The sequence below is a fragment of the Rhizobium sp. TRM95796 genome (assembly GCF_025779995.1).
Classification (GTDB): domain Bacteria; phylum Pseudomonadota; class Alphaproteobacteria; order Rhizobiales; family Rhizobiaceae; genus Rhizobium_E.
The window spans coordinates 626335-738641 of record NZ_JAOXHE010000001.1 but is presented as its reverse complement, the minus strand read 5'-3'; the positions used below and the strand labels follow the sequence as shown (position 1 = coordinate 738641).

Below are 112307 nucleotides of genomic sequence, written 5' to 3'. Positions count from 1 at the left end.
TAAAAGGCCCGGCGTTATATTCGCCGGGCCTGATTTAGAAAGGGATTCAACGCTCTTAATCGATGAACTCGACTGTAACTCCAGGTTTAACCATTTTCGCGAGTTCCGTGGCGTCCCAGTTCGTCAGGCGGATGCAGCCATGGCTCTGGCTGCGGCCGATGCGCGACGGATCGGGCGTTCCGTGAATGCCGTAGGTCGGCTTCGAAAGGGCGATCCAGACCGTGCCGACCGGACCGTTCGGACCGGGCGGAATGGTCAGCACCTTGGTGTTGTTGCCCTGCTGGAAATTGATCTTCGGGTTATAGGTGTAATTGGGATTGAGCGCCACACGTTCGACCGTATGCAGGCCCGAAGGCGAGGGCGTATCGCTGGAGCCGATGGAAGCGGGATAGGCGGCGAGCAACTGGCCCGCCTCGTCATAGGCGTAGACCTGCTTGCGGAACTTGTCGGCGACGATGCGGGCGACCTGGCCGCTCTTCGGCTGGCCGGGATTGACGACCTTCACGATGGAGCCGGGAATGGTGAAGTCCACGCCGGGATTGAGCGCCTTCAGATAGCCCTCGTCCATGTGAAAACGCTCGGCCAACGCCTCGGTGACCGAGGTGTAGCTCATGCCGGGCAGGGCCGCCTTATGGGCATAATCCTCGGGGATCGCCGCGACATAGGGGCCGGCGGCGTCGGCGGCCGTGATCTCGTACTCCATGATCGGCAGACCGCCGGTGTAGCCGAGCCTGGTCATGATGTCTTCGATATTGTTGGGGTCGAGAGTCTCGCCGGTGATGCGGTCATAGGCCGCGACCGCCTTGGACACGTTCATCCCCATCTTGCCGTCGATGACGCCCGGAGAGGCGCCGGAACGATCGAGAAACACCTGCAGCGCGGTGATTTCGTATTGCGACTTCTTGCCGTCCAGCGTGATGACGGGGTCAGGCTGGCGCTGTTCGATTGCAGGGAGATCGGGATCCAGCGACGCCATGTCGCTGTCACCCATATTGTCGCTGGCGATCCCGTCGCCCGGCAGCGGTTGCTCCTGAAAGCCTTCGTTGTTGTCGGGATAAGTCGGGAGCGAACCGGTCGAGCCCTGATAATCCGATTGAGGGGGCGAGGGGAAGAAGCCGGGATCCTCCTGGAGTTGATCCTGGCCGGCGCGGGCATAGTCGTCGACGCCTGGCAAGCCGCCGGGCGCCCGTCGGCCTGCGCCGAAATCGGAGCGACGCATTTCCGTGGCGACCAGATTGCCGTAATGGTCGATCAACACCCGCTGGCCACGCTTGTTGGTGCGCACGATGACATCGGCGGCGTCCGGCACGTAATCGAGGACATCCCCTTCGGGCGTCATGAGGATGACATCGCCGCCAGCGGGGCTCTGGGCCGATGCGGGCATGGCGATCAACAGCGTCAATACAGAAATGGCGAACGTTCTTGTTAACATGATCCTCAGGTTCCGGCGGCGCTTCCGCCGTGGCGGGGCTGCAAGAGCCAAACATGTCGAATTTGACTCTATTGTGGAATTTCGACAAACGCAGTGAACAAATGCTGAAATTCCCCCTTTGGTTCAAGCGCTTTCGTGTAAATTGCGCGTGAGGATACAAAAGAGGACGACGTGATGAGACTGGGTGACGCGCGGTTCGAACTGGAGCTCGACGAACAATCGGCGCTCGACGTGCTCTCGGCATTGGCCGGCGGCGTCGATCTGGCTCCGGGCGGCGCGGTGCCGGACGACGGCGATCCCCGTATTTTCCGCGCGGTGCACGGCTTTCTCTTCACCTGCGGGCCGGATCACATCCGTCACCCCGAGCCCGTCGCCGCCATGGACGGGACACTGTTTCCGCTCCATGGCTCCCTAAGCGGCAACGGGGCCGTCATCACCGGCAGGCGGGTCGACGAGGCCGGCCAATCGGTCGAAGCGCGAATCAAGGTGACGCTCGCGGATGGAGGCGTCGCCGAAATCCAGAGGCTTTGGCATTTCGACGCCGCATCCGCCGCCTTCACGCTCGAAGACACGGTGCAGAATATCGGCGCGTCGCCGTTTCCGCCGATGATGATGTATCACATGAATGTCGGCGCGCGGTTGTTCGACGACGCCACCGGCTTTTCGAGCGCGTCCTTTCCGGACGGCCGCATCGGCTGGCGCTTCGGGGATGGCGAGGGCGCAGTCGTCTGTTCGCCGGCCGAGGCCGATGACGACGGCAAGGCGCATGTGTCGCTCGGCCCGATCGGCGGCGCCGGCGGCGGCCGGCTCGACGTGTGGTTCGACGCGGACGCCATGCCGCATCTGCAGATGTGGCGCAACGAGGCCGGCCATTGCAGCGTCATCGGAATCGAACCCGCCAGCCACCCCTTGGAGAAACGCGACCAACTCGAGGCCGGCGGCCTGATGCCCGTGCTGCATCCCGGCGACGCGCGGCATTTTCGGCTGGGATTTCGTTTCGTGTGATCGAGGACGGCGCGGAAAGCGGTTTTCCCGCCGCCCGCGATGGAGTAGGGACATTCCACAAGCCCGAGGAAAGGATGAACCATGCAGATTCGCCAGTTGACCGAGGAATATTCCGTCTCGCCGCAGATCTCGCTCGAAGACGTGCAGACGCTCAAGGACATGGGCTACAAGTCCATCGTCTGCCATCGTCCGGACGATGAAGATCCGGGCCAGCCCGACTTCGGCGACATCGCCGCAAAGGCCGCCGAACTCGGTCTCGAAACCGCCCATATTCCTGTCGTGGGACAGATTCCCGCCGAGGCCGTGCGCGCCATGGTTGACGTCCTCGACGAATTGCCGAAGCCCATGCTCGGCTATTGCCGGTCCGGAAATCGCTCGACCGTCATCTATCAGCAGACATTGCATCTGCGCTGATTGCGTTGCGGGAGGCGGATCGAACCGCGTTCCCGCATCGGATGTCACGTTCATGAATTAACTTTTTAAGCGATCCGTTTACGCAAATCAGAGACATCGCCAGGTTGTTTTCGGGATTCACCCCTGATTTTCGGGGGTTTTTCGCTTAACCCTTATTTAAGGGCGTCGTGATCCAATTAACGGAATTTCGGCGGAGAAGGGCTCTGCTCGACGTTGGTGGGGTGCATTGTGAAGATATCTGGAAAAATTTATAGTCTTGTCGGCGTCATGTGCGCGACATCTCTGGTGATCGGCTGCGTATCGCTGTTCGCGATTTCCAGATATGACGAGAAGTTGCACGACTACAAGAATGTGTCTGAACGCGCCTATTACGGTGAGCGCCTGAACCGCTATGTCACGGCCGTCGTCATGGAAGCCCGCGGCATCTATCATGCGCCCTCCACCGAGAAAGCCAAGAAGTTCGCCGACGGGCTGATGGACAATCTCGCCGAGATGGACCGTGTTCTCGCGAAATGGGCTCCGCTCGTTCCGGAAGCGCAGAAAACCCAATTCGAAGCGCTTGCGGCGAAATCCGCCGAGTTCCGCCAGTTCCGCGCCGAAACCGCGCGTTTGGGGGCCGGGGTCGATCCGAAGGAGGCCGACGCACAGGGCAACAACGAGCTCAACCGCGAAAACCGCAAGGCGTTCCAAAAGCAGATCGACGCCATTGTCGAAACTGATCAGGCGGAATTGTCGGCGATCGACCAGTCGATCACCAGCTTCAAGACGTGGATCTTTACGATCGTGATGGCCACCGGCGCGCTCGGCATCCTGGCCGGCGCCGGTCTCGGTTTCTACATCGCCCGTTTCCATTTGAGTGCGCCGATCAAGCGCATCACCGACACGATCCGCGCCGTCGCGAACAATAATTTCGAGATCGCCGTTCCCTTCCTCGGCCACAAGGACGAGATCGGCGAAATGGCTCAGGCCGTCGGCGTGTTCAAGGAGAACGGCCGCGCCGTCGTCCAACTCAACAGCCTCGAAGCGGCGCGCCGCGCCCGCAACGACGAACTGCAGGCCCGGATGTCCGAGGTCGTGGCCGCCGCCGCCGCAGGCGATTTCAGCCGCCGCATCGACAAGGACTTCGGCGACGCCAATCTGAACGCCGTCGCCAACAATGTCGACCTGCTGCTCGCCGGCGTCGACGCGGGCATCACAGAAATGCGGGCCGTGATGGCCAATCTCGCCGAGGGCGTGCTCACCCGCTCGATGAACGGCCGCTACAACGGCGCCTTCGCCGAACTGCAGGGCAACGTCAACGGCACGATGGAGAGCCTCAAGCGCACCATTCGCGAAGTGCTGGCGACATCGGACTCAATCAACGGCAACATCAACGAATTGGGCTCTTCGACCAACGACCTGTCGCGCCGCACAGAGCAGCAGGCCGCAGCTCTGCAGGAGACCTCGACGGCGCTCAAGGAAATCACCGGCGTCGTCCGCACCGCCACAGACAAGGCCCAGGAAGCCGCCAGCATGGTGACCCAGGCCAAGGACAACGCCGCCCGCGCCGGCCAGGTCGTGGGGCAGGCGATCGACGCCATGGGCCGCATCGAGCAGGCCTCGCAGGAGATCAGCCAGATCATCAACGTGATCGACGAGATCGCCTTCCAGACCAACCTGCTCGCGCTGAACGCCGGCGTGGAAGCCGCCCGCGCCGGGGAAGCCGGCAAGGGCTTCGCCGTCGTTGCGCAGGAAGTGCGCGAACTCGCCCAACGTTCCGCCAACGCTGCAAAGGATATCAAGGCGCTCATCACCAAATCCGGCGACGAGGTGCAGACCGGCGTGCAACTGGTTCAGGCGACCGGATCGGCCCTGACCGAAATCGAACAGCGCGTCTATTCGATCAACAGCCACATCCATTCGATCGCCCATTCCGCCAGCGAGCAGGCCACCAGCCTGCATGAGATCAACCAGGCGGTGAACCAGATCGACAACGTGACCCAGCAGAACGCCGCGATGGTGGAAGAGACGTCCGCCGCCACGATGAAGCTGGCCAGCGAAGCCGATCGCCTGGTCGAACTGATCAGCCGTTTCCAGCTGGAGGACCGGTCGGGCGCGCAGCGTCGCTACGCCGCCTGAGCCTGGACCCCCAAACGTTTATCCGAAGGCCGGCGCGAGCCGGCCTTCGTCGTTTCACGATTTCGACCGGACGAAACTTGTCCTCTGTCAAAAACTTGGATAAGAGACGGTCATCCACAAGGACCCGGTGAAAATCCGGGTGGCTCTTCTGGCCGCCGATCCGCCAGACAACACAGCAACGCAACCTTTTCCTGGGCCCGATCCTGTCGGCCCGTTGCCTTCAACTGTGGTTTTTTCTCCTATGCAAACGGCTTTTTCTCGATACCGCCACGAGTGGTTCCACAATATTCGCGGCGACATCCTTTCCGGCGTCGTCGTCGCGCTCGCCCTCATTCCAGAAGCGATCGGCTTTTCGGTGATCGCCGGCGTCGATCCCAAGGTCGGCCTCTACGCGTCCTTCGCCATCGCCTGCGTCGCGGCCATTGTCGGCGGTCGGCCCGGCATGGTCTCGGCGGCGACGGCGGCCACCGCGGTGGTCATGGTGTCGTTGGTCAAGGAGCATGGCCTGCAATATCTGTTCGCCGCGACCATCCTGATGGGCGTCATCCAGATCCTCGCCGGCTTCCTCAAGCTCGGACGGGTCATGCGCTTCGTGTCGCGTTCGGTGATCACGGGCTTCGTCAATGCGCTGGCCATCCTGATCTTCATGGCGCAGTTGCCGGAACTGATCGGCGTGCCGCCGCTCACCTATGTGATGATCGCGGCCGGTCTCGCCATCATCTACCTCTTTCCCTATGTCACCAAAGCCGTGCCGTCGCCGCTGGTGGCGATCGCCGCGCTGACGCTGGCGGCTTGGTGGACGGGAATGGACTTGCGCACGGTCGGCGATCTCGGCGAACTGCCTTCGGCGCTGCCGTCATTCGTTCTCCCCGATGTGCCGCTGACCTTCGAGACGCTGAAGATCATCTTTCCCTATTCGGTGACGCTCGCCGCCGTCGGCCTGTTGGAATCACTGCTGACGGCGCAGATCGTCGACGACATGACCGACACGCCCAGCAACAAGAGCCAGGAATGCCTGGGCCAGGGGGCCGGCAACATCGCGTCGGCGCTGATCGGCGGCATGGGCGGCTGCGCGATGATCGGCCAGTCCGTCATCAACGTCTCCTCGGGAGGACGGGGGCGCCTGTCGACCTTCGTCGCCGGCGCTTTCCTGCTGGTGCTCATCGTGGCGCTCGACGATCTCGTGCGGATCATACCGATGGCGGCGCTGGTGGCGGTGATGATCATGGTGTCGATCGGCACCTTTTCCTGGCGGTCGATCCTCGACCTCCGCCGCAATCCGCTGCCGTCGTCGGTGGTGATGTTGGCGACCGTGGTCACCGTGGTCGGCACGCATGACCTCGCCAAGGGCGTGCTGGTCGGCGTTCTCCTGTCGGGCGTCTTTTTCGCCGGCAAGGTGGCGCGCCTGTTCCGCGTGACGCGTCTGGCGGGCGCGACGGAAGGCGAGGTGGTCTATCAGGTCGAAGGACAGATTTTCTTCGCTTCGGCGGAGAATTTCGTCGGCGCCTTCGATTTCACGGAAAACCCGCGGAAGGTGGTCATCGACGTCTCCCGCGCCCATCTCTGGGACATCACCGCCGTCGGCGCGCTCGACAAGGTGGTGATCAAATTCCGCAAGGCCGGCGTCGACGTCGAGATTCTCGGCTTCAACGCGGCGAGCGCCGACATGGTCGATCGCTTCGCGCTGCATGACAAGTCCGAAAGGGAGGCTGCGAGCGCGGCGCTTCACTGAGGCGCGGCGACAGCCCCTTTTCCTTCTCGCGCCGTGCGCCTAGTATGGGCGGGCGGCGCGCTTCGTTTGGGCGTCGCCTGCCGCAGCAATCGGAGGAGACTATGCGCGTGAGACAATTTGCCGTTTCGAGTCTGATTGCTCTGGCCGCAGCCTTTCTGACGACAGGCTATGCGCATGCCGCCGACGACTGCCACGACTATCCGCGCGCCGGCATCGACTGGCGCGATTGCAACAAACGCAATCTCATGCTGCCCGGCGGCGAGTTGCGCGGCGCCAATCTCACCAATGTCGATTTTTCCGGCACCGATCTCGGCGGCTCCGATCTCGTCTCGGCGATTTTCGAGAAGGCGACGCTGGTGCGGGCCAATCTCGCCGGCTCCACGGCTTCGGGCGCGCGTTTCGCCCGCGTCGAGGCCTACCGCACCGATTTCAGCGAGATCGATGCGCCCGGCGCGATCTTCCGCAGCGGCGAATTGCAGCGGTCGAACTTTCATGCCGCGGTGCTGACCGACGTGGATTTCACCAAAGCGGATATGGGCCGGTCGCAATTCGACAAGGCCGACGTGAGCGGCAGCCGCTTTGCGCTCGCAAATCTCGCCCGCGCCGATTTTCGCGGCGCGCAGTTTTCCAAGCCGGCGGATTTCGACCGCGCCTTTTTCTTCCTCACCCGCATCGAGGGCGTGGATCTGTCCGCCGCCACGGGCCTCAACCAGTGGCAGATCGACATGGCCTGCGGCGACAAGGACACCAAATTGCCGCAGGGCCTGAAGCCGTCGAAAGGCTGGCCCTGCAAGTTCGAGGACGATTGACGCGGCGCGCACAAACCCGAAAAGCCGGACGCGCGCTGCTTGTTTTGGTCCTCAGCCTTTGGCCGCCTCGCGGATCTGGCTCAGCGTGCGGGTGGGCGTGATGGCTTCCGGATCGAGAATGACCTCGATGATGGCCGGCTTGCCGCTGGCGCGCGCCCTCAGATAGGCGTCGGCGAAATCGGCCGTCTTCGTGACCTTCTCGCCATGGCCGCCGAAGGCGCGAGCATAGTCGGAGAAATCCGGATTTGTGAGCCCGGTGGCCGAGACGCGGCCCGGATATTCCCGCTCCTGATGCATGCGGATCGTGCCGTAGATGCCGTTGTTCACCAGCACCACAATGATGGGTAGGTTGTAGCGCACTGCGGTGGCGAATTCCTGGCCGTGCATCATGAAGCAGCCGTCGCCGGCGAAACACACGACTTCGCGCTCGGGGAAGGCGGCTTTGGCGGCCACGGCGGCGGGCAGGCCGTAGCCCATCGAGCCCGAGGCCGGCGCGGCCTGGGTGGCGTAAGCCTGGAACCGATGGAAGCGGTGCAGCCAGGTGGCGTAGTTGCCGGCGCCGTTGGTCATGATCGCCGTCTTCGGCAGATTGCCTTCGAGCCAGGTCATGATCGGGCCCATGGCGACCTCGCCGGGGCCCTGTTCGGGCGGCGTGGACCAGGCGAGATAGTCGGCGCGCATCGCCTTGGTCCGCTCCGACCAGGCGACGGGCGCGCTCGGGGTCATGCCCGCAAGCGCCTCGACAAAGCTCGAAGGATCGGCGTTGATCGCGACGTCGGGACGATAGACGCGGCCGAGTTCCGAGGAGTCGGGATGAATGTGCACGAGCGACTGGCGCGGATAGGGAATATCGACCAGCGTATAGCCCGACGACGGCATTTCCGAGAAACGACCGCCGAGCATGATCAGCAGATCGGCGTTCTTCACCGCGTCGCCGAGCTTCGGATTGACGCCGATGCCGACATCGCCGGCGTAATTCGGATGCGCGTGATCGAACAGCATCTGGCGGCGGAAGGACACGGTGACCGGCAGATCCCAGGCCTCGGCGAAGGACTGGAAGGCGGCGACCGAGGCTTCGCTCCAGCGCGTGCCGCCGAGAATGACCAGCGGGCGTTCGGCCTTTTCGAGCCGGGCCTTGAGATCAGTGATCTGGCTCGGCGCGGGATGGGTGGCGACGGGCTGATAGGGACGGGCGTCCGCCGCCTCGACCAGATCGGTCAGCATATCCTCGGGCAGCGACAGCACGACGGGGCCGGGGCGGCCGGAGGTCGCCACCGCGAAAGCGCGGGTGACGAATTCCGGGATACGGCGGGCGTCGTCTATCTCGCCGACCCATTTGGCGAATTCGGTGAAGGCGCGGCGATATTCGACTTCCTGGAAGGCTTCGCGCTCGCGGGCGTCGCGCTGCACCTGGCCGATGAACAGGATCATGGGCACGGAATCCTGCCGGGCCACATGCAGGCCGGCCGCAGCGTTGGTGGCGCCGGGGCCGCGGGTGACCATGCAGACGCCGGGCTCTCCGGTAAGCCGGCCCCAGCAATCGGCCATCATCGCCGCGCCGCCTTCCTGGCGGCACACCATCACGTCGATATCGGTGTCATGCAGCGCGTCCAGCACCGCCAGATAGCTCTCGCCCGGCACGCAGGCGAGGCGCTTGACGCCATTGGCGACGAGCGCCTCCACGATCAGTTGGCCGCCGGTCTTCTTGGTCATCGCGCACACTCTTCGTCAGCTTCAAGGGAAGCCGAGAAGGCGCGCGCGACGCCGTCAATGGTTGCTGCGCTCCTGCTCGGCCAGGATGCGCTTCTGATAGCGGCCCTGAATGATTTCGACAATGATCAAAGTCACCAGCACGAAGTAGAATGTCGACTTCGCCATCGGCTCGATCGCATAGCCGAAGAAGGAGAGGTGGGCGAGATGGCCGCCTTCGGACATCAGCATATAGCCGACCAGCAGCAGCACGAAGAGGCCGAGCACCTCATACATCCGATTCTTCTTGAGGAAGTTCGACACCGTATTGGCCATCACCACCATCAACACGCCCGAGACGATGATGGCGGCTGCCATGACGATGAAATTATGCGTCAGCGCCACGGCCGACAGCACCGTGTCGAAGGAGAAGACGATGTTCATGATCAGGATCATGGTCAGCGCCGAGGCGACGCTGCGGCGCGCGGCGCGCACCGCATTGTCTTCCGCATGCGGCGCGCCGATCATGTGAAAAATCTCCTTGATCGCCGTGTAGATGAGAAAGACGCCGCCGAACAGAACGATCAGCGAATGGCCGCTGACGGCGGCGGTGAAGAAACTCGTATGCGCCTCCCAGAGCGGCGCCTGGAACATGTCGATCAGCTTCAGGACCACGAAGAGAAGCACGATGCGCAGGCCGATGGCCAGGATGATGCCGGTGCGACGAACATAGGCCTCGCGGGCGGGATCGACCTTCTTCGCCTCGATCGAAATATAAAGAAGATTGTCGAAACCGAGCACGGTCTCGAGCGCGGTCAGGATCAGGAAGGTGATCAGGCTTTCGAAGGTGAAGAGGTTTTCGAACATCGGCAAGGGGTCCCCATCGGCCATTTTGTCGCGGCCATTGATACTGGTCCGGCTCGCGAAGGCAAGGCGCGGCGGGAAGGAAAAGACTATGGGGCGGTATCGGTTCCCGGCTGATTTGCGGAAATTACCGCGTCCAGCCAGGCGACGAAATTGCGCATGGCTTCGTCCCGTCCAATCTCGTTCAACGTCTCGTGCCGCATGTTTCGATAAACGACCGTGGTCAGGCGGTTTGCGCCGCTCTTTCTCAGGCGGTTTTCCAGCCAGATCATGTCGGCTCCCCGAGCCGTCGCCGGATCTTCGCCACCGCCGACCAGATAGACCGGCAGATCTGGCGGAAGACGCGCGAGGCGGCTCGGATCACCGCCCTGCCGCGACAGCGTCATCAGATCGAGCCAGAGCGACACCGACGCCGCAAAGCCGCATCGGGGATCGGCGACATAGGCGTCGACCTCGGCGGCGTCATGGCTCAGCCAGTCGAAATCGGTGCGGGCGTGGGGAATGCTCTTCGCCCAGGCGTCGAAGGTCGCCTTGGGGCCGATCATGCTCGGCACGTCGGAGCCCTTGAAGAAACGCTCGGCCTTGATCGCCAGCGTGCCCAGCGCTCCGGCGGCGCCGGGATTGAGCTTGCTGTTGAAGATGGCGAGGGCGGCGTAGTCGCGTGGGCGCTCCTGCACGGCATTCATGGCGATCATGCCGCCCATGGAATGTCCGAACAAGGCGACCGGCAGACCCGGATGCCGCTCGGCCACCAGCGCCCTGATCGCGGCGACATCGTCCAGCACCTTGGCTGCGCCGTCCTTTGCCGCGAACCGTCCGAGCGGCGCATCGGGCGCGGTGGTCGAACCGTGGCCGCGATGGTCATGGGCGTAGACGTGATAGCCGCGCGCCGCGAGGAAGGCGGCGAACCGACCATAGCGCCCGGCATGCTCGGCCAGGCCGTGGCAGATCATCACCACTGCCCGCGCGCGCCCGTCCGCCATGCGGCTGCGCAATGCGATTTCGGCGCCTGCGCGCGCGATCATTTCCGCCGTTTCGAATGCCATGATCTGTTCTCCGGACGGTTGCTGCGCCGATCGCGCCTCAGCTCTAACCTGCCGCGAAAAAAAATCCAATCCGAGTCAAATCGTTATCGGTTGCATTTTGTAGGTCTCGATTTTCTGGATTGTAAAATCTAAAGATGTATTCATTATGTTCTCTTAGTGTTCACATGGACTTTAGGAAACCGTTATGTGCGGGCGCAAAATAACTTCAACGATCGCTAATATATTGATGCTTTTTCTTTCGCTCATCGCAAGTTCGCTCCTGGCGGCGGAAACAGAGGCGCCGGACCGGACGGTGATGGCGCTGGGTCTATCCTGGCATCCCGCTTTCTGCGAAGGGCAGCGCAAGCGGCCGGAATGCGCCGATGGCGCGGCGGACGGGCTGTCGGCGAGGCAATTTTCTCTCCACGGTCTCTGGGTGCTGCGCAAGACCTATTGCGGCGCGACCGAGGCTCTGAAAACCGCTGACAAGGCCGGCGACTGGTTGAAGATGCCCGCGCTGGCGCTCGATCCGCTACTGGCACGGGATCTGGCTGCGGCCATGCCGGGCGTCGCCTCGGGCCTCGACCGCCATGAATGGGTCAAGCACGGGTTGTGCTCGGGCGGCCTCGCCGACGACTACTTCCGACGCGCGCTCGGCCTGACCGCCGAGGTCAACCGCTCGGCGGTGGGCGCGCTGTTCGTCGCCAATATCGGCAAGACGCTGGACGAGGCGCAGATCAAATCGGCTTTCGACAAGGCCTTCGGCGCGGGCAGCGGCGACAAGGTGAAGATGCGTTGCCGCAAGGATGGAGGCCGCCGGCTGATCTCCGGCCTGTCGATTGGGCTCGGCGCCGAAAAAGACGGCGAGAAAGGCCTGGGAATGGCGGCGCTGCTCGCCCGCGCCAAGCCGACCAAGTTCGGTTGCCCGTCCGGAATCGTCGACGCGGCCGGCCTGCAATAGGCTGTGCGCCGAGCCGGCCTCGGCTGGGAGCGATGGCAAAACGGCGTTGCCCCTGAACGGGAATTGCCCTACATAGCCCGCAATTCCCGAATTCCGTTCATCGAGGTTATGGCATGGCGCGTCAATTCATCTATCACATGTCGGGGCTGACAAAGGCCTACGGCGCCAAGAAGGTGCTGGAGAATGTTCATCTCTCCTTCTATCCGGACGCCAAGATCGGCATCCTCGGCCCCAACGGCGCCGGTAAATCGACGATCCTGCGGATCATGGCCGGTCTCGACAAGGAGTTCACCGGCGAAGCCTGGATCGCCGACGGCGCCACCATCGGCTATCTGCCGCAGGAGCCGCAGCTCGACCCCAACAAGACGGCGCTCGAAAACGTGATGGAAGGCGTGGCCAAGAAGACGGCCATCCTCGAACGCTACAACGAACTGATGATGAACTATTCCGACGAGACGGCCGACGAAGGCGCGGCGCTTCAGGACATCATCGACGCGCAGAATCTCTGGGATCTGGAACAGCAGGTCGAGATGGCGATGGACGCATTGCGTTGCCCGCCGGGCGACGCCGACGTCACCAATCTGTCGGGCGGCGAACGCCGACGCATCGCGCTCTGCAAGCTGCTGCTGTCGCAGCCCGATCTCTTGCTGCTCGATGAGCCGACCAACCATCTGGACGCCGAGACGATCGCCTGGCTCGAAAAGCACCTGCGCCAATATCCGGGCGCCGTGCTGATGATCACCCACGACCGCTACTTCCTCGACAATGTCACGGGTTGGATTCTCGAGCTCGATCGCGGCCGTTCGATCCCCTATGAAGGCAATTATTCCGCCTATCTGCAGGCCAAGGCCAAGCGCATGCTGCAGGAAAATCGCGAGGAAGCCTCTCGCCAGAAGGCGATCGCGCGCGAGCAGGAGTGGATTTCGTCGAGCCCCAAGGCGCGCCAGGCCAAGTCCAAGGCGCGTATCCGCTCCTATGACGAACTGGTCGACGCGGCGGAAAACCAGCGTCCCGGCGACGCCCAGATCATCATCCCGGTCGGCGAACGCCTGGGCCAGGTGGTCATCGAAATGGAAGGCGTCTCCAAAGGCTATGGCGATCGCCTGCTGATCGACGGCCTGTCGCTGAAGCTGCCGCCCGGCGGCATCGTCGGCGTGATCGGTCCGAACGGCGCCGGCAAGACGACGCTGTTCCGCATGATCACCGGCCAGGAGCAGCCGGATACCGGTTCGATCCGCATCGGCGAGACGGTGCATCTCGGCTATGTCGACCAGAGCCGCGACGCGCTGGACGGCAACAAGACCGTCTGGGAGGAGATCTCCGGCGGGGCGGAAGTCATCAAGCTCGGCAAGCACGAAATGAATTCGCGCGCTTATTGCTCGACCTTCAATTTCCGCGGCGGCGACCAGCAGCAGAAGGTCGGCAATCTCTCGGGCGGCCAGCGCAATCGCGTCCACCTCGCCAAGATGTTGAAGTCCGGCGGCAACGTGCTGCTGCTCGACGAACCGACCAACGACCTCGACACCGAAACGCTGGCGGCGCTGGAAATCGCGCTGGAAAACTTCGCCGGCTGCGCGGTGATCATCAGCCACGACCGCATGTTCCTCGACCGCCTGGCCACCCATATCCTGGCGTTCGAAGGCGATAGCCATGTCGAATGGTTCGAAGGCAATTTCGAAGACTACGAGCAGGACAAGGTGCGCCGCCTCGGCGCGGACGCGCTCAATCCGAGCCGCGTCACCTATAAGCGCCTGACGCGCTGAGACGCTTCCTCGAGACGCTTCGGAAACCCCCGGCCCGCGCCGGGGGTTTCTTTTTGTGCGGGCATCGGAATTTGACAGGCGTCAGGTCCTAGGGCCGCGATCGTTTCGAATGTGACGGAAAGTTTTCTCCGCGCGCCATTTGATTTTCCTCTTGCGCCATCAATGAAAACATATAAAGATATGTTTATGTCTTGATTGGGTGTTGCATGGCTAATGATCGCGGCTTCTCGCTGAACAGTCTGGTGGAAATTCTCAAAGCCTCGGCCGAGCCGACGCGGCTGCGTCTGCTGGTGCTGCTGTCTTCGGGCGATCTCACCGTCAGCGATCTTACCGAAATTCTCGGCCAGTCGCAGCCCCGCATCTCGCGTCATCTGAAGCTTCTCGCCGAGGCGGGACTGATCGAGCGTTACCAGGAAGGCGCCTGGGCCTGGTTTCGGCTGCTCCGCGACGGCGAGAGCGCCGCTCTCACCCGCAAGATCATCGAAAGCGCCTCCGTCGCCGACGCCGTCATCACCCGTGATCAGGCGCGTCTGGTGCAGGTGCGCGCCAGCCGCGCCGAGAAGGCCAGCGAATATTTCAGCCAGAACGCCGAGGGTTGGGATCAGCTCCGCAAGCTGCATGTCGCCGAGGCGAAAGTGGAGGCGGCGCTGCGCGCCATGGTGGGCGCGCGCCCTGTCGACGCCTTTCTCGACCTCGGCACCGGCACCGGCCGGCTGCTGCAGCTGTTCGAGGGCATCTATCGCAGTGCGACCGGCGTCGACGCCAGCCGCGAAATGCTCGCCGTGGCCCGGGCGAATCTCGAAAAGGCGGGGCTCGCGAAGGCGACGATCCGGCTCGGCGACATTTTCAATCTGCCGCTCGAAAGCGAGACCTACGATCTCGTCTCGATCCATCAGGTGCTGCACTTCCTCGAAAATCCCGAACTGGCGCTGGCGGAGGCCGCCCGAATGCTCAGGCCGGGGGGGCGGCTCGTCGTGGTCGACTTCGCCCCTCACGGCCTCGACAGTCTCCGCAGCGACCATCACCACGCCCGCCTCGGTTTCTCGCATCAGCAGATGTCCGATTGGCTCGAAGAGATTGGCCTCGATATCGTCGAGGTCAAGGACCTGACCCCGGAAACGGCGGGCGAGGCGTTGACCGTGACCATATGGCTTGCCCGCGACCGCCGCATTGAAATCGCCGCCGACAGCGCGCCTGCGTTTTCGGCCACGAGCAGGAGATCCTGACATGACCAAATATTGCCGCGACATTGCCTTGTCCTTCGAATTCTTTCCGCCCAAGAACGCCGACGCCGCCAGGCAGCTGTGGGATACGGTCGACGATCTCAAGAAGTGGCAGCCGGAATTCGTCTCCGTCACCTATGGAGCAGGGGGCACCACGCGTGACACGACGCTCGACACGGTCTCGACCATTCTCGGCGAGCATGGGCTGGACGCCGCCTCGCATCTGACCTGCGTCGGATCGAGCCGCGACGAGGTTCGCCAGGTGGTGGCGGATCTCAAGCGGGCCGGCGTCCGCCGCATCGTCGCCCTGCGCGGCGATCCGCAGGGCGGCTTCGGCCAGGCTTACGCGCCGCATCCGGAAGGATACGCCTATGCCTCGGATCTCGTCGCGGGTCTGATCGACATCGGCGGCCTGGACATCTCCGTCTCCGCCTATCCGGAACGGCACCCGGAAAGCGCCGATTGGGCCGCCGAGATCGACAATCTCAAGCGCAAGGCCGACGCGGGCGCCGATCGCGCGTTGACGCAGTTCTTTTTCGACAATGATCTCTATGAGCGTTATGTCGACAAGGCGCTGGCCGCCGGGGTGACGATCCCCATCGTGCCGGGTATTCTGCCGATCCAGAACCTCGCCCAGGTGCAGCGTTTCGCGGGTCTGTGCGGCGCAAGCGTGCCCGATTTCGTCGTGCAGACGCTCGGCCCGGTCGAGGATCACGCAGAGGAGCGTTTCCGTCGCGCCGCCGAACTTGCGGCGACCCAGGTGCTGGACCTCATTCGACGCGGCGTCGACCAGTTCCATATCTATACGATGAACCGATCCGCGCTGACCTCCGAGGCGTTGCGTTTGTCCGGCTTCGAGCCTGCCCGGTTTGAAATGCCGGCGCTCACCATCGCCGCCTGAGCCCGTCATTCGCCTGAATGAAAAAGGCGCCGGATCCTGGGATCCGGCGCCTCCAAATTCCGTCGAAGCCTTGTGGTTCGGCCTCTCCCGGCGCGTCTTGTCAGATGAACAGCATTACGCCGACGAACAAAAATGCCGCGCCAACCAACACCATATTGAGGGATTGAGTAATTCCCATGCTCGAACCTCCTGCTCGTGTTGACGAAGAGAGTTAAGCGCGTTTTGGCGTCGCTGGAAAGCGGAAATTATGACGCAGTGCGGCGAAATAAGGCGGACACGCAACAATCCACAGATCCAACTCCATGAAATTCATAGATTTTCACGATTTCACATTTTTTTCACAGAGCTGACTGAAAAATGAAGATGAACCTCTGATTCACCATACTTTTTAAGGGGTTCAATTGTGGAGCAGCCGGCGGCGCATCAGCAGCGCGAGTCTGCCGTCGAGCACCACCAGACCCGTTGCGATCACCGCCATGCCCGCCCATTCGATGATTTCCAGGCGCTCGCCCAGAAACACGATGCCCAGCAGAATGGCGCTCGGCGGCACGAGCAGCGTCACCAGCGACGCATTGGTTGCGCCCGCCAGACCGATGATCCTGAAAAACAGGATATAGGCGAAGGCGGTGGAGACGAGCGCCAGCGCGAGCATGGCGGCAAGCGCTCCCGGCGGCGGCAAAGCCAGGCTCCATGGCTGGTCGACGATCAAGGCCACGGGCGCCATGATCAAAGTCGAGGCGGTCAATTGTCCCGCGGCGATCGCGGTGGGATCGACGCCACGAAAACGCTTGCTGAAGATCGCGGCGAAGCCATAGGAGACCGCCGCCAGCAGCGGCAGGGCCAGCGCCCAGAGCGGCGCATCGGCGCCCGCGCCGAGATGCGGTGAAAACAGCAGCACCGCGCCGAGGAGACCGAGGACGACGCCGGCGAATTTCCGGGGCGTCAGCTTTTCGTCTTTGGTCAAACCATGCGCGATCAACACCGTCCAGACCGGCGTCGTGGCGTTGAGGATGGAGGCGAGCCCCGCTCCGATATGCGTCTGGCCGATGAAGATGAAACTGTGCGGAATGGCGTTGTTGAGCAGGCCGAGCAGCAGGAAAGCGCCGGCGCGGCGGCGAAGCGTGTCGTAGAAGCCGTCGCGTCCACGCAGGTAGACATGCAGCGCCACCGCCGCAATCACGAAGCGCGACAGCGCCAGCGTCAGCGGCGGCACATGCTGAACGGCCACACGCGCGAAAAAGAAGGAGCCGCCCCAAAGCAGCCCCAGCAGGATCAGCAGCGCCCAGGCGAGGGGCGATATGGTGGATTTTGCGTCGGTGGCGGCGTTCACGATGCGTCCTCTCCCGAATTGCCTGCGGGAGAGGTCTAGGCGAGGGCGGACTGATCCGCCACCCGAAAAATCATAGGGCGTTCAGAAGAGCGGGCGTCGCCCAGCCGTCGGCGGGCATGCCCAGGCGCTGCTGTTCCTTCTGGATGGCGACGCGGGTGCCGCCGCCGAGAATGCCGTCGATCTTGCCGACGTCGTGGCCAAGCGCCTGCAGCTTGGTCTGCAACGCCTTCATCGAGTCGGTGTCGAGACCGGGTTCGGGATTGCCCTTCTGGTAGGGCGGCGCGCCGGCCAGCCGCGTGGCGAAATAGGCGGCGGAGGTGGTGTAGATGAACGACTTGTTCCACTCGAGATAGATGGCGAAGTTTGGATAAGTCAGGAAGGCCGGTCCAAACCTCCCCTGCGGCAGCACCAGCGCCGCGTCGAGTTGGCCGAAACCCGTATTGCCGTCGCGGGGCGTGACGCCGAGCGCGAACCAGTCCTGCGCCTTCAGACTTCCGCCGAGACCGCTTTTCTCGAATGGCACATTGTCCGGCAGGGTGACTTCCTGGATCCAGGGCTCGCCCTTGCGGAAGCCCAGGCTCTGGATGAAGCGGGCGGCGGTGAGAATGACGTCGTCGTCGCTCTTCTTGAGGTTTACATGGCCGTCGCCGTCGCCATCCGTGCCATAGGCGATGATGTCCTTGGGCAGCATCTGCACCATGCCGATTTCGCCCGCCCAGGCGCCGGTGTTGGTCTGAGGATCGAGATCACCGTCGGCGACCATCTTGACGAGAGCGATCAATTGCGGCCGGAAGAGTTCGGGACGGCGGCAGTCATGCGCCAGCGACACCAGCGCGTTGCGGGTGTTGAAATCGCCCTGTACGGCGCCGAAATCGGTCTCCAACGCCCAGAAGGCGGTGATCACCGGGGCCGGCACGCCATAATCGGCCTCAGCCTTGGCGAAGGTTGCGGCATGGTCCTTCATCTTGCGCCGGCCGATATCGAGCCGCGCCTGGCTGACGACGCGTTTGGAGAATTCGAGGAAGGTTTGGCGGAAGACGCCCTGGCCGCGGTCCATCGAAAGAACTTTGTTGTCGATGCGCGCGCCGGCCAGCGCCTCATCGGCGGCGGTCGCCGAAATACCCTGCGCCATGGCTTCGGCCTTCACGCCGTCGAGGAAGGCTGCGAGATCGCCGCCGCAGGCCACGGCGGGCGCCGCCGGCTGAGCGGGTTCGGCCGTCTGGGCCGAAGCGGGAAGGGAGGTCAGCGCGGTCATCGCGCAGAAGAGGGAAGCGGTCAGCGATCGCTGCATGATGAACCTTCCGAAAGAGCAATTTTCGCGAAAGGTTTTTCAGAGAATTATGGCGGATGCAAGCCAAAATCCCAGAGGATAGGAAGGCGTGAAGCGGGACCGGCGGTCGCGGGCTTCACGCCCGAGGTCACATTTCTGCGACGGCCGTCAGCCAGTTGCGCCAGTTCTTTTTGGAGCCGGCGAAGACGTTGATGTCGGTGTCGCCCTTGATGCCGGGAATGCGCCCGGTGCTGGTGTATTGCCAGAAAGCCCAGCGGCGGTCCGTATAGATGTTGTTGGGGTGATCAGCCACCGCGCGCAGCCAGAAGTGATAATTCTTGAACTCGCCGACGAGAATGTCGCGATGGAAATCGACCGTGGTGTAGATGATCGGACGCTTGCCGTAATGGGCTTCGAGACGGTTGAGGAAGCGCTGCAATTCCTGCACGGCCGTCAGCTTGGACGGACGATAGCGGCAGTTCTTGGACTCGCCGTTCCATTCCACGTCGAGCACCGGCGGCAGCACCATGGCGGCCTTCGGCACATTGGCGATGAACCAATCGGCCTGCTGATCGGCGGTCGAGCAGAAGTAGTAGAAGTGATAGGGCGCATGCGGCACCCCGGCGGCCTTGGCGGCGCGCCAGTTGTCGTGGAAACGGTTGTCGATATTGTCCTTGCCCTCGGTCGCCTTGATGAAGGCGAACGCGACGCCGGAGCCGCGCACCTGCCGCCAGTCGATGTCGCCGTTCCATTTGGATACGTCGATGCCATGGACAGGATGGTGATGCGGGGTCTTCGGCCCGAAATCCTGCGGATCCATGTCTTGGAAGCGCGGAGGCACGGAGGCCGTTTCCACGAGGTCGTACTCGACAGACGAGCATGACGCCATCGCTAGCAGCAAGGGCATGACGAAAAGCGCGAAGCGACGCATTTTTCCCCCGATAAGACGCAATACAAAACCCCTGCCGCCTGCCGCTCATCACGTCAACTCAGGGCGTAAGCGCCGATCCTGCGGCATCATCGTAAAGAATCGGTTAGTTTCCAAGCGGAAATTGCATCTTTCGGCTTGCGCGTCGCTTTCGGCGAGGGCAACTGCCCGTGTCAGCCCCGGGAGCGCCGGATGATCGCCCGCCAGGCGTAACCGCGCCGCAGCGACGAAAATTCGAAATCGCACCCATTCGCCTGCGAATGTTTCTCCATGACCGTCCCGAGATCTGCTCGGGGAGAAACGTGAAAGCGCCCCAACCAGGCGAACAGCATCGTGCGGAACGGCGTCGGCAGATTCTCCTGCTGGCCGAAATCGACCACGTGCAGCGAGCCGCCGGGCTTCAGCGCCTGAACGCTTTGCTCGATCGTGCGCTCCCAGTCCGGGATCATGGAGAGCGCATAGGAAATCAGGATGCGGTCGAAACCCGCCACCCCGAATTCGGCCGGCGTGAAGCGCGCAGCGTCGGCCAGGCGGAGCACGGGCGCCGGCATGCCTTCGATGGTCAGCGTCTTCTCTGCGCTCGCCAGCATTTCCGCCGATATGTCGAGGCCGAATTGGCGAATGCCGGGGTGCAGTCTTGCGGCGAGCGCCAGATTGCGGCCCGTGCCGCAGCCGACTTCCAACAGGCTCTGCCGGGCGGTCATCGTCAGCCCGCGGATCGTCTCGTCGCGGCCGAGCAGGTAATATTTGCGGGTGAGATCATAGATATGGCGCTGATGGCGGTAGATGTCGTCCATCAGGCCGGAATGATTGCGGGCGGCGAGGGTCTGGTCGGTCATGGCGTCTTCTCGTAGATGTGGAAGCCGCCATAGATGGCGGAGCGATCCCTTCTGCCGAGCGCGACCGACTGTTCGCGGCGATAAAGCCAGGCGGCGTCGATCTCCGGCGCGAGGCGGCCCGCCACGATGCTCTTGTCCGCCGCGGTGCGGAAGATGACGCGCGCGCCGGGCCGGGCGGTGCGGGTGATTTCACGCCAGAGCGTGTCGATCTGCGCGTCGGTCATCCAGTCCTGCGCGTCCAGCAGCACGTAGCGGTCCATGCTTGCGGCCGCCTTGCCCTCGAGAATATGCACGACATTGTCATGGTGCAGCGTGACGCGGTCGAGATTGGCGCGGATCGCCTGATAATTGTCGAGCGCCAGATAGGGCGGCAGCTTTCCTTCGGTCGGCCGAGGGTAGCGACGCGCGAAAGCCTGCCAGGCGAAATAATTGTCCTGGAGCGGAAAATGACAGGCCAGTTTCTCCACCCGTTGGCGCAACACGCCGGCCAGCGTCTTTTCGTCGGTCAGGCTGGCGAGTTCGTCGAACTGGCGCGGCGGAATGCCCAGGCCGAACAGCGAGCTCTTGCGCGCCGTGATCCAACGCACCGCCTTGCGATCGAAGACGGGGGCGATGCGGCGATCGAAGAAATCGCGCTGTTCCTCGAGGCTGCGGGCCTGCATGAGCTCGTTGAGGTCGACGCCGTAGAAGCGCGCGGCGATGTGGCTGGCGCCGATGAAGCGGCCGAGCAGGCCCGTGCGGTAGAAATTGCCGTTGAACACTTCGATGCGGCGCTTGCCGTTCAGGCGGCGGCCTTCCCAGTAGCGACGGCTCTTCGCATCGAGATGCGGAGCGATGAAGCGCTCATAGGCGGCGCTGTTGGCCCGCTCGTTGGCGGCGCCGAAAAAGCGCATCACGTCGGCATGGGCGGGAAGATGGCGGAAGGCGGCGATCTTCAGCCGGTTGAGCGCGATGTGGCTGGCGTTGAGATCGGCGACGTCGATGCTCTCGGGACCCTTGGCGAGATAGGTCAACATGTTGCAGCCGCCGGAAGCGATCGTCAGCAGGCGGTGATGGGGCTCCAACTCCATCGCGGCGAGGTCGACTTCGGGGTCTTCCCAAATCTGCGGATAGACGAGACCTGAGAAGAGAAGTCCGAAGATGCGCTCCGATATTCCGTCGAGGCTGAGCGCCCGATGCTGAAGCAGAGCGCCCTTCAAGCGCTCGTCAAGGCCGATGCGTCGCTTGCGGATGATGGCGTCGATCATGTGCAATCCCCTCGATCCAACGGATGCGTAGCGAATATTGCAAATGCGCGACGGTTTGATGACGAAGATTGTGGGCGATTGGCCCGAATTGAACCGCCGGACGCGGAATCCGTTTACCGCAAGTTAAGACTTCGCGACTAGCTTCTGATTCATCACCAGGAGCGGCGAACATGATGTTGCGAACGTTTCTGCCGAGGATGTCTCAGCGATATGCTTTCGCTGGCTCGGCAATAGGGGCGTTATTGCCCATAATCGGATTGACGGCGGAAGCCGTGACGAGAGTGAAGGGAGCGCCCGTCGCATCGACGGGATTGACGCCGACCCAGGCTCTCATGCTGACGGCCCCCATCTTGTGCGGGCTGGCCTTTCATCGCATCGGCGCGCTGAAGGAGGCGCTCGAGCGTCGTCTCGAACAGCGTGACCGCGCCGCCCGGCAACTTTTCGAACTCTCGCTTCGCGACCGCTTGACCGGCGCGGCCAATCGGCGCGCCCTCGAACTCGAAATCGAGCGCTTCGTCGAAGCCAAGCGGCATGGCCGCTTCCGCCCGGCGATCCTGCTGATGGATCTCGACAAGTTCAAGCAGGTCAACGACATGCTGGGCCACGACGCCGGCGACGAGTTGCTGCGCGCCTTCGCCGCCCGCCTCGGCGCCGTTCTCGGTCCGCTGGCGCGGCTGTTTCGCCTCGGCGGCGATGAGTTCGTCGTCACCGTAGCAGGCGAGCCGCGCGACAGCGACGTCGAGCGTCTCTGCCGGGTGATCGAGACTGCGGCGGCCGAGCCTTATGATCTCGGCGGCGGCCGCGTGGCCTGCAGCGTGTCGATCGGGGTCTGCTACATCGAAGAGAACGACCAGAATATCGGCGACCTCATGCGCCGCGCCGACAGCGCGCTCTATGTCGCCAAGGACGTGACCGGCTCGACTCATATCTTTCATACGCCGGCGCTCGGCCGGGCGGTCGACGAACAGGCGCGTCTCGAAGAAGAGATCGCCGCGGGCGTGCGCAACGACGAATTCTTCCTCGAATACCAACCGATCATGCATGCCGAACAGCGGCGCGTGAACGCATTCGAGGCCCTGCTGCGCTGGCGGCATTCGCGTCGCGGCGTACTGCGGCCGGACGCTTTTCTCGATGTGGCGCGGCGTTCCGGGCATATCATGCGCATCGGTCGGATGGTGTTTTCCAAGGCGATCGCCAACGCAGCCGATTGGCCCGAGGAAATCGGCGTGTCGGTGAATGTCAGCGGCGACGAGTTTCGCGATCCCGGTCTTGTGCGGCATGTCCGGCAATGCCTGGACCAGCATCGCGTCGATCCGCGCCGGTTGACGATCGAGGTGAAGGAAGAAGCCTTCCTCGTCGACGAAGACGGTATTCGCCTGGCGCTTCTCGCCCTCAAAGACATGGGCGTGCGTATCGCCCTCGACGATTTCGGCGTGGGTTGCTCGTCGATCAACCACCTGAGACGGTTTCCGCTCGACCAGTTGAAGGTCGATCGCTCCTTCGCACGGGGCCTGGGCGACGGCGGCCAGGACCGCGAACTGGTCGACATCATGGTTCGGCTTGGAAAGGCGTTCAACATCGGCGCGACGATCGAAGGCGTCGAAACACAGACACAATTGGATCTGGCGGTAGGACTGGGCGCGACGTCGCTGCAGGGCTACATGATCTCCCGCCCGATCGCTGCAGATACGGTTCAGTCGCTGTTTGTGGCTGCGGGTCCATCGCCCCTAGGGCCCGCCCACTTCGCAAGCGCCTGAACCGCGCTCGGAAGTTGGGGAAGGCGCGCCCCTTCGCTCTTCCCCAACAACCGATTTCCTGCTCAAGACAGGAAACCTGAACTGCGTTGACTTCATTGGAAAGCAACAGCCCCCAAAGGCTTTCCTTCGAGGTCGACGCAGTTCATTCTATTGTGGAGACTCTCTATGAAACTCATCGCCCGGATCCTGGCCTGGCTGGTCGCTCTCGTCGTCGTCGCCGCCATCGGCGCCGTCGGCTGGCTATACATCAATCCGCCCGAAGAGTTTCGCGTCGCCAACGCCTATTCGGCCAAGATCGTCTGTTCCAGCGTCTTCGTCTCCGGCCGCAAGGCGGAGGAGGTGCTGGCCGACGACGTGCAGGCCCCCGGCCACTGGCTGCTCAAATATGTATCGGTGTCCAAGGGCCAGGACCTCGTGACGGCCAAGCTGTTCGGCTTCCTCGCCGCCGAAACGGCCGTTTATCGCCCTGGTCTCGGCTGTGCGTCGGCCCCGAACGGCGATCCCGACGCAGTCCGCGCCGTGGCCTTCAAGAACCCGCCCGTGATACCGCCTGTTTCCGATTTCGAATGGCCGCTGGGCGATACGGTCAGCCGCAGCGCCGACGCGCGCGCCGAAGCGCTGCTCGCCGATCCCAAGCTGATCGGACCCGGCGCTCGGGCGTTGGTGGTGGTGAAGGACGGCCGCCTCATCGCCGAGGCCTATGCGCCCGGTTTCAATGCGGAGACGCCGCTGCTCGGCTGGTCCATGACCAAGACGGTCGCCGGCGCGCTCGCCGCGCTGCGCATGCAGGACGGCGCGCTCTCCTGGGACAAGGCCAAGCTTTTCCCCGACTGGACCGATGGTCGCGCCGACATCACCGTCGCGCACCTGATGGCGATGACCAGCGGCCTGTCTCTCAATGAGAGCTATGGCGATGTCGACGACGTCACCCGCATGCTGTTTCTCGAGCCCGACCAGGCGAAATTCGTGCGCGACAAGCCGCTCGAAGCCCAGCCGGGCGAAACGTTCGAATACACCACCGGCACGGCGGTGCTGCTGGCGCGGGCGGTGCAGGACACGTTCGCCGATCGTGACGCTGCGCTCGCCTATCCGCGTCAGGCGCTGTTTGCGCCCATCGGCATGCGGTCGGCTATTTTCGAGACGGATGAGACGGGCACGTTCTCCGCCGGTTCGCTGCTTTATGCGACGCCGCGGGACTGGGCGCGCTTCGGTCTGCTGCTCGCCAATGGCGGCGACTGGAACGGCGAACAGATCCTGCCGGTCGACTATATCGAGCGCGTCGGGCGCGCGAGCGCCCTGTCGGGCGGGCGTTATACGGAGGCTCTGGCCTGGAAAAGCGGCGCCGGTCGCGCTACGGTCGAAGAGACTGGCCTTCCCGCCGACGCCTTCTGGGCGCTCGGCCATGACGGCCAGTCTATCGCGATGATCCCCTCGGCCAATCTCGTCGTCGTCCGGCTGGGCCTGACGCCCTCTGCGCTCGGCTATGATCCTGCGCCCTTGGTCAAGGCGTTGCTCGCCGCGACCTTGGAGCCTCTGCCGGAACCCGAGCCGGAACCGGCGCAGCCTTGACCATTCTCGTCGAGTGAGCCGAGACCGCACGTCGTCTTGCGCGGTGCGTGCGGTTCGGTCGCCGGACAATGATCGTCAAGCGGCGACGCTCTGTCGAGCGTCCCACGACGCCGCCGCGTCCGGCGCAAGCTGATTGTCTTGGTGAGGGCGTTGGCGGCGCGATATCGCCAGAGGCGGTTCGAAGCTGCGCCGGTCTGATCGGCGCCAAGCTCCGAATCAATCCGCGTGAATGACTTCCAGAAGCTGCTTCTTCTTGGCCTGGTAATAATAACCGGTGCGATAGAGCCAGTCGGCCTTGGCGACGTCCTTGTCGGCGGTCAGCCAGGCGCCGCGTAGATATTTCACCGCATATTTCAGATTGGTTTCCGCATCGAGCAAGCCGTTCGGCGAGCCTTTGTAGCCCATGCCCTGGGCGGTGCGATAGCGAATCTGCATCAGGCCGAAATTGCCGCGATGCACGGCGCCGGGATTGTAATTGCTTTCGCGCCGCGCGACCTTGTGGACCAGATGCTCGGGCACCTCGTAGAGCGCCGCATATTTGGAAATGAGCTGATTGAGATCGGGGTTCTTGCTCGACGTGATGGAGCTGAAGGCGCTGGCCGACGGCTGGGCTGCGAAAGCCGTGGCGGCCGAGGGATCGGCGCTGGCGACCTGAATGCTGGCCGCGGGCTTCGCGGCAGGCGCCCCGAGGCGCGTGGCGAAGATCGCGGCGACATCGGGCTGACCGAAACTGTCGGCCATGACCGCCGTCTTGCGCGCTTGCTTCGCGGCGGGCTCGGTCGTCGTGTCGAGGGTGGACTGCGCCGCCGCCGAAGCGGTCTCGGCGGTCGCGGTCGGCTGCGCTGGAGCGTCCGCGGCGGTCGCCGTTTGCTGGAGAATCGGGGTCGGCGCCGAAGTCGGCGTCAGTTCCGCCATTGCCGAAGGATCGACCGAAGCCACTTCCACCGCGTTGAAGGCCTGGGCCGCGTCGGTGATCGGCTTGGGGGAGGGGATGGCGTAGGCCATCGATACGGTCTTGTCGGTGGCGAGATCGACGGGCGAGATCGGAGTCGGCGTCGTGGTCAGCATCGCCGTGCTGGACGTATTGACCGTCTGAAGCTGCGTGGTCATCGCCACCTGCTGCGCCGCCGGCTTCGTCTCCAGTTTCGCCGAGTTGACCTTGGCGGACTGGCAGGACGCCGTCAGTCCCACCGCGCCTGAAATCAGCGCGATCCGTGTGGCATGCGTCACGTATTTTCTCATTAACCCCGTCCGCTTTGTTGAGGTCCGTCCTCCCTTCGGAGGCGGAGAGTCTTCACAAATCGTTACGTCCTGATACTCGATTAAGGAACGCCAGACAAGCCGCCGTTCCCGCCAGTTCAATCCACGCTTGATTACTGCATCTGGAATAAAATCATCGGTTACATTTTTGTCCGCGCTAATATGCTTAACGGATGATGAAGGATCATGGTTAACGACGGGTTAATTCACGCCGTCGGGCGGACGAGGCATGAATGTCGGCGGGACGAGCGCAAGAGCAGAAGTGCCTGACTCTTCACGGTCTTGTGATGGCCTGGGGACTTCCTGACGCTGGAGCCCAATGACGGCGCATGAGGGAAAAGCGGATCGGCGGCACAACTGCAGGCGGAGAACGACGCATCAATTCTGCTGAACGCCAGACGGTTAACCGTAAGAAAAACTAAATTAAGAAATTCGGCTATGCGGCGCGAAAACAGGCTTTCGCGCCGCATATTTCGGGTGTCAGACGGCCCGCCAGGGCTGTCCGATATAGTCCATCACCTCCGAGAACCACGGCTGGTCGGTGTCGAAATGCTTGCCGCCCTTGATGCGGGAGAACTCGATCGTGCGGAGCTTGCCGTTCTGGTCCTCGTCATGGCCGGTGACGCCGGAGACGCGGTTGAGCGCGCTTTCGACGGCCAGATCCACCATGCTCTGGATCAGCCGGAGGTCGTCGCGATTGGCCGGGGCGGAACGGGCGTAGTAGCCGGACTTCTGCACCATGGCGCGTTCGGCGCCGATCATGTGGCCGATATGTTTGGAGAACCAGTTGCCGACATTGATCGTGTCGATCTTCACATGGCCGAAGGCGTCGCGCTTCACATGCTCGCCGGAGGACTCGCGTTCGGCCACGATCGTATCGAGGCCTGCGCCTTCGGAGACGAAGATGGTCACGAAGCCGGTCTTTTCCATGATCTGCCGCAGGCGGGCGCCTTCCTGCTCGAGGTCGAAGGCGATTTCCGGCAGATACATCCCGTCGATGTTCTTGAGCTGGGTGTTCATCATCAGGCCCTCGACATAGTCGCGGCCCTTGGTGTCCTGGATATAGGCGCGCGCTGTGGCGGCGGTCAGCCAGCCGCAATGGCGTCCCATGACTTCATGCACGACCAGCGTTTTCGGCGCCGCGCTCTGTTCGTTCGACACATGGTCGAAGAAGTGCGCGCCGACTTCCGCCGCCGTCCAGGCGCCGAGCGACTGCCTGATCGGCACCACGTCGTTGTCGACGGTCTTGGGCAAGCCGACCACGGTGAGCTTGTAGCCGTTGGCTTCGAGATAGGCGGCGAGATCGGCCGCCGTGGTGTTGGTGTCGTCGCCGCCGATCGTGTGGAGAATGGTGACGCCGTCGCGGGTCAGCCGTTCGGCGGCCACGCGCAGCGGATTTTCGCCTTCCTTGACCAGGCCCCGCTTGACGCAGTCGGCGGCGTTGGTCAGCTTCACGCGGCTGTTCCCGATCGGCGAGCCGCCGTGATAATGCAGCAGATGCGCCTTTTCGCGCATCTCCTTGGTGATCTGGATGCTGTCGCCGAGAAGCACGCCCTGATAACCCGAACGATAAGCGATCAGCTCCACCTCGGGGGCGACGTCGCTATAACGCTCGATCAGTCCGCCCACGGCGGAAGACAGGCAGGGCGCGAGCCCGCCGGCTGTCAGCATTGCGGCTTTTTGTTTGGCCATGATTGGAATCTCCCATGCGGCGTTAGCCTTTGCAGCCGGCATCGATGGGCCAGCCTGCTTCCTCTGTAAAGTGAAGAGATGATGAAGAACAGGCCGCCCGAGCGCGCACGCGGCCGCCCCCCGGAACTTAAACGATTCAAAAGCAGCCGCGATGCGAGCGCCCTTGTGGATAAGCGTCCGGTCCTCGCCGTCCTTGCCGGTCACGGAACCTTTCGGCGCATGCCGGCGTTTTCAAGCCGATGACGGATCACAGAGCTTCAAGGAGAAAATCGATGAAGACCTCGCTCAAAATGCTTGTTGCAGCATCCACGTTCGGCCTCGCCGCAGCCTTCACCGGCCCCGCCGCCGCCGACAGCCTCACCATCCGCGTGGCGCCGAATCCGCCGGCCCAGCGCGTGATCGTCCGCCCGCCCGTGGTCAAGAAGGTGGTCGTCCGCCAGGCATGCTATACCAAGACCGTGAAGAAGGTCACCAACAACAAGACGGTGATCACCAAGCAGCGCGTTTGCCCGTAAGCATTCGCAGACCGACATTTCGGTCGCCAGAAGCGGTTCCGTTGCGCAAACGGGACCGCTTTTGATTCCATGCGCCAGCACGGGCGGGACGAGGCGCGCTGTTGACGGAAAATGCGCGGAAAGATCGTTTCCGATCAATTTGCATTACGGAAATTTCATTCTCGTCATGGCTTGCTTTTGAGCCGACAATTGGTCACCCTTTGCTTCAACTCCTCATCAGGCGGCCGGACGCAAACATGTCTTTTTGGGAAAAGCTCTTCAGCGCCGTCGCCGACACCGCGACAAACGCCTTGTCGAGCCTGATCGAGGCGATTCGCACCGTCTTCGAAGGCGACCCGGAAACGCGCCGCAAGGTCGCCTTTTCCGTCGCCGTCATTGCTCTGTCCGCCAAGATGGCCAAGGCAGACGGGATCGTGACGCCAAACGAGATCGAAGCGTTCCAGCAGATTTTCGACTATCCTGACGAAGAGGCGCGCAACGTGGCCCGTCTCTACAATCTCGCCAAACAGGATGTGGCAGGTTACGAAGCCTATGCCGAAAAGCTGTCAGGGCTCTGCAGTTCCGGACATCCCGATTGCGCGATGCTGGAAAACGTCATGGACGGCCTGTTCCACATCGCCAAAGCGGACGGGGCGGTGCATGAGCGTGAAATGGCCTATCTCGAACATGTGGCCGCGATCTTCGAGATTTCCGAGGAGCGCTTCGCCCAGATTCTCGCCCGGCACGTCTATGTCGAAGGCGCCGATCCCTACAGCGTGCTCGGCGTGTCGCGAAAGGACGATTTCCACACCATTCGGCAGCAATATCGGTTGCTGGTTCGCGAGCATCATCCCGACATGATGATCGCGCGGGGGCTGCCGACGTCGTTCCAAGCGGTGGCGCATGAGCGCATGGCCAAGTATAACGCCGCCTACGCCGCCATCGAGCGCGAGCTTCGCGCGGCCTGACGCCAGCATCCGAGTGCCTTGATGACAGAATTTCCTCCCGATTTCGCGCGCGCCGTCGTGGCTGCGTCCCCCAATTTCGGCGATCGCAAGGGTGTGTCCGCTCCCGACATGATCATCCTGCATTACACGGGCATGCCGAGCGCCGAAGCGGCCTTCGACTGGCTGCGGCGTCCTGAAAGCGAAGTGTCCTGTCACTATCTGGTTTGGGAGGACGGGCGGGTCAGCCAGCTGGTGGCCGAAGACAAACGCGCCTGGCATGCCGGCGCGAGCTTCTGGAAGGGTGAAACGGACATCAACTCCCGCTCGATCGGCATCGAGATCGCCAATGCCGGCCATCCGGGGGGCTTGCCGGATTTTCAACCCGAGCAGATCGAATCGGTCATCGCGCTCTGTCGCGACATCGTCGCCCGTCACGCAATTCGGGCCGAACATGTGCTCGGACATTCCGATGTCGCGCCCGTCCGCAAGGTCGATCCGGGCGAGAAATTTCCGTGGCAAGCCTTGGCGGAAGCGGGGATCGGCCATCATGTCGAGCCGGCGCCGATATCCGGCGGACGGTTCTTCCAGCGCGGCGACGCGGGCCCGCCGGTCGAAGCGCTGCAGGCAATGCTGGCGCTCTACGGATACAACGCCCCGGTCAGCGGCGATTTCTGCCACCGCACCGAAGGCGTGGTCGAGGCTTTCCAGCGGCATTTCCGCCCCGAGCGCGTCGATGGCGTGGCTGACGCCTCGACGATCGACACGCTGCATCGGCTGCTGCGGGCGTTGCCGGAGAGGTGAGCAACTTTCTGTTGTCCGGAGAGTTCACACTGACTAAGAAACACTCTGTATAAACAGTGCGCGGGATCAAAATGGCTATTGTCGGAATCGACCTCGGAACGACCAATTCCCTGATCGGCGTGTTCGAGGACGGCAAGGCCAGATTGATCGAAAACGCCAATGGCGGATTTCTTACGCCATCGGCCGTCTATGTCGACCAGAATGGCGAGATCGTCGTGGGCGCCGCCGCCAGGGAAATGGCGCTCACCAATCCCGACGCGGCCGTAATGTCGTTCAAGCGCTGGATGGGGACGGACCGGGTGGTGTCGCTCGGCAAGCGAAGCTTTCGCGCCGAGGAACTCTCGTCCTTCATCCTGCGCGCGCTGGTCGACGACTACAAATCCAAATATGACGAGGAGATCACCGAGGCGGTGATCTCCTGTCCCGCCTATTTCAACGACGGCCAGCGCAAGGCGACCATCAATGCGGCCAAGCTCGCCGGCCTGAATGTCGAGCGCCTGATCAACGAGCCGACGGCGGCGGTGCTGGCCTATGGCCTGGAGACGCGCGACGACGGCCAGTTCCTCGTCTTCGATCTCGGCGGCGGCACGTTCGACGTGTCGATCATGCACAAATATGACGGCGTCTTCGAAATCCGCGCCTCGGCCGGCGATAATTTCCTCGGCGGCGACGATTTCACCGAAGCGCTGGCGGGCCTTCTGCTGCGAAAGAGCAATGTCGATCGGGCCAGCCTCGGCAGGATCGACCAGGCGCGCATCCTGCGCGCCGCCGATACGCTGAAGATCGATCTGTCGGGCAAAGCGAGCCTCGACTATCGCATCGCGCTGGAACAGGCTGTCCTGGAAGGCGTGATCACACGCGACGAATTCGAAGCCGAGGCGTCCGACCTGATGCGGCGTCTCCGGCATCCGCTCGAACGGGCGCTGCGCGATTCGTCGATTTCCCCGGACGAACTCGACGCCATCGTGCTGGTGGGCGGCGCGACCCGCATGCCGGCGATCCGCCAGATGATCGCCCGCCTGTTCGGCAAGCTGCCTTTCGTGACCATCAACCCCGACGAGGTGGTGGCGATGGGCGCGGTGATCCAGTCGGCGCTGAAAAGCCGCGACGCCGCCGTCGAAGATGTGCTGCTGACCGATGTCTGCCCCTTTACCCTCGGCGTCGCCTCCATGCGCACCCGTCCCGACGGCAAGCGGGAGGAGGTGGTCGCGCCGCTGATCGAGCGCAACGCCACCGTGCCGATCAGCCGTGTCGAGCCCTTCACCACCGTCACCGACAACCAGACCGAAATCGCCTTGCGCATCTATCAGGGCGAAAACATCCGCCCCGAGCACAATGTCCATATCGGCACGCTGAATGTGAAGATCCCGCGCAAGCCCGCCGGCCAGGAAAGCGTCGATGTGCGCTTCACCTACGACATCAACGGCGCGCTCGAAGTCGAGGCGACGGTGCAATCGACAAAGGACGTGTTCAAGACGGTTTTCTCCAACGATTCCGGTCTCGACGAGAAGGAATTGGCCAAACGCTTCGAACAGCTTTCGAAGATCAAGCTCGCCCCGCGCGACCAGCAGGAAAACCGTGAATTGATCGCGCGGGCCGAACGCATCTATGCCGAGGCGCTCGAACAGGATCGGCAGATCATCGCCGAGGGGCTGATGCAGTTCACCGCCGAGATCGAGGACCAGAGGCTGCGCGACATCGAGGCTGTCAGAGACGAATTCCGCGCTTTCCTCAACCAGTTCGACAAATTCGTCTTCAACCGCGATTGAGGCGGGCCAGCATGACCCGTCGCTATCCCTGGACCATTCTCGACATCGATGCGACCTCCGACCAGAAGGAGATCCGCAAGGCCTACGCGCGCAGGCTCAAGGTGACGCGGCCGGATGAGGATCCTGCAGGCTTTCAGGCGCTGGTGGAAGCGCGCGACGCGGCGCTGGAGGAAAGCCATTGGGTGACGACGGACGAGGAGCGGGATGACGCCTCCGACGGCGACGCGGTCGAGCAGATGAAGTCGGCGGAAGACCCTGTAGCGGATCTGCTCGCGATTGGCGGGTCGGCGGCGGAAAGAACCGATGAGGATGTCGTCGCGGCCTTGGGCGACGCTCCCGAGGTCCCGGCGCGGTCCGAGAGGCAGCGTATTGTCGTCGAACTGACTTATCCGGCGCCGGCCGTCCAGCAGGACAAGCGCCCGGAGGAGATCGAAGCGTACATTGGGCCCGGCTCAGACGGCGGAGAACAGCCTCAACTCTGGGAATTGCTCGAAGAAACCCGCAAGACCCAACCGTGGCGGCGACCGCTGGATCTCTGGGCCAACGTGTTCGACGCGCTCGAAAACCTGCCGCTCAGCGAGTTCGACGATGCGCTGGGCGTGGCGCTGCGCGACCTCCTCGACCAGATCCAATCCGGCGATCTCAAGCCGCATGATCAGCCGGGCGTGCTGCGCGAAATCGACCGGCGCTTCGATCTTCTCTCCAACGATCGGCGCATCCTGCGCCATATGCGGCCCGAGGACGCCGATTTTCTGATCGACGCGCTGTCGGACGCCGCCGATCGTCGCGGGCCGGCCGATGCGCCCGCCCAGCCGCAAGCGCTCGACGGCGTCGACGATCTCGATCCCGATCTGGTGGCGCGGGCTTTCGCCGACGAGCCGAAAATGCTCGCCTATTTCCAGCGCGCCATCCGCGAGCGCAGCTACCCTTGGGCGTTCTCCGTGCTCGGACTGCTGTTTCCTGTACCCTTCGCCTTCTACTATCGGCTCGGTAAACTGGCTGTTTTCGCAGCGATCCTCTCCGTCGTCAGCGCCATCCTGCGCGCGCCGTCGATCCGGGAGGACTTTCCGAGCGCCGCCGGCCTTTCCGGCGTCGTCAGCGTCATTTATATCGTCGTGGCGCTGTCGACCGCCTTCAACTGGCGCAAGCTCCGGCTCGCCGCGCTCAGCGAACATCTCGCGCCGCTCAAGGCCGAAGGCGCGTCTTCTGAGCAGTTGAGAGAGGCCGCGACCGCTTTCGGCGCGCCCGACAGAGTGAAGATGGCGCTCGGCATTTTCATTCTGCTCGCCGCTGTTTTCCTGCGCCTCGTTCTGCAATAAAACCTGAGCGACATCAGCCATTTCGAGCCCGGAGCCCGCCGATGCCCCAGTTCCAATACGCCGTCGTCGGACGCGGCCTCACCGGTTCCGCCGCCGCCCGCCATCTTGCCGAACAGTTTGCGGGCGTCGTGCTGATCGGGCCCGACGAGCCTGTTGATTGGGCGAACCATCAGGGCGTGTTCGCCAGCCATTACGACGAGGGCCGCATCACCCGCACCATCGACCCCAACGAAGTCTGGGCGCGGCTCGCCAACCGCTCGATCGCGCGATACCGGGAGATCGAGGCCACGAGCGGCGTCACCTTTTACGGTGAAAAGGGCTGCCTGATCTCCGGCCTCAAGACCGGCCGCAGCCAGAGCTATATGGCCAATATCCGCGCCGCGGCCGCGCGGGTGGGCGTCGAGCCTGTGCTTCTCGACGATGAAGGTCTCAAGGCTACATTTCCCTATTTCAGTTTCCCCGACGGCTCCGACGCTGTGTTCGAGCCTGTGAATGCCGGCTATGTCAGCCCGCGCAGGCTGGTGGCGGCGCAGACGATCGCGGCGGAGAAAGCCGGAGCAAATGTCATCCGCAATCGGGCGCTGTCGATCGCCCAGAAGCACGGTTACGCTGAGATTACGCTCAACGGCGGCGAGACGGTGAGCGCAGCCCGCGTGCTGGTCGCCGCCGGCGGCTTCACCAATCAGCCGGGACTGTTGCCGGACGTTCTCGACATGCAGGTCTATGGCCGCACGATCAGCCTGTTCGAAGTCTCCGAGGCTGAAGCCGCGCGGCTGGCCTCCATGCCGTCGCTGATCTTCGAGGACGAGCCGGAAGAGTTGGGCGTCTATATGCTGCCGCCGATCCTCTATCCCGACGGCAAGCATTATCTGAAAATCGGCGGCGATATGACCGACATCCTGCTCGAAAACACCGACGCCGTGCGCGACTGGTTCAAGTCGGGCGGCAGCCCCCGCAATTTCGATCATCTCGTCGGCATGATGAAGCGCCTCGTTCCCTCGCTCGACATCAAGGAGGCTCGGCTCGTGACCTGCGTCACCTCCTATCCGCATGACCAGGGCAAACCCACCAAATATCCGGCGATCGGCCCGACCTCTGCGCCCTCGATCTTCGTCATGGCCGGCGGCTGCGGCGCCGCCGCCAAAAGCTCCGACGAAATTGGCCGGCTGGGGGCGGAGCTGCTCGTGCATGGAGAGATTATCGATCCCGACTATCCGACGGCGGATTTTGCGCCGAGGTTTGTGTGAGGACCTCGTCCGGCGGTTCCGTTTGGCTCTTGTCGCAAAAACTGGTAGAGTCCGCTGATCGAGAGGTGCAGCTATGACATCGGCTTACAATATCGGAGATCACTTCGAAGGCTTCGTGCGCGAACTCGTCGAAAGCGGACGTTATGGGAGCGCCAGTGATGTCATGCGCGATAGCCTCCGCCTGCTCGAAGAACGTGAAAAGGCGCGTGCGCTCGAACTGGAATTTCTCAAGCGCGAATATGCAGAGGGCAAGGCCAGCGGAGAGCCGCAAGAAATTGATCCGATCCAATTCCTCAACGAGTTGAAGGCGGAGCGGCGCGCCCAGCGTGGCTAGATATCGCCTGTCGCCTCGGGCGAAGCGACAGTTGCAAGACATATGGCGGGCAATCGCCAGCGAAAACGAGCCGGCTGCGGATCGGTTGATATTGACCCTTCTGCGGAAGTTTGAACTCGTGTCCCTCAATCCCGGAATGGGTTCTCCTCGCCGGGAGATCGGCGCCAAAGCCCGCATTCTGATCGAAGGCAAATACATCGCCATATACGAGCCTACCGACTACGGCGTGGAAATCGTGGTTGTCGTGCATGGGATGCGTCATCCATCGACTTGGCTTGATTGACGCCGCCGTCTCGGACTTTCCAAATAAAACCTTCCCATATCCTCTTCCTTGCTTTAAGGACCGCCTCGCCAGTCGGCCGGGCAGCCGCGCTCAGCATATGGTCGAAAGGCCGCGGGGTGAGGAAAGTCCGGGCTCCACGGAAACACGGCGCCGGATAACGTCCGGCGGGGGCGACCCCAGGGATAGCGCCACAGAAAACAGACCGCCCGGCATGCCGGGTCAGGGTGAAAAGGTGGGGTAAGAGCCCACCGCGGATCCGGCAACGGAGACGGCATGGCAAGCCCCGCCGGGAGCAAGACCGAATAGGGACGACGCGTCCGCTTCATGCGGCAGGCCTGTTTCCGGGCCAGTCGTCCGGGTGGGTTGCGAGAGGCGTCGCGCGAGCGGCGTCCCAGATGAATGGCTGCCACGTTCCGGAGCGATCCGGAGCCTTACAGAACCCGGCTTACAGGCCGACTGGCGATTTTTTTTCCAAAAGTTGAAATTTTTTTCACGCTCGGGGAAGGGGCTCCACGCCCGTTTTCTCGGGGCATTTCTCAACCTTTCGTTAAACTTAACAGCTTATGAATGGGAGACCGGCCTCCCGTTCGCGGGCGACCCATCCCATTGACGCCCATATGGTCCCATGCTATCCCAAAAGCGCACTGAAAAAGGGCGACAGACAGCCCGCTTCAAGACTGGTGCAGACCGGCGGGATCAGCCTTCCGGTCTGGGCGCAAAAGCGAGACAGGACCTCTCTTTCGCGTTCAAAATCAAGTGGATGACGGTTTCGCCCAGCGAGGCTCGTTTTCTGGAAGCGGAAGTATTGCGTCATGAGCCGGTTCCTTTCCAATGCGACGAACAAGGTCGACGCCAAGGGGCGGGTCTCGGTGCCATCCTCTTTCCGCGCCGTGCTTGCCGCGCAGGGGGTGGAGGAGCTGTACGGCTTTCAGGATTTCCACTATCCGGCGATCAATGTCGGGGGACCCGACCTGCTGGCGCGTCTGGAAAGGCGGCTGCAGGACATGGACCCGTTTGCGCCGGAAGCGAACCGGATGTCGCTGCTCATTCATGGCGGCGGCGTTCACATGAAGCTCGATACGGAGGGTCGCCTGATGGTCACGGATTTCATCCGGACCTATACGGGGATCGAAAACGAGGCGACCTTCGTCGGTCGGGCGGATTTCTTTCAGCTGTGGCGGCCGGACCAGTTCCTGGCCGCGCAGAATGCGGCGAGACTGGAGTTGCGGGGCGAAAGCCGCGGCTCCTGATGGTGCGGGGTGACAGGACGATGACGGATCATGGCAACGGAGCGGACGATGCCATTGGCGGACCGATGCGTCATATCCCGGTCATGTTGTCCGAGGTGCTCGCGCATCTCGGGGCGGAGCAAGGCCGCGCCATTCTCGACGGCACTTTCGGGGCCGGCGGCTATAGCCGGGCCATATTGGCGACGGGCGCGACGGTGATCGCGCTCGATCGCGACCCCACGGCGATCGCCGGCGGGCAGGGGCTGCTTGCGGAATATCCTGACCGCTTCAGCCTGCATCACACCAATTTCGGCAAGCTCGACGACTTCGCGCCCGAAGGCGGGCTCGACGGCGTCGTGCTCGATATCGGCGTCTCCTCGATGCAAATCGACGAGGCCGATCGCGGCTTTTCCTTCCAGAGGAACGGGCCGCTCGACATGCGCATGTCGGCCGAGGGCGTCAGCGCCGCCGATGTCGTCAACCGCGCCAAGGTCAACGATCTCATCCGCATCTTCTCCTTCCTCGGCGAAGAGCGCCAGGCGGGCCGCATCGCGCACGCCATCGACAAGAAACGGCTGGAGAAGCCGTTCGAGACCACGCGCGATCTCGCAGGCCTGATCGAGATCGTCACGCCGCGCAAGATGACCGACAAGATCCATCCGGCGACCCGCGTTTTCCAGGCGCTGCGCGTCTTCGTCAACAACGAGCTCGGCGAACTGGTCTCGGCGCTGTTCGCCGCCGAGCGGGCGCTGAAGCCTGGCGGTCGGCTGGTCGTCGTCACCTTCCATTCGCTGGAAGACCGCATCGTCAAGCGCTTCTTCGCCGATCGCGCCGGCAAGGCGTCCGGCTCGCGTCATCTGCCGGAGATCGCGGCGGCGCCGGTGATCTTCAAGCCGGAGCCGAAGCAGGCGGTGCAGGCGACCGAGGCCGAGGCGGAGGTCAATCCGCGCGCCCGCTCCGCCAAGCTGCGCTGCGGCGTCCGCACCGAGGCCAAGGCCGGCAAGGCCGATACTTCGATCTTCGACCTGCCGCAACTCGCCGACATCGAACGACTGAGAGGCTGACATGCTGCGCACGCTGGACATTCTGTTGATCGTGATCATGACGGCGGTGGCGACCATCACCTATACGATCAAGCATCGCGCCGAAGAAAAGCTCTCCGAAGTGCGCAAGCTCGAAGCCAATATCCGGCTGGAGAAGGATACGATAGACCTGTTGCGCGCCGACTGGGCGCTGCTGACCCAGCCCGCGCGGCTGGAGCGGCTGATCGCGCTCTATCAGGACGAGCTGAAGCTGCAGCCGACCGACACGACGCAGATGGTGCAGCCGGTGGAACTGCCGATGCTGAAGTCCGAGCTGCCGGCGGTCGAAGAGGCCGACGCCAAGGACGGCAAGAAGAAGACCGGCGACAAAGCGGCCTCGGCCGACAAGCCGAAGACGGATGACATCAAAACAGGATCGGTGGCGCGCTAATGTCCTTCCTTTCCCGCATCATGGTATTGAAGAGCAAGGCGCATTTCAGCGCCGGTCCGCGTGGATTCGAGGCCGAGAACGGCCAGATCTTCCAGGGTGTGCGAAAAACGTCCGGTCAACAGGCGAGAAGCCGTATCGCCATCATGATCGGCGCTTTCACGCTGGTCTACGCCGTCATCGGCGGACGTCTGGTCTATTACGGCATGACGCCGCCGGAGATGGTGTCTTCCATCCGACCGGCCGACAATCAGGTCGCCTCGCGACCGGACATTCTCGACCGCAACGGCGAGATTCTCGCCACCGACGTCCGCACCGTGTCGCTGTTCGCCGAGCCGCACAAGATCGTCGACCCCGACGAGGCGGTGGAGCTCCTTTCGACCGTTCTGCCCAATCTCGACCGCAAGGCGATCTACAAGAAGCTGACCGCAAGTTCGCGCTTCCAGTGGCTCCAGCGGCAGTTGACGCCCAAGCAGCAGAGCGAAATCCTGTCGCTCGGCATTCCCGGCGTCGGTTTCCGTCCAGCCAAGCGCCGTTTCTATCCTGCCGGCGACGCGGCCTCTCACGTTGTCGGTTACGTCAACATCGACAATCGCGGCGTCGCGGGCATGGAGAAATATCTCGACAACCAGGGCCTTGCCGATCTCGCCGCCATCGGCATGACCAGCACGTCGGAGCTGGAGCCGGTCAAGCTGTCGATCGATCTGCGCGTGCAGAACATCGTCCATGACGAAATCAAACGCGGCCTCGCCGATTTCGACGCCATCGGCGCCGGCGCGGTGGTGCTCGACGTCAACACCGGCGAAGTGCTGGGCATGGCGTCCGTGCCCGATTTCGATCCCAACAATCCCGGCGAGACCATCGATCTCAAGACCAAGAGCGGCATGAACCGCATGTCTGGCGGCGTGTTCGAAATGGGCTCGACCTTCAAGGCCTTCACCACGGCCATGGCGCTCGATTCCGGCAAAGTGTCGATGAACGATACCTTCGACGCCCGCAAGCCGCTCTATATCGGAGGCTTCACCATTCACGATTTCCACGCCACGCGCCGTATCCTGTCGGTGCGTGACGTCTTCATCCATTCCTCCAACATCGGTTCGGCCCGCATGGCCGACGCCGTGGGCGTGGAGGGGCATCGGGAATTCATGACGCGGCTCGGACTGCTCACCCGCATGGACACCGAATTGCCCGAAGTGGCGGCTCCGTCGCAACCGAAAACCTGGAAGAAAATCACCTCGATGACCGTGGCCTTCGGTCATGGCGTTTCGACGACGCCGCTGCAGACGGCGGTGGCCGGCGCCGCGCTGATGAATGGCGGCAAGCTGCTGCCGCCGACCTTCCTGCTGCGCGACCAGGAAAGGGCCAACGAGATCGCCAAGGTCGTGGTCAACGAGCGCACGGTGGAAAACATGCGCTACCTGTTCCGCGCCAATGTTCTCGACGGTTCGGGCAGCCGCGCCAACATCGCCGGCTTCCATGTCGGCGGCAAGACGGGCACCGCCGAAAAGGTAGTCAATGGTCGTTACGCGAACAATGTGCGCTTCAACGCCTTTCTTTCCGCTTTTCCGGTCGAAAACCCGAAATATGTGGTGCTGACCATCGTCGATGAACCAAAGAAGGCGTTCAAGGGCTGCGGCGTCACCGCCGGTTGCAATGCCGGCGTGCTGGCCGGCAACATCATCCGCCGGGCGGGGGCGCTGCTCGGCGTCAAGGCGAAATTCGGCCCCGACGGAAATGCCTTGCTTGTGTCTTATTGAGCGGCATAAACGGACCCACGGAATCGTTTCGATAGAGAAAAGCGAGGGGGCGACATGAAACTCGGGGATGTGCTTTGCGGCGCGGGCGTGCGCGTCGATGGCGCGGCGGCTCAAATCGACGTTACCGGCGTGACCTCCGACAGCCGTCAGGTGAAGCCGGGCGACCTGTTCGTCGCGCTTTCCGGCGTCAAGACCGATGGCGGCAAGTTTATCAGTGACGCGGAAGGCAAGGGCGCCGCCGCCGTTCTCGTGCAATCGGGCGCATCGGCCATGTCCGCGCTGCCGGTGATCGTGTCGGACGATCCGCGCCGCGCGCTGGCCCTGGCCGCCGCAGTTCTCCATCCCGGCCAGCCCGAGACGATGGTTGCCGTCACCGGCACCGCCGGAAAAACCTCGGTCGCCTCCTTTACCCGCCAGATCTGGGCGCATGCCGGCCTCGCCGCCGCGCAGATCGGCACCACCGGCGTCATCGCGCCGGGCCGCATCGACGAGGGCTCGCTGACCACGCCCGACCCGGTGACGCTGCAAAAGCTGCTGGCGGAACTGAAGGGCGAAGGCGTCACGCATGCCGCGATGGAAGCCTCCAGCCACGGCCTCGACCAGCGTCGCCTCGACGGCGTCAAGCTGTCCGCCGCCGCCTTCACCAATCTTGGCCGCGACCATCTCGATTATCATCCGACGATGGAAGACTATTTCGCCTGCAAGATGCGCCTGTTTGACACGCTGATGGCCAAAGGCGCGCCAGCGGTGATTTTTTCCGACGATGAATGGTCGGACAAAGCGGCGTCTGCGGCGCGCAAGGCGGGGCTCGACGTGCGCAAGGTCGGCCGTTTCGGTGATTATCTCGTGCTGAAGCGGGTCGAGCATTATCGCGACAAGCAGGTCGCCGAGATCCATTTCGGCGATGACATCTATGAGATTCATCTGCCGCTGGCCGGCGATTTCCAGATCGCCAATGCGCTGGTGTCGCTCGGTCTGACGCTGTCGACCGGCGCGGACCAGGAAAAAGCCTTCGACGCGCTCGATCATCTGAAAGGGGCGCCCGGCCGGCTGGAGCTGGTCGGCAAGACCCCTGATGGCGCCCTCTGCTATGTCGATTACGCCCACAAGCCGGATGCGCTGACCAATGTGCTGACCTCGGTGCGGCCCTTCACCACCGGCCGGATCGTCACCGTGGTCGGCTGCGGCGGCGATCGCGACAAGGGCAAGCGTCCGATCATGGGCGAGGTGGCCACACGGCTCTCCGACGTTGTGATCGTCACCGACGACAATCCGCGCAGCGAAGACCCGGCGACCATCCGCGCCGAGATCATGGCTGCTGCTCCCGGCGCCGTCGAGATCGGCGATCGGCATGAGGCGATCCGCCACGCGGTGTCGCTGCTGGCGGCGGGCGATACGCTGATCGTCGCCGGCAAGGGGCATGAGGAGGGGCAGAAGATCGGCGATGTCGTGCTGCCTTTTTCCGACCACGAGGAAATCCGCAACGCGCTCAAAGGATGATCCATGGCCTATCTCTGGACCAGTGAAGACCTGATCGCCGCCACCAATGGCCGCCCGCGCGGGACATTGCCCGCCGGGATCACCGGCATTTCGATCGACAGCCGCGCCATCAAGTCCGGCGAAGCCTTCTTCGCGATCAAGGGCGACCGCGTCGACGGGCATGATTACGCCAATATCGCCGCCGCCCATGGCGCGGCGCTGCTCGTCGTCAGCGAAGCCAAGCTGCCGGCGCTGGGCGCGATCCATGCGCCGATGCTGGTCGTGCCGGATGTGCTCGAGGCGATGGAGAAGCTCGGCCGCGCCGCGCGCGACAGGTCGGCGGCCCGCATCATCGCAGTGACGGGTTCGGTCGGCAAGACGACGACGAAGGAAATGCTGCGCCAGGTGCTGAGCGCGGCGGGCAAGGTGCATTACTCGCCGGCTTCCTTCAACAATCACTGGGGCGTGCCGCTGACGCTCGCCCGGATGCCGGCCGACACCGACTACGGCGTGTTCGAGATCGGCATGAACCATCCCGACGAGATCCGGCCGCTGGTGAAGATGGTGCGTCCGCACGTGGCGATCATCACCACGATCGCCGCCGCCCATCTCGGCAATTTCTCCGGCCTGGACGAAATCGCCCGCGCCAAGGCGGAAATCTTCGAAGGGGTTGCCGAAAATGGAGCAGCGCTGATCAATCGCGACATCGAGCAGTTCGAACTGCTCGACCAACTGGCGGCCGAGGCGCGAGTGGCGCACACCTATTCCTTCGGCGCGCATGCCAAGGCGGATTTCCGGCTGGTCGACTATCAGCAGGAAGATCTGCATGGGGTGTTCTGGGCCATCGTCGCCGGCCGCACCATCGAGGTGGCGCTCCAGGCGCCGGGTCGGCACATCGCCGAAAACGCCCTCGCCGTATTGGCGGCTTCCTATCTCGCCGGCGCGGATCTCGACACGGTCGTCTCCGCCTTCACCAGTGTCGCCGCCGGCAAGGGCCGCGGCGCGCGCAGCCGGCTGACGCTGCCGGGCGGCGCCTTCACGCTGATCGATGAGAGCTACAACGCCAACCCGGCCTCGATGCGCGCGGCGCTCGCCCTGCTCGGGGCTGCGCGGCCCGAAGCGGGCGGTCGCCGCATCGCCGTACTCGGCGACATGCTGGAAATGGGGGATTATTCCCCGCAGGTGCATGCCGATCTCGCCCAACCCATTGGCGCGGAGCCGATCGATGCGATATGGCTCGCCGGTCCCGACATGGCCTATTTGCGCGACGCCCTTGGCGACAGCCGCGAGGTGCTTTATTGGCCGACCGTGGATGAGATGAAGGCCTTCGTGGTCGAAAACGTCAGGCCGGGCGACGTGGTGATGATCAAGTCGTCGAACGGCTCGGGATGCGGGCGGATCGTCGCCGCGCTGATGGAACAATATCCGGCCGCTGCGTCGGCTTAAGGACGGAAGGAAAAGCGCGGATGCTGTTGTGGCTGGTGGAGTTCTCGGATCACCTGCAGGTGTTCAACCTGTTTCGGTACATCACCTTCAGGGCGGGAGCCGCGCTGTTCACCTCGGCGTTGATCGTGTTCTTCTTCGGACCGAAGATCATCGATTCGTTGCGCGTTCGTCAGGGCAAGGGCCAGCCGATCCGCGCCGACGGGCCGCAGACCCATTTCAAGAAGGCCGGCACGCCGACCATGGGCGGGCTGATGATCCTGGCCTCGGTCGTCGCTTCGTCGCTGCTCTGGGCCGATCTCGGCAATGTCTATGTGGTCAGCTGTCTGCTGGTGATGCTCGGCTTCGGCCTGATCGGCTTTTATGACGACTATCTCAAAGTCACCAAGCAATCGACCGCCGGATTTTCCGGCCGCATGCGGCTGTTGACGGAATTCGTCATCGCCGGGATCGCCGTCTTCTTCATGATGCTGGCCGCGAAGGCGGCCGGCCCGAACGGCGTCGACATCGCCTCGGCGATCGCTTTCCCCTTCTTCAAGGATCTCCTGATCGATCTCGGCTGGTTCTTCGTCGTCTTCGGCGCCTTCGTGATCGTGGCGGCCGGCAATGCGGTCAACTTCACCGACGGTCTCGACGGGCTCGCTATCGTGCCGGTGATGATCGCCTCGGCGTCCTTCGGCGCCATCGCCTATCTGGTCGGCAACGCCGTGTTCGCCAATTACCTGCAGGTCAACTTCGTGCCGGGCACGGGTGAATTGACCGTGGTGGTCGCCACCGTCATTGGCGCGGGCCTCGGCTTTCTCTGGTTCAACGCGCCGCCTGCCGCCATCTTCATGGGCGACACCGGTTCTCTGTCGCTCGGCGGCCTGATCGGCTCGATCGCGGTCGCGACCAAGCATGAGATCGTCATGGCGATCATCGGCGGCGTCTTCGTGATGGAAACCCTGTCGGTGATCATCCAGGTCGGCAGCTTCAAACTCACCGGCAAGCGCGTCTTCCTGATGGCGCCGATCCATCACCACTTCGAGAAAAAGGGCTGGACGGAAAGCCAGGTGGTGATCCGCTTCTGGATCATCTCGGTGATCCTAGCCCTGGTCGGCCTGTCCACGCTGAAGATCCGCTGAGGGCGTCATGATCCCGGTCGCCACATTCAAGAACCGCCGCGTCGCTCTGTTCGGGCTCGGCGGCTCGGGCCTCGCCACCGCCGAAGCCTTGATCGCAGGCGGCGCCGACGTCACCGCCTGGGACGACAATCCCGACAGCGTCGACAAGGCGCGCAGCCACGGCGTCGGCGCCGCCGATCTCCGCCAGGCCGACTGGTCCAAATTCGCGGCCTTCGTGCTGTCGCCGGGGGTGCCGCTCACCCATCCCAAGCCGCATTGGACGGTCGATCTCGCCCGCGCCGCCGGCGTCGAGATCATCGGCGATGTCGAACTGTTCGTGCGCGAACGCCGGGCGACCGCGCCGGATTGCCCGTTCATCGCCATCACCGGCACCAATGGAAAATCGACCACCACGGCGCTGATCGCCCATATCCTCCGCTCGTCCGGCCGCGACACGCAGCTCGGCGGCAATATCGGCACGGCGGTGCTGACGCTCGATCCGCCGGCGAACGACCGTTTCTTCGTGGTCGAATGCTCGTCCTACCAGATCGATCTCGCTCCCACGATCAATCCGACCGCCGGCATCCTGCTCAACCTGACGCCCGATCATCTCGACCGTCACGGCACGATGCAGCATTACGCCGACGTCAAGGAACGGCTGGTCGCTGGCGCCCGCAACGCCATCGTCGGCGTCGACGACAGCTATTGCGGCCTGATCGCCGATCGGGTGGAAATGGCGGGCGTGGCCGTCACCCGGATTTCGCGTCGCCAGACGCTGGAGCATGGGCTCTATGCCGATGGCTCCAAAATCATGATCGCCGACAGCAATGGCGTTCGCGAGATCGCCGATCTCGACGGCATCCAGACGCTGCGCGGCGGACACAACGCCCAGAATGCGGCCGCCGCCATCGGCGCCTGCCTGGCGGTCGGCGTCGGCGAGGACGAGATCCGCGCCGGTCTCCGATCCTTCCCCGGCCTCAAGCATCGCATGCAGCCGGTGGCCCGCAAAGGCGGCGTCACTTTCGTCAACGACTCGAAGGCGACGAACGCGGAGGCTGCCGCGCCGGCGCTGTCGAGTTATGAGAACATCTTCTGGATCGCCGGCGGCCTGCCCAAGGAGGGCGGCATCGCAGCCCTGAAGCCGTTGTTCCCGCGCGTCGCCAAGGCCTATCTGATCGGAGAGGCGGCGCCGCAATTCGCCGCTACGCTCGGCAACGACGTCGCCTATGAAATTTCCGGCGCGCTCGAGCGGGCCGTAGCGCACGCCGCCCAGGACGCCGCGTCGGTCGACGGCGCGGTGGTGATGCTGTCGCCGGCCTGCGCGAGTTTCGACCAGTTCAAGAATTTCGAGGTGCGCGGCGATCGTTTCGTCACCCTCGTCTCCGAGCTCGACGGCGTCGAGATGCTGGTGCCGGTCTCCGCCGCTTGAAACCTTCAGCCTCTCGCATGCTTCGGCGCGTAGGCTAGCGGCGGCGGGCTTCATGTCCCGCGGCGTGGTTAATGGCATATTAAGAGATTTGCTTGCATTCTCGCTGGAAAATTCCATCGCGACGGCATGAAGAGGTGATTTGATGGTGAGCAGAGCTGAACGCGGGCCTTTGGCCGAATGGTTCTGGACGATCGATCGCCTGTTCCTCGCCGTCTTCGTGCTGTTGCTCGGCATCGGCTTCATGCTGTCCTTCGCGGCCTCTCCCGCGGTCGCAGAACGCATCGGCCTCGACCAGTTCCACTTTGTCGAGCGCCACGGCCTGTTCATGCTGCCGTCGCTGGCGGTCATGTTCGGCCTGTCCTTTCTCACGCCCCGACAGGTGCGCCGCGTCGCCATGATCATGCTGATCGGCGCTTTGGTGGCGATGGTGCTGGTGCTGTTCATCGGCATGGAAGTGAAGGGCTCGCGGCGCTGGATCACCATTTCCTTCCTGTCGATTCAGCCGTCTGAATTCATGAAGCCGGCCTTCGTCGTGGTCTGCGCCTGGCTGTTCGCGGAAAATCAGAAGCAGCCGGACATTCCCGGCAATCTTCTCGCCATGATGCTGTTCGTGATCGTGGCGGCGCTGCTCGTGGCCGAACCCGACCTCGGCCAGACCATCCTGACCTCGGCCGTCTGGGGCTCGATGTTCTTCATGGCGGGGATGCCGTGGTTCTGGATCACGCTGATGGCCATCGGCGCGGCGGGGGGGCTGTTCGTCGCCTATACGGTGCTGCCGCACGCCGCCCAGCGCATCAACCAGTTCCTGACCGGCGAAGGCAACACCTTCCAGGTCGACACCGCTCATGACGCCATCGTGCGCGGCAGCTGGTTCGGCATGGGCCCGGGCGAGGGCGTGGTCAAGCGCATCCTGCCGGACAGTCATACCGACTTCGTCTTTTCGGTGGCGGCGGAGGAGTTCGGCGTCGTGTTCTGCATGGCGCTGGTCGCGCTGTATGGTTTCGTGGTCATGCGCGGCCTGACGCATGCCCGCGGCGACCGCAACGATTTCACCCGCTTCGCCGTGGCGGGCCTCGTGCTGCAGATCGGTTTTCAGTCGATCATCAATATCGGCGTCAATCTTCAGCTTCTGCCCGCCAAAGGCATGACGCTGCCGCTGATTTCCTATGGCGGTTCGTCGCAGATTGCCATATGCGTGACCGCCGGTTTCGTTCTCGCCCTGACGCGTCAGCGGCCGGAAAAGCGGGCGCAGGAGCGCAGCCTCTTCCGCGCTCCGACATTGGCGCCTGCGGAGTAAGTATATGAGCAAAGGCATCATCGCTCTGGCTGCCGGGGGTACCGGCGGCCATTTGTTTCCGGCCGAAGCACTGGGCCACGCGCTTCGGGCGCGCGGCTATTCCGTGCATCTGGTCACCGACAGCCGCGCCGAGCGCTACGCCGGCAAGTTCCCCGCCGACGAGATCCATGTCGTGCCCTCGGCCACTTTCGCCTCCAAGACGCCCTATGCGATCCTGAAGACCGGCTGGACGCTGTGGACCGGCATGCGCAAGGCGAAAGCGCTGTTCCAGCGCATCAGGCCGCTGGCCGTCGTCGGCTTTGGCGGTTATCCCACGGCGCCGCCTCTGATGGCGGCCTCCAGCCTCGGCATCCCCACGCTCATTCATGAGCAGAACGCGGTGATGGGGCGCGCCAACAAGAAGCTCGCGCCGCGCGTCGACGCCATCGCCGGCGGCTTCCTGCCGGAGAACAACGGCGCCTATGCCGCCAAGACGCTGGTGACGGGCAATCCCGTGCGCCCTGGCGTCATCGCCGCGGCGAACCATCCCTACCAGCCCTCCTACGCCGAGGATCCGTTCGAACTCCTCGTGTTCGGCGGCAGCCAGGGCGCGCAGTTCTTCTCCAAGGCCATCCCGGCTGCGATCTGCCTGATCGATAAGGCGCAGCGCGCGCGGCTGCGCATCGTCCAGCAGGCCCGTCCCGAGGATAAGGAGGCGGTCGCCTCCGCTTACGCCAAGCTCAATCTGCCGGCCGAGGTCGCGCCTTTCTTCGGCGACATGCCGGAGAAGATCGCCAGGGCGAATCTGGTCTTCTGCCGCTCCGGCGCATCCACCGTCTCGGAACTCGCCGTTATCGGCCGTCCGGCCGTGTTGGTGCCCTATCCCTATGCGCTCGACCATGACCAGGCCGCCAATGCCGCGGCGCTCAAGGCCAAGGGCGGCGCCGAGGTGATTGCCCAGGCCGAGCTGACGCCCGAGCGCATCGCTGAGATTATCACTGCCGCCATGGCCGAGCCCGACCGGCTCGCCGCCATGGCGAGCGCCGCCCGCCAGACGGGCAAGCCGCAAGCCGCCGACACGCTCGCCGATCTGGTCGAAGCGATCGCCCGCGGCGAAACGGTCGCAGAATTCAAAGGGGTTCACGCATGAAAATGCCCAAGAGCATCGGGCTCGTCCACTTCATCGGTATCGGCGGCATCGGCATGAGCGGGATTGCCGAAGTGCTGCACAATCTCGGTCATAAGGTGCAGGGATCGGACCAGTCCGACAGCGCCAATGTCCAGCGCCTTCGCGCCAAAGGCATCGACGTCTTCGTGGGCCACAAGGCCGACAATCTCGGCGACGCCGAGGTCGTTGTCGTGTCGACCGCCATCAAGAAGAATAATCCCGAACTGATCGCCGCGCGCGAGAAGCTGCTGCCGGTCGTGCGTCGCGCCGAAATGCTGGCCGAGCTCATGCGCTTCCGCAACGCGATCGCCATCGGCGGCACGCATGGCAAGACCACTACGACATCGCTGGTCGGAACGCTGCTCGAAGCCGGCGGGCTCGATCCGACCGTGATCAACGGCGGCATCATCAACGCTTACGGCACCAACGCCCGCATGGGCGAGGGCGAGTGGATGGTGGTGGAGGCCGACGAATCCGACGGCACCTTCCTCAAGCTGCCCGCCGACGTCGCAGTCGTCACCAATATCGACCCCGAGCATCTCGATCACTACGGCACGTTCGACAATGCCCGCGCCGCGTTCCGGCAATTCGTCGAGAATGTGCCGTTCTACGGCTTCGGCGTCATGTGCCTCGACCATCCCGAAGTGCAGACCATGGTTTCCAAGATCGAGGACCGCAAGGTCGTCACCTATGGCGAAAACCCGCAGGCCGACGTGCGCTTCCGCAATCTGCGCTACGAAGGCGCGACCTCGATCTTCGACATCGTCATCCGTCGCCGCCGCACCGGCCAGGTTATCGAGATGAACGGGCTCCGGCTGCCGATGCCGGGCCGGCACAATGTCTCCAACGCCACGGCGGCCATCGCTGTGGCGCATCGCCTCGGGATCAGCGAAGAGGCGATCGCCAAGGGGCTGGCGGGCTTCGGCGGCGTCAAGCGCCGCTTCACCCATACCGGCGAATGGAACGGAATCCAGGTGTTCGACGACTATGGTCATCACCCGGTCGAGATCAAGGCGGTGCTGAAAGCCGCCCGCGACACCTGCAAGGGACGCATCATCGCGGTGCATCAGCCGCATCGTTACAGCCGGGTCCACAGTCTTTTCGAGGATTTTGCCGCCTGTTTCAACGATGCCGACACGATTTTCATTGCGCCGATTTATTCGGCGGGCGAAGATCCGATCGATGGAGTCACGGCGGAAGAGCTGGTGTCTCGCATCAAATCCGGCGGCCACCGCGACGCGCGCTTCCTGTCTTCTCCGGATGCGCTCGCGCCCTTCGTGGCCGCGCTGGCGGAGCCGGGCGATTTCGTCGTCCTGCTCGGAGCCGGCAGCATCACAAATTGGGCCGCGGCTCTCCCCAAGGAACTCGCGTCCCTGTCAGGAAAGAAGGCATGAAGCAGGTAGATGGCAAGAAGCTGCTGGCCGAACTCGGCAGCGCGATGCAGGACGTCAGGGGCAGGCTGACCCCGGACGCGCCGATGGACCGGGTGACGTGGTTTCGCGCCGGCGGTCTGGCGGAACTGATGTTCCAGCCGCATGACGTCGACGATCTCGTCACCTTTCTGAAGGCGCTGCCGGACGAGGTGCCGCTGACGGTGGTGGGCGTCGGCTCCAACCTTCTCGTCCGTGACGGCGGGATCAAGGGCGTGGTCCTGCGTCTGTCGGCCAAAGGATTCGGCGATGTCGAACTGGTCGGCGAAAATCGCATCCGCGCCGGCGCGATTTGCCCGGACAAGAACATCGCCGCCATGGCGCTCGATCACGGCGTTGGCGGCTTCGCCTTCTATTACGGCATTCCCGGCTCGATCGGCGGGGCGCTGCGTATGAACGCCGGAGCCAACGGCTCGGAAACCCGCGAGCGCGTGGTCGAGATCGAGGCGGTGACCCGCAAGGGCGACCGCGTGACGCTCTCCAACGCGGACATGAATTACAGCTATCGCCATTCCGCGCCGCCGGAAGGGCTGATCTTCACCCATGGCCTGTTCGAAGGTTACGCCGAGGACAAAACCAAGATCCGCGCAGACATGGACGCGGTCCGCCATCACCGCGAAACGGTGCAGCCGGTGCAGGAAAAGACCGGCGGCTCCACCTTCAAGAATCCCGATGGGCATTCGGCCTGGAAACTGATCGACGAAGCCGGTTGCCGCGGACTGCAGATCGGCGGCGCGCAGATGTCGCCGCTGCATTGCAATTTCATGATCAATATCGGCCAGGCGACGGCGCATGATCTCGAAAAGCTCGGCGAAATCGTCCGCCAGCGGGTGTTCGAGAATTCAGGCGTATTGCTGGAATGGGAAATCAAGCGCATCGGCGATTTCATGCCGGGCTATGAAGTGGCCGCTTTCGCGCCCTGACGAGAAAGGGCCGCTCGGATCTCGATCGAAAGGGGCTGTATGGCCCCTTTTTCTATCCCCAAGGAGCAAGCCATCTGATTCGAACGCTTCTTTCGCAGAAGTTGTATTTTCGCGTTTTTGGCGAATATCTCCCCACCGGTCCATAGTATTCGTGCGTATTCCGTATTTTTACCATCCAAATTTTGGTGGTTACGGTTAAAGTAGCGCTGAAAAATAAATATTATCGACTATCCTGCGATCGCCGCCCGACCAACAATCCGGCGGCGATGTTTTGTCATATTCCATTTTTACAATTTATAGGTTTTCCATGCTTTCGGTTTTGTCGAAGTTGAAACTGCGCGCGCGTTCGAGCGAAGACACGCCGCCTCGCGCACAGATCGCCTGGAAAGCTTTTTACGGCGCCCTGTATTTTTCCCTTTATATAACGCTGGCGCAGTCCTCGGTCTGGTCGCTTGCCTATTTCGCGCAGATTCTGCCTGCGCATCCGATCGACATACTGGTGTGCATTTTCATCTGGACGCCGTTGCTCACGCTGAGCGGCGCCTTTCTGATCCACTACCGCACAGGGCTGCGCATTCATCGTCTGGCGATGGCGAACAAGGCGCTGGACGAGATGAGCCGCGTAGATCCTCTTTCGAAGCTTCTCAACAGGCGCGCCTTCCTGGACGCTTTCGCGCAACGGACAGAGGACGCCATCCTGATCGTCTTCGACATCGATTTCTTCAAACAGGTCAACGACCGGCACGGCCATGCGGTGGGCGACGAGGTGATCGAGACAGTGGCGAGCATCATTCGCCGTGTGTTCGATCACGCCACCGATGTGGTCTGTCGCCTTGGCGGGGAAGAATTCGGGGTTCTGAGCCAGGGAGCGCAACTCGAAGATGATTATCGCCGCGCCGATCGCGCGCGCGCCGAGACGATCCGTCACGAATTCGCCGCCGGCGATCAGACGTTTTTCGTGACGCTGTCCGGCGGCATGGCTCACGCCGGCGCCGGCGTCGCCTTCGAGGCCGCCTTCAAACGAGCGGACATGGCCATGTACGCCGCCAAGCAGCGCGGACGCAATCTGATCCTGCGGCCGCAATTCGACGACGTCCGCGAGGCCTGAGGCGGTTCAATCGCCGGCGAATGCGTCGAGGATCGGGCAGGGACCACCCTGTTGTCGCGCGCAGGCCTTCGACAGCCGGCTCAGCGAGGCTCTCGCGGCTTGTAGCTCGGCGATCTTGGCGTCGAGGGCGAGGATGCGCGCGGACGCGAGGTCGCGCGCTCGCGCCCGGTCGTTGGCGGCGTCGAGGCGGAGAAGTTCCGCGATCTCATCCAGCGTGAAGCCGGCGGTCTTGGCGGATCGTATGAACCGAAGCTGCCTGACGTCATCTTGTCCATACCGGCGCGCGCCGCCCGTCGGGCCATCGCCGCTGTTTCGCTTCGGAACGTCCAACAGGCCGCGCCGTTGGTAAAAGCGGATTGTTTCCACGCCGACGCCGCCCGCATCGGCCAGTTTCGCGATCGTGAACGCCATGTCTTGACACCGTATCATGGTACGGAGCGTATATCGGCAGCGTTGCTTCGAAAACAAGAGGACATCATGACCAGGGATGCGACGCTCTATCGGATGGTGACGGACAAGCATGTCTGCCCCTATGGACTGAAATCGAAGGCTCTCCTCGAACGTCGAGGCTACAGGGTCGAAGACCGCTGGCTAACCGACCGCGAGGAAACCGACCGCTTCAAGGCGGAGCACGGCGTGAAGACGACGCCGCAGACCTTCATCGACGGCGCCCGCATCGGCGGTTACGACGACCTGCGCCGTCACTTCGGCCTGACGGTCGCCGACCCGACGAAGCCGACATACAGGCCGGTGATCGCGCTCTTTTCGGTGACGGCGCTGATGGCGCTGGCGGCGAGCTACGCCGCCTTCGGCGATGCGCTGACGATCCGCGCCGGCGAATGGTTCATCGCTTTCAGCATGTGCATGCTGGCGATCCTCAAGCTGCAGAACATCGAGACGTTTTCGACGATGTTCCTGAATTACGATCTCCTCGCCAAGCGCTGGATCGCCTACGGCTATCTCTATCCCTTCGCCGAAGCCGGGGCCGGCGTGCTGATGGTCGCGGGCGCGCTGTCCTGGCTTTCCATTCCCGTGGCGCTGTTCATCGGCACGGTCGGCGCAGTCTCCGTCTTCAAAGCCGTCTATATCGACAGGCGCGAATTGAAATGCGCCTGCGTCGGCGGTTCGTCCAACGTGCCGCTCGGCTTCGTGTCGCTGACCGAAAACGTGATGATGGTCGCCATGGCGCTGTGGATGTTCTTCTCCATGGCGAACGGCCACGCCGCCATGTAGGCGCGTAGCCCGATTCACCCAAAATGAGTTGTCAGTTTCGGGCGGTCCCAAATCTTGCCGCTGGCGCCGAATTCGATTCTGTGGGACGAGAATGTGACGATGTTCAACGCCGGTTCAGGAGGAAATGACGTGGCGACTTTTCACAAAGTTGGTTTGATTGCCCTCGCCGTCGCTGCGGCGACGTTGTCTTCGACGAGCGCGGCCCGCGCCTGGGGCTGCATCGCGGTTTCCGAGGAAGGCTCCTACGGCTACAGCTACAATTACGACAACGAGGCCGATGCTTCGGAGCGCGCTCTCAATGAATGCGCCAACAAGACCACTACGGAATCCGTGTGCGAGATCACGGAGTGCAACGAAGACGCGTGATCGCTGAAACGGGTGCGCGCGACGCCGCGCATCGTGTCGTCAGGACGGTTCTGTTTTTGCCAGGCGTTCGCCGATCATCGCGGCGAGCGCCTTTCCGTTTCGTCCGACCAGCATGCTTAAATGCGTGCCGTTCGCCTCGATCCATTCGACGTCGCCGAGATAGGGAACCCAGACGTCGCGCGATGAGCAATCGATCGGAGAGCCGCCGATCGACGTGAAGAAATGCGTTCTTCCCTCGTAACGACGTGGGCGGTAAAGGCCTTTCATCCGGATGATCTGCGCGCCCATGGCGGAGTATTGCGGCGGAAAACCATTCGTCCATTGCGGATTATAGAGATGGTAATCCGGCTTCGCCGGGGACAGGAAGCGAAGGAGCAGGCGATGCCCCTTGCGCCCGTCGCTCGTCCCATTTCCCGATGGCGGGTGCGGCGCGGACGGGCGCTGGAGACGCCGGCGCCGCACAGCCGAGAGGCGACTGACGGCTTGACGGCACACGATCCGCCCCATCAACGACAACCATTGCGACGGGGTGATGCAGTGATCGCTGAGCGGCGTGTCGAGCATGCCCAGGAAATCGATCTTCTCGCCTTCGGCTTCCAAAGCGCGCGCGACTTCGAGCGCGAACACGCCGCCGAAGGAGAAACCCAGCAGGCGATAAGGCCCCAACGGCTGAACGCGGCGTATGGCGACCACCGCCTCCCGCACTTCCCGCTCCACGGTGGGCAGCGCGTGCGGGTGAAATGGGCGCTGGGCGACGGTCAGCCCATAGACCGCGCCCGTGAAGGGAAGCGCCAGGATTGCGTCGCGCATCTCGATGAAGCAATTTGCGCCGCCGGCGTAGCAGAATAGCGGCCGGTCGCGTTCTCCATGGCGGATGGAGACGAGCTTCTCCTCCGAATAGGCCAGGCCCCGATCGATGGCTTCTGCCATCTGGGCGATGCTGCTGCACCGAAAGAAGATATTGACGTCCAGTTCCGTTCCGGTGCTGCGCCAGTAATCGGCGATGATGCGGAGCGCGCGGTTGACGCTCAATCCGCGCGCCCAAAGATCGTCCTGGAGAGACAGGCTGGTCTTCAGGACCTTTCCGGCAATCTCTGCGAGGTGGAGACCGATCTGTTCTTGTCGATCGGCCCTGCGCAGATCTCGGCGCATATCATCGTCGACCCAAAGTGGATCGCTGATGGTTTCTTTGGCTGTCTGCGCCTGTATTTCCGACATAGTCCTGCCGTGACGTGTTCTCATTCGGAGCACACCATGGCCCAAAATCATGAACAGAGGATTGGCGGGGACAGTCATTCCGTCGAACAGCGCAAGTATCCCCGACAAAATCGGGAAGTCCGGCGCGCCGGATCGTTTCGGGCGCGCCGCCGTCCGATCTCGGTTCAGCTCAAGTCGAGCACGATGCGGCCGTCAATCTTGCCCTCGATCATCCGATCGAAGATGGCGTTGATGTTGTCGAGCTTGTCCCAGGAGAAATGCGACTTCACCTTGCCTTCGCCGGCGAATTGCAGCGACTCTTCCAAGTCTTGGCGTGTGCCGACGATCGAGCCGCGCACGGTGATGCGCTTAAGCACCGTGTCGAACACCGGAAGGGCGATCTTGGAGGGCGGCAGACCGACCAGCGACATGGTGCCGCGCGAGCGCAGCATGTGGAACGCCTGCTCCATGGCGAGAGGCGACACGGCGGTCACCAGCGCGCCATGGGCGCCGCCGATCGCCTTTTGCACCTGCTCGGCCGCATCCTCCTGCCGGGCGTCGATCAGAAGATCCGCGCCGAGATCGCGGGCCAGCGCCAGCTTGTCTTCATGCACGTCGACGGCGACGACATGCAGGCCCATGGCCTTGGCGTATTGCACGGCCATGTGGCCGAGACCGCCGACGCCTGAAATCACCACCCATTCGCCGGGCCGCGCTTCGGTCTCCTTGAGGCCCTTGTAGACGGTGACGCCGGCGCAGAGCACCGGGGCCGCCGGGCCGAAATCCAGCGCGTCGGGCAGACGGCCGACGAAATCCGGATCGGCAAGACCATATTCGGCGAAGGAGCCGTTGACGGAATAGCCGGTGTTCTGCTGGCTGCCGCACAGCGTTTCCCAGCCGGTGCGGCAATGCGGGCAGTAGCCGCAAGCGGTGTGCAGCCAGGGAACGCCGACGCGGTCGCCTTCCTTGACGCGCTTCACATTCTTTCCCGCCTTGGCGACATAACCGACGCCTTCATGGCCGGGAATGAAGGGCGGGTTGGGCTTGACCGGCCAATCGCCATGGGCGGCGTGCAGGTCGGTGTGGCAGACACCGGTGGCCTGGAAACGGACCAGGATCTGGTCGTCATCCGGTTCCGGGATCGGCAGTTCCTCGATCACCAGTGGCTTCTTGAACTCCCGCACGACGGCGGCTCGCATGAGATTGGACATGTCCGGCTCCTGATCAAAAGGGTCCCGTCGGCTCGCCGCATGCGGATAAGCCCGATGATGACGTGATCTGTGGTTGCATGGGCAATCTATCTGGGTGGCGAGGGCGGGCCTTGATCAGGGTCAAACGATTTGCCTGTCGTCAAAAATTCATGAAGCGGACGCCGTGCCTCATTGACGAATTAGGGCGATCGTCCTAATTTCCACATTAGGGCATTTGTCCTAATGCCGAAGGGGGCAAATCATGGCGGGACGGCGCACGAGAAGCGAGATTGTCGCGGCGGCGGACGAACTGTTCTATCGCATGGGATTCGAGCCGACCTCGTTTGCCGACATCGCGGAGAAGGTGAATATTTCGCGCGGCAATTTCTACCATCATTTCAAGACGAAGGACGAGATTCTCAACGAGGTGATTCAAAAGCGCGCCGCCGATCGAAGGACGATGCTGGACGCGTGGGAGCAGGAGGAGTCGACGCCCGAGAGGCGGATCGCCCGCTTCATCGATATTCTCGCGATGAATTGCGACAAGATCCGTCTGCATGGTTGCCCTATCGGCACTTTGACCGGCGAACTCGCCAAACTGGATCATCCTGCGCGGGAGGAGGCGACGGCGTTGTTTACGCTGTTCAGAAACTGGTTGAGCCGGCAGTTCGCGCAATTGGTTCCCCATAAAGAGGCCGATCGTCTCGCGATGGAGCTTCTCGCCCGCAGCCAGGGCGCGGCGACCCTTTACAACGCCTTTCGCGACGACAATTTCCTGCGTCGTGAGATCGCGGCGATGAAAGCGTGGCTCGCCGGGATATCCGCCGGGCGCAAATCTGCGCATGACTAGAAAATAACGATATATCAAATACCTGAAGGGATTTCATCATGTTCGTCGTCTTTCTCAAGTTTTCAGCGGACCGCAGCCGCGCCGGCGCATTGCTCGACGGGCACAACGACTGGCTGCGGCGCGGCTTCGACCAGGGCGTGCTGATGATGGCCGGCAGCCTGCAGCCCAACCTCGGCGGCGCCCTGATCGCGGCGGGCGTCGACCGCGCGGTGATCGAGGCGTTCGTCGCCGAAGATCCCTTCGTGGCCGAGGGCGTGGTCGCGGCCGAGATCCACGAGATTGCGCCGAAGCGGATGGACGAGCGGCTCGCGTTTCTCGCCGCCTGAGCGGCGAACCTCGTCTTCTCGCCGTTGCAAAGGAATTTTTCGAATTCGTCGCTCCCCATTAAGACTGGTTAACGGGTCGTTAACCTTAATCGTCTTTACTCAATCCTAACGAATCCTGCCTGTGCCCGGCGCGCTGGCGTCAGCTTCAAGCAAGGGCGGATTTCTAGTTTCGGCGTTTGAGTTTTCGGGGATTTGGAATGAGCGAAAAGCATGTGGCGGTGTTGATGGGCGGATTCTCCTCCGAGCGACCGGTTAGCCTGTCGTCCGGATCCGCTTGCGCCGACGCTCTCGAGGCGGAAGGCTATCGCGTCAGCCGCGTCGATGTCGGTCGCGACGTCGCCTCCGTGCTCGCGGATCTCAAGCCGGATGTCGCCTTCAACGCGCTGCATGGCCCGTTCGGCGAGGACGGCTCGATCCAGGGCATTCTCGAATATCTGGAAATTCCCTACACCCATTCCGGCGTGCTCGCCTCCGCGCTCGCCATGGACAAGGGGCAGGCCAAGAAGATCGCCAAGGCGAACGGCATTCCTGTGGCCGAATCGAAGGTGATGAACCGTTTCGATTTCACCGCCGCCCATCCGATGAAGCCGCCATATGTGGTCAAGCCGGTGCGCGAGGGGTCGAGCTTCGGCGTGGTGATCGTCAAGGAAGATCAGAGCCATCCGCCGCAGGTCATCACCTCGACCGACTGGCGCTATGGCGATGCCGTCATGGTCGAGCGATATGTCGCCGGCCGCGAACTGACCTGCGGCGTGATGGGCGATGTCGCCCTCGGCGTCACCGAAGTGGCGCCGCAAGGACACGCTTTCTATGATTATGATGCGAAATATGCCGCCGGCGGCTCTGTCCACGTAATTCCGGCGCAGATTTCACCAAAAATTTACCAAACTGTCCAAATGCTGGCCCTCAAGGCGCACAAGGCGATGGGCTGCCGCGGGGTCTCGCGTTCGGACTTCCGCTACGACGATCGTTTCTCGGAGGACGGAGAGCTGATCTGGCTGGAAATCAACACCCAGCCGGGCATGACTCCCACGTCGCTGGTGCCCGAAATGGCCGCTTATGCCGGTCACTCCTTTGGCGAATTCCTGCGATGGATGGTGGAGGACGCGTCGTGCCAGCGTTGAAACTCCTCGGCTCTCGAAAAAACTACGCCGACGACAAGCTCTGGGCCGATGGTCCGGGCGAGGGCGGCGACAAGATGATCCTGCCGCGGCCCCTGCGCCGCGTGGTTCGCTTCATGGGCAGCCTGGCCGCCGGCCGGGTCAATATTCCGCGCCATCTCGGCAGCGTCTCGCTGGTCGCGTTTTACGGGTTGACGGCGACCTACGCCTTCTCGCTGAGCGGCGAGACCCCGGATGTCGCCCAGGCGGTGAGTTCGGTCGCCGGTTTCGCCATCAACAATGTCAAAGTGTCGGGCAATTACCACACCTCGGAAATTGACATTCTCGAAAAGCTCGGCCTAGACGGCGCGACGTCGCTGATGTCTCTCGACGCCCAGCGCACGCGCGAGGCGCTGAAGAGCCTGCCTTGGGTGCGCGACGCCGAGGTTCGCAAGATCTATCCCGACACCGTGGCGGTGAAGCTTGTCGAACGCGACGCCTTCGGCATCTGGCAACATGGCCAGGACCTGTCGCTGATCGAAAAGAACGGCAGCGTGATCGCGCCGCTGCGCGACAACAAATTTGCGCATCTGCCGCTGTTCGTCGGTCGCGACGCCGAAACCGGCGCCGAGGCCATCATGGTCGACTTCGACAAATGGCCCGATATCAAGGCGCGGGTGAAAGCCTATATCCGCGTCGCAGGCCGCCGCTGGGACGTGCAGCTCGACAATGGCGTGCTGATCAAGCTCCCCGAATACGACATGGATCGCGCCATGGCCGAACTCGCCGAACTGAACCGCGATCACCAGTTGGTGGAGCGTGACATCGTCGCCGTCGATTTCAGGCTCGCCGATCGCACCACCATTCAGCTGAGCGAAGGCGCGACGGAGCGCCGCGGCAAGGCCGTCGCGCTCCGCGCCAAGGCGCTCAAAAAGGCGGAGGATCAGATATGAGCATCTTCCGTCCCGCGGGCTCCGCCACGCCGCGCCTCAAGCCTCTGAACAACAAGCGCGCCCATACCGTGAGCGTTCTCGACATCGGCTCCACCAAGGTGGTCTGCATGATCGCCCGGCTGACGCCGCGCGAAGCCTCCGAAGTCCTGCCGGGCCGCACCCATAAGATCGAGATCATCGGCATCGGCCATCAGCGTTCGCGCGGCATCAAGTCCGGCGTCATTTCCGATCTCGACGCGCTGGAAGGGGTGATCCGCAATGCGGTCGACGCCGCCGAGCGCCAGGCGAAGCTGACGGTCGACAGCCTGATCGTCAACGTTTCCGCCGGCCGCCTGCAGAGCGACATCTATACCGCCTCCATCGATCTCGGCGGCCAGGAAGTCGATCAGGAAGACGTCCGCCGCGTGCTGGTCGCCGCCTGCCATCAGTCGCAGCGCCACGATCGCGCCGTGCTGCATTCGCTGCCGACGGGCTTTTCGCTCGACGGAGAGCGCGGCATCGCCGATCCGGTGTCGATGTTCGGCGATACGCTGGGCGTCGACATGCATGTGCTGACCGCCGAACGCACGGCGATCAAGAATATCGAGCTCTGCGTCAACCGCGCGCATCTGTCCGTCGAAGGCGTGGTGGCTACGCCCTACGCCTCGGGGCTGGCTGCGCTGGTCGAGGACGAACTGGAGCTCGGCTGCGCGGCCATCGACATGGGCGGCGGCGCGACCACGATCTCCGTCTTCGCCGAAGGCAAGCTGGTGCATGCCGACGCCATCGGTCTCGGCGGCCATCACGTCACCACCGATCTCGCCCGCGGCCTGTCGACACGCATCGAAGAGGCCGAGCGCATCAAGGTCATGCATGGTTCGGCTTTGTCCAACTCCACCGACGACCGCGAACTCGTCTCGGTGCCGCCGATCAGCGAGGAAGATCACGAGCAGCCGAGCCAGGTGCCGAAGGCGCTGATCTCCAAGATCGTCCGCGCCCGCGTCGAGGAAACGCTCGAAATGATTCGTGACCGCATTCGCAGCTCGGGCTTCTCGCCGATCGTCGGCAAGCGTCTGGTGCTGACCGGCGGCGCAAGCCAGCTCACCGGCTTGCCGGAGCTTGCGCGACAGATCTTCGCCCGCAACGTCCGGATCGGCCGTCCCATGGGCGTCAAGGGTCTGCCGCCAGCCGCGAAGGGACCGGCATTCTCCACCGCCGTGGGCCTCCTGATTTATCCGCAATTCGCGGATATCGAGATCCACGCCGCGGAGCATGGGCTTCTGTCTTCGCTTGCGGGCGGCAATGGCCGCATCGCGCGCATGGGGCATTGGTTGAAGAGCAGTTTTTGAGTTTCGCCGCGAGCGGGAGACCGCTCGCGGCGCGGAAGATCCCAACGCCCGACCGCCGGCGAAGCCGGTCCGGAACGGCATGTCAGGAATAAAGACCGGAACGGCGGTACGGTCGGAATACAGGAAGGACTGAGAACATGACCATCAAATTGCAGAAGCCGGACATCACCGAGCTGAAGCCGCGCATCACCGTTTTCGGTGTCGGCGGCGGCGGCGGCAACGCCGTGAACAACATGATCAGCGCCGGCCTGCAGGGCGTCGACTTCGTCGTCGCCAATACGGACGCGCAGGCGCTGGCCATGACCCGCGCCGAACGCATCATCCAGATGGGCGTTCAGGTCACCGAAGGTCTCGGCGCGGGCTCCCAGCCCGACGTCGGCCGCGCTGCCGCCGAGGAATGCCTCGATGAGATCATCGATCATCTCTCCGGCACGCATATGTGCTTCGTCACCGCCGGCATGGGCGGCGGCACCGGCTCGGGCGCAGCCCCGGTCGTCGCGCAGGCGGCCCGCTCCAAGGGCATCCTGACGGTCGGCGTGGTCACCAAGCCGTTCCACTTCGAAGGCCAGCGCCGCATGCGCATCGCCGATCAGGCGATCACCGAGCTGCAGAAGTCGGTCGACACGCTGATCGTGATCCCGAACCAGAACCTGTTCCGCATCGCCAACGACAAGACCACCTTCGCCGACGCGTTTGCGATGGCCGACCAGGTGCTCTATTCGGGCGTCGCCTGCATCACCGACCTGATGGTCAAGGAAGGCCTGATCAACCTCGACTTCGCCGACGTTCGCTCGATCATGCGCGAAATGGGCCGTGCGATGATGGGCACCGGCGAATCCTCCGGCGAAGGCCGCGCGCTGGCCGCCGCGGAAGCCGCGATCGCCAACCCGCTGCTCGACGAAACCTCGATGAAGGGCGCGCAGGGCCTGCTGATCTCCATCACCGGCGGTCGCGACATGACCCTGTTCGAAGTGGACGAGGCGGCGACCCGCATCCGCGAGGAAGTCGATCCCGACGCCAACATCATCCTCGGCGCGACGTTCGACGAAGCGCTCGAAGGCATCATCCGCGTCTCCGTGGTGGCCACTGGCATCGACCGCGCGCAGAATGCGGGGGACGCCCGCCCTTTTGAAGTTAAGCCGGCAGCAAGGCCGGTGATCCGCACCCAGGCGTCCGCGCCTGCAGCGCCGATCTCGCAGCCGGCTCCGCAGCCGGTCATGCAGCAGCCCGTGATGCCGGCGCCGTCCGCGCCGGCCCCGCAGCCGGTGATGCAGGCTCCCCAGCCGGTCGCGCCGCGCCATGACCCGGTGGCCGAAACCATCCGCGCCGCCGAAATCGACATGGAGCGCGAACTCGAAATCGCCGTCACCCAGCCGCTGATGCGCGATCTCGAACAGCCGGCCCAGCCTGCCCAGGACAGCTTCCGTCCGGCGAGCCGCCTGTTCGCGACGCCGGCTCCCGAGCCGATGCAGATGCAGCAGCGGCCGGTCCAGCCGGCGCCGCAGCCGATGGCCCCGATCATGGAGGCGCAGCCCGCGCCGGCGCAGATGCGCGCTCCGGTCGCCCCGGCGCCCCAGCCCGCTCCGGCTCCGCAGATGCGCGCCGAGCCTTCGCTGATGGCCCAGGTGCGCGCCGAGGCCGACACGCTTCGCATGCCGAAGGTCGAAGACTTTCCGCCGGTGGTGAAGGCGGAGATCGAGCATCGTTCGTCGCCGGCCGCCCAGGCGCATGCCGAGGAACGCGGCCCGATGGGCCTGCTCAAACGCCTGACCTCGTCGCTGAGCCGTCGTGAGGACGAGCCCGCTGCTCCCTCCGACATGACCTCCGGCGCGCCGGCGGCGTCTTCCCAGCAGCGTCGTCCGCTGTCGCCGGAAGCCAGCCTCTATGCGCCGCGTCGCGGCTCGCTCGACGACCTCGGTCGCGCCGCGCCGTCGCAGCCGCGCAGTCAGGAAGAAGAGCTGGATATCCCGGCCTTCCTGCGCCGCCAGTCCAACTGAGACGCCGACACGATCCTCAAAGGGCCTGGTTCACGCCGGGCCCTTTTCGATTCGGGGCGTCTGGCGTGCCTCATATCGGCGCAGCCATGGGTTCCGCACGCGCGCCGGCCGTCCACGCCATATCTCGACGGATATGCTCCGTGCGCTTCGAAGGTCTTTCCGCGCCTCTCCCGGAGAGGCGGAGGCCGAGACTTGCAAGGCTTGCGCCCGCTTCGGCATTCGCTTGCGTCGTCAAGGACTTGCGATCCGTTACAGGCGGAAAGAAACATTGATTTGGATTGCGCGCGCCGGCTCGGTATTTTCACGATGGATCTGCTTGGAGGGAGCGATCCAGTCGAATTGCGGGCGAAAGCGCGCGGAATGCATGGTTAAATCCGGGTTGCCGGATGGACGGGCAGAAGGCCCGTTCGGAAATGTGGGGCCAAATGGCATCAGGACTGGCTGGATTTGAAACGACGTTCGCAAATCCCTTCACCATTCGCGGCATAGGCGTCCATTCGGGCGCGGATGTGACCGCAGTCTTCAATCCCGCCGACGCGGGCACCGGCATCATTTTCCAGCGCACCGGTCCGAATGGCGAAGTCACCGAACTGAAGGCCGTGTCCGCCACCGTCGGCAACACGGACCTCTGCACGGTTCTCGGCACGCATCCTGCGCGCTCCGTCGCGACCGTCGAGCATGTCATGGCCGCGCTTTATGCGCTCGGCATCGACAACGCCATCATCGAGATCGACGCCGGCGAAGCGCCTGTCATGGACGGCAGCTCCGCGATGTTCATCGACGCGATCGAGCAGGCCGGCATCCGGACGCTGTCCAAGAAGCGCCGCTATATTCGCGTGCTCAAGCAGGTGCGAATCGATGTCGGTTCGTCCTGGGCGGAATTCCACCCCCATGACGGCACTCGCTTCGAAGTGGATATTGATTTTCCGAGCCCGACCATCGGCAAGCAGAGCTGGAAGGGTGATCTGACAGCGGCGAGCTTCAAGAGCGAATTGTCGCGCGCCCGCACCTTCGGCTTCATGCGGGATGTCGAGCGTCTCTGGGCCGCCGGCCTCGCGCTCGGCTCCTCGCTCGAAAATTCCGTGGTGATCGGCGACGATCATCGGGTCATCAATGTCGAGGGACTGCGCTATCCCGACGAATTCGTCCGTCACAAGACGCTGGACGCCGTGGGTGATCTCGCGCTCGCCGGCGCGCCGTTCCTGGGCCTGTACCGTTCCTATCGCGGCGGCCACAAGGTCAACGCCATGGCGCTGAAGGCGCTGTTGTCGGACGCCTCCGCCTACGACATCGTCGAATCCGCCGGTCAGCGTCCGCGCGTCGCGGCGCCCGAGATGATCGCCGTCAACCGGCAGGAATACGCTCCCTGGACCGCCTGAGGTTCAATCTTGCGGACGCGCCGGATCAGCCGGCGCCCCGACCCGTTTTCGCCACAAATTTGCCCGATGGGGTAAACATGGCGTTGCGATAGCTGTTATTTTATGGCTAGTAACGCCACGAACGGAGAGGCGAGGCAGAGGGGCTTTTCAATAAGCCGGGCCCGCTGGGGATTTGCAGGAAGTGAGATGATGAAACTATCCACGCGCGTTGTGCTTGTGACCTTGGCCATCAGCGCCTCCGGCATGATGCTGTCGTCCTGCACCAGCGATCCCGATCTCGACATCACCAAACTCGGCGTGCAGACCGACCCGCCCGACGTGCTCTACAATCAGGGTCTCGCCAATATCAACGCCGGCAAGCTGACCGAGGCGCAGCGCAAGTTCGACGCCATCGACAAGCAGCATCCCTTTTCCGAATGGGCGCGCAAGGCGCTGGTCATGGCGACCTTCGTGAAATATCGCCAGGGCGACAACGAAGCCGCCATCCAGTCCGGCGAGCGCTATATGAATCTGTATGCGCAGACCAAGGACGCCGCTTACGTCCAGTATATGATCGGTCTCGCCTACGCCAAGCAGATCCCGGTGGTGACGCAGGACCAGCGCGCCTCCGCCAAGACGATCGAAGCGATGATGAAGGTCGTCAACAACTATCCGACCTCGGAATATGTCGACGACGCCCAGGTGAAGATTCGCATGGCGCGCGACAATCTCGCCGGCAAGGAAATGCAGATCGGCCGCTACTATCAGGAGCGGAAGGAATATCTCGCCGCCGTGTCGCGCTATCGCAACGTCGTCGAGACCTTCTCCAACACCAATCAGGTCGAGGAAGCGCTGGCGCGTCTCGTGGAATGCTATTACGCGCTCGGCCTGACCGACGAAGCGCAGACGGCCGCCGCAGTGCTCGGACACAACTATCCGGACAGCGAGTGGTACAAGGACAGCTTCGCGCTGCTCAAGACCCAGGGTCTGGAGCCGCGTGAAAACACCGGTTCCTGGATCTCCCGCGCCGGCAAGAAGTTGCTTCTCGGCGAATCGACCTGAAACACAATGGTCTGATCCATGCTCGTCCAGCTGTCGATCCGTGACATCGTCTTGATCGATCGGCTCGATCTCGCCTTCCAGCCCGGGCTTTCGGTGCTGACGGGCGAGACCGGCGCTGGCAAGTCGATCCTGCTCGACTCCTTGTCGCTGGCGCTCGGCGGGCGGGGCGATGGCGGGCTCGTGCGCCATGGCGAGGACAGGGGGCAGGTGACTGCGGTCTTCGACCTGCCGGGCAAGCATCCGCTCCGCGCCTTCCTGAAAGACAACGGCATCGACGACGACGGCGACGTGATCTTCCGTCGCGTTCAATCGGCCGACGGCCGCACCCGCGCTTTCGTCAATGATCAGCCGGTCTCCGTGCAATTGATGCGCGAGGCGGGGACGAAGCTCGTCGAAATCCATGGCCAGCACGACGACCGCGCCTTGGTGGACACAGAGGCGCATCGCCTGCTGCTCGACGCCTTCGCCGGCCTGACCGAGGAATGCGAGGCGCTGGCGGCGCTTTACAAGACCTGGAAGGATTCGAGCCGCGAGTTGAAGACGCACCGCGCCAAGGTCGAAGCCGCGGCGCGCGAGGCCGATTACATCAGGGCCTCGGTCGAGGAGTTGGAAAAGCTCGCTCCTGTCGACGGCGAAGAGGAAGACCTGGCCGAGAAGCGCGCGCGGATGATGAAGGTCGAGCGGGTCGCCTCCGATATTTCCGAAGCCTCGGACTATCTCAACGGCACGGCCTCGCCGGTGCCGCATATCGCCTCGCTGGTGCGCCGTCTCGAGCGCAAGTCGCAGGAAGCGCCGGGTCTGCTCGAGGAAACCGTGCAAGCGCTCGACGAAGCGCTCGATAGATTGTCAGACGCGCAGAATCTCGTCGAATCGGCGCTTCGCCGCACCGAGTTCGATCCCAAGGAGCTGGAGCGGGTCGAAGAGCGGCTGTTTGCGCTGCGCGCCGCCTCGCGGAAATATTCCGTGCCGGTCACCGGCCTGCCGGCGCTGGCCGCCAGGATGGTCGCCGATCTCGCCGATCTCGACCAGGGCGAGGAAAAACTCAAGCGGCTGGAAGAGCGCGAGAAGGAAAACGCCGTCGTGTTCCTCACCGCCGCCCGCATGCTGTCTGACAAGCGCCGCAACGCCGGCGCCGCGCTCGCCGAGGCCGTCATGGCGGAACTGCCGGCGCTGAAGCTCGAACGCGCCCGCTTCATGGTGGAAGTCACCGCAGACGAAGCCGAGGCGACCGCGTCGGGCATCGACCGGGTCGAATTCCACGTCCAGACCAATCCCGGCACGCGGCCCGGCCCGATCATGAAAGTGGCCTCGGGCGGCGAGCTCTCGCGTTTCCTCCTCGCGCTCAAGGTGGCGCTCGCCGATCGCGGCTCCGCGCCGACCCTGGTGTTCGACGAAATCGACACCGGCGTGGGCGGCGCCGTCGCAGACGCCATCGGCCAGCGGCTGAAGCGCCTGTCGGCGCGCGTGCAGGTGCTCTCCGTCACCCATGCCCCCCAGGTCGCCGCCCGCGCCAACACGCATCTCCTGATCGCCAAGGGCCCGGTGGAAGGCGGCGACGGCCGCATCGCCACCCGCGTCGCCACCATGGCCGAAGACGAGCGCCGCGAGGAAATCGCCCGCATGCTGGCCGGCGCCTCGATCACCGAAGAGGCGCGCGCGGCGGCGGCGAAGCTGCTGGCGGGCGAGGGATGATACGTCTTCCTGCGGCGCTAGGCTAAAGCTCCGAACAAGGAGCCGGTCACGATACGCCGAACCCTCTCCGCCGTCATCCTCGGCCCTGTGCCGAGGATCTGCCGTCGGAGGATACCTTGTTTGATATCAATGGGTTGCAGATCCTCGGGACAAGCCCGAGGATGACGGCGTGGCATGGCGCGCCGTCGAAGTTGCCTTCGTCTTGTCGGTTGGCAGCTGCTGCGCATACGACACCATTTTCCGTTGAACAATAAAGCTTGATCGCCATGCTTGGCCTTGAGACAATCGGGCGGGCGCCTGGCGCCACCAGAGAAGCATCCGAATGAGGGAAACCTGGGGGACGAACAATGGCAAAAGTAGTCAGCGTGACCGCTAAACCCGGATATGTCCTTGCCTTGCGTTTTGATGATGGGATCGCTGGCGACATCTTGATCGCCGATCGGCTGTTTGGCCCCTCGTTTGAGCCCCTTCGCGATGAAGCCTTGTTTGCTCAGGTGACGATTGATCAGTTTGGCGCGGTGAGTTGGGGGAATGGCGTCGATCTGGATCCCCAAGCCCTTTACGTGCGTGTCCGGGAAATGTCCCTTGAGGCTGGCTACAAAGCGATGGCGGCAGATGAGGAGCGTGAGAAGGAGGCAAAGGATTGGATCGACGGTTGACAGCCGCATCGGCCACCGATCTCAAAGCCGTTGAAGTCCCTCTCACCGTTCACTTGGGTCTGGCGTCGCGCGCCTAACTCTGGCAAATCGGTGTGCCCCACGATATAGCGACTGACCAGGAAGCCGCCATGCCCGACACATCCACGCCCGTCGAACTGATGCAGCCGGAGGCCGCCGCCGAGGAACTGGCTTTCCTCGCCAAGGAACTCGCCCGCCACGACGCGCTCTATCACGGCAAGGATGCGCCGGAGATTACGGATGCGGAGTATGACGCGCTCAAGCGCCGCAACGAGGCTTTGGAAAACGCTTTTCCGGACCTCGTGCGCCCCGACAGCCCGTCGCGTCAGGTTGGCGCCGCGCCGGCGGCGGGGTTTCAGCAGGTCAGGCATATCAGGCCGATGTTGTCGCTCGACAACACGTTTTCGGACGAGGACGTCGCCGATTTCGTGGCCTCGGTCTACCGCTTCCTCGGCGTGCTGCCGGATGGCTCGATCGCCTTCACCGCGGAGCCGAAGATCGATGGGCTCTCGATGTCGCTTCGCTATGAGAATCGCCGTCTGGTGACGGCGGCGACGCGCGGCGATGGCGCGGTGGGAGAAAACGTCACCGCCAATATCCGCACCATTTCGGAAATCCCGCAGACGCTGCCAGAAAGCGCGCCGGATGTGGTGGAGGTGCGCGGCGAGGTCTACATGGCCAAAGCCGATTTCCTCGCGCTCAACGCCAAGATGGAGGCCGAGGGCAAACCCACTTATGTCAATCCGCGCAACACCGCGGCGGGGTCGCTCCGCCAGCTCGATCCCAAGGTGACGGCGACGCGCAAGCTGCGCTTCTTCGCCTATGCCTGGGGCGAGATGAGCGCCATGCCCGCCGACACCCAGCACGGCATGGTCGAGGCGTTCAAATCCTGGGGCTTCCCCACCAATCCGCTGACCAAACGGCTGAATTCGGTGGAGGCCATCCTCGCGCATTACTACGAGATCGGCACAATGCGGCCCGATCTCGACTATGATATCGATGGCGTCGTCTACAAGGTCGACCGGCTCGACCTGCAGGAGCGGCTGGGCTTCCGTTCGCGCAGCCCGCGCTGGGCCACCGCGCATAAATTCCCCGCCGAACAGGCGATGACGACGCTGGAGGCCATCGACATCCAGGTGGGCCGCACCGGCGCGCTGACGCCCGTGGCGCGGCTGACGCCGATCACTGTTGGCGGGGTCGTGGTCACCAACGCCACGCTGCACAACGAGGATTACATCAAGGGTCTGGGCAATTCCGGCGAGCCGATCCGCGAGGGCCGCGATATCCGGGTGGGCGACCTCGTCATCGTCCAGCGCGCCGGCGACGTGATCCCGCAAATCGTCGATGTCGTGATGGACAAGCGGCCGGAAGGGGCGGAGCCATACCAATTCCCCAAGACCTGTCCGGTTTGCGGCAGCCATGCGGTACGGGAAGTCAACGAGAAGACCGGCAAGGTCGACGCCGTGCGCCGCTGCACCGGCGGCTTCGTCTGCACCGCGCAGGCCATGGAGCATCTCAAGCATTTCGTGTCGCGCGACGCCTATGACATCGAAGGGCTCGGGGCGAAGCAGATCGAGTTCTTCTTCACCACGGACGATCCCGCTCTCAGGATCGAGACCGCCGCGGACATCTTCACGTTCGAACGCCGGCAGTCGGCGTCGCCCCTGTCGAAGCTCGAAAATCGCGACGGCTGGGGCAAGACCTCGGTGACCAAGCTCTACGCCGCGATCAATTCCCGCCGCGAGATCGCACTCAACCGTTTCATCTACGCGCTCGGCATTCGGCATGTGGGAGAGACGACGGCCAAGCTGCTGGCGCGCGCCTACGGGACCTATGAGGCCTTTGCCACGGGCATGAAGGAGGCGGCCAGCCTGTCGGGCGAGGCTTGGAACGAGCTCAACGCCATCGAGGGCATCGGCGAGGTCGTGGCCCGCGCCATCGTGGAATTCTACAAGGAGCCGCGCAATCTCGCGGTCATCGGCCGTCTCCTGGAAGAGGTGACGCCGCAGGCGATGGAAGCGCCGGTCGCCTCCAACAGCCCGGTTGTCGGCAAGACGGTGGTGTTCACAGGCTCGCTGGAGCGGTTTACCCGCGACGAGGCCAAGGCGCGGGCCGAAAGCCTGGGCGCCAAAGTAGCGGGCTCGGTGTCGAAGAAGACGGATTACGTAGTCGCCGGACCCGGCGCGGGCTCGAAGCTCGACAAGGCGCGCGAACTGGGCGTGACTGTGATGACCGAGGACGAGTGGCTGGGCCTCATCGCCGGCTGATTACCGCAGGAACACCGACAGCAATTCGTCGAGTTCATTTTCCAACGCGGCGAGTTCCTCGCTGGTCTCCACCACCTCTTCCGCCTGCTCTTCGACCGGCTGCACGGCGGCTGCGCGCTGTTCCGCTTCGTCGTCCGACCAGTCGTTGGCCGCCATGGTCTGGGAGGCGGCGCGACCGCGCGGCGTGTCGTCGGCCGTCTGGTCCACGGCCTGATTGAAGCCGTCGCTCACAGCGCCGCGCTGGCTCTGAAAATAGCTCGGATAATAGCCGCCGAGTAGCGGGGAGCCGAGAGAGCTGATCATTCCCATCTCATGTCCTTCCGTCGAGTCGCCCTAAGGCTGTCTTTGGAAAACCCTGCGCCGCGAGGATTGTACGAAACTTGCGCCGTTAACCTTTTGTTAAGGATTTCGGCGCCTCGCCGCGTCCGCTGTGGCTGATTTCCACCAGTTTGCGCCAATGAGCCGCTATAGCGGGCCGGTTGTTTCCTTCCGCCCGACTCGGCGGTAAACAGGGGCCTCGATTTCAAGATCCGCCGGAGTGCGCCATGTTCCAGACCTTCGAGACCACCGCCGATCCTCAATTTGGCGCCGAGCGCGTCGCGCGGCTGAGGGCAAAGCTCGCGGAGCTGGGCGTGGACGGCTTTCTCGCGCCGCGCGCCGACGAGTTCCAGGGCGAATATGTGCCGCCGTCGGCCGAACGCCTGTCCTGGCTGACAGGCTTCACCGGCTCCGCCGGCGTGGCGTTGATCCTCAAGGACGAGGCCGTGGTCTTCGTGGATGGCCGCTACACCACCCAGCTCAAGGAGCAGGTCGACGGCGCGGTGTTCACCGGCGGCGATCTGGTCGGCGAACCGCCGCACAAATGGCTGGAAAAGAACGGCCCTAACCGGCTGCGCCTCGGCGTCGATCCCTGGCTTCACACAAAAGCGGAGATCGACAAGCTCGCTAAGACACTCTCGGCGAGGGGCGGCGAACTGGTGATGCTCGAAACCAATCCGCTCGATGCGATCTGGGACGATCGTCCCGCCGAGCCGCTCGGCTCGGTGACGATCCAGCAGTTGGATCACGCCGGCGAACTGGCGGTCGACAAGATCGCCCGCATCGCCGCCCTCGTGGCGGAGAAGGGCGCAAGCGCGGTCGCGCTGACCGATCCCTCCTCGGTGGCCTGGGCCTTCAATATCCGGGGGCAGGATGTGCCGCATACGCCGCATCCCTTGGCGCGCGCCATCATCCACGCGTCGGGCGAGGCCGAGATCTTCCTCGACATCCGCAAGACCGGCATCGAGGCCCGCGCCTATCTCGCCCAGATGTCGCTGCAGAAGGAGCCTGCAGCCTTCGCCGCGAGCCTGACGTCGGCGGCCTCCGCCGGTCCCGTGATGCTCGATCCGGATCTCGCGCCCTATGCGTTGCATCTGTTGATCGAAGCTTCGGGCGGTTCGGTTATGGCCGGAGACGACCCGGCGAAACTGCCGCGCGCGCTCAAGAACGACGCCGAGCTCGCCGGCTCGCTGAAGGCGCATCTGCAGGATGGCGCGGCCATGGTGGAATTCCTCGCCTGGCTCGACGCGCAGGCCCCGGATAGCCTCGACGAGATCACGGCGGTCAAGGCGCTTGAGGCGTCGCGCATCCGCGTCGGCGAGCGCATGCAGAACCCGCTCAAGGACATTTCCTTCGATACGATTTCGGGGGCGGGCGAAAACGCCGCCATCATCCATTATCGCGTCACCGAACCGACCAACCGCAAATTCCGCGCGGGTGAGATGTTCCTGCTCGATTCCGGCGGCCAATATATCAACGGCACCACCGACATCACCCGCACCATCGCCATCGGCGAGGTTCCCGAGGAGCAGAAGCGCTTCTTCACGCTGGTGCTGAAGGGCATGATCGCCATCTCCATGGCGCGCTTCCCCAAGGGAACCCGCGGCGTCGATCTCGATCCGCTCGCCCGCATTGCGCTGTGGAAGGCCGGCGCCGATTACGGCCACGGCACCGGCCATGGCGTCGGCTCCTATCTCTCGGTGCATGAAGGGCCGCAGCGCATCTCCCGCGCCGCGATGCAGGAATTGCTGCCGGGCATGATCCTGTCCAACGAACCCGGTTTCTACCAGCCGGGCGCTTACGGCATCCGCATCGAAAACCTCATCTATGTCACGGAGCCCGAGATGATCGAGGGCGGCGACCGGCCGATGCTGGGCTTCGAGACGTTGACCTTCTGCCCGATCGACCGTCGCCTGATCCTCTCGCATCTCTTGACGCGCGAGGAACTGCTGTGGCTGGACGCCTATCACGCCGAAACGCGCGAGAAACTCCTGCCGCTGATCGAGGACGAGGCGGCGAAGACCTGGCTGAAACGGGCGACGGCGCGCTTGGGGTGAGGCGATGCCAAACTGGCATGCGCCGCGAGACGCGGCGCTCATGCGTAAATCTTATGGCTAGAACAAACTAACCCTTAATCCATTCGGGCCAGTTTTCGAGATCGCCACCGGGTAGACATAGCGATGGCGCACCCGGGGATGAGGCACGCTCTGTGCGAAGGTGTTCTTCACGAACAGCAAAGCGCGCCGGTCCACCTTAGCATTGCCGGTGCTCTTGCTGACGACGATGCTCTCGATTTGCCCTGCGCCGTTGGTTTTGACCATGATCTGACCAGTTGCCGGAGGTCCCATGCAGGATGCCAGCAAAATCAACAGAAAAGGGATGAAAGCCGTTCGACGCGGACAGCCACGGAAAATACGCATGAGAACCCAATGAAGTTGAAGCAATGGAAATTTGCAAAAATCTTTCATCTTTACGCTATCAACGGCGTTCGATCGGTTCAATGGAAAACAATTTGTCCGACGCCCTTTTCGTTCGGCCCTTGTCCGGATAATGCAAGCTCAACGTATTGCTGCTGCGAAAGGATGATCCATGGACCGCGCGCATGATCCGAGCGAATTGGAAATGGTCGTGCTGATGACGCCAGACATGGCGAATTTTTCCGGCAAGGTGCATGGCGGCGCGCTGCTCAACCTGCTCGACCGTGTCGCCTATTCCTGCGCCTCGCGCTTTTCCCAGCAATATGCGGTGACGCTGTCGGTCGATCAGGTCGTGTTCCGTCAGCCGATCCATGTCGGCGAGCTCGTCACCTTCTGCGCCTCGGTGAATTACGCCGGCCGCACCTCAATGGAAATCGGCATCCGCGTCGAGGCCGAAGAAATCAGGAGCGGCGAACGCCGCCACACCAATTCCTGTTATTTCACCATGGTCGCGGTCGATGCGGCGGGCAAGCCGACGTCGGTGCCGAAGCTCGCGGTCGACAGCGATGTCAAGAAACGGCGTGAGAAGGCGGCGCTCGACCGCCGCGCGTTGCGACAGGAATTCGAACATCGCTTCAAGAAGGTCAAGGCTGGGGAATAAGAAAACTCACCCCACCAGATGCCGGTAGGCCACCACGAAGATCCAGGCGATGACCAGCATCACCAGCGACGGCGCGCGCAGCCCGATCAGGGCGGCGACGATCATGGTCAGCGTCACGTCGAGACCGTCATAGACGAAGGCGGGCGCCACGAGGGCGGCGAGGACGGCGGCGGGGACGGCGTTGAGCGCCGCTTCCATGCGCGGCGAGATCGTCTTCATCGAACGGATCAGCACATAGCCGCCAGCGCGGGTGAGATAGGTGGCGACGGCGGCCGCCAGGATGGTGAGGGCGAAAGTCGGATCCATATCAGGCCTTCCTTTCGCGGACTGGCAGAAGCGTGGCGACCAGGATGCCGAACAGCGCGCCGATGCTGATATGCCAGGGCGAGCCGACCAGATGCTTGGCGAGGATGGCGGCAAGTCCGCTCGCCAGCACCGTCGGCAGCCAGTTGTCCTTCTTGCGGAAACCGAGGGTCAGACCGAGGAAATAGACGGTCAGCAGCACGTCGAGACCGAGCGCGCGGGGATCGCCGACCAGCGAGCCGAAGATCGCCCCGAGCACGGCGGTGATCTGCCAGGTGATGTAGAAGGTCAGCCCGAAGGAGACGTACCAGGTGAAGGTCAGCGGGACGCCGCTCTCTGCCCGCTTCAGGCTTTCGGCGAATTGCGGATCGACCATCAGGAAGAAGGCGACGAGCTTCTTGCCGAGCGAGAAATGCTCGATGTGATTGGCGAGCGCAGCCGAATAGAGGATGTGGCGGAAATTCACGGCGAAGATCGAGGCCACCACCAGCCAGGGCGCGACATTGTGGCGGAAGAGCTCGATGCCGACCAGCTGGCTCGCGCCGGCGTAGATCGTCATGTTCATCAGCAGGATCTCGCTGATCGACAGGCCCATATTGGTCGACACGGCGCCGAGCAACACGCCGAAGGGCAGGGCGCTTAGCAGCGACGGCAGCGTGGCGCGCATGCCGGAGAGTATTTCATCGCGATTCATGAGGTTTTCCGTCGAGAGGCCGACGTCTTTTAGCCGTTCGGGCCGTCAAGACAATCTCGACTTGTTGATCGGTTCATAAGACTGCGTGATGAACAGGCCGTTGGGCGTCATCCACCGCTGCGAGACCGGCGCGCACGCCGCAAGCGGCGATCACCCAAAAGCTCGCCATCAGCAGCATGCATTCGGCGCGCATGGCCTCGGACAGATAAAATCGTTTGCCGTCGTCGCCTGACGGCCGCAGCGCGCCTGCTTCGACCGCGGCGCGGAACAGCAGCTTGATCTGCGGCCGCGACACCGCGAAGGCCTTGGATAGGGAGGCGATGGAGGCGGTCATGGGCTGATCGACCGGCAGTCCTTCGTCGTCGGTCGACAGCATGAGGCTGAACAGGATCAGGAAACCGGCTTTCTTGTCGGCGAACATCCTGGCGAGCGGGCAGGAGGCCATCGGCCGCTCGCGCCCCAGATAGGCCTGGCAGGCGCCGATGATGAAGGCTTTCTCGAAGACGGGATCGCCGAGCCGCGCGAGCCCGAGGCGGCCTTCTGGCAAGACAAGGCTCATCGACCTCAGCGTATTGGCGATGCGTTCGCGGAAGGCGGCGCGCAGTTTGTCGGTTGGCGTGAGCCGGAGCGAATGGCCGCGCCGCGCTTCGGTGACCGTCTCCACATGTTTGGCGAACCGCATGACCCCCAGCATGGCGGAGGCGCGACCCTGGCTGCAGAGGCCGGTGTCGGCGCAGGCGGCCTTGAAGCGATTGACCGTCAGCCCGGAGCCGGCAATGGCGGGATCGTAGAGAGCGTCGAAATAGAGCGCCATCCAGGCCATCATCACCCGGCCGCGATCGCTGGCGACCAGATTGAGAAGCGGTCTGTGTTCGAAATGAGCGACATAGCGCCGGGCGAAGTCGCGCACGGCGCGCGGCATGTCGGGCAAGGCCAAGAGGACGCCGATGTCGTCCCGGAAACGGGAGGCCTCGCCGCTGATGTCGATGGCTGCGTCGGGTGTCACGCTTTCCCTTCCTCGTCATGGCGTCGCTTCTTCCGGCGAACGGACCAGAGACAGTATGACATGTTCCTGGGAGGCGGGTGAGCCAAATTTTTGCAGTTGCTTTTCCCGGGATTGGCTTTCATGCCCATAGCGGCGGATCTCGGGGCGGCAGTCCCGAGGCGCCAAGGCGAAGGCGCCCGGTCACGCGGTCCGGCGTATGATTTCTCGGCGTCTCACCCCGGAACGCCGATGGCCCGGCGCGGACTTGCCCCCGCGTCGGGCGCCCGTTTCAAACGCGCCGCGACAATCGTTACAGCTTCTGACGCTTCATCTGGAACGTATGGTCTTCGCCCGGGAATGTTCTCGCCTTCACTTCTTCGGCATAGGCGGCCGCGGCGGCGGAGATCTCGGGCGCGAGATTGGCGAAATGCTTGACGAAGCGGGGCTTGAAGGTTGTGAACACGCCGAGCATGTCGTCCGACACCAGCACCTGGCCGTCGCAGGCTGCGGAGGCGCCTATGCCGATCGTCACGGCTTTCAGGCCTGCGGAGATATCCCGCGCCACCGGCTCGATCGTGCCTTCGATGACCATCGAGAACGCGCCGGCGTCGTCGATCGCGCAGGCGTCGCGGCGGATCTTTTCGGCTTCGGCGTCCGACCGGCCGAGCGAGCGATAGCCGCCGGTGGCGTTGACCAGCTGCGGCATGAGGCCGACATGGCCCATCACGGGAATGCCACGGCTCGACAGGAAGGCGACGGTCTCGGCCATTTCCTCACCGCCTTCGAGCTTGACGGCGGAGGCCCCGGTCTCCTTCATGATACGGGCGGCGGTGCGGAAGGCCTGTTCCTTGCTCTCCTGATAGGAGCCGAACGGCAGATCGACGACCACGCACGCCTCCTTGGAGGCGCGCATCACCGCCTGGCCATGGGCGATCATCATTTCCACGGTCACCGATACGGTCGATTCCATGCCGTAGACCACCATGCCGAGGCTGTCGCCCACCAGCAGCAGGTCGCAATGCGGATCGAGCAGCTTGGCGATGGGCGCGGTATAGGCGGTGAGGCAGACGACGGGACGGGCGCCCTTGAGCGCCTGGATCGATGCCGCGGTGCGGCGTTTCTGCTGGGGCTGGACGCTCATGGGCGGTCTCCGTTCAGGCGGGGCGGGCGGAGGCCCCGGCGGGGACCAGCACGCGGTTGTCCAGCAATCGGGTGGTCCCGAAGCGGATGAAGAGCAGAATGAGGGCAGGGGCGTCGCCGATGCGATCGAGACGCTCCAGCGTCTCGGCATGGCGGACTGCCACGACGTCTGGGGCGGCGAGCGGTTCCTTGCCGATGAATTCGGCGACCGACCTCTCCAGAGCGGCGGGATCGCGCTCGCCCCCGTCGATCAGGCGCTGGGCTTCATCCAGCGCCCGCGGCACGACGGCGGCGGCGCGGCGTTCTTCCTCGGTGAGATAGACATTACGCGAGGAGCAGGCGAGACCATCGGCCTCGCGCACCGTCGGCACGCCGATCACCTCCACGGGCTGGGCGAGATCCTCGGCCATGCGCCTGATGATCTGCAACTGCTGGTAATCCTTTTCGCCGAAATAGGCTCGGTCGGGACCGGCGATGTTGAAGAGCTTGGTGACGACGGTGGCGACGCCCGCGAAATGGCCGGGGCGGACTTCGCCCTCCAACTGCGCGCCTAGCTTCGGCACGTCGACCACCGTTTCCATCGGTCGGGGATACATGTCGCTCACCCCGGGCGCGAAGAGAATGTCGACGCCGCCCTCGCGCAGCATGGCGCTGTCGCGCTCCGGCGCGCGGGGATATTTGTCGAGATCCTCATTGGCGGCGAATTGTAGCGGATTGACGAAAATCGAGGCGACCACGACGTCGTTTTCCGCGCGGGCGCGGCGCACCAGCTCCATATGCCCCTTGTGGAGATAGCCCATGGTGGGCACGAGGCCGATGGTTTTTCCGGCGCGGCGATGGTCCCGCAGACGCTCCTGCATGGCGGCGATCGTCGTGATGATCTGCACATGTCCTCCCCGGCGGTCTTCCGCCTTGTTGCGAGGTGGTATAATCGTTGCAGTGCAAAAGCACAATATGCAGGCACAGACACGCTGAATCTGCTCGCTTTTCCGGCTGTTCAAGGGATAAAGGCGTTCGCGCATGCAAAATATGCATGGCTCCCATTCCGACTTGCCTCTTACAAAATCAATTCGAGTGAATTATCTTTTGATCATAGTCAGGACGGAAACGGACTGACGAGGACATAAAAAAGTTTCGGCCTAGCGGCCACAAACTCTTCATGTTCCCAAGGACTGGCGGCATCCTCCTCCTCCCAAGCCGCACGTTCTGGACATGATATTGTCTTTCGGAAGCACTCCTCCTCCTCCCAGCTTCCGGAAGACTGGTCAGCCTTGCTGATCGAAGGCGGCGCCCTCCTCCTCCCGGCGCCGCCTTTTTTTGTGCGCGATCGGCGGGACTTCCTTGCGGATGGGGAGGGGAGGCGCTCTCAGCGCCTCAGTTCGATCGTCACCCAGCCGTTCATCCAGGTCGTCTTCACATGCTTGAGGCCGGCGCCGTTATAGGCGGCGATCACCTTCCAGCGTTGCGCGGCGAGAATGCCCGACAGGATGACCGTGCCGCGATCGGACAGGTTCCGGACCAGTTCCGGCGCGAGCTTCATCAGGGGACGGGCGAGGATGTTGGCGATGATGAGGTCGAAAGGGCCGTGCTCGCTGAACACCGGATGATGAAAGCCGGGCGCGGTGGCGAGATGAACGCCGTCGGAAATACCGTTGAGGCGGACATTGTCGCGCGCCACCCGGATCGCCACCGGATCGATGTCGGTGGCGACGACGGGTATGCGCGCCATTTTGCGCACGGCGATGGCCAGCACGCCGGAGCCGGTGCCGAGATCGAGCGCATTGGCGACCTTGCGCGATTTCAGCACGCGGTCGATGGCGTTGAGGCATCCGGCGGTGGTGCCGTGATGGCCGGTGCCGAAGGCCTGGCCGGCGTCGATCAGCAGGCCGATATCGTTGACCTTGACCTTGTCCTGGTCATGGCTGCCATGGACGAGGAAGCGACCGGCGCGGACCGGCTTCAGACCTTCCAGCGATTTGGTGATCCAGTCGATGTCGGGCAGCACCTCGCGCTCGACCGTGAGATCCGGAAAGGCCTGGCTGACCAGTTCGCCGAAGACGACGGCGATATCGGCCTCCTGCTCGGCGGTCATATAGATCGAAGCTTCCCAGATCTCCTGGACCTCGTCCACCTCCTGGGTGGCGATGGCGTAGTCCTCCTCGCCGAACAATTCGGACAAAGCGTTGAGTACGGCTTCGGCCACGGGCTCCGTCGTGGTCACATAGAGGCGGATTTCGCTCACGGTCAGTTTCTCGCAATCAGATTCTTGAGTTTTTGGACGGCGACATCGGGATTTTCGCCATAGGCGATGGTTCCTGCGAAGCGACCCTGCCTGTCAAGCAGGAAGACCGACGCCGTATGGTCCATCGTATAGTCTTCGTCGGGTTTCGCCGGATCCGTCGGCACCTTCTTGAAGAAGACCTTGAAGCTCCGCGCCATGGCCTCGACTTTGGAAGGCTCGCCGGAAATGCCTGTGATCCGGTCGGTGACGTTGGAGAGATACGTCCCCAGCGTCTGCGGCGTGTCGCGGGCGGGGTCGATCGACACGAAATAGGCCTGCATCTTCGACTTGTCGGGATCGACCGATGTGAGCCATCCCGTGAGCTCGTAAACGGTCGTCGGGCAGATTTCCGGGCAATGGGTGAAGCCGAAGAACAGCGCGGTCGGCTTGCCGCGGAAGGCCTGCTCGGTGATCGGCTGGCCATCCTGCCGGGTCAGCGCGAAGGGGGCGCCGAAGGGCTCGTCCGACAGTGCCGTCTCCTGTTGCTTCGCGGTTTGCCACAGCCAGACGAACAGACCCGCCATGACAGCGGCCAATACGAAGAGAACGATGCGGACGGTCTTCATGATGTCATTCCTTCCTGGCGCATGGCGAGGCTGCCATCGACGTTGAACAGGCATTGATCAAAAATCGGCGTCCGCTGCAAGGCGACAAATCGAAGCTTTGCAAATTTGACGAAGAACCTTCGCCAGTGTGCGCCTGGGTTGCGCCCGCAACATCTTAACAGTCGATTAACCCAGCAATATTAATCTGCGGCAAGAAAGCAGAATGGGGATTACAGCCACCGTTAACTACTTCGCAGCCATCCGTGAATTAGGGTGCTCTAAAGATTTATCTGGCAGACGGCGGGGCCAATGGAACAGAAACGATCCCTCTCAGTCAATCAGCGCCTGCTGTCGATCGGAGCAGCGGCGATTTTGGGCTTTGGCGCCATGGTCGGCGTCGGATGGCTGCAGAACCGCGCCGCCATCCAGATGCTCGAAGAAGCGCAGGCGCTGCGCGACGACGTCGCCGTCGTCCAGCAACTCCGGATCGACAATCTCGGTATGGTGCTGGCGGCGATGGATGCGATCGTCGACAGAGCGGAAAAGAAGGTGGACCCCGAGCGCATCACGTTGATGTCGCAATCGCTCGATCGTTTGAAACAGGCTGAGCCGCTTTTGACCTCCCTTGCGGCGACTGTCGGAAATTCGAGCTTGGTGCAGACCTATACAAGCGATGTCGAGGCCATTCGCGCATCGGTGCTTACCGACCTGCCGCGGCTCATCGAGCAGGGCGCCCCCGATGGCGACTTCGCAGCCATCGACGATGCGATCGATGGCGCCGGCGAACGGGTGAGCATGCTCCTCGCTGAACTCGCGCTCGAGGGCAAGGCGAGAGCTGACGCTTCCGTCACTGACGCGAAAGCCGTCACGCAGAACGCCCTCTACATGCAGATTCTACTCGGTCTGATCGGCATCGGCGTGATGTCGATCCTCTTTCCTATCCATTCCGCCGCCATCCGTCGCGGGGTCTACGCCATCCGTGACGGGCTGGAGCGGATGCGCAACGACGATCTCGATTCGAAGATTGACGGCGGTGAACGCGGCGACGAATTCGGCGAGATGGCCCGCGCCGCTGAAGCCCTGCGGGCGACCGGTCTGGAAAAGCGCCTTTTCGCGCAGAACGCCAACCAGGAGCGCGACCGCAACGACCGGGAACGCTCGGAGCGCGACGCCGCACGCCGCGAGGAGGAACAACAGGTCCGCTTCGCCGTCGACAATCTCGCCAACGCGCTGGCGCGGCTCGCCGACGGCGATCTGACGGTGCAGATCGACAAGCCGTTCCGTGAAGATCTTGAGCGAGTGCGCGAGGACTTCAACCGCGCCATGGACAAACTGCAGTCCGTCATCGCCGAGGTGAAGAACAATTCCGCCTCCATCGAAGCAAACGCCTCACAGATGCGCGGCGCCGCCGACGATCTTGCCCGCCGAACCGAGCAGCAGGCTGCGTCGCTCGAAGAGACGTCGGCCGCGCTCGAGGAAATCACCGCCACCGTCAAGAAATCGTCCGAGCGCGCCGAAGAGGCGACCCGCATGGTCGACGGCACCAAGGCGAATGCGCAGCAGTCGAGCACCGTCGTCTCCGAAGCGATGAACGCCATGGAGCGCATCGAGACGGCCTCCAACGAAATCGGCAAGATCATCAACGTCATCGACGAGATCGCCTTCCAGACCAATCTGCTCGCCCTGAACGCCGGCGTCGAAGCGGCGCGGGCCGGTGAAGCAGGCAAGGGCTTCGCGGTGGTCGCCCAGGAAGTCCGTGAACTCGCCGGACGCGCCGCCGGCGCCGCCAAGGACATCAAGAGCCTCGTGGCGCGCTCCAGCGGCGAAGTGAAGACCGGGGTCGAACTGGTCACCGCCACCCGCGACGCGCTGGTCGACATCGCCGCCGAAGTGTCGCGGATCAACGAGATCGTCCGCGAGATTTCCACCACCGCTCAGGAGCAGTCGGTCGGCATCCAGCAGATCAACAGCGCCATCAACCAGATGGATCAGATGACCCAGCAGAACGCCGCGATGGTCGAGGAGACCAACGCCGCCAGCCATACGCTGGCGCAGGATGCGGGCGGCCTGACCTCGCTGATGAAACAGTTCCAGATTTCCGCCACCGCCGGCCGCTCGGCCGCCTTCTCCTCCGGCGGCTCCGATCAGGCCGCGTCGCAGCCGCGCCAATCCGCGCAGCCGTCTTCGCCGCCGGTGCGCGCCAAATCCCTCTTCGCTCCGGCCAAGCCGGCCAGCGAAGCCTCGCGACCGCGTCCGTCGCCCGCCAAGAATCTGGTCGACAAGCTCGCAGGAGCTTTCGGCTCGAAACCCGCCGCTTCGGCGGTCTCCAGCTCCAACGCCAACAACTGGGAAGAGTTCTAACATGAGCATGACGATCAAGCAGTCCGGATCGCACCTCGAAATCGTGTCGTTTCACCTTGGCGATCAGGAATTCTGTATCGATATCATGGCGATCCGCGAAATCCGCGGTTGGGCGCCTGTGACGCCGATGCCGCATACGCCGGCCTATGTGCTCGGCCTGATCAACCTGCGCGGCGCGGTGATTCCGGTCATCGACATGGCCTGCCGCCTGGGCATGAAGATGACCGAGCCGTCCGAACGTTCGGCGATCATCGTCACCGATATCGGCGGCAAGCTGGTGGGTCTTCTGGTCGAGCAGGTCTCGGACATGATGACGATCAAGAACGACGATCTGCAGCCGGCCCCGGAAATCATTCCGGAAGCCCAGCGCGCCTTCTGCCGCGGCATCGTGGCGCTCGAAAAGTCGATGGTCTGCTTCCTCAACCTCGACACGGTGATCGCCGACGAGCTCAAGCAGGCTGCCTGAGCCGAAACGACCTGAGCATACATTCAGCGCGGGAGCCCAGTTGGCGGGGTCCCGCGCCTTCAGCGTTTATGCGCCTTACTGCGGCTTGCCTTCCGTCCACGTGACCTGCTGATTGAAGAGCGGCACGGTGGAGATGGCCATCTTCGCCGATCCTTCGACCACTTCGCGCGAATGGATCAGATAGATCAGCGTGTCGTTCTTCTTGTCGTAAATACGGTTGACGACCAACGATTTCCACACCAGCGACAGGCCCGAGCGGAAGACTTCCTCGCCATCCTCGTCCAGATCGATGTCGCCCAGGGTGATCGGCCCGGTCTGGCGGCAGGCGATGGAACTGTTGGACGGGTCCTCGAACCAGTTGCCCTTGCGCAGACGATCGATGACCCCGCGATCGAAATAGGCGACATGGCAGGTGACGCCTTGAACCTTCGGGTCCTGAACGGCGTCGACGACGATGTCGTTGCCGGTCCAGTCGACGCCGACTTCGCCGACCCGATCGGCCGCGAGGACGGGCGAAGCGCCCGCCGCCGCCATCAACGCTCCGAATGCGGCGCGCTTCCAAATCTTCATGCTCGTCTCCTCGTGATGATCGCATCTGTCCTGAGAGTGGTCACGCGGGCCACCGCTTTCAAGATCAGGAAAAATTTGTCGGCACGTCTTCGCCTTTCCTGCTGACGATCGTCAATCGGAGGCGCAGCGACGCGAGCCGCGACAAGCACTTAGCGCGGCGCGCCTTCTCAGCTGTCATGAAATGCGGTTGAGCGAGGTCAAGGCGGTGGCGTCCGGCGGGTGTAGCCTTTCATCACTGCTGATGAAGGAGCCGCGTCATGCGCAACATCGTCGAACTCTTCACGCCATTCGTCATCCTGCTCGGACTGATCGGAATTGCCGCCGCGATCGAACTCGCCATGGGCATTGGCCGGTCGGAAGTGGCGGCTGGTCTCGATCCGCGACATCAGGCGCGGATCCGCAACCTGCATGGACGCTTTTCGCGCCGCCTGCCGAGCCGTCGTTGATCGGCGCTCAGCCATCGTCCCATAGGAGGGGAGAGAGCCATGTTTCGCCTTGTCGCCATGATTTATGTTCTGGTCGCCACCGTCATGATGGGGTCGGCCGTCACCGCCCTGCTTGCCGCCCGCATGAGCGAGGGCTGGCAGATCGGCGGCGCAGCGCTCGCCGGCGCGGTGCTGGCGATACCGGTCGCCTGGCTGGTCGGACGTCAGATTTACAACAATACCGGCCGCCGCGCCTGAGGGCCAATCCCGGACTGGATTCGGGGCTCCGGGAGGGGGCCGTGAGACGAGGGGCGTGAGGTCTATGCGGCCTGGTTGCCCAGGAGACTCAAATGGGGGAAGTTCTCTCCCGAGCCCTGGACAAGATCGTCCGTCACTTTTTCCGCCCAGCGGAAACCGGCGATGGCCGCGTCCTTCGTCTCGAAAAATTGGTTTGACTGGATCAGCGCAGGACCCGCGCCCTCGACCACGCTGACGGCGCAGCCGACGCCGGCGCGACGGATGACATTGCCGGTGACGGAGACATTGCGCAGATAGGGCCCCCAGCCGATCTGAAGACCCCAGAGCGGCGCGTTCTCGACGACGTTTCCGGTTACGGTCGTTTCGGCTTCGGCGGATATGCCGATGCCGAAATACTGGCCCTCCTGCACATAGGGCCCTTCGGCGCGCAGGTTGCGGACGATATTGCCGCTGACCACGCCGAGACGTCCGCCTTCGTTGAAATTCACCACCGCGATACCGTTGGCCGCGCCGTCGATCTGGTTCATGGCGATGATCGCGCCTTCGAAACCGAATTCCGAATAGATGGCCATTTCGCCCGACGCCAGGCACTGGTTGCCGAGGATCTGCACATTGGAGCCTGCATTGGAGCGGACGGCGGAGAAGGCGCAGTTGGAGATGTGATTGTTGGCGACGATGACGCCGTCGGCGCGGAAGACGTTGACGCCGTTGCCGTTTTCGCCGGTGCCGCCGGATTTGGCGGCGATGCGCTCGACGCGGTTGCCGGTGACGATCGTGTCGTCGGCGCCCTTGCTCCAGCGATGGACGAGAATGCCGCCATTGCCGCAATCGAAGACGTGATTGCCGGTGATCTGCAAGCCCGTCGATTCCACCGCATAGAGGCCGCTCTCTGTGGCGCCCGACAGCGCGTTGTCGGCGATACGCCCGCCCGAGCGCTCCACCCAGAGGCCGAATTTGGGGCTGCCGCGCAATTCCAGGTCGGCAATGTCGACGACGGGGACATTGCGGAGCGTCACCAGCCCATTCTGATCGTCGGCGAGCCAGCGATTGGCGCCGTCGATCGTCAGACCAGCCATCATGACGCGCTTCGACCCCTCCGCCTGCATGAAACGACCCGAGCCGGTGTAGACGAGCTGCGTCGCGCCCGGCACGCCGCTCAGCCGCACCGTCTCGGGCAGCGTGATGTCGGAGATTTCATAGCGTCCCGGAGGCAGGAAGATCGGCGCGTCGCGCTTGGCGGCGGCGTCGAGCATGGCCTGGAAGGCGCGGCTGGCCGGATCGACCGCGCCCGGCCGCACGCCGAACTCCTCCGAATTGAGCGCGCCGCGAAAGCCGGTGACGTCCTGTGCCAGTGCGCTGCGCGTCGAGGCCGCGACAGCCGCCGCCGCCGCCGTCAGCAGATTTCGCCTCGTCCATGCCGCGCCAGCCGTCATTGTCTTCTCCCGTCAACCGCCCGCCAGAATGGCCGAGATTGCCTAATCGCAGGTGAAGGCCCGGACGGAAGCGGCGCGCCGACAGCGGAAAAGGCCAAACCTGCGGGAAATCGCCAAGACAATCCTTAGCCGCGCGGCGAATGTCGCCCTTCACCGATCGGAACCGATCTGGCCGGGGGTGGAGGCATGCAGCATGGGCAAGGGGCGGATCGAGGCCTTTTCGGATGGCGTCATCGCCATCATCATCACCATCATGGTGCTGGAGCTCCGCCCGCCCGAAGGCGAAGACTGGAGCGCGATCCTCAAGCTCTGGCCGGTGTTTCTTTCCTATGTGCTGAGCTTCGTGAATGTCGGCATATGCTGGAGCAATCACCATCACATGCTCTCGCGGGTGACGCGGGTCGACGGCCGCATCCTCTGGCTCAACCTGCATCTGTTGTTCTGGCTGTCACTGATGCCCTTCGCCACCGCGGTCATGGGCGAGGGCGCCTTTTCCCGATTCGGCGTCGCGCTCTATGGCGCCGACCTCTTCCTCTGCTCCGCCGCCTATAGCCTGCTCGTCCGCGCCTTTCGCGCGCTGCATGGGCCTGAGAGCGATTTCGCCCATGCGATCGGCCGCGACGTCAAAGGCGCCGCCTCGGCGCTCGGCTATGCCGCTGGCTTCGGCCTGTCCTTCCTTTCGCCCGCGCTAGGCCTCGCCGTCTATGCCGGCGTGACGGCGATGTGGTTCATCCCGGACCGGCGGTTCGTCCGTCCGTCAGCATAAGCTCCGCGCCAGTTGGCTATGCGATGGCGGAAGGCGGAAAACCTTCTCGCGGAGTCCCGACATGAAGACGCGCACGTTCAAGACAGTTTTGGCTCTTACGCTTTTGTCTGTACCCTTGGCCGGCTGCCTGAGTTCTCCCGAGGATCTCAATTTCTACGACACCGGCTCCACCGACGCCGACCGTTTCGTGGCGCAGACCTATCCGGTCTGGGCGCGTCCGGTGGTGGTCAAGAAGAAGACGGTGTTCACCTCCGACGTCAACGAGATCAAGCCGACGGTTGTCTATCAGGACACTGCGGGCTATCCGATCGCCTCAGCTGCAACGACCGGCGCGATGATGCAGCATCCGTCCTTGATGTATGCTCAGCCCAAGCTGCGCGTCGCCGCCTATGCCGAATTCGAAGAGGGCGGTCGCCGGGTGCCAGCCGTGCCGGTGGAAAATGTCGATCCCGAATTCCTGCGCAAGGAAGTCGCCTACAAGACGTCGGAACAGCCCGGCACACTGGTGGTCGATACGCGCTCGCGCCATCTCTACCTCGTGCTGGGCAATGGCCGCGCAATGCGCTACGGCGTCGGCATCGGTCGCCAGGGCTATGCCTGGAAGGGTCGCGGCGTGATCCAGTTCAAGCGCGAATGGCCGCGCTGGACGCCGTCCGAGGACTACGTCACCAATAAGCCGGAGATGAAGATGTTCTCGGCCTCCTATGGCGGCCTGGTCGGCGGCGTCAACAATCCGCTCGGCGCCCGCGCACTCTATATCTTCGCCGACGGCAAGGACACGCTGTTCCGCGTCCACGGCACGCCGGACTGGAAGTCGGTCGGCAAGCAGGTTTCGTCCGGCTGCATCCGCATGTTCAATCAGGATGTCGTCGATCTCTATCGCCGCGTCGGCCGCGGCGCACAGATCGTGGTGAAGTGATCACGCCTCTTCGAGATTGCGCCTGACCCGGCGCAATCCGTCCATCAGCGCCTGCATCTGTTGAAGGTCGCAGCCGATCGCCTGGCCGATGGTCTTCAGCACATTCTGCGCCCTCGTTTTCAGGATCACGCCCGACGTGGTCAGCGCGATCATCACCTGGCGTTCGTCCTCGCGGCTGCGTTCGCGCCTGATATAGCCGGTCTTTTCCAGTCGTTTCAGCAGCGGCGACAGTGTGCCGGTGTCGAGCCCCAGCGCCGCGCCGATCTCTGTCACACTCGCGGCGCGTTTTTCCCATAGAACAAGCATCACGAGATATTGCGGATAGGTGAGGCCGAGCTCTGTGAGCAGCGGCCGATAAGCCTTTGTGAAGGCGTGGCTCGCCGCATAGATGGCGAAGCAAAGCTGGTTGTCGAGGCTCAAGGGGTCGTCGGTCATGGCAGTCTCCTGATCCCATCCATACACGCCGAAATGAATTTTGTAAAATTATATTGCGCACAACATAATTGTGCACTATATAGCTTCTGTCAAATCCAAACAGGGAGACAGAAATGCCCATTCTCTACACCACCCGCGCAACCTCCACCGGCGGCCGCGTCGGTTCCTCCAAGACGGATGACGGCAACCTCTCCGTCAACCTGACCTCGCCGAAGGAACTCGGCGGCGACGGCGCGCCCGGCACCAATCCGGAGCAGTTGTTCGCAGCCGGCTATTCCGCCTGCTTCCTCGGCGCGCTGAAATATGTCGCCGGCCAGGCCAAGGTGAAGCTCTCGCCCGAAACCCATGTCACCGCCACGGTCGGCATCGGCCCGCGCGAAGACGGCACGGGCTTCGGCATCGAAGTGTCGCTGTCGGTCGATGTTCCGGATGTCGATCGCGCGGTTGCGGAAGATCTGGTCGCCAAAGCCCATATCGTCTGCCCCTACAGCCATGCGATGCGCACCTCGACCGAAGTTCAGGTCACGCTCGCCTGATCCGGATCAACCGATCCGACGCAAATCCTGCCGCAGGCGATCCATGTCGCCCTGCGGCATTTCTGTATCCAGCGCCTCATGCTCGGATTTCCACACGGGCAGGGCGCGGGCGAGGACATCGAGGCCGGCTTCCGTCAGCAACAGCAGCCGGGCGCGGCGATCCTTCTCGCTCGGAATAACTTTCAGGAGGCCGTCGCGTTCCAAGGGCTTCAGCGCCGCCGTCAGCGTGGTGCGGTCCATGGCGAGAAGGTCGGCCACCGCTGACAGAGGCGGCGGCTCGGGCCGGTTGAGCGACATCAGCAGAGAAAATTGACCATTGGTGAGGCCGAACGGTTTCAGCGCCTTGTCGAAGCGGCGGGCCAGCGCGCGGGCGGCGCGCTGGGCATGCAGGCAAATGCAGTGATCCTTGACGAACAGCGTGGTTTGAAAGGGGACGGCGCGTTGAATTGACATGGCCTATATATGTTGATATCAACGTAAATGTCAAGTCCAATGGCGAGGAGGAAGCCTGATGGAGCATGAAGTCGTATCGCGTGAACTGTGGCTCGAGGCGCGCAAGGCGCTGTTGGTGAAGGAGAAGGCGCTGACCCGGCAGCGCGACGCCGTCAACAAGGACAGGCTGGCGCTGCCCTGGGTGAAAATCGACAAGGACTATGTCTTCGAGACGGAGGCAGGGCCGGCGCGCCTTGCCGATCTCTTCGCCGGCCGCAGCCAGCTGATCATCATCCATTTCATGTTCGGGCCGGACTGGGAGGCGGGATGCCCCGGCTGTTCCTTCGGCGCGGACCATATGGACGGCGCGCTCGTGCATCTCAATCATCACGATGTCAGCCTCGTGACGGTGTCGCGCGCGCCGCTGCCGAAGCTTCTCGCCTACAAGAAGCGGATGGGCTGGAAATTCCCGTGGGTGTCCTCGTTCGGCAGCGATTTCAACTTTGATTTCCACGTTTCCTTCACGCCCGAGCAACTGGGGGCGGGGGAGGTCGACTATAATTTCACGACGATCCCGTCCGAGAAGGCGCATGACGAACTGCCGGGCCTGTCGAGCTTTTACAAGGGCGCGGACGGGGCCATCTATCACACCTATTCGCAATATGCGCGTGGCGGGGAGGAGACGCTGGGAACGATGATGTTCCTCGATCATGCGCCGCTCGGCCGGAACGAGACATCGACGCTGAGCTTCATCCGGCGCAATGACGAGTATGAAGACGCGCCGAAGGCAGGCTGCTGCCATTCATAAAGCCAAACGACATTTTGAGCCGGGCGAGACCCGAGGGAGAAAACGATGCAAGGACAATTCATCTGGTACGAATTGATGACCACGGACACCGACGCCGCCGTCAAATTCTATGGCGATGTGGTCGGCTGGGAGGGGCGTGACGCCGGCATGCCGGGCATGGATTACAAGCTCGTCGGGCCGCCCGGCGTTCCCATGGGAGCAGCCGGCGTCATGCCGCTGACCGAGGATGTGAAAGCGCGCGGCGTGCCGTCCAATTGGACCGGCTATATCCATGCCGACGACGTCGACGCCATGGCGGAAACGTTCAAAGCCGAGGGCGGCGCGATTCACCGCGAGCCGGAGGACATTCCCGGCATCGGCCGCTTTGCGGTGGTGGCAGATCCGCAGGGCGCGGTCATCTGCCTGTTTGCGCCCGACACGCCGGATGAGCCAATGCCGGAAGGGCCGGCGCCCGGCTCCCCCGGCTCCTTCGGCTGGAACGAACTGCATACCAAGGACGCAGCCTCCGCCTTCGAGTTCTACGCCCGCCACTTCGGCTGGCGAAAGGACATGGCGGTGGATATGGGACCGGACTACGGCGTCTACCAAACCTTCGCCCAGGACGGACGCGCCATCGGCGGCATGATGAACAAGCGGCCGGAGATGCCGGTGTCCTGCTGGAGCTTCTACATCGCCGTCCCCTCCATCCGCGCCGGCGCGGCCAAAGTGGCGGAGAATGGCGGACAGGTGCTGATGGAGCCGCATCAGGTGCCGGGCGGCAGCTGGATCTGCGCGGCGCTCGATCCGCAGGGCGCGGCCTTTTCGCTGATGTCGCAGAGCGAGTGAGAGAAGAGAGGGGCGTCGACGCGCGCGACGCCCCCATCATCCCGTCATTTACTTCAGGGTGACCTGCCCGAGCGCCGCCGCGCTCGACACTAAAGCGGTGCGGGCTTCGTCCCAGGACCGGTCGCCGTCATACAGGGCGGAACGGAGATAGGCCCAGGTCAGCCGCTGGGTCGCCGCCAGGCGATCCGGATCTTCGTCGTCGGTCTCCTTGGCGTCGTAGCCGGCGATGCCGCCCAATCCATGCTTGCCGCCGTGGAGAGTCAACATTGCCTCCGCGCCCGGCGCATGATGAAAGGCGTCGGCGTGCCAGGACGGGCCGCGATGGGTGAGGTGCGGGCTGTCGTCGGCGTCGCCGACCACCACCAGCGTTTTCGTCGTCAATGTCGAGTAATCCGGGTTCAGACTGGTGTAATGAGTTCTGGCGTGCTCGCTCAGACTATCGCCGCCATTGCCCGGGGCCGCCAGCAGCACGCCCGCTTTCACGCGCGGCTCCATCATCTCCACATTGATCGCCCGGTCGTCCGCCGTATCGGTGAGGCGTGCGCCGAGCATCAGCCCCACGGTCTGGCCGCCGAGGGAGTGGCCGACAGCGGCGATCCTGTCGCGGTCCAATCTGCCGGCAAGCGCCGGCGCCATGGCTTCGATCTCGTCGAGTTGGTCGAGGATGAGTTTGAAATCCTCGACCCGCGACCGCCAGAAAAACGGGGCGCCCGGCGCATCGGGACCGAGGCCCGCCACCTTCGAGTTGCCATGCGTCGGCTGGATCACAACGAAACCCCGTTCGGCGTAGAAATGGGCGAGCGGCGCATAGCCGTCCTTGGACGGAATGTAGAGGGAAGGGCCATGACCATGCGACAGCAGGATGATCGGCAAGCCGTCGCCGGTCATCGGCGCGGTGATGCGCAGTTCGAGCGGCGCGCCGCGGGCCGGCGCCGCCAGGACGAGGGGGCTGATAGAGATGGTCGTTTGGGCGTCGGCCGCTGGAAGCGCGCGGGCGAGCGAAATCAGATTGTTCATGGGGACGATCCTTAAAGGGGTAGCGAAAGGCTGCGCGAACCGTTAGAGAAGAGATAAACGGAACGAAGCTCCGTTATAAAAGGATCAATGTTCCGTTTATGAATTTTATATACGGAACGCCGCTCCGTTTTGCAAGCGGCGGCAGTCGTTTTTCGCCACGAGCAGGAGGTGCGCCTTGATGGAGCCGGAAGACAGCGGGGCTGCGCCCCGGCGCGGCGTGCGCGCCGACGCCAGGCGCAACGAAGACGCCATTCTCGATGCGGCCAAACATGTCTTTGCCGAAACCGGCGTGGATGCGCCGGTGCGCCAGATCGCCGAGCGAGCCGGGGTGGGCGTCGGCACGCTCTATCGTCGGTTTCCGCAGCGCTCGGATCTCGTCGCTGCCGTGTTCCGCCGCGAAGTCGACGCCTGTGCGGAGGAAGGCCCGATGCTGGCCGCAAAGCTGCAGCCGGCGGAGGCGCTGGCGCAATGGCTGAAGCGCTATACGGGTTTCATCGCCGCCAAGCGCGGACTTGCGGCCGCGCTCCATTCCGGCGACCCCGCCTATGAGGCCCTGCCGGATTATTTCCGCGCCAAATTCGAGCCGGTGCTGGCCGCTCTTCTCACCGCAGCCGCCGAAGCGGGCGAGATCCGCGCCGATATCGCGCCCTATGATCTCCTCCGGGCCGTCGGCAATCTCTCGACCGCTTCGGGCGAGGATGGCGCGGCGCATGCTGCTCGCATGGTGGATCTGCTGATCGATGGGCTGCGCTTTGGCGCCGGGCGGGGCTGAACGCGGTCTCTCACCTCTCCCGCGCCAGGCCTTGCCGCGGTAGAGAATTCAGCCATGATGCCATTAGAACCTGCCTCACCACCGGATCCGCCCCATGTATACGCCGCACGCTTTTCTCGTCGACGATCTCGCAGATATCAGGAGGATGATGGCTGCCTGCCGGCTCGCCAATTTCGTCACCGCCACCTCCGATGGACCGATGGCGACGCCGCTGCCGATGTTTCTCGATGAGAGCGAAGGTGAAGGCGGCGTGCTCTACGCCCATCTCGCGCGTCCCAACCCGCACTGGAAAGCAAAGCCGATCGGGCCGGGGCTGGCGATCTTCATGGGGCCGGACGCCTATGTGACGCCGTCCTGGTACGCGTCCAAGGCCGAGCACGGCAAGGTCGTGCCGACCTGGAACTATGAAAGCGTGCACGCCTCGGGCCCGGTGGAGTTCTTCGACGACGCGGAGCGACTGCTCGACGTCGTCACGCGCCTCACGCGCCTGCATGAAGACGGGCGCACATCGCCCTGGGCGGTGTCGGACGCACCCGAAAGCTACATCGCCGGCCAGCTGCGCGGCATTGTCGGCTTGCGGATGCCGATCGAAAAGCTCGAAGGCAAGCGCAAGATGAGCCAGAACCGCAGCGAGGCGGATCGGGCGGGCGTGCGCGAAGGTCTCTGCGCGAGCAGGGAGGCGATGGACCGGGTGGCGGCTAAGCTCGTGCCATAGGCTATTCAAGAGGTCTTCGCGTCAGCTTTGCTTTTCGCCGGGGCCCTTGCCGTCGCTGCTGCGCGACCGCTCTTCGACGCGCGCGGCGCCCTTCTTCAGATCAGAGCCCTTCTCGGCTTCGACCTTGCGTTCTTCGCTGGCCGCAGCCTCGTGCAGTTTCCGGGATGATTGCTTGCCTTCAGGCGTCGGCGCTTGTTCCGTTCCCATCTTATCCTCCTGTAGCGTTTGGGTTGTGCTGGAAGAACGGGGGGAGATTTCGAAGGTTCCGCGAGGCCCACCATTCTCTGTTCATAGAACGCTCAGATTGATGATCATGTCTTTCCGGAAGTTCGGCATGAAGCTTTTCATGGTCTTGTGGGCAGTTTCTGAATAATTCGCAGCGCGCTGAAATGCCGGCGAGCGATGATATTACCGAAGTCGTTCGAAATCCGCGTTGTTCACGAACGGAGATTTGAACGAGCCGCGAAAGATCGTCACGGCTCTGCAGCCGCGAGTTGCTTTCAACTCTCGTCTTTTAAAAATTGCGTCTCCACTTAAGAAAGCTTACATTGAGAATGAAGGCGTCTTCTTGCCGCGTTTCGACATCAAAAAGGGGCAAGCGCCCATTCGCATACCGAGAAAGCTCAATTGGGTTTTGCACAATCGCAGTTTGAGGCCTTTGCGCTCGATATCCGCGGCCAAAGAGTGAGTTCAGTTTGGCGGGGGAACGGGTCGGCATTGTTCGTTGAAGTCGGCGCTTTGTTTGCCGATCCAAACATGAAAAGCGGGTTTGGTCGGCGGTTGATCGGCGAATTCGGGATCATGATCCAGTGGAGTTGGCGCATCGAAGGCGAGACCTCCATTCTCTGCGGCAGTTGGACTGAGGAAGATGATTGGGAAAGACATTTCCAGTCCTTAGTCGGCCGTCGTGTGGAAGATCTCTCCCTGTTTGCCCGGTTGCCGGAACTCAATCTGGCTTTGGAAGGCGACACTTATGTCGTGACGTTCAATACGGGGGGCGAACAGCCCGAATGGGCTTTGTTTAGGAGAACCCCCGAAAAAGGGACATTTATGACGCTCCATGTCGATAACGGATGCGTGGTTGAAGAAGCGCGGCCGTAAGCGCCGTTAACGCCGCAAACTCCCCAAGATCCCCCGCACGATCGCCGCGCCTACCGCGGTGGCCACCGAGCGGGCGGCGGATTTCATGGCGGCTTCCATGATGGTTTCGCGCTGGTAGCCGGTTTTTTTCTGCTGCTGCGCTTCGGGCTTGGCGTCGGTCCCGAAGCCGGGCAGGGTCCAGCCGCCGATGGTGATCGAACCGTCTTGTCCGGCGGGCGTGGAGGAGGGCGCGGTCTGAGGCTGCTGCGCCTCGGTCTGCGCTTGCGCGGCTGCCTCGGCTTTCTTCGTCAGGATTTCGAAGGCGCTTTCGCGGTCGAAATCCTCGTCATACATGTCGCGCACCGGGCTGACCGACAGCACCTGGCGGCGTTCGTCTTCGTTGATCGGCCCGATTCGCCCCGATGGCGGCCGGATCAAGGTGCGCTCGACGACGGAGGGCGCGCCCTTGCCTTCGAGCGTGGAGATCAGCGCCTCGCCGGTGCCGAGCGTCGTGATCACGTCGGCGCAGCTGAAATCGGGATTGGGGCGGAACGTGTCGGCGGCGGTCTTCACCGCCTTCTGTTCATTGGGCGTATAGGCGCGCAGCGCATGCTGAATGCGGTTGCCGAGCTGGGCGAGCACCGTCTGCGGCACGTCCATCGGGTTCTGCGTGACGAAATAGACGCCGACGCCCTTGGAGCGGATCAGGCGCACGACCTGTTCGACGCGCTCGATCAGCACCTTCGGCGAATCCTTGAACAGGAGGTGCGCCTCGTCGAAGAAGAAGACCAGCTTGGGCTTGTCGGGATCGCCGACCTCGGGCAGTTGTTCGAAGAGTTCCGACAGCAGCCAGAGCAGGAAAGTGGCGTAGAGGCGCGGATTCATCATCAGCCGGTCGGCGGCGAGCACCGAGATCGCGCCGCGACCGTCGTTCGTGGTGCGCATGATGTCGGTGATCTTCAGCGCCGGTTCGGAAAACAGCTTGGTCGCGCCCTGCTGTTCGAGGATCAGCAATTCGCGCTGGATCGAACCGACCGAGGCCTTGGAGATGAAGCCGAATTTGGTCGAGATGTCCTGCGCGTTCTCGCCCATATAATTGAGCATCGCCTGGAGATCCTTGAGGTCGAGCAGGGGCAGGCCGCCCTCGTCGGCGATCTTGAAGGCGATGTTGAGCACGCCTTCCTGCGCATCCGAGGCGTTGATGAGCCGCGACAGCAGCAGCGGGCCCATTTCTGTCAGCGTGGTGCGGACGCGGTGGCCCTTTTCGCCGTAGAGATCCCAGAAGATTGCCGGAAACTGCTGGAAATCATAGTCGGTGAAGCCGATGTCCTTGGCGCGCTTGTCGAGGAAATCCTTGAATTCGCCCATGGCGGCGACGCCCGAGAGGTCGCCCTTGATGTCGGCGCAGAAAACCGGCACGCCGGCATTGGAAAAGCCTTCGGCCAGCACCTGCAAGGTGACCGTCTTGCCGGTGCCGGTGGCCCCGGTGATCAGTCCATGGCGGTTGGCGAATTTCAGATCGAGATATTCCGGCTTGTTGACAGAATCGTCGGGCTTGCGGCTCGTTCCCAGATAAATCTTGCCATCGACCAGCATATCGTCCTCCGGATAGTGTCAGATGCCCTGTACATAATTGAAACATGAGGGATTTGCTATAGAGGGAAGAGAGGCGGCGAACGTTGCGGACGCCTCACGCGATGGGGAAGAGACGGCGCCGCCGCCTTGCCCTCGGGCGCAACAGTTATTACATTGACGTAAACGTCAACTCAGGAGGATAGAATGGCGGATTTGGTGACCGAGGTCGCGGATGCGGTGGGAATTGAAGCGGATGTGGCTTCCCAGGCGATCGGCTATATGTTGGCGTTCCTGCGCAAGGAAGGCGATGACGCTGCGGTGGAAAAAATGATCGCCGCCATTCCCGGCGCGGCTGAGCTCGCCGATGGCGCAAGCGCGGGCGGCGGCGGAATATTCGGCGCCATGCTCGGCGGCGGCATCATGGGGCTGGGTCAGAAGCTGATGAGCCTCGGCCTCGGCATGGGTGAAATTACCGCGCTGGCGAAACAAACCATGGCGGTTGCGCGTCAATACGCAGGAGACGAGACCGTCGACGCCGTTATCGCCTCGGTTCCCGGTCTTTCGCAGTTCGTCTGATCCTCGGCGAGCCTGCGCGACAGGATTTCTCGCCTTGCCCCTTTTGCTGGGCGAGATATGTGCTAGAAGCAAGGCAGCCTTGCGGAAGTGGAGATTATGTTAGATGCAACTGGATGAAATGCGTTTGGAGGAGCATGCCGGCTATCTTTGCAAGACGATGTCTCGTCTGATGGCGTCTCTTCTGCAAGACCGGCTCAAAACTCTCGGCATTGCTCCGGCGCAATTTGCGGTCATGCTCGCGATCGATCAAACCGGATCTCCGCTCCAGAAGGATATTGTCGAAGCGCTCGATCAGGAGCAGGCGACGGTGGCCAACACGCTGGCGCGCATGGAGCGTGACGGCCTGGTGGTGCGAAGCCCCTATGAAAAGGACGCCCGGGTCCAGAAAGTCTCGCTTACTCCTCGCGCCAAGGAAATCTGGTCGGAAGCGCTGGAAAAGGCGACCGAGCTCAACGAATTGGCCCTTTCGGCGCTGACGCGGGAGGAGCGCGACAGCTTCATTCTGCTGATGCAGAAGGTCATCTACAAATTGCGGGCCGAAAACGGCAAGCCGCCTCAGGAATGGGAAGAGCGCTGCGGGCGCAATTTCTCGGGCTGTCCGGAAATGCTGGCGCGTGAATGCGCCGAAACCGAGGTGGAGATCGCCTGAGCGATCGCCCTCTCTCTGCGCGGCAGGGTTCATCTCGAATGTCGAAAGGCCGGCTTGGACCGGCCTTTCTCATAGATGCGGCTTATTCGGCGTCGCTGTCCATGTCGGCGTCGCTATCGTCGGCGGTCGACGCCGGCGACTTTTTCATTGCGTCGGACTGGGCCGCATCCGCCTTGGCCGGTTTCGGCCGCATGACGCGAACGACGTCCTTGCTGAGCACCGTGCCGATTTCGGCTTTGCCGGTCTTCTTGTCGACGACGCAGAGAGCCGCGCCGCGGGCTTTTTCCGCTTTCAGCCGTCCATGCACGAGCGCCAGACCATAGGTTTCGCTGCCGGTAGGATCGACGACCACTTCGACGCGGCGGAATTCGGCCTTGGCGGCCTCGGCGCATTTCGTCTTCACGTCTTCGTTGAATTTCGCCCAGGCGTCCGGCGAGGAGGCGGAGGCCGTCAAGGGCGCCGCCAGCACGGCGGCCGCGGCCAGGACGAGGATGTTACGGGATGGCATCGAGATGTCTCCAGTTGATTTTCTGACGGTGACACACCGCCCGAAGCGACAATGCTTTCGTATTGAGGCGGTTTCGTGGGCGGGAAATTATTCTAGGCGAGCGGTTGCCATCAGCGCTGCTCAAACCTATGTTCCGGGCGGGTTTTCAACCTTCCACAAGGAATAACAGGAGAGACCGCCATGGCGTTCGAATTGCCGCCGCTTCCCTATGATTACGAAGCTCTCGCGCCCTTCATGTCGAAGGAAACGCTGGAATATCATCACGACAAGCATCACATGGCTTACGTGACCAACGGCAACAAGCTCGCCGAAGAGGCCGGCATGGCCGGTCTCTCGCTCGAAGAGATCGTCGTGCAGTCCTATGGCAAGAATGCCGGCCTGTTCAACAATGCCGGCCAGCATTACAACCACATCCACTTCTGGAAGTGGATGAAGAAGGACGGCGGCGGCAAGAGCCTGCCGGGCGCTCTCGAAGCCGCGATCAATTCCGACCTCGGCGGCTACGACAAGTTCCGCTCCGATTTCATCGCCGCCGGCACCACGCAGTTCGGCTCCGGCTGGGCCTGGCTCTCGGTCAAGGACGGCAAGCTGGAAATTTCCAAGACCCCGAACGGCGAGAACCCGCTCGTGCATGGCGCCAAGCCGATCCTCGGCGTCGACGTCTGGGAGCACTCCTACTATATCGACTACCGCAACGCCCGTCCGAAATATCTCGAAGCCTTCGTCGACAGCCTGATCAACTGGGATTACGTGCTGGAAATGTACGAAGCCGCCTCCAAGTAAGGCGAGACGTTCTTAAGAAAATCCCCGCCGGCGCCGCCCGCGGGGATTTTTGTATTTGTGAACAAAGTGTTTACAAGCCGAAGACAATATACGCGGCGCGCGCCGCCCTCGCGGGAACCGCCCTGTCAATGGGCGCTTACCTCCGGCGACTTCACAAAAAAATCATTTTGTTTCACGACCAATCCATCCGACTGCTTTTTCGTCGGCGCCGCTCGCGCGCCGGCGCGATCGGGTTGAGATCACACTCCAGGAGAAGACGCATGCTCAGGAAATTCGTCGCCGTTTCGGCGCTCTGTCTCATCTCCGCCGCCACGGCCGTTTCGGCCGCCGGTTTCGGCGAAGAACGCGAACATACGATGGAAAAGATCGGCGGCGCGATGGCGACGCTCGGCAAGGTCGCCAAGGGCGAGAGCGCTTATGACGCTGAAGCGGTGAAGGGCGCGCTGACCACCATCAACACCTCGATCACCCATTTCAAGACGCTGTTCCCGGCGGGATCGGAAAACGATTCCAAGGAAGCCAGCCCGGCGATCTGGACCAACAAGGCCGATTTCGACGCGCATGCCGACAAGCTCGCCGCCGACAGCGCGACGCTCCTGGCGCAGCTTCCGGCTGACCAGGCCGGCGTCGGCGCGGCCATGGGAATGCTCGGCAAGGATTGCGGCGCCTGCCATCAGTCCTATCGCCTGAAAAAGTAAGGCCCGACCGGGCCGTCGCCGCCGGCCGAAGCGCCGGCGGCTTTCCCATGGAGACGACATATGGCGAAGCGCGCAGTCAAGATTCTGGCGGGCTTGATCGGGCTCGGCGCGATCGGCGCGGGCGCATTCCTGTTCATCACGCGGCCGCAGCCGTGGCCGGCGGAGCATTGGGCCCAGGCCGGCGCGGGCGACCCCGCACGCGGCGCGATCGTCTTTTCCATGGGCGGCTGCGTGAGCTGCCACGCGGCGCCGGGTTCCCAAGGCGAGGACAAGCTGACGCTCGCGGGCGGATTGGCGCTCAAGAGCCCGTTCGGAACCTTCCATGTTCCCAATATCTCACCGGACGAGCAGGCCGGCATCGGCGACTGGACGCTGGCTCAATTCGGCGACGCCATGACGCGCGGGGTGGGGCCGGGCGGAGAGCATCTTTACCCCTCTTTCCCTTACGGCTCCTATAGCCGCATGAGCGTTCAGGACGTCGCGGATCTCTTCGCCTATCTGAAGACGCTGCCGAAGAGCGACCATGTCGCGCCGCCGCATGAACTCGGCTTTCCCTTCAATGTCCGGCTGGCCCTGGGCGGCTGGAAGTTTCTCTATCTCGACGACGCGCCGCGCGTTGAACTCGCAGGCGCCGACGACAAGGTCAAACGCGGCCAGTATATCGTCGAAGGCCCCGGCCATTGCGGCGAATGCCATACGCCGCGCGATGCGCTGGGCGGGTTCACGTCGGGGCAGTGGCTGGCCGGGGCTCCCAATCCCGAAGGCGAGGGGCGTATTCCCAACATCACGCCCGGCGGCGATATCGGCCAATGGTCCGAGGCTGATATCGTGACCTATCTGCAGACCGGCTTTACGCCTGAATATGATTCGGTCGGCGGCAGCATGGTCGAGGTGCAGCAAAACATGGCGAAGCTGCCGCAGGCGGATGTCGAGGCGATCGCGGCCTATCTGAAAGCTGTTCCCGCCCGCTGATGGTCCTCTCTACTGCGTCAGCCGCAGCATGGTCTTGGATGAACTTTCACCGATCGACTGGAATGCGGCGACCAGCGCGCCTGCGGTGTCGGCGGTGAAATAGGTGTCGGTGCTCGTTGCGCATTTTCTGAGTAGCGACTGACCTTTCGGCGGCGCCATCAGCGCGATCGTATAGATCACCACGCCCTCCGCCTTGGCCTTGTCGCAATATTGTTTGGTGGCGGTGTCGTCGGAGCCGTTGTTGTTGTCGCCGTCGGTCATGAAGACGATATAGCGCGAGGGATTGCCGCCGTTCTTCTGCTTGTGGATGGTCGCTTCCGTCGTGGCTGTGACGCTCGAATAGGCTTTGGCGAAAGCATCCGTGGAGGATGTGTTGCCGTCCGCCTCCAGCGCGTTGACGAAGCTCAGCGTGGCGGCCGTTCCCCATCCGAGGTTGGAATAGCCGCGCAGCTGCGAGTCATAGGAAGCGGCGCCGATGCGGACATATTTATTCTCGGGGTCCACCGTGTCGAGCTGCGTGGTCAAGCTGGCGACCGCAAGCTTCAGCGCGGCGATCTTCGAGTAGGTCAATGTGCATTGGTAAGACCACCAGCCTAGATAGCAGGTCGTGGTGTAGGTCGAATCCGTGTCCTCTCTCATCGATCCGGACTTGTCGAGGACGAGATAGAGCGACAGGGGGCTCTTCGTGGTGACCGCGGTTCCGCCGAGCACCGCGCTGACGGCGGCGACATTCACCCTGTCGATGCCGGCGATCTTGAGGAAACTCGTGGGCACGCCGCCGCGCACGGTGGCTTTGATCGTCGACGACGACAGGTCGAGATTGATGTCGCCCACCGACAGGCTGTAGGCGGAGGCGCTGCCCTGCAGCACCGTCATCCAGTTGATCACCGACGCCTTCAATTGGGCCTCGTTCTTCGTGTCGATGTCCTTCACCGCGGCGATCAAGGCCGCGTCGAGATCGTTTTGCAGCTTCGTCTTGACGTTGAGGGCGCGTACGTAATCGAGGCTGCAGCCGACTGCGACCAACAATGGCGTCAGGATGAGCGCGAAAGCGAGGGCGATATTGCCGCTCTTGTTTCCAAGCAATGGAGCGAACCCAGCATGGATGCGGCGGAAAATGTCTGTCCGCATGAATATCTCTAAATTATAGATTGCTACTGAATTATTATACAACCTGAATCTATAATAAAGACTTAAAATTATAAATCTATAAATATCTGCGCCGAATCGGGCTTTTCGAAATGCAAAACGGGCCGTCGCCGGCCCGTTCGTCTGTCGCTTGCTCGGGCCCCGATCAGGCCTTGCCGACCACTTTCAGTGCAAAAGCGTATTCATAGGCGACTTCCTCGAGCCGCTGGAAACGGCCCGACGCGCCGCCATGGCCAGCGCCCATATTGGTCTTCAGCAGGACCGGATTGTTCGAGGTCGAGTATTCGCGCAATTTGGCCACCCATTTGGTCGGCTCCCAATAGGTCACGCGCGGATCGGTCAGTCCCGACAGCGCCAGGATCGGCGGATAGGCTTTTGCGCCGACATTGTCATAGGGCGAATAGGAGGCGATGTAGTCATATTCCTCCTTGCTCTCGATCGGGTTGCCCCATTCCGGCCATTCCGGCGGCGTGAGCGGCAGCGTGTCGTCAAGCATGGTGTTGAGCACGTCCACGAAAGGCACGGCGGCGATGACGCCCGCGAACATTTCCGGCGCCATATTGGCGATCGCGCCCATCAGCATGCCGCCGGCCGAGCCGCCTTCGGCGACGATGCGGTCGAAAGACGTGTATTGCTGGCGCACGAGATAATCGGCGGCGGCGATGAAGTCGGAGAAGGTGTTTTTCTTGTTCTCCATCTTGCCGTTTTCATACCAGGCGAAGCCCTTGTCCTTGCCGCCGCGCACATGGGCGATGGCGTAGACGAAGCCCTTGTTCACCAGCGACAGGCAGTTGGTGTTGAAAGAGGCCGGAATGGAAATGCCATAGGCGCCATAGCCATAGAGCAAGCAGGGCGCGCCGCCGTCGAGCTTGGTGTTCTTGCGATAGAGGAGCGTCACCGGCACCTTCTCGCCATCGGCGGTAGGCGCAAAAACGCGGCGGGTGACGTAGTCGTCGATCTTGTGACCCGAGGGCACTTCCTGGGTCTTGAGCAGCACCCGTTCGCGGGTTTTCAGATTGTAGTCGAAGAGCTGCGACGGCGTGGTCATCGAGGAATAGGAGAAACGCATCCAATCCGTGTCATACTCCATCGCGCCGATCAGGCCGAGCGAATAGGCTTCCTCGGCAAAGGCGATCGAGTGATCCTCGCCGGTGACGCGGTCGCGGATCATGATGCGCGGCAGGCCCTCATGCCGCTCCATCCAGACGAGATGGCCCTTATAGGCCTCCACCGACAGGATCAGCGTGCCCGGGCGATGGGCGACGACTTCGGTCCAGTTTTCCTTGCCCGGCGCGGTGACCGGCGCCTGCATGATCTTGAAATCCTTGGCGTCGCCGTCATTGGTGAGGATGTAGAAGACGTCGCCGCCTTCGCTCATCGCATATTCGATGCCCTCGACGCGCTCGGCCACCAGCATGGGCTCGGCAGTCAGGTTCTTGGTCGACAGCAGCCGGTATTCTGACGTCTCGTGATCATGGATGTCGATGAAGATGAAGTCGTTGAGCATGGAGCCGCCCACGCCCATGAAGAAGCCGGGATCGCTTTCCTCATAGACCAGACGGTCCGAGGATTGCGGCTGGCCGAGGATGTGGTGGAAGACCTTGGACGGGCGATGGTTTTCGTCCAGCAGCGTATAGAAGAAGCTCTTGCCATCCGGCGCCCAGACGCCGCCGCCGCCGGTGTTCTCCAGGAGATCAGTGAGATCCTTGCCGGTCTTGAAGTCGCGGATCTTCAGGGTGAAATATTCCGAGCCCTTGTCGTCGAAGCCCCAGATGCCCTTGTCATGGCCGGGGGCATGGTCGAGGCCGGAGAAGCGGCAATAGGCCTTGCCCTCGGCTTCGCGGTCGCCGTTCAGCAGGATTTCCTTGAGGCCGTCCTTGTCGCGCTTGGTGCGGAAGTAATGGGCGTGCTCGCCGCCCTTCACATAGAGCGTGCCATAGGCGAAGGGGCCGTCCTTCATCGGCACGGAGGAATCGTCCTCCTTGATGCGTGCCTTCATCTCGTCGAACAGCTTCTTGCGCAGATCGGCCGTGTCGGCCATGGCCGCGTCCTGATAGGCGTTCTCTGCTTCGAGATAGGCGCGGATCTCGGGATCGAGGATCGAGGTGTCCTTGAACATGGCCTGCCAATTTTCCGCCCTGAGCCAGGCGTAATCATCCGTCCGCGTGACGCCGTGCCTGGTGTCGGTCACGGGCTTCTTTGCAGCTCTGGGCGGTTCCGGCAGATTTTTGAAGGCGGGCAAGGCACACTCTCTTTTTTGAATAAACCGATTGTTTGAATCGTTCGGGTCAGAGATAAAGCCGCGCGCCCGCGACTTCAAGCGCGGGGCGGTCGGTGAGACCGCAGACGAAGAGGAATGACGAATATGGCGACTTCAGCGGCGCGCGGCTTTCTGGCGGTGATGCTCCTCGCAGCGCAGCCGGCTCTGGCCGGAACGCCGGAGAGCCCGACGACGCCGGTGAAGCCGCTTTCGGCCACCGCGACCAAGCCGAAACACGCCTCCGCCGCCCATCTTATCGAGCCGAAGCTGGTGATGTCCAAAATCCCCGGCGAGGGGCCAGTGGTGGCGCTGACCTTCGACGCCTGCATGGGGCAGACCGATGCGCGCATCCTCGACATGCTGATCGATAATAAGATCCCCGCCACGATTTTCGTCACCGCTCGCTGGCTGAAACGCAATCCCGAGCCGCTCGCGCGCATGCTCGCCCATCCCGATCTCTTCGAAATCGAAAACCATGGCGAAAACCATGTGCCTGCGGTCGATCGGCCCGTGAACATCTACGGCATCGCCGCCGCCGGCTCGCCGGACGCCGCGGCCCGCGAGGTCGAGGCCGGGGCCGAGGCGATCACGCTCGCGACCGGCAAGCGTCCGACCTGGTTTCGCGGCGCGACCGCGAAATACACCAAGACATCCATCCAGCAGATCGAGACGATGGGGTTCGAGATCGCCGGCTATTCCATCAATGGCGACGGCGGCTCGCTGCTCGGCGCTTCCGTCACCGCCAAGCATTTCGCCTCGGCCCGCGACGGCGACGTGATCATCGCCCATATCAACCAGCCGAGCCATGCGGCCGGCGAGGGCGTGGTCAAGGGCGTCATGGCGCTGAGGGCCAAAGGCTACCGCTTCCTCCTGCTCAGGGACCGACAGGAGACGCTTACGGCCAAGGGGTTTTGAGAGGGCTCGCAGAGAGCCCTTTTGGCTTTGGCTATTGACGGATATTGATTTCGCCCCGATAGGGTCAGTCGAGGCAGGCGCCCGGCGCCGAGCATATCATGACAGGAGACCATCCATGAGCACCCCGACCGTCGAAGCCGCCATCAACAGCATCTACGACTCGCTGCGCGCCGACAATGAGGACCTCGATCCGCGCATCGCCGCGCTGAAGGCCGCGCTCGCTGAAGCCGGGCTCAAGGAAGCCGTGTTCGATCCGTCCAAGCTCGTGCAGAACAACCGCTCCGGCCGCAAGCTGATGCAGGCCTATTTCCGCCAGCGCGGCGTTATTGTGAAATTCTCGGCATGATCTATCGGGGCGTCGCCTCGGTCACGCCCTCTCCACGAACCCGTCCAACACGCGCTTCTGCCCGGCCCGGTCGAAATCGATCGTCAGCTTGTTGCCTTCGATGGCCGCGACATTGCCGTTGCCGAATTTGATGTGGAAGACGCGGTCGCCGATCGAGAATTTCGAGGGTTCGTCGATCTTGGATTTGGCGATCAACTCGCCCTGGATGACGCGGCCGGTGGGGCCGGCTTCGCCGTAGCCGACGCGCTCCACCGATACGCCTGACCTGTTGCCCCAGTTGCTGCGGGTGGCCTCGGTTTTATTGGCCTGGGCGCGCTGCCAGCCGGGCGAGGAATAGGACGAGGCGAACGGCTCCTGCTTGTCGAAGCGCGACTGGCCGTAAGGGTTGCCCCGGCCATAGCCGCCATAGCTCTGCTCGGCTTCGGCCACTTCGACATGGTCGGGCGGCAGTTCATCCAGAAAGCGCGAGGGAATGGTCGATTGCCAGAGGCCGTGAATGCGGCGGTTGGAGACGAACCAGATATGCAGCCGCTTCTTGGCGCGGGTGAGGCCGACATAAGCCAGCCGGCGCTCTTCCTCCAGGCCGTTGCGGCCGCCTTCGTCGAGCGCGCGCTGATGCGGAAACAGGCCTTCCTCCCAGCCGGGCAGGAAAACGGTGTCGAATTCCAGGCCCTTGGCGGAATGCAGCGTCATGATCGAGACGGCGTCCATCTCCTCGTTCTGCTCGGCGTCCATGACCAGCGACACATGTTCGAGGAAGCCGCGCATGCTCTCGAATGAATCCATCGAGCGGATGAGTTCCTTCAGGTTTTCGAGACGACCCGGCGCTTCGGCCGTCTTGTCGTTCTTCCACATGTCGGTATAGCCGCTCTCCTCGAGGATCTGCTCGGCGAGTTCGGTGTGCGGCATGGTTTCGAGCAGCTTCTGCCAGCGCTGGAAATTGGCGACGACATCGAACAGCGCCTTGCGCGCCTTGGGCTTCAGCTCCTCGGTCTCGACCATGTCGGCGGCGGCGGCCAGCATGGGAATGTCGCGGGCGCGAGCGTAGTCGTGGAGATTGCGCACGGTGGTGTCGCCCAGGCCGCGCTTGGGCGTGTTGACGATGCGCTCGAAGGCGAGGTCGTCGGCGGGCTGGCAGACCAAGCGGAAATAGGCCATGGCGTCGCGGATTTCGAGGCGCTCATAAAAGCGCGGGCCGCCGATGACGCGGTAGTTCAACCCCAATGTCACGAAACGATCTTCGAATTCGCGCATCTGGAAGGAGGCGCGCACGAGGATGGCCATGTTGTTGAGCAGATGCTTGGTCCCATCGGCGCCGTCGCCGCGCTGCAGACGCTCGATCTCCTCGCCGACCTGCCGGGCTTCTTCCTCGGAGTCCCAGGCGGCGTGGACCTGCACCTTCTCGTCGTCGGGATCGTGGCGTTCGGTGAACAGCGTCTTGCCGAGCCGGCCCTCGTTATGGGCGATCAGAAAGCCCGACGCGCCGAGAATATGGGCGGTCGAGCGATAGTTGCGCTCGAGCCTGATGACGGCGGCGCCGGGAAAATCCTTCTCGAAGCGCAGGATATTGTCGACATCGGCGCCGCGCCAGCCATAGATCGCCTGATCGTCGTCGCCGACGCAGCAGATATTGACCTTTCCAGCGCCGGGGGCTTCCAGCGCATCGCCGGGGAAATCGCTGTTGGCGGGAGCCGGCCTGGAGCGGCCGCGCTGCGCCAGCAGCCTCAGCCACATATATTGCGCCGAGTTGGTGTCCTGATACTCGTCGACGAGGATATAGCGGAAGCGGCTCTGGTAATCGGCGAGGATGTCGGGATTGGTCTTGAGGATGCGGATCGGGTGCATCAGCAGATCGCCGAAATCGCAGGCGTTCAGGCTGATCAGCCGGTTCTGATAGGCGGTGTAAAGCGCGCGGCCCTTGCCATTGGCGAAGGCGCGGGAATCGCCTTCGGGAATCTGGCTGGGGTCGAGGCCCTTGTTCTTCCAGCCGTCGATCATCAGCGCGAATTGCCGCGCCGGCCAGCGCTTGTCGTCGAGGCCTTCGGCCTGGATCAGCTGCTTGATCAGCCTGAGCACGTCGTCCTGGTCGAGAATGGTGAAGTCCGAGCGCAGCGAGACGAGCTCGGCGTGTCGGCGCAGGAATTTCACGCCGATCGAGTGGAAGGTGCCGAGCCAGGGCATGCCCTCGACGACTTCGCCGGCGAGATGGGTAATGCGCTCGCGCATCTCCCGCGCCGCCTTGTTGGTGAAAGTCACCGCGAGGATCTGGCTGGGATAGGCCCGGCCGGTGGCGAGGATATGGGCGATGCGGGTGGTGAGCACCCGGGTCTTGCCGGTGCCGGCGCCGGCCAGCACCAGAACCGGGCCGTCCAGCGTTTCCACGGCGCGCAATTGTTCGGGGTTCAGCCCTTCGAGATAGGACGGACGCGCCACCGCGCCATTGCGGGCGGCGAGCGCCCGGGCGGCGATGCCGCTGCCGCCGGCGCGTTCCGGCGCGGGCTCGCGATTGGTCCTAGGGCGCGCGGGCTGGGAGTCCGGCTCCTCGTCAAAGAAGGGAATGTCGTCGAAACCACTGGTCATGCCGCCTAATGTAGTGATTCGGCTGCTGATGGCCAGAAGCAGTTTCCGCTTTGTTCATGTCAAAAGGGCTGGGGTCGGCTGAATTTCCGCGATCAACGCGTCGATTTCCCTGGTCCAGTCTGCCGAGAGCGTCCGCTTCTCGTCATCGTCGAGCCAACTGCAGTCGATGCCGTCGAGGATCGAGCGGCGGAGCATGTCAGGTGAAAAGCCGAGCAAATCATGGGCCTTGCGGTATTCCTCGCCGAGATCGGTGGAAAACATCGGCGGGTCGTCGGAATTGATCGTCAGCTTCAGGCCGAAATCCGCCATCCGGCGGATGGGGTGCTCGGCGTCGAGGCTCTTCCAGGGCGAGGTGACTGCCGCGGTCGACGGGCAGCAGGTGAAGAGAATGCCGTCGTCGCGGCAGCGGCGCATCAGCGCCTCATCCGTGACCACGTGATAGCCGTGGTCGATGCGGGCGACGCCGAGCGTATCGATGGAGCCGGCGATATAGGCGGCGGGGCCGCTTTCGCCGGCATGGGCCGTGACTTTGAGACCCGCCTTGCGAGCGCGCGCGAAGAGAGCGGCATAGGGCTCCGGCGGGAAAGGCGCTTCGAGGAAATCGAGACCGATGCCGATCAGCCGCTCTTCCTTGCGCGCCAGAATCATGTCGAGAAGCTCTTCGCCGGCTTCGGGCCCGAGTTCGCGGTTGACGCCGGGGATGATGCGGCTGTCGAGACCGAAATCGACCTTGGCGTCATCCATGCCGGTCGTGATCCCGTCGATCATCGTATCGAAAGAGACGCCATGGACCAAATGCACCTGCGGCGAGAAGAAGAATTCGACATAACGGGCATTGTTGGCCGCACAGCTCTCCAGCATCTCATAGGTGATGCGCCGGTAATCGTCCGCCCCGATCACGCTGTCGGAAACGGCGGTGTAGATGGCGAGGAACTCCTTGAGGTCCCGATAATGATAGAGGTCCTCCACCCTGTCATGCGGCGGCAATATCACATTGTTTTGATGCGCAAGGTCCGCCGCTGTGCCGGGCCGGATCGAACCTTCGAGATGAAGATGCATTTCCATCTTCGGCAGGCGGTGAAGAAATTCATACATTGTCAACATCAGGTTTTGCTCGAAAAGTGGGCGTTCTGTCGCTCTGCCTAAAAAATCCCCCAATGGTGTCCTTTGTCAAGTCGAGCCGATCTCGATCATTACATTTCAGTCATCTGGCGTGCATGATCTTGTGGCAAAGGACCGAAATGCGGATAAGCAGATCCGCGGCGTTGCGAAAATCGTAAAGACGTCACGGCGCAAGACTGGAGACATGAATGCGGTATCTCGTCCAGATCCTCACCGGCCTCGTCTTTTTCGTGGTGGGCGCACTGATCCTGATGCATTTCATGCCAGGATCGGCGTCGCTGGCGCGCTCCATCGGCGTGCCCGAGTCCGTCATCGAACTGGTGGCCCGCGAGGAGCCCGACGCGCAGCCGGCGCAGAGCAACAGCCGCCGCCGCAATCAGGGACCACTGGTCGTGGTTGTGGAACCGGCCGGCGAAGGCCGCGTCAATGATCGCCTGAGCGCGCTCGGCGACGGCGACGCCATCCGCTCGGTGGCGGTGACGCCCTTCGTCTCCGGCCAGATCGCCGAGGTGATGGTGAATGCCGGTGATCGGGTGAAGCAGGGTCAGGTCGTCGCGCGCCTCGACGACGAGGTCGAGAAAATCGCGCTCGACCGCGCCAAGGTCGACCTCAAGAGCGCCGAGACGACGCTGACCCGCAATCGCGACCTCAAGAAGATCGTCTCGGGGGCCGATCTGCAAATCGCCGAAACGGCGGTCGACACCGCCCGCCTCGCCGTTGCCGGGGCCCAGGTCAATCTCGAACGCCGGCTGATCCGCTCGCCGATCGACGGCGTCGCCGGCATCGTCAACATTACCCAAGGCGACTATGTCACCTCCGCGACCCAGATCGTCACCGTCGACGACCGCTCGCGGCTGCTGGTCGACTTCTGGGCGCCCGAACGGTTTGCCGGCCTGGTAGAGGAGGGGCAGGAGGTGTCGGCGCAGCCGATCTCCCGGCCCGGCAAGAGCTATACCGGCAAGATCGCGGCGATCGACAACCGGATCGATCCCGCCAGTCGCACCATTCATCTGCGCGCCGAAATCGCCAATGACGGCGACGAGCTGCGCGCCGGACAGTCTTTCGACGTGACGCTGGCTCTCGGCGGCGATCGTTGGCCGAGCGTCAATCCCTTGTCGGTTCAGTGGGATAGCCAGGGTTCGTTCGTGTGGCGGTTCAAGGACGGCAAGGTCGAGCGCGTTGCGGCGGCGGTGATCGAACGCAATCCCGACCGGGTTCTGGTCGACGCCAAGCTGGCGGCCGGCGACATGATCGTCACCGAAGGTCTGCAGCGGCTGCGCAACGGCGCCGAAGTGCAGATTTACGGCGAGAAGAAGCCCGACGCCGACAAGGTGGCCGATGCAGCGCCTGCGGTGAAACCATGAGCGGCGCCGCGCTGAAACAGGCCTTCTCGGCCTCGCTTTTCGTGCGACGACCCATTCTCGCGCTGGTCGTCAACGCGTTGATCGTGGTGGCGGGTCTCGCGGCGCTGAGCGGCGTCGAAGTGCGCGAACTGCCGTCGGTCGACCAACCCGTGATCACCGTGCGCACCGAACTCGACGGCGCGTCTCCCGAGACCATCGACCGCGAAGTGACAGACGTCATCGAAGGCGCGGTCGCGCGCGTGACCGGCCTCAAATCGGTGTCCTCGACATCGGCCTTCGGCTCCAGCCGCGTGACGCTCGAATTTAGCGACACCACCGATCTCGCCGCCGCCGCGGCCGATGTGCGCGACGCGCTCGGCCGCGTCAACGACACGCTTCCGGAAGACGTGACGGCTCCGCGCATCATCAAGGCCGATGCCGATTCCCAGCCGGTCATGCGGCTGGCGGTCACCTCGACCACCATGCGGCCTGAGGACCTGACCGTCTATATCGAGGACAAGATCGAGCCGCGCCTCGCCACCGTCGAGGGCGTGGCCGATCTGCAATATTACGGCGAGCGGGAAAAGGCGTTCCGGATCGACATCGACCAGGCCAAGCTCGCCAGCCGCGGCCTGACCATCGCCGACATCCGAACCGCGCTGTCGACCGCCGCTCTCGACGTGCCGGCGGGCTCGATCGAAAGCGCGCAGACCGACATCGTCGTGCGCGCCACCTCCGACATCACCACGCCCGAGGCGTTCGAACGGCTGATCATTTCGGGCCGGGTGCGGCTCGGCGACGTGGCCGATGTTTCTCTCGGGGCGGAAGAGGGCACATCCTCGCTGCGCTCCAACGGCGCGCCCGGCGTCGGCCTCGGCATCGTGCGGCAGGCGCAATCCAATACGCTGGACATCTCCCAGGGCATCCGCTCCGCCGTCGCCGAGATTTCCAAGTCCCTGCCCGAGGGTATGACCATCCGCGTCACCTCCGACGACGCCAACTTCATTCGCGGCGCGATCCACGAAGTGGTGGTGTCGCTGGTGCTGGCCGTGGTCATCGTCGTGGCCGTCATCTATCTTTTTCTGCGCAGCCTGTCGGCGACGCTGATCCCGACCATCACCATGCCGGTGGCGTTGATCGGCACGCTGGCCGCGCTCTATCTCGCCGGCTTCTCCATCAATATCCTGACGCTGCTCGCCATCGTGCTGGCCACCGGCATGGTGGTCGACGACGCGATCGTGGTGCTCGAAAACATCGTCCGCTTCCGCTCACAGGGCATGGGGCCGCGCGCGGCGGCCGTGCTCGGCACGCAGCAGGTGTTCTTCGCCGTTGTGGCGACCACCATCACGCTCGCCGCCGTCTTCGTGCCGCTCGCCTTCCTGCCCGGCCAGGCCGGCGGACTGTTCCGCGAATTCGGCTTCGCGCTGGCGATTGCGGTGATGCTGTCGGGCGTGGTGGCGCTGACGCTCTGCCCCATGCTGGCCTCGCGTTTCGTCGGCCCTCAGGACGCGGAGCATGACGCCGGCGGGCTGCTCGGCGCCTTCGGTCGCGGCTTCGCCTATCTCTACGAGAAATCGCTGGGCGTGATGCTGGCCGCTCCGGGACCGGTGATCGCGCTGTCGCTGCTGTTCTCCTTCGCCGCCGCCGTCACCTTCTTCGCGCTGCCGCAGGAACTGACGCCGCGCGAGGACCGCGCCACTGTGCTGGTGCGGGCGCAGACGCCGCAGGGATCCAGCCTCGCCTATACCGAGGAGCAGTTGCGCCGCGTGCAGGCGGAGCTGCAGCCCCTGGTGGATTCCGGCGAAGTGGTCAACATGTTCGTGATTTCGGGGCAGGGCGGCAATTCCAATTCCGGCTTCATGGTGCTGACGCTGGCGCCCTGGGAGAAGCGGGTGCGCAACCAGGCGGAGATTTCCGACGACGTCCGCGCCGCGCTGCGCGTCGCGCCGGCGCTGCAGGCCAACATCATCCAGCCCAACAGTCTCGGTATTCGCGGCGCGGGCGGCGGTCTCAACTTCGCGCTGACCGGCAACGATTATCAGGCGCTCTACGCCTCGGCCGCCAAGATGATCGATGCGCTCAACGCCACGGGCCGCTTCGAACTGGTGCGCCTCGACGCCGACCCGACCCAGGCGCAGATCTCGGTCAATATCGATCGCGAACGCGCCGCCGATATCGGCGTTGACATCAGCGGGCTGGCCTCGGCGTTGCAGGCTCTGCTGAGCGGCTCCAGCATCGGCGACGTCTTTCTCGAAGGACGGCGCATCGGCCTGTTCCTGACATCGTCGAGCAATCCGATCAATGATCCGCAGGATCTCGAAAACATCTTCCTGAAGACGGCGGACGGCAAATTCGTGCCGCTGTCCACCGTGGCGTCGCTCACGGAGCGCTCGATCCCGCCGCAGCTGGCCCGTGAAAACCAGACCCGGTCGGTGAGCATCACCGCGAGCCCCAAAGGCGATCTCGGTCTCGGCGACGCGCTGGCGCTGGCCGAGACCATCGCCGCGCAGACGCTGCCGGATGGCGTGGCGCTTCTGCCGCTGTCCGAGGCGGCGACGCTCGGGGACAATTCCTCCGGCATGGCGCTTGTGTTCGGCTTTGCGCTGGTGATCATCTTCCTGGTGCTGGCGGCGCAGTTCGAAAGCTTCCTGTCGGCGCTGATCATCATGGCGACCGTGCCGCTGGGACTGGCCTGCGCGGTGTTCGCCATGGCGATCACCGGCCAGAGCATCAATATCTACAGCCAGATCGGGCTGGTGCTGCTGGTCGGCATCATGGCCAAGAACGGCATCCTGATCGTCGAATTCGCCAACCAGCTGCGCGACGAGGGGCAATCGGTCGGCGACGCCATCCGCAACGCCTGCCGTATTCGCCTGAGGCCGGTGATGATGACGATGATCGCCACCGTGCTGGGCGGCGTGCCGCTGACGCTCGCAGTGGGCGCTGGGGCCGAGGCCCGCGTGGCGCTGGGCTGGGTCATCGTCGGCGGCCTGGGTCTCGCCACGCTGGTGACGCTCTACATCACCCCGGTCGCCTATCTCCTGATCGCCGGCCTCACCAAGCCGCACGCGCATGAGGAGGAACGCCTGGCGCGCGAAATGAGCGAGGCGGAAGCCCGTGAACTCGACGACGAGATGCCGCTTGCGGCCGAGTGACCGGAGGCGCAGATGATCCGCAAATGTTCGGTGACGCTGAACGGCCACCGCACGTCCTTTTCGCTCGAAGAGGAGTTTCATGCAGAATTGCGCGGCATCGCGCTCGCAAGGGGTCTGTCGCTGGCGGGCTTGATCGCCGAAGTCGACGAAGGCCGCGAGGAGGGCGACAATCTCTCCTCGGCGCTCAGGGTCTACGTGCTCAAGGCGGTGAAGGCGCGACCGCTGGGCGACGGGAAAGACGGCTGAGGCCCGTTCGGAGGGGGCGGCATTCCCGTCATCGACGAACGGCGTTACTGCACCGCCGGCGCGCCGTCTTCGAGACTATCCCGGAGAGCTTTTTCGGCATCGAGGCGCTCTTTTTCTTCACGGGCGAGGCGGGATAGCGCCTCCTGCTGCTCGCGCAGCAGGCGCTCTTCGTCGACAGCCTTTTGCCGCAAGCGCTCGCGTTCGGCGGCTTTCGCCTTCCAAAGCATCGTCTCGCGGCGCAGCCGTTGTTTTTCCTGCATCTTGGCCTGCAGGATCTCGACGCGGCGGCGCTCCTGCTCGAATTTGCGGAGCGACAGGAAATTGCTCATGGCGGTGAAGTCCGCCTTTCGCTCCGGCGTGGCGAACGGTCCCTGGAACGCCAGCGTCACGGAAGGCTCGGCCCCGCTCATGCGTTCCTCGCCGGGGTCGTAGCCGAGCGTCATCTGCGCGTCGAGCGTACCGTCGGCCAGGTCGACGGCGCCCTGCGCGTCGAGCCGGGCGCCGTTCTTCATCACGCCCGACACTTTGTCGACCCGCAACCTGCCGCCGGCGATGGAGAAGGGGATGTCCAACTTGTCGGCCTCGATCGCGCCGGCGAACAAGGCGTCTTCGATCAGCGGGACGAGCGTCGCATCGGTGAACTGACCCTCGATCTTGTCGGCAGCGGCGAGAAGCGGCGGCACGGCGTTGGCGTTCAGGCCGTTGATGGCGAGATCGGAAAGCGTCAGCGCGCCTGAACCGGTGGCGCCGTCGAGAAGCGCCTCGGGACTCCCGCCCGCCGCATCCAGCGTCATGGCGAGATCGGCGCGGGCTGCGGCGACGGGTTGGCCGGCGAACCGCCAGAAAGCGGTCTTCAGCGCGGCGTCGTCGACGGAAAAGCGGGCGCGGAAATAGCCCGCCCCCTCGGTGTCGCCGAGTTCGGCCTGCCCCTTGAATGTGCCGCCGAGGAGGTTGCCTTTGGCGCCCGACAGCGCGAGCCGGCCGGGCTCCATCGTGATCCGGCTCGAAAAGTCGGTGATCGTGGCGAGCGAACCGACACGCATCGTCTTCGAATTCAGCCCGAGGCTGACATTGAACGGCGTAACCGGCCGTTTGGGCAGCGCGGCTGCGGACAAGCCGCCGTCGAGGCCCTCGAGCGGTCCGAATACGGTTTCCGCCAGCCAGCCGAAATCTGCGGCGTCGACGGTGAACTCGCCGCCGACGCTGGGGACGGCCTGGGTGCGGTCGATGCTCGCCATTCCGGTGAAGGCGTTGCCGTCCGCCTTGCCGTTGACGCCTTCCAGGGCCACCGCGTCCTTTTCGGCGTAGATGTTGGCGTTGACCGAGAAGGGCATGCCTTCGATCAGCCGCGGCAGGGCCAGGCCGTTCATCGCGAGATAGGGGGCGATATCGCCGCTGTCGAGGCTGAGCGCATAGGAGCCGGACAGGAAACGACCGGCGTCGAGCGCCGTCTGACCGCGTAGAGTGAGATCCGTGGTGCCCGAGGTGAAGGACAGGTTCACCTGCGGATCGGCGTCCGCCGGCTGCTCGACCTTGAGCGTCAGCAGCCCGTCCTGATCGGCGTCGACCGGCAGCGTGTTGAGGCCCGCCTGGCCGAACATCACCCAGGCGTCCGGATTTTCTAGGGTCGCGTCGAGCGAGAGGCCTCCGGAATTGGCGAGATCGAGGCTATGGGCGGTGATCTTGCCGCTCAGGCGGCTGCCATGGGCGATGCCCGACAGCGTCGCCTCGATCGGCCAGTCGCCCTTGCCGACATTGAGGTCGACGAGAAAATCCGAGCCCTCGTAGTAGCGCGCGTTCTTCGCGAGCCGGGCGAGAGCCGGATGGCCGGGAAG

The 112307-nt window shown here is 63.4% G+C and carries 105 protein-coding genes, 1 other RNA gene and 1 other annotated feature (1 of these 107 running past the window's edge); of the genes, 70 read left to right on the top strand and 36 right to left on the bottom strand.

Annotation, left to right across the window (positions count from 1 at the left end):
• Window positions 1-55 precede the first annotated feature (55 nt).
• The gene (locus tag OCK01_RS03545) at window positions 56-1384 is read right to left on the bottom strand and encodes a L,D-transpeptidase (RefSeq protein WP_246697670.1); all 1329 of its coding nucleotides are present in this window, start codon (window positions 1382-1384) and stop codon (window positions 56-58) included.
• A 222-nt stretch (window positions 1385-1606) separates the two neighbouring features.
• Here OCK01_RS03545 and OCK01_RS03540 point away from each other — a divergent pair, with 222 nt between their 5' ends.
• From OCK01_RS03540 to OCK01_RS03520, 5 genes are all read left to right on the top strand, one after another.
• A complete protein-coding gene (locus OCK01_RS03540; RefSeq protein WP_263822717.1) occupies window positions 1607-2437 on the top strand; it encodes a DUF4432 family protein in 831 nt (276 codons plus the stop codon).
• Window positions 2438-2518: 81 nt separating this feature from the next.
• Window positions 2519-2851, top strand: coding sequence for a TIGR01244 family sulfur transferase (locus OCK01_RS03535; RefSeq protein WP_182828958.1), 333 nt, complete (start codon window positions 2519-2521; stop codon window positions 2849-2851).
• Window positions 2852-3118: 267 nt separating this feature from the next.
• A complete protein-coding gene (locus OCK01_RS03530) occupies window positions 3119-4969 on the top strand; it encodes a methyl-accepting chemotaxis protein (protein ID WP_412178962.1) in 1851 nt (616 codons plus the stop codon).
• A gap of 117 nt (window positions 4970-5086) precedes the next feature.
• Window positions 5087-5142, top strand: a sequence feature (sul1 is cis-regulatory element that is thought to sense ions involved in sulfur or methionine metabolism; They are found in Alphaproteobacteria).
• A 68-nt stretch (window positions 5143-5210) separates the two neighbouring features.
• On the top strand, window positions 5211-6701 hold the full coding sequence (locus OCK01_RS03525; RefSeq protein WP_263822715.1) for a SulP family inorganic anion transporter: 1491 nt from the start codon (window positions 5211-5213) through the stop codon (window positions 6699-6701).
• Between the two features lie 101 nt (window positions 6702-6802).
• Window positions 6803-7510: a pentapeptide repeat-containing protein gene (locus tag OCK01_RS03520; protein WP_182828961.1), complete on the top strand. Its 708-nt coding sequence runs from the start codon at window positions 6803-6805 to the stop codon at window positions 7508-7510.
• A gap of 51 nt (window positions 7511-7561) precedes the next feature.
• Here OCK01_RS03520 and OCK01_RS03515 read toward each other — a convergent pair whose 3' ends face one another.
• The 3 genes from OCK01_RS03515 to OCK01_RS03505 form a co-directional block, all read right to left on the bottom strand.
• Window positions 7562-9223, bottom strand: coding sequence for a thiamine pyrophosphate-binding protein (locus OCK01_RS03515; RefSeq protein ID WP_263822714.1), 1662 nt, complete (start codon window positions 9221-9223; stop codon window positions 7562-7564).
• A 54-nt stretch (window positions 9224-9277) separates the two neighbouring features.
• Entirely contained in the window at window positions 9278-10066 is a 789-nt protein-coding gene (locus OCK01_RS03510; RefSeq protein WP_263822713.1) for a TerC family protein, read from the bottom strand.
• Between the two features lie 86 nt (window positions 10067-10152).
• The gene (locus OCK01_RS03505; RefSeq protein ID WP_263822712.1) at window positions 10153-11109 is read right to left on the bottom strand and encodes an alpha/beta fold hydrolase; all 957 of its coding nucleotides are present in this window, start codon (window positions 11107-11109) and stop codon (window positions 10153-10155) included.
• Between the two features lie 226 nt (window positions 11110-11335).
• On the opposite strand from OCK01_RS03505, the gene OCK01_RS03500 reads away from it, so the two are divergent.
• From OCK01_RS03500 to metF, 4 genes are all read left to right on the top strand, one after another.
• Entirely contained in the window at window positions 11336-12049 is a 714-nt protein-coding gene (locus OCK01_RS03500) for a ribonuclease T2 family protein (RefSeq protein WP_263822711.1), read from the top strand.
• Between the two features lie 113 nt (window positions 12050-12162).
• Entirely contained in the window at window positions 12163-13812 is a 1650-nt protein-coding gene (gene ettA, locus OCK01_RS03495) for an energy-dependent translational throttle protein EttA (RefSeq protein ID WP_182828963.1), read from the top strand.
• Window positions 13813-14018: 206 nt separating this feature from the next.
• Window positions 14019-15038 carry an ArsR/SmtB family transcription factor gene (locus tag OCK01_RS03490; protein ID WP_263822710.1) on the top strand — a complete coding sequence of 340 codons (1020 nt, stop codon included), beginning with the start codon at window positions 14019-14021 and terminating at the stop codon, window positions 15036-15038.
• A gap of 1 nt (window position 15039) precedes the next feature.
• Window positions 15040-15936 (top strand): methylenetetrahydrofolate reductase [NAD(P)H], encoded by an 897-nt coding sequence (metF, locus tag OCK01_RS03485; protein ID WP_263822709.1) that lies wholly within the window; start codon window positions 15040-15042, stop codon window positions 15934-15936.
• A 397-nt stretch (window positions 15937-16333) separates the two neighbouring features.
• On the opposite strand, the gene OCK01_RS03480 is transcribed toward metF, so the two are convergent.
• The 5 genes from OCK01_RS03480 to OCK01_RS03460 form a co-directional block, all read right to left on the bottom strand.
• On the bottom strand, window positions 16334-17269 hold the full coding sequence (locus OCK01_RS03480) for a DMT family transporter (RefSeq protein ID WP_263823149.1): 936 nt from the start codon (window positions 17267-17269) through the stop codon (window positions 16334-16336).
• A 67-nt stretch (window positions 17270-17336) separates the two neighbouring features.
• Window positions 17337-18521, bottom strand: coding sequence for a lytic murein transglycosylase (locus OCK01_RS03475; protein WP_263823148.1), 1185 nt, complete (start codon window positions 18519-18521; stop codon window positions 17337-17339).
• Window positions 18522-18684: 163 nt separating this feature from the next.
• Window positions 18685-19467: a glycoside hydrolase family 25 protein gene (locus OCK01_RS03470; protein ID WP_263822708.1), complete on the bottom strand. Its 783-nt coding sequence runs from the start codon at window positions 19465-19467 to the stop codon at window positions 18685-18687.
• A gap of 170 nt (window positions 19468-19637) precedes the next feature.
• Window positions 19638-20303: a class I SAM-dependent methyltransferase gene (locus tag OCK01_RS03465; RefSeq protein WP_263822707.1), complete on the bottom strand. Its 666-nt coding sequence runs from the start codon at window positions 20301-20303 to the stop codon at window positions 19638-19640.
• Window positions 20300-21550, bottom strand: a complete 1251-nt coding sequence (locus OCK01_RS03460) for a DUF3419 family protein (RefSeq protein ID WP_263822706.1) — start codon at window positions 21548-21550, stop codon at window positions 20300-20302. The genes OCK01_RS03465 and OCK01_RS03460 overlap by 4 nt, the downstream gene beginning before the upstream one ends.
• Before the next feature lie 272 nt (window positions 21551-21822).
• Here OCK01_RS03460 and OCK01_RS03455 point away from each other — a divergent pair, with 272 nt between their 5' ends.
• The gene (locus OCK01_RS03455; protein WP_263822705.1) at window positions 21823-23307 is read left to right on the top strand and encodes a putative bifunctional diguanylate cyclase/phosphodiesterase; all 1485 of its coding nucleotides are present in this window, start codon (window positions 21823-21825) and stop codon (window positions 23305-23307) included.
• 165 nt (window positions 23308-23472) lie between these two features.
• Window positions 23473-24876 carry a serine hydrolase domain-containing protein gene (locus tag OCK01_RS03450; RefSeq protein WP_263822704.1) on the top strand — a complete coding sequence of 468 codons (1404 nt, stop codon included), beginning with the start codon at window positions 23473-23475 and terminating at the stop codon, window positions 24874-24876.
• Between the two features lie 216 nt (window positions 24877-25092).
• On the opposite strand, the gene OCK01_RS03445 is transcribed toward OCK01_RS03450, so the two are convergent.
• Both OCK01_RS03445 and OCK01_RS03440 read right to left on the bottom strand, forming a co-directional pair.
• Complete coding sequence (locus OCK01_RS03445; protein WP_263822703.1) at window positions 25093-26106, bottom strand: lytic transglycosylase domain-containing protein; 1014 nt, start codon at window positions 26104-26106, stop codon at window positions 25093-25095.
• 510 nt (window positions 26107-26616) lie between these two features.
• The gene (locus OCK01_RS03440; RefSeq protein WP_182828970.1) at window positions 26617-27828 is read right to left on the bottom strand and encodes a pyrophosphate--fructose-6-phosphate 1-phosphotransferase; all 1212 of its coding nucleotides are present in this window, start codon (window positions 27826-27828) and stop codon (window positions 26617-26619) included.
• A gap of 272 nt (window positions 27829-28100) precedes the next feature.
• Here OCK01_RS03440 and OCK01_RS03435 point away from each other — a divergent pair, with 272 nt between their 5' ends.
• The 22 genes from OCK01_RS03435 to OCK01_RS03330 all read left to right on the top strand — a co-directional run bounded on the left by OCK01_RS03435 (window position 28101) and on the right by OCK01_RS03330 (window position 50837).
• A complete protein-coding gene (locus OCK01_RS03435; protein ID WP_182828971.1) occupies window positions 28101-28343 on the top strand; it encodes a hypothetical protein in 243 nt (80 codons plus the stop codon).
• A gap of 236 nt (window positions 28344-28579) precedes the next feature.
• Window positions 28580-29290 (top strand): J domain-containing protein, encoded by a 711-nt coding sequence (locus tag OCK01_RS03430; RefSeq protein WP_182828972.1) that lies wholly within the window; start codon window positions 28580-28582, stop codon window positions 29288-29290.
• A gap of 21 nt (window positions 29291-29311) precedes the next feature.
• Window positions 29312-30070: an N-acetylmuramoyl-L-alanine amidase gene (locus OCK01_RS03425; RefSeq protein WP_263822702.1), complete on the top strand. Its 759-nt coding sequence runs from the start codon at window positions 29312-29314 to the stop codon at window positions 30068-30070.
• Between the two features lie 71 nt (window positions 30071-30141).
• The gene (locus OCK01_RS03420) at window positions 30142-31839 is read left to right on the top strand and encodes an Hsp70 family protein (protein ID WP_263822701.1); all 1698 of its coding nucleotides are present in this window, start codon (window positions 30142-30144) and stop codon (window positions 31837-31839) included.
• Window positions 31840-31850: 11 nt separating this feature from the next.
• A complete protein-coding gene (locus tag OCK01_RS03415) occupies window positions 31851-33158 on the top strand; it encodes a hypothetical protein (protein WP_263822700.1) in 1308 nt (435 codons plus the stop codon).
• Between the two features lie 41 nt (window positions 33159-33199).
• Entirely contained in the window at window positions 33200-34405 is a 1206-nt protein-coding gene (locus tag OCK01_RS03410) for an NAD(P)/FAD-dependent oxidoreductase (RefSeq protein WP_263822699.1), read from the top strand.
• Window positions 34406-34478: 73 nt separating this feature from the next.
• Window positions 34479-34739, top strand: coding sequence for a type II toxin-antitoxin system ParD family antitoxin (locus OCK01_RS03405; RefSeq protein ID WP_263822698.1), 261 nt, complete (start codon window positions 34479-34481; stop codon window positions 34737-34739).
• A complete protein-coding gene (locus tag OCK01_RS03400; RefSeq protein WP_263822697.1) occupies window positions 34732-35022 on the top strand; it encodes a type II toxin-antitoxin system RelE/ParE family toxin in 291 nt (96 codons plus the stop codon). The genes OCK01_RS03405 and OCK01_RS03400 overlap by 8 nt, the downstream gene beginning before the upstream one ends.
• A gap of 68 nt (window positions 35023-35090) precedes the next feature.
• Window positions 35091-35486: RNase P RNA component class A (gene rnpB, locus OCK01_RS03395), an RNA gene on the top strand.
• A gap of 348 nt (window positions 35487-35834) precedes the next feature.
• Entirely contained in the window at window positions 35835-36272 is a 438-nt protein-coding gene (gene mraZ / locus OCK01_RS03390) for a division/cell wall cluster transcriptional repressor MraZ (protein WP_263822696.1), read from the top strand.
• Window positions 36273-36292: 20 nt separating this feature from the next.
• Window positions 36293-37315 carry a 16S rRNA (cytosine(1402)-N(4))-methyltransferase RsmH gene (rsmH, locus tag OCK01_RS03385; RefSeq protein WP_263822695.1) on the top strand — a complete coding sequence of 341 codons (1023 nt, stop codon included), beginning with the start codon at window positions 36293-36295 and terminating at the stop codon, window positions 37313-37315.
• Between the two features lies 1 nt (window position 37316).
• The gene (locus OCK01_RS03380) at window positions 37317-37724 is read left to right on the top strand and encodes a hypothetical protein (RefSeq protein WP_182828976.1); all 408 of its coding nucleotides are present in this window, start codon (window positions 37317-37319) and stop codon (window positions 37722-37724) included.
• A complete protein-coding gene (locus OCK01_RS03375; protein ID WP_263822694.1) occupies window positions 37724-39478 on the top strand; it encodes a peptidoglycan D,D-transpeptidase FtsI family protein in 1755 nt (584 codons plus the stop codon). The genes OCK01_RS03380 and OCK01_RS03375 overlap by 1 nt, the downstream gene beginning before the upstream one ends.
• A gap of 54 nt (window positions 39479-39532) precedes the next feature.
• Entirely contained in the window at window positions 39533-40978 is a 1446-nt protein-coding gene (locus OCK01_RS03370) for a UDP-N-acetylmuramoyl-L-alanyl-D-glutamate--2,6-diaminopimelate ligase (protein ID WP_263822693.1), read from the top strand.
• A 3-nt stretch (window positions 40979-40981) separates the two neighbouring features.
• Complete coding sequence (locus OCK01_RS03365; protein WP_263822692.1) at window positions 40982-42403, top strand: UDP-N-acetylmuramoylalanyl-D-glutamyl-2,6-diaminopimelate--D-alanyl-D-alanine ligase; 1422 nt, start codon at window positions 40982-40984, stop codon at window positions 42401-42403.
• A 20-nt stretch (window positions 42404-42423) separates the two neighbouring features.
• Window positions 42424-43524: a phospho-N-acetylmuramoyl-pentapeptide-transferase gene (gene mraY / locus OCK01_RS03360; protein ID WP_182828980.1), complete on the top strand. Its 1101-nt coding sequence runs from the start codon at window positions 42424-42426 to the stop codon at window positions 43522-43524.
• A 7-nt stretch (window positions 43525-43531) separates the two neighbouring features.
• A complete protein-coding gene (murD, locus tag OCK01_RS03355; RefSeq protein ID WP_263822691.1) occupies window positions 43532-44932 on the top strand; it encodes a UDP-N-acetylmuramoyl-L-alanine--D-glutamate ligase in 1401 nt (466 codons plus the stop codon).
• Between the two features lie 142 nt (window positions 44933-45074).
• On the top strand, window positions 45075-46229 hold the full coding sequence (ftsW, locus tag OCK01_RS03350) for a putative lipid II flippase FtsW (protein ID WP_182828981.1): 1155 nt from the start codon (window positions 45075-45077) through the stop codon (window positions 46227-46229).
• 4 nt (window positions 46230-46233) lie between these two features.
• Window positions 46234-47358 carry an undecaprenyldiphospho-muramoylpentapeptide beta-N-acetylglucosaminyltransferase gene (gene murG, locus OCK01_RS03345; protein ID WP_263822690.1) on the top strand — a complete coding sequence of 375 codons (1125 nt, stop codon included), beginning with the start codon at window positions 46234-46236 and terminating at the stop codon, window positions 47356-47358.
• Window positions 47355-48770, top strand: a complete 1416-nt coding sequence (murC, locus tag OCK01_RS03340; protein ID WP_263822689.1) for a UDP-N-acetylmuramate--L-alanine ligase — start codon at window positions 47355-47357, stop codon at window positions 48768-48770. The genes murG and murC overlap by 4 nt, the downstream gene beginning before the upstream one ends.
• Window positions 48767-49729 carry a UDP-N-acetylmuramate dehydrogenase gene (gene murB / locus OCK01_RS03335; protein WP_263822688.1) on the top strand — a complete coding sequence of 321 codons (963 nt, stop codon included), beginning with the start codon at window positions 48767-48769 and terminating at the stop codon, window positions 49727-49729. Before murC ends, murB begins: the two co-directional genes overlap by 4 nt.
• A 307-nt stretch (window positions 49730-50036) precedes the next feature.
• Entirely contained in the window at window positions 50037-50837 is an 801-nt protein-coding gene (locus tag OCK01_RS03330; protein ID WP_263822687.1) for a GGDEF domain-containing protein, read from the top strand.
• Between the two features lie 6 nt (window positions 50838-50843).
• Here the strand turns inward: OCK01_RS03330 and OCK01_RS03325 are convergent, their stop codons facing one another.
• The gene (locus tag OCK01_RS03325) at window positions 50844-51266 is read right to left on the bottom strand and encodes a MerR family transcriptional regulator (RefSeq protein ID WP_263822686.1); all 423 of its coding nucleotides are present in this window, start codon (window positions 51264-51266) and stop codon (window positions 50844-50846) included.
• Between the two features lie 48 nt (window positions 51267-51314).
• Here OCK01_RS03325 and OCK01_RS03320 point away from each other — a divergent pair, with 48 nt between their 5' ends.
• Window positions 51315-52070 carry a MauE/DoxX family redox-associated membrane protein gene (locus OCK01_RS03320; RefSeq protein ID WP_182828986.1) on the top strand — a complete coding sequence of 252 codons (756 nt, stop codon included), beginning with the start codon at window positions 51315-51317 and terminating at the stop codon, window positions 52068-52070.
• A gap of 54 nt (window positions 52071-52124) precedes the next feature.
• A complete protein-coding gene (locus tag OCK01_RS03315; protein ID WP_263822685.1) occupies window positions 52125-52436 on the top strand; it encodes a DUF4189 domain-containing protein in 312 nt (103 codons plus the stop codon).
• A 39-nt stretch (window positions 52437-52475) separates the two neighbouring features.
• On the opposite strand, the gene OCK01_RS03310 is transcribed toward OCK01_RS03315, so the two are convergent.
• Both OCK01_RS03310 and adhP read right to left on the bottom strand, forming a co-directional pair.
• Complete coding sequence (locus OCK01_RS03310; protein ID WP_263822684.1) at window positions 52476-53588, bottom strand: thioesterase domain-containing protein; 1113 nt, start codon at window positions 53586-53588, stop codon at window positions 52476-52478.
• A 230-nt stretch (window positions 53589-53818) separates the two neighbouring features.
• Window positions 53819-54844 (bottom strand): alcohol dehydrogenase AdhP, encoded by a 1026-nt coding sequence (gene adhP / locus OCK01_RS03305; protein ID WP_182828989.1) that lies wholly within the window; start codon window positions 54842-54844, stop codon window positions 53819-53821.
• Between the two features lie 241 nt (window positions 54845-55085).
• Here adhP and OCK01_RS03300 point away from each other — a divergent pair, with 241 nt between their 5' ends.
• The 11 genes from OCK01_RS03300 (at window position 55086) to ligA (ending at window position 68433) form a co-directional block, all read left to right on the top strand.
• Window positions 55086-55673 carry a TetR/AcrR family transcriptional regulator gene (locus OCK01_RS03300; protein ID WP_263822683.1) on the top strand — a complete coding sequence of 196 codons (588 nt, stop codon included), beginning with the start codon at window positions 55086-55088 and terminating at the stop codon, window positions 55671-55673.
• 38 nt (window positions 55674-55711) lie between these two features.
• The gene (locus OCK01_RS03295; protein ID WP_263822682.1) at window positions 55712-55999 is read left to right on the top strand and encodes a YciI family protein; all 288 of its coding nucleotides are present in this window, start codon (window positions 55712-55714) and stop codon (window positions 55997-55999) included.
• Between the two features lie 197 nt (window positions 56000-56196).
• The gene (locus tag OCK01_RS03290) at window positions 56197-57123 is read left to right on the top strand and encodes a D-alanine--D-alanine ligase (RefSeq protein ID WP_182828992.1); all 927 of its coding nucleotides are present in this window, start codon (window positions 56197-56199) and stop codon (window positions 57121-57123) included.
• Complete coding sequence (locus OCK01_RS03285) at window positions 57111-58052, top strand: cell division protein FtsQ/DivIB (RefSeq protein ID WP_263822681.1); 942 nt, start codon at window positions 57111-57113, stop codon at window positions 58050-58052. The genes OCK01_RS03290 and OCK01_RS03285 overlap by 13 nt, the downstream gene beginning before the upstream one ends.
• A complete protein-coding gene (gene ftsA / locus OCK01_RS03280) occupies window positions 58049-59380 on the top strand; it encodes a cell division protein FtsA (protein WP_263822680.1) in 1332 nt (443 codons plus the stop codon). Before OCK01_RS03285 ends, ftsA begins: the two co-directional genes overlap by 4 nt.
• A 137-nt stretch (window positions 59381-59517) precedes the next feature.
• Window positions 59518-61377 carry a cell division protein FtsZ gene (gene ftsZ, locus OCK01_RS03275; RefSeq protein WP_263822679.1) on the top strand — a complete coding sequence of 620 codons (1860 nt, stop codon included), beginning with the start codon at window positions 59518-59520 and terminating at the stop codon, window positions 61375-61377.
• 425 nt (window positions 61378-61802) lie between these two features.
• On the top strand, window positions 61803-62756 hold the full coding sequence (lpxC, locus tag OCK01_RS03270) for a UDP-3-O-acyl-N-acetylglucosamine deacetylase (RefSeq protein ID WP_263822678.1): 954 nt from the start codon (window positions 61803-61805) through the stop codon (window positions 62754-62756).
• A gap of 189 nt (window positions 62757-62945) precedes the next feature.
• Entirely contained in the window at window positions 62946-63797 is an 852-nt protein-coding gene (locus tag OCK01_RS03265; protein WP_412178974.1) for an outer membrane protein assembly factor BamD, read from the top strand.
• A gap of 18 nt (window positions 63798-63815) precedes the next feature.
• Window positions 63816-65489 (top strand): DNA repair protein RecN, encoded by a 1674-nt coding sequence (gene recN / locus OCK01_RS03260; protein WP_263822676.1) that lies wholly within the window; start codon window positions 63816-63818, stop codon window positions 65487-65489.
• Window positions 65490-65836: 347 nt separating this feature from the next.
• Window positions 65837-66148: a DUF2442 domain-containing protein gene (locus OCK01_RS03255; protein ID WP_263822675.1), complete on the top strand. Its 312-nt coding sequence runs from the start codon at window positions 65837-65839 to the stop codon at window positions 66146-66148.
• A 128-nt stretch (window positions 66149-66276) separates the two neighbouring features.
• Window positions 66277-68433, top strand: coding sequence for an NAD-dependent DNA ligase LigA (gene ligA, locus OCK01_RS03250; protein ID WP_263822674.1), 2157 nt, complete (start codon window positions 66277-66279; stop codon window positions 68431-68433).
• Here ligA and OCK01_RS03245 read toward each other — a convergent pair whose 3' ends face one another.
• On the bottom strand, window positions 68434-68736 hold the full coding sequence (locus OCK01_RS03245; RefSeq protein ID WP_263822673.1) for a hypothetical protein: 303 nt from the start codon (window positions 68734-68736) through the stop codon (window positions 68434-68436).
• A gap of 242 nt (window positions 68737-68978) precedes the next feature.
• On the opposite strand from OCK01_RS03245, the gene OCK01_RS03240 reads away from it, so the two are divergent.
• Complete coding sequence (locus tag OCK01_RS03240) at window positions 68979-70808, top strand: aminopeptidase P family protein (RefSeq protein WP_263822672.1); 1830 nt, start codon at window positions 68979-68981, stop codon at window positions 70806-70808.
• A 57-nt stretch (window positions 70809-70865) separates the two neighbouring features.
• Here OCK01_RS03240 and OCK01_RS03235 read toward each other — a convergent pair whose 3' ends face one another.
• Window positions 70866-71072, bottom strand: a complete 207-nt coding sequence (locus tag OCK01_RS03235; RefSeq protein ID WP_263822671.1) for a hypothetical protein — start codon at window positions 71070-71072, stop codon at window positions 70866-70868.
• 268 nt (window positions 71073-71340) lie between these two features.
• Here OCK01_RS03235 and OCK01_RS03230 point away from each other — a divergent pair, with 268 nt between their 5' ends.
• Complete coding sequence (locus OCK01_RS03230; protein WP_263822670.1) at window positions 71341-71829, top strand: acyl-CoA thioesterase; 489 nt, start codon at window positions 71341-71343, stop codon at window positions 71827-71829.
• A 6-nt stretch (window positions 71830-71835) separates the two neighbouring features.
• Here the strand turns inward: OCK01_RS03230 and OCK01_RS03225 are convergent, their stop codons facing one another.
• The 7 genes from OCK01_RS03225 to OCK01_RS03195 form a co-directional block, all read right to left on the bottom strand.
• Window positions 71836-72135: an AzlD family protein gene (locus tag OCK01_RS03225; RefSeq protein ID WP_182829003.1), complete on the bottom strand. Its 300-nt coding sequence runs from the start codon at window positions 72133-72135 to the stop codon at window positions 71836-71838.
• 1 nt (window position 72136) lies between these two features.
• Window positions 72137-72826 (bottom strand): AzlC family ABC transporter permease, encoded by a 690-nt coding sequence (locus OCK01_RS03220; protein WP_263822669.1) that lies wholly within the window; start codon window positions 72824-72826, stop codon window positions 72137-72139.
• 73 nt (window positions 72827-72899) lie between these two features.
• A complete protein-coding gene (locus OCK01_RS03215; protein ID WP_263822668.1) occupies window positions 72900-73832 on the bottom strand; it encodes a hypothetical protein in 933 nt (310 codons plus the stop codon).
• 289 nt (window positions 73833-74121) lie between these two features.
• Entirely contained in the window at window positions 74122-74952 is an 831-nt protein-coding gene (gene panB / locus OCK01_RS03210; protein ID WP_263822667.1) for a 3-methyl-2-oxobutanoate hydroxymethyltransferase, read from the bottom strand.
• A gap of 13 nt (window positions 74953-74965) precedes the next feature.
• Window positions 74966-75838 carry a pantoate--beta-alanine ligase gene (gene panC, locus OCK01_RS03205; RefSeq protein WP_263822666.1) on the bottom strand — a complete coding sequence of 291 codons (873 nt, stop codon included), beginning with the start codon at window positions 75836-75838 and terminating at the stop codon, window positions 74966-74968.
• A 479-nt stretch (window positions 75839-76317) separates the two neighbouring features.
• Complete coding sequence (locus tag OCK01_RS03200) at window positions 76318-77193, bottom strand: 50S ribosomal protein L11 methyltransferase (RefSeq protein WP_263822665.1); 876 nt, start codon at window positions 77191-77193, stop codon at window positions 76318-76320.
• A 2-nt stretch (window positions 77194-77195) separates the two neighbouring features.
• A complete protein-coding gene (locus tag OCK01_RS03195; RefSeq protein ID WP_263822664.1) occupies window positions 77196-77798 on the bottom strand; it encodes an SCO family protein in 603 nt (200 codons plus the stop codon).
• Between the two features lie 288 nt (window positions 77799-78086).
• Between OCK01_RS03195 and OCK01_RS03190 the strand changes: the two genes are divergently transcribed.
• Together OCK01_RS03190 and OCK01_RS03185 are read left to right on the top strand one after the other, a co-directional pair.
• Window positions 78087-80138 carry a methyl-accepting chemotaxis protein gene (locus OCK01_RS03190; RefSeq protein WP_263822663.1) on the top strand — a complete coding sequence of 684 codons (2052 nt, stop codon included), beginning with the start codon at window positions 78087-78089 and terminating at the stop codon, window positions 80136-80138.
• A 1-nt stretch (window position 80139) separates the two neighbouring features.
• A complete protein-coding gene (locus OCK01_RS03185; RefSeq protein WP_137157961.1) occupies window positions 80140-80604 on the top strand; it encodes a chemotaxis protein CheW in 465 nt (154 codons plus the stop codon).
• A gap of 75 nt (window positions 80605-80679) precedes the next feature.
• Here the strand turns inward: OCK01_RS03185 and OCK01_RS03180 are convergent, their stop codons facing one another.
• The gene (locus OCK01_RS03180; protein WP_246697678.1) at window positions 80680-81138 is read right to left on the bottom strand and encodes a CreA family protein; all 459 of its coding nucleotides are present in this window, start codon (window positions 81136-81138) and stop codon (window positions 80680-80682) included.
• Between the two features lie 293 nt (window positions 81139-81431).
• On the opposite strand from OCK01_RS03180, the gene OCK01_RS03175 reads away from it, so the two are divergent.
• Both OCK01_RS03175 and OCK01_RS03170 read left to right on the top strand, forming a co-directional pair.
• Entirely contained in the window at window positions 81432-81620 is a 189-nt protein-coding gene (locus tag OCK01_RS03175) for a hypothetical protein (RefSeq protein ID WP_263822662.1), read from the top strand.
• A gap of 39 nt (window positions 81621-81659) precedes the next feature.
• Window positions 81660-81857, top strand: coding sequence for a hypothetical protein (locus OCK01_RS03170; RefSeq protein WP_263822661.1), 198 nt, complete (start codon window positions 81660-81662; stop codon window positions 81855-81857).
• A 62-nt stretch (window positions 81858-81919) separates the two neighbouring features.
• On the opposite strand, the gene OCK01_RS03165 is transcribed toward OCK01_RS03170, so the two are convergent.
• Window positions 81920-83290 carry a TIGR03808 family TAT-translocated repetitive protein gene (locus tag OCK01_RS03165; protein ID WP_263822660.1) on the bottom strand — a complete coding sequence of 457 codons (1371 nt, stop codon included), beginning with the start codon at window positions 83288-83290 and terminating at the stop codon, window positions 81920-81922.
• A gap of 193 nt (window positions 83291-83483) precedes the next feature.
• Between OCK01_RS03165 and OCK01_RS03160 the strand changes: the two genes are divergently transcribed.
• Window positions 83484-84056 carry a TMEM175 family protein gene (locus tag OCK01_RS03160; RefSeq protein ID WP_263822659.1) on the top strand — a complete coding sequence of 191 codons (573 nt, stop codon included), beginning with the start codon at window positions 83484-83486 and terminating at the stop codon, window positions 84054-84056.
• Window positions 84057-84117: 61 nt separating this feature from the next.
• Window positions 84118-84975 (top strand): L,D-transpeptidase, encoded by an 858-nt coding sequence (locus OCK01_RS03155; RefSeq protein ID WP_263822658.1) that lies wholly within the window; start codon window positions 84118-84120, stop codon window positions 84973-84975.
• On the opposite strand, the gene OCK01_RS03150 is transcribed toward OCK01_RS03155, so the two are convergent.
• The gene (locus OCK01_RS03150) at window positions 84976-85410 is read right to left on the bottom strand and encodes a MarR family winged helix-turn-helix transcriptional regulator (RefSeq protein ID WP_263822657.1); all 435 of its coding nucleotides are present in this window, start codon (window positions 85408-85410) and stop codon (window positions 84976-84978) included. It lies immediately after the preceding gene.
• 113 nt (window positions 85411-85523) lie between these two features.
• Here OCK01_RS03150 and OCK01_RS03145 point away from each other — a divergent pair, with 113 nt between their 5' ends.
• Entirely contained in the window at window positions 85524-85946 is a 423-nt protein-coding gene (locus OCK01_RS03145; RefSeq protein WP_137157952.1) for an organic hydroperoxide resistance protein, read from the top strand.
• Window positions 85947-85952: 6 nt separating this feature from the next.
• On the opposite strand, the gene OCK01_RS03140 is transcribed toward OCK01_RS03145, so the two are convergent.
• A complete protein-coding gene (locus OCK01_RS03140) occupies window positions 85953-86399 on the bottom strand; it encodes a MarR family winged helix-turn-helix transcriptional regulator (RefSeq protein ID WP_182829019.1) in 447 nt (148 codons plus the stop codon).
• A 58-nt stretch (window positions 86400-86457) separates the two neighbouring features.
• Between OCK01_RS03140 and OCK01_RS03135 the strand changes: the two genes are divergently transcribed.
• Together OCK01_RS03135 and OCK01_RS03130 are read left to right on the top strand one after the other, a co-directional pair.
• Window positions 86458-87186 carry a DUF899 domain-containing protein gene (locus OCK01_RS03135; protein WP_263822656.1) on the top strand — a complete coding sequence of 243 codons (729 nt, stop codon included), beginning with the start codon at window positions 86458-86460 and terminating at the stop codon, window positions 87184-87186.
• A gap of 45 nt (window positions 87187-87231) precedes the next feature.
• On the top strand, window positions 87232-88011 hold the full coding sequence (locus OCK01_RS03130; RefSeq protein ID WP_263822655.1) for a VOC family protein: 780 nt from the start codon (window positions 87232-87234) through the stop codon (window positions 88009-88011).
• A gap of 48 nt (window positions 88012-88059) precedes the next feature.
• Here OCK01_RS03130 and OCK01_RS03125 read toward each other — a convergent pair whose 3' ends face one another.
• Window positions 88060-89028, bottom strand: a complete 969-nt coding sequence (locus tag OCK01_RS03125) for an alpha/beta hydrolase family protein (protein ID WP_263822654.1) — start codon at window positions 89026-89028, stop codon at window positions 88060-88062.
• 178 nt (window positions 89029-89206) lie between these two features.
• On the opposite strand from OCK01_RS03125, the gene OCK01_RS03120 reads away from it, so the two are divergent.
• Window positions 89207-89800, top strand: coding sequence for a TetR/AcrR family transcriptional regulator (locus OCK01_RS03120; protein ID WP_263823147.1), 594 nt, complete (start codon window positions 89207-89209; stop codon window positions 89798-89800).
• 94 nt (window positions 89801-89894) lie between these two features.
• On the top strand, window positions 89895-90515 hold the full coding sequence (locus tag OCK01_RS03115; RefSeq protein ID WP_263822653.1) for an FMN-binding negative transcriptional regulator: 621 nt from the start codon (window positions 89895-89897) through the stop codon (window positions 90513-90515).
• A 21-nt stretch (window positions 90516-90536) separates the two neighbouring features.
• Here OCK01_RS03115 and OCK01_RS03110 read toward each other — a convergent pair whose 3' ends face one another.
• Window positions 90537-90722 carry a hypothetical protein gene (locus tag OCK01_RS03110; protein ID WP_263822652.1) on the bottom strand — a complete coding sequence of 62 codons (186 nt, stop codon included), beginning with the start codon at window positions 90720-90722 and terminating at the stop codon, window positions 90537-90539.
• A gap of 420 nt (window positions 90723-91142) precedes the next feature.
• Here OCK01_RS03110 and OCK01_RS03105 point away from each other — a divergent pair, with 420 nt between their 5' ends.
• Window positions 91143-91616, top strand: a complete 474-nt coding sequence (locus tag OCK01_RS03105; RefSeq protein ID WP_263822651.1) for a hypothetical protein — start codon at window positions 91143-91145, stop codon at window positions 91614-91616.
• 6 nt (window positions 91617-91622) lie between these two features.
• Here OCK01_RS03105 and OCK01_RS03100 read toward each other — a convergent pair whose 3' ends face one another.
• Window positions 91623-93191: a helicase HerA-like C-terminal domain-containing protein gene (locus OCK01_RS03100; protein ID WP_263822650.1), complete on the bottom strand. Its 1569-nt coding sequence runs from the start codon at window positions 93189-93191 to the stop codon at window positions 91623-91625.
• Window positions 93192-93374: 183 nt separating this feature from the next.
• Here OCK01_RS03100 and OCK01_RS03095 point away from each other — a divergent pair, with 183 nt between their 5' ends.
• Window positions 93375-93746 carry a hypothetical protein gene (locus OCK01_RS03095; RefSeq protein WP_182829027.1) on the top strand — a complete coding sequence of 124 codons (372 nt, stop codon included), beginning with the start codon at window positions 93375-93377 and terminating at the stop codon, window positions 93744-93746.
• Window positions 93747-93849: 103 nt separating this feature from the next.
• Window positions 93850-94395, top strand: coding sequence for a MarR family winged helix-turn-helix transcriptional regulator (locus tag OCK01_RS03090; protein WP_263822649.1), 546 nt, complete (start codon window positions 93850-93852; stop codon window positions 94393-94395).
• 82 nt (window positions 94396-94477) lie between these two features.
• On the opposite strand, the gene OCK01_RS03085 is transcribed toward OCK01_RS03090, so the two are convergent.
• Window positions 94478-94903 carry a hypothetical protein gene (locus tag OCK01_RS03085; RefSeq protein WP_263822648.1) on the bottom strand — a complete coding sequence of 142 codons (426 nt, stop codon included), beginning with the start codon at window positions 94901-94903 and terminating at the stop codon, window positions 94478-94480.
• Window positions 94904-95083: 180 nt separating this feature from the next.
• Here OCK01_RS03085 and OCK01_RS03080 point away from each other — a divergent pair, with 180 nt between their 5' ends.
• The 3 genes from OCK01_RS03080 (at window position 95084) to OCK01_RS03070 (ending at window position 97356) form a co-directional block, all read left to right on the top strand.
• Window positions 95084-95686, top strand: coding sequence for a superoxide dismutase (locus OCK01_RS03080; protein ID WP_263822647.1), 603 nt, complete (start codon window positions 95084-95086; stop codon window positions 95684-95686).
• 260 nt (window positions 95687-95946) lie between these two features.
• Window positions 95947-96384 (top strand): c-type cytochrome, encoded by a 438-nt coding sequence (locus OCK01_RS03075; RefSeq protein WP_182829030.1) that lies wholly within the window; start codon window positions 95947-95949, stop codon window positions 96382-96384.
• A gap of 60 nt (window positions 96385-96444) precedes the next feature.
• Window positions 96445-97356, top strand: a complete 912-nt coding sequence (locus OCK01_RS03070) for a cytochrome c (protein ID WP_263822646.1) — start codon at window positions 96445-96447, stop codon at window positions 97354-97356.
• 9 nt (window positions 97357-97365) lie between these two features.
• Here the strand turns inward: OCK01_RS03070 and OCK01_RS03065 are convergent, their stop codons facing one another.
• Window positions 97366-98487: a vWA domain-containing protein gene (locus tag OCK01_RS03065; RefSeq protein ID WP_263822645.1), complete on the bottom strand. Its 1122-nt coding sequence runs from the start codon at window positions 98485-98487 to the stop codon at window positions 97366-97368.
• Between the two features lie 163 nt (window positions 98488-98650).
• Window positions 98651-100747, bottom strand: a complete 2097-nt coding sequence (locus OCK01_RS03060; protein WP_263822644.1) for a S9 family peptidase — start codon at window positions 100745-100747, stop codon at window positions 98651-98653.
• Window positions 100748-100906: 159 nt separating this feature from the next.
• Between OCK01_RS03060 and OCK01_RS03055 the strand changes: the two genes are divergently transcribed.
• Window positions 100907-101680, top strand: coding sequence for a polysaccharide deacetylase family protein (locus tag OCK01_RS03055; RefSeq protein WP_412178973.1), 774 nt, complete (start codon window positions 100907-100909; stop codon window positions 101678-101680).
• Window positions 101681-101795: 115 nt separating this feature from the next.
• Entirely contained in the window at window positions 101796-102026 is a 231-nt protein-coding gene (locus OCK01_RS03050) for a hypothetical protein (protein WP_263822642.1), read from the top strand.
• A 21-nt stretch (window positions 102027-102047) separates the two neighbouring features.
• Here the strand turns inward: OCK01_RS03050 and OCK01_RS03045 are convergent, their stop codons facing one another.
• Both OCK01_RS03045 and add read right to left on the bottom strand, forming a co-directional pair.
• Window positions 102048-104606 carry an ATP-dependent helicase gene (locus OCK01_RS03045; RefSeq protein ID WP_263822641.1) on the bottom strand — a complete coding sequence of 853 codons (2559 nt, stop codon included), beginning with the start codon at window positions 104604-104606 and terminating at the stop codon, window positions 102048-102050.
• A gap of 54 nt (window positions 104607-104660) precedes the next feature.
• Window positions 104661-105710: an adenosine deaminase gene (add, locus tag OCK01_RS03040; protein WP_263822640.1), complete on the bottom strand. Its 1050-nt coding sequence runs from the start codon at window positions 105708-105710 to the stop codon at window positions 104661-104663.
• 206 nt (window positions 105711-105916) lie between these two features.
• Here add and OCK01_RS03035 point away from each other — a divergent pair, with 206 nt between their 5' ends.
• From OCK01_RS03035 to OCK01_RS03025, 3 genes are read left to right on the top strand one after another with little or no spacing between them, the layout of a single operon-like run.
• Complete coding sequence (locus OCK01_RS03035) at window positions 105917-107092, top strand: efflux RND transporter periplasmic adaptor subunit (protein WP_263822639.1); 1176 nt, start codon at window positions 105917-105919, stop codon at window positions 107090-107092.
• A complete protein-coding gene (locus tag OCK01_RS03030; protein WP_263822638.1) occupies window positions 107089-110226 on the top strand; it encodes an efflux RND transporter permease subunit in 3138 nt (1045 codons plus the stop codon). The genes OCK01_RS03035 and OCK01_RS03030 overlap by 4 nt, the downstream gene beginning before the upstream one ends.
• Before the next feature lie 12 nt (window positions 110227-110238).
• Window positions 110239-110472 carry a ribbon-helix-helix domain-containing protein gene (locus OCK01_RS03025; protein WP_182829040.1) on the top strand — a complete coding sequence of 78 codons (234 nt, stop codon included), beginning with the start codon at window positions 110239-110241 and terminating at the stop codon, window positions 110470-110472.
• Between the two features lie 44 nt (window positions 110473-110516).
• Here the strand turns inward: OCK01_RS03025 and OCK01_RS03020 are convergent, their stop codons facing one another.
• Window positions 110517-112307, bottom strand: partial view of an AsmA family protein gene (locus OCK01_RS03020; protein WP_263822637.1) — the 3' portion only. It continues 1815 nt past the right edge of the window; 1791 of the gene's 3606 nt are visible here — the last part of the coding sequence; its start codon lies off the right edge, out of view — the gene reads right to left on this strand; the stop codon is at window positions 110517-110519.

Excerpts from the sequence above, each read along its gene's own strand:
- OCK01_RS03265 (WP_412178974.1), top strand. The coding sequence starts at position 62,946 with ATGAAACTATCCACGCGCGTTGTGCTTGTGACCTTGGCCATCAGCGCC.
- murB (WP_263822688.1), top strand. The coding sequence starts at position 48,767 with ATGAAGCAGGTAGATGGCAAGAAGCTGCTGGCCGAACTCGGCAGCGCG.
- OCK01_RS03035 (WP_263822639.1), top strand. The coding sequence starts at position 105,917 with ATGCGGTATCTCGTCCAGATCCTCACCGGCCTCGTCTTTTTCGTGGTG.
- OCK01_RS03230 (WP_263822670.1), top strand. The coding sequence starts at position 71,341 with ATGGACCGCGCGCATGATCCGAGCGAATTGGAAATGGTCGTGCTGATG.
- adhP (WP_182828989.1), bottom strand. The coding sequence starts at position 54,844 with ATGTCCAATCTCATGCGAGCCGCCGTCGTGCGGGAGTTCAAGAAGCCA.
- OCK01_RS03425 (WP_263822702.1), top strand. The coding sequence starts at position 29,312 with ATGACAGAATTTCCTCCCGATTTCGCGCGCGCCGTCGTGGCTGCGTCC.
- OCK01_RS03065 (WP_263822645.1), bottom strand. The coding sequence starts at position 98,487 with ATGCGGACAGACATTTTCCGCCGCATCCATGCTGGGTTCGCTCCATTG.
- OCK01_RS03325 (WP_263822686.1), bottom strand. The coding sequence starts at position 51,266 with ATGATACGGTGTCAAGACATGGCGTTCACGATCGCGAAACTGGCCGAT.
- OCK01_RS03470 (WP_263822708.1), bottom strand. The coding sequence starts at position 19,467 with ATGCGTCGCTTCGCGCTTTTCGTCATGCCCTTGCTGCTAGCGATGGCG.
- OCK01_RS03435 (WP_182828971.1), top strand. The coding sequence starts at position 28,101 with ATGAAGACCTCGCTCAAAATGCTTGTTGCAGCATCCACGTTCGGCCTC.
- ligA (WP_263822674.1), top strand. The coding sequence starts at position 66,277 with ATGCCCGACACATCCACGCCCGTCGAACTGATGCAGCCGGAGGCCGCC.
- OCK01_RS03500 (WP_263822711.1), top strand. The coding sequence starts at position 11,336 with ATGCTTTTTCTTTCGCTCATCGCAAGTTCGCTCCTGGCGGCGGAAACA.
- add (WP_263822640.1), bottom strand. The coding sequence starts at position 105,710 with ATGTTGACAATGTATGAATTTCTTCACCGCCTGCCGAAGATGGAAATG.
- OCK01_RS03195 (WP_263822664.1), bottom strand. The coding sequence starts at position 77,798 with ATGAAGACCGTCCGCATCGTTCTCTTCGTATTGGCCGCTGTCATGGCG.
- OCK01_RS03530 (WP_412178962.1), top strand. The coding sequence starts at position 3,119 with ATGTGCGCGACATCTCTGGTGATCGGCTGCGTATCGCTGTTCGCGATT.
- mraY (WP_182828980.1), top strand. The coding sequence starts at position 42,424 with ATGCTGTTGTGGCTGGTGGAGTTCTCGGATCACCTGCAGGTGTTCAAC.
- OCK01_RS03410 (WP_263822699.1), top strand. The coding sequence starts at position 33,200 with ATGCCCCAGTTCCAATACGCCGTCGTCGGACGCGGCCTCACCGGTTCC.
- OCK01_RS03255 (WP_263822675.1), top strand. The coding sequence starts at position 65,837 with ATGGCAAAAGTAGTCAGCGTGACCGCTAAACCCGGATATGTCCTTGCC.
- OCK01_RS03080 (WP_263822647.1), top strand. The coding sequence starts at position 95,084 with ATGGCGTTCGAATTGCCGCCGCTTCCCTATGATTACGAAGCTCTCGCG.
- OCK01_RS03055 (WP_412178973.1), top strand. The coding sequence starts at position 100,907 with ATGCTCCTCGCAGCGCAGCCGGCTCTGGCCGGAACGCCGGAGAGCCCG.
- OCK01_RS03130 (WP_263822655.1), top strand. The coding sequence starts at position 87,232 with ATGCAAGGACAATTCATCTGGTACGAATTGATGACCACGGACACCGAC.
- OCK01_RS03475 (WP_263823148.1), bottom strand. The coding sequence starts at position 18,521 with ATGACCGCGCTGACCTCCCTTCCCGCTTCGGCCCAGACGGCCGAACCC.
- metF (WP_263822709.1), top strand. The coding sequence starts at position 15,040 with ATGACCAAATATTGCCGCGACATTGCCTTGTCCTTCGAATTCTTTCCG.
- murD (WP_263822691.1), top strand. The coding sequence starts at position 43,532 with ATGATCCCGGTCGCCACATTCAAGAACCGCCGCGTCGCTCTGTTCGGG.
- OCK01_RS03025 (WP_182829040.1), top strand. The coding sequence starts at position 110,239 with ATGATCCGCAAATGTTCGGTGACGCTGAACGGCCACCGCACGTCCTTT.
- OCK01_RS03540 (WP_263822717.1), top strand. The coding sequence starts at position 1,607 with ATGAGACTGGGTGACGCGCGGTTCGAACTGGAGCTCGACGAACAATCG.
- OCK01_RS03120 (WP_263823147.1), top strand. The coding sequence starts at position 89,207 with ATGGAGCCGGAAGACAGCGGGGCTGCGCCCCGGCGCGGCGTGCGCGCC.
- OCK01_RS03440 (WP_182828970.1), bottom strand. The coding sequence starts at position 27,828 with ATGGCCAAACAAAAAGCCGCAATGCTGACAGCCGGCGGGCTCGCGCCC.
- OCK01_RS03330 (WP_263822687.1), top strand. The coding sequence starts at position 50,037 with ATGCTTTCGGTTTTGTCGAAGTTGAAACTGCGCGCGCGTTCGAGCGAA.
- OCK01_RS03050 (WP_263822642.1), top strand. The coding sequence starts at position 101,796 with ATGAGCACCCCGACCGTCGAAGCCGCCATCAACAGCATCTACGACTCG.
- OCK01_RS03515 (WP_263822714.1), bottom strand. The coding sequence starts at position 9,223 with ATGACCAAGAAGACCGGCGGCCAACTGATCGTGGAGGCGCTCGTCGCC.
- OCK01_RS03190 (WP_263822663.1), top strand. The coding sequence starts at position 78,087 with ATGGAACAGAAACGATCCCTCTCAGTCAATCAGCGCCTGCTGTCGATC.
- OCK01_RS03085 (WP_263822648.1), bottom strand. The coding sequence starts at position 94,903 with ATGCCATCCCGTAACATCCTCGTCCTGGCCGCGGCCGCCGTGCTGGCG.
- OCK01_RS03170 (WP_263822661.1), top strand. The coding sequence starts at position 81,660 with ATGTTTCGCCTTGTCGCCATGATTTATGTTCTGGTCGCCACCGTCATG.
- recN (WP_263822676.1), top strand. The coding sequence starts at position 63,816 with ATGCTCGTCCAGCTGTCGATCCGTGACATCGTCTTGATCGATCGGCTC.
- OCK01_RS03525 (WP_263822715.1), top strand. The coding sequence starts at position 5,211 with ATGCAAACGGCTTTTTCTCGATACCGCCACGAGTGGTTCCACAATATT.
- OCK01_RS03150 (WP_263822657.1), bottom strand. The coding sequence starts at position 85,410 with ATGACCGACGACCCCTTGAGCCTCGACAACCAGCTTTGCTTCGCCATC.
- OCK01_RS03095 (WP_182829027.1), top strand. The coding sequence starts at position 93,375 with ATGGCGGATTTGGTGACCGAGGTCGCGGATGCGGTGGGAATTGAAGCG.
- OCK01_RS03135 (WP_263822656.1), top strand. The coding sequence starts at position 86,458 with ATGGAGCATGAAGTCGTATCGCGTGAACTGTGGCTCGAGGCGCGCAAG.
- OCK01_RS03235 (WP_263822671.1), bottom strand. The coding sequence starts at position 71,072 with ATGGTCAAAACCAACGGCGCAGGGCAAATCGAGAGCATCGTCGTCAGC.
- OCK01_RS03125 (WP_263822654.1), bottom strand. The coding sequence starts at position 89,028 with ATGAACAATCTGATTTCGCTCGCCCGCGCGCTTCCAGCGGCCGACGCC.
- OCK01_RS03220 (WP_263822669.1), bottom strand. The coding sequence starts at position 72,826 with ATGAATCGCGATGAAATACTCTCCGGCATGCGCGCCACGCTGCCGTCG.
- OCK01_RS03405 (WP_263822698.1), top strand. The coding sequence starts at position 34,479 with ATGACATCGGCTTACAATATCGGAGATCACTTCGAAGGCTTCGTGCGC.
- OCK01_RS03450 (WP_263822704.1), top strand. The coding sequence starts at position 23,473 with ATGAAACTCATCGCCCGGATCCTGGCCTGGCTGGTCGCTCTCGTCGTC.
- OCK01_RS03365 (WP_263822692.1), top strand. The coding sequence starts at position 40,982 with ATGGCCTATCTCTGGACCAGTGAAGACCTGATCGCCGCCACCAATGGC.
- OCK01_RS03140 (WP_182829019.1), bottom strand. The coding sequence starts at position 86,399 with ATGTCAATTCAACGCGCCGTCCCCTTTCAAACCACGCTGTTCGTCAAG.
- OCK01_RS03090 (WP_263822649.1), top strand. The coding sequence starts at position 93,850 with ATGCAACTGGATGAAATGCGTTTGGAGGAGCATGCCGGCTATCTTTGC.
- lpxC (WP_263822678.1), top strand. The coding sequence starts at position 61,803 with ATGGCATCAGGACTGGCTGGATTTGAAACGACGTTCGCAAATCCCTTC.
- OCK01_RS03155 (WP_263822658.1), top strand. The coding sequence starts at position 84,118 with ATGAAGACGCGCACGTTCAAGACAGTTTTGGCTCTTACGCTTTTGTCT.
- ftsW (WP_182828981.1), top strand. The coding sequence starts at position 45,075 with ATGGTGAGCAGAGCTGAACGCGGGCCTTTGGCCGAATGGTTCTGGACG.
- OCK01_RS03160 (WP_263822659.1), top strand. The coding sequence starts at position 83,484 with ATGGGCAAGGGGCGGATCGAGGCCTTTTCGGATGGCGTCATCGCCATC.
- panB (WP_263822667.1), bottom strand. The coding sequence starts at position 74,952 with ATGAGCGTCCAGCCCCAGCAGAAACGCCGCACCGCGGCATCGATCCAG.
- OCK01_RS03380 (WP_182828976.1), top strand. The coding sequence starts at position 37,317 with ATGCTGCGCACGCTGGACATTCTGTTGATCGTGATCATGACGGCGGTG.
- ftsA (WP_263822680.1), top strand. The coding sequence starts at position 58,049 with ATGAGCATCTTCCGTCCCGCGGGCTCCGCCACGCCGCGCCTCAAGCCT.
- OCK01_RS03180 (WP_246697678.1), bottom strand. The coding sequence starts at position 81,138 with ATGGCGGCGGCGGGCGCTTCGCCCGTCCTCGCGGCCGATCGGGTCGGC.
- OCK01_RS03535 (WP_182828958.1), top strand. The coding sequence starts at position 2,519 with ATGCAGATTCGCCAGTTGACCGAGGAATATTCCGTCTCGCCGCAGATC.
- OCK01_RS03370 (WP_263822693.1), top strand. The coding sequence starts at position 39,533 with ATGAAACTCGGGGATGTGCTTTGCGGCGCGGGCGTGCGCGTCGATGGC.
- mraZ (WP_263822696.1), top strand. The coding sequence starts at position 35,835 with ATGAGCCGGTTCCTTTCCAATGCGACGAACAAGGTCGACGCCAAGGGG.
- OCK01_RS03070 (WP_263822646.1), top strand. The coding sequence starts at position 96,445 with ATGGCGAAGCGCGCAGTCAAGATTCTGGCGGGCTTGATCGGGCTCGGC.
- OCK01_RS03295 (WP_263822682.1), top strand. The coding sequence starts at position 55,712 with ATGTTCGTCGTCTTTCTCAAGTTTTCAGCGGACCGCAGCCGCGCCGGC.
- OCK01_RS03490 (WP_263822710.1), top strand. The coding sequence starts at position 14,019 with ATGGCTAATGATCGCGGCTTCTCGCTGAACAGTCTGGTGGAAATTCTC.
- murC (WP_263822689.1), top strand. The coding sequence starts at position 47,355 with ATGAAAATGCCCAAGAGCATCGGGCTCGTCCACTTCATCGGTATCGGC.
- OCK01_RS03310 (WP_263822684.1), bottom strand. The coding sequence starts at position 53,588 with ATGCGCCGAGATCTGCGCAGGGCCGATCGACAAGAACAGATCGGTCTC.
- OCK01_RS03320 (WP_182828986.1), top strand. The coding sequence starts at position 51,315 with ATGACCAGGGATGCGACGCTCTATCGGATGGTGACGGACAAGCATGTC.
- OCK01_RS03465 (WP_263822707.1), bottom strand. The coding sequence starts at position 20,303 with ATGACCGACCAGACCCTCGCCGCCCGCAATCATTCCGGCCTGATGGAC.
- OCK01_RS03145 (WP_137157952.1), top strand. The coding sequence starts at position 85,524 with ATGCCCATTCTCTACACCACCCGCGCAACCTCCACCGGCGGCCGCGTC.
- OCK01_RS03185 (WP_137157961.1), top strand. The coding sequence starts at position 80,140 with ATGAGCATGACGATCAAGCAGTCCGGATCGCACCTCGAAATCGTGTCG.
- OCK01_RS03300 (WP_263822683.1), top strand. The coding sequence starts at position 55,086 with ATGGCGGGACGGCGCACGAGAAGCGAGATTGTCGCGGCGGCGGACGAA.
- OCK01_RS03075 (WP_182829030.1), top strand. The coding sequence starts at position 95,947 with ATGCTCAGGAAATTCGTCGCCGTTTCGGCGCTCTGTCTCATCTCCGCC.
- murG (WP_263822690.1), top strand. The coding sequence starts at position 46,234 with ATGAGCAAAGGCATCATCGCTCTGGCTGCCGGGGGTACCGGCGGCCAT.
- OCK01_RS03420 (WP_263822701.1), top strand. The coding sequence starts at position 30,142 with ATGGCTATTGTCGGAATCGACCTCGGAACGACCAATTCCCTGATCGGC.
- OCK01_RS03110 (WP_263822652.1), bottom strand. The coding sequence starts at position 90,722 with ATGGGAACGGAACAAGCGCCGACGCCTGAAGGCAAGCAATCATCCCGG.
- OCK01_RS03290 (WP_182828992.1), top strand. The coding sequence starts at position 56,197 with ATGAGCGAAAAGCATGTGGCGGTGTTGATGGGCGGATTCTCCTCCGAG.
- OCK01_RS03520 (WP_182828961.1), top strand. The coding sequence starts at position 6,803 with ATGCGCGTGAGACAATTTGCCGTTTCGAGTCTGATTGCTCTGGCCGCA.
- OCK01_RS03175 (WP_263822662.1), top strand. The coding sequence starts at position 81,432 with ATGCGCAACATCGTCGAACTCTTCACGCCATTCGTCATCCTGCTCGGA.
- OCK01_RS03100 (WP_263822650.1), bottom strand. The coding sequence starts at position 93,191 with ATGCTGGTCGATGGCAAGATTTATCTGGGAACGAGCCGCAAGCCCGAC.
- OCK01_RS03115 (WP_263822653.1), top strand. The coding sequence starts at position 89,895 with ATGTATACGCCGCACGCTTTTCTCGTCGACGATCTCGCAGATATCAGG.
- OCK01_RS03510 (WP_263822713.1), bottom strand. The coding sequence starts at position 10,066 with ATGTTCGAAAACCTCTTCACCTTCGAAAGCCTGATCACCTTCCTGATC.
- rsmH (WP_263822695.1), top strand. The coding sequence starts at position 36,293 with ATGACGGATCATGGCAACGGAGCGGACGATGCCATTGGCGGACCGATG.
- OCK01_RS03430 (WP_182828972.1), top strand. The coding sequence starts at position 28,580 with ATGTCTTTTTGGGAAAAGCTCTTCAGCGCCGTCGCCGACACCGCGACA.
- OCK01_RS03460 (WP_263822706.1), bottom strand. The coding sequence starts at position 21,550 with ATGATCGACGCCATCATCCGCAAGCGACGCATCGGCCTTGACGAGCGC.
- ftsZ (WP_263822679.1), top strand. The coding sequence starts at position 59,518 with ATGACCATCAAATTGCAGAAGCCGGACATCACCGAGCTGAAGCCGCGC.
- OCK01_RS03545 (WP_246697670.1), bottom strand. The coding sequence starts at position 1,384 with ATGCCCGCATCGGCCCAGAGCCCCGCTGGCGGCGATGTCATCCTCATG.
- OCK01_RS03165 (WP_263822660.1), bottom strand. The coding sequence starts at position 83,290 with ATGACGGCTGGCGCGGCATGGACGAGGCGAAATCTGCTGACGGCGGCG.
- OCK01_RS03505 (WP_263822712.1), bottom strand. The coding sequence starts at position 11,109 with ATGGCATTCGAAACGGCGGAAATGATCGCGCGCGCAGGCGCCGAAATC.
- OCK01_RS03415 (WP_263822700.1), top strand. The coding sequence starts at position 31,851 with ATGACCCGTCGCTATCCCTGGACCATTCTCGACATCGATGCGACCTCC.
- OCK01_RS03245 (WP_263822673.1), bottom strand. The coding sequence starts at position 68,736 with ATGATCAGCTCTCTCGGCTCCCCGCTACTCGGCGGCTATTATCCGAGC.
- OCK01_RS03375 (WP_263822694.1), top strand. The coding sequence starts at position 37,724 with ATGTCCTTCCTTTCCCGCATCATGGTATTGAAGAGCAAGGCGCATTTC.
- OCK01_RS03240 (WP_263822672.1), top strand. The coding sequence starts at position 68,979 with ATGTTCCAGACCTTCGAGACCACCGCCGATCCTCAATTTGGCGCCGAG.
- OCK01_RS03045 (WP_263822641.1), bottom strand. The coding sequence starts at position 104,606 with ATGACCAGTGGTTTCGACGACATTCCCTTCTTTGACGAGGAGCCGGAC.
- OCK01_RS03225 (WP_182829003.1), bottom strand. The coding sequence starts at position 72,135 with ATGGATCCGACTTTCGCCCTCACCATCCTGGCGGCCGCCGTCGCCACC.
- ettA (WP_182828963.1), top strand. The coding sequence starts at position 12,163 with ATGGCGCGTCAATTCATCTATCACATGTCGGGGCTGACAAAGGCCTAC.
- OCK01_RS03030 (WP_263822638.1), top strand. The coding sequence starts at position 107,089 with ATGAGCGGCGCCGCGCTGAAACAGGCCTTCTCGGCCTCGCTTTTCGTG.